Below are 111146 nucleotides of genomic sequence, written 5' to 3'. Positions count from 1 at the left end.
CTTCAAGTCCGAGGGCGGCAAGCTGATCGTCGAGGGCGACGGCTTCTCCAACACGCTGACCCAGTACGACGACTTCAAGTCCGGCTCCCAGTTCGGCACCGACGAACTGGAGCCGTTCAGCTTCACCCTGAACTCCTTCACCGGCACGTACGAGAAGGGCGGCCCGCAGCGCGGCACCCCGCGCACCTTCGAGGCGGACGTCACCTACTCCGACGGCGGGCCCGACAAGAAGGCCGTGATCCGGGTCAACGAGCCGCTGAAGGTCGGCGACTCCAAGGTCTATCTGATCGCCCACGGCTACGCGCCGGTCGTCACCGTCAAGGACGGCCGCGGCAAGACCGTCTTCCACGGCGCCGTGCCGATGCTGCCCATCGACAACAACATCACGTCGACCGGCGCCATCAAGGTCATGGACGGCTACCGCGACAAGAACGGCAAGAAGGAGCAGCTCGGCTTCACGGCCCTGTTCGTGCCGACCTTCGCGGGTGCCGGCAGCGGCACGATGTTCTCGCAGTTCCCGGCGCTCGACTTCCCGGTCATGGCGCTCACCGGCTACCACGGCGACCTGCGCGTGAACTCCGGTCTGCCGCAGAACGTGTACCAGCTCAACACGACCAAGATGAAGCAGTTCAAGATCGACAAGGGGACCGGGGTCGCGCAGCGCATGCTGCCCGGCGAGACCATGACGCTCCCCGACGGCGCCGGCTCGATCACCTTCGAGAAGGACGTCAAGGAGTGGGCGAGCTTCCAGATCTCGCAGCAGCCGGGGAACGGCCTCGCCCTCGCGGGCGCCGTCGCCGCCATCGCCGGACTGACCGGTTCGCTCTTCATCCAGCGGCGCCGGATCTGGGTCCGGGCCGTGCGCGGTGAGGACGGCGTCACCGTCGTCGAGATGGCCGGCCTCGGCCGGAGCGAGTCCGCCAGGCTGCCGGAGGAGCTGGGCGACCTCGCGGTCGCGCTGACCGCCCAGGCGCCGCCCACGGCGGAAGCCGTACCGGAAACGGAAACCGCGGAAGAACCCGCAGAAGACCCTGCCCCTTCTGGAGAGGCCGACAAGTGATCCTCGCCGCCACGACCAACGAGAGCCTGGCGCGGATGAGCGACCTGCTCATCTACTCCTCGATGGCCGTCTACACCCTGGCCTTCTTCGCCCACATCGCCGAGTGGGTGTTCGGCAGCCGCAGCAAGGTCGGCCGCACCGCCGCCGCCCTCACGCAGCAGGCCGCCGGCGCCGCGACCCCCGCCGTGACCGTCCAGGTCAAGCAGGCCGGTGGCACCGCCGTACTCGACAAGCCGCAGGTCGTCACCCGCTCCGCAGCCGGCACCCGGGACGTGCCGGACGGCCCCGGCGCGGCCGGCGGCACCGTCAAGGGCGACCTGTACGGCCGGATCGCCGTGTCGCTCACCGTCCTCGCCTTCCTGGTCGAGGCCTCGGGCGTGGTCGCCCGCGCGCTGTCGGTGCAGCGGGCCCCCTGGGGCAACATGTACGAGTTCTCCACCACCTTCTCCACGGTGGCGGTCGGCGCGTACCTCGGCTTCCTCGTCGCCAAGAAGAACGTCCGCTGGATCGGCCTGCCCCTGGTGACGACCGTCCTGCTCGACCTGGGCATGGCCACCACCTGGCTGAAGACCCCCAGCGACCAGCTGGTCCCGGCGCTCGACTCGTACTGGCTGTGGATCCACGTCTCCACCGCGATCTTCTGCGGCGCGGTCTTCTACATCGGCGCGGTCGGCACCCTGCTGTACCTCTTCCGCGACTCGTACGAGAACAAGCTCGCGACCGGCGGCAACCCGGGCGCCTTCGCCCGCTCCGTCATGGAGCGGCTGCCCTCCGCGGCCTCGCTCGACAAGTTCTCCTACCGGGTCAACGCGGCCGTCTTCCCGCTCTGGACCTTCACGATCATCGCCGGCGCGATCTGGGCCGGCGACGCGTGGGGCCGCTACTGGGGCTGGGACGCCAAGGAGGTCTGGTCCTTCATCACCTGGGTCGGTTACGCCGCGTACCTGCACGCGCGCGCGACGGCCGGCTGGAAGGGGCGCAAGGCCGCGTACATCGCGCTCATCGCCTTCGCCTGCTTCCTCTTCAACTACTACGGCGTCAACATCTTCGTCACCAGCAAGCACTCCTACGCGGGCGTCTGAGCCCTGCGCTAGCGGCCGACCCGCCCCGGGGCCACGCTTGAGGTATGAGCGAGATACCCCGGGGCAGGAGCGAGACCCACGACGGCGACGTCCACCTGGTGCGGTTCACGGTGGACCTCCCGCATCCGGTGCCGGCGGTCTGGGCGGCCGTCGCCTCGCCCGAGGGCCTGCCCGGCTGGCTCTGCGAGGCGGACCCGCTGGAGCCGCGGCTCGGCGGGCGGGTCACGCTCCGCTGGCTCAACAGCGGCAAGGAGGTCTCGGGGCGGGTGACCGCCTGGGATCCCGACTACGTGGCCGAGTACACGGTCGATCCGACCACCCACGGACGGATCCGGTTCCACCTGGAACCGGGGTCCGGGGGTGGGGGCGGGTCGACCGTTCTGCGTTTCACGAACGAGTTCCGGGGATCGAAGGACTACCGGCTCGACTGCGCGGCCGGGTGGCACGAGCATCTGGAGCGGTTGGCGGCGGCGCTGGACGGGCGGCCGACGGACTGGCGGGACTGGACGGACGAGCGGTGGCGGCACCTGCGGGGGCTGTACGAGCGGGACGACGAGCCTTGGCCCAAGTGGGTGCCGTAGGCGCGTGACGCGGGCTCACTGCTTCTTCGGGGGGAGGCAGGCGGTGGTGGGGGGGTGGCCTTCGGGCCAGGCTATTTGGACGAAGCGCTGGGTGCCGTCGAGGGCGAGTTCGACGATGGGGACGGCCTTGTTGTAGGGGTTGCCGTAGTTGTCGAGGCAGATCCAGCCGCCGGCGCCCTGGACGCGGAGGGAGCCCTTGACCTGGGGCCACTGGGTGACGACGTCGGCGAGCTCGGGGTACTGGGAGCCCTGGGGGGTGGCCTGGCGGATGGCGTGGACGGCGGTGGCCATGGCGTCGTAGGCGACGATGGCCTGTCCGTCGGAGAGCGCGACGGGCTTCTTCGAGGCGCGGGCGATGTCGGTGACGAAGGTCGCGTACGCGACCGTGGAGCCGCCCGTGGCGGGGATGCGGCGGCCCGGGGCCGGCTTCCAGGCGTCGGGGTGGGCGAGGGCCGCGTACCGGACGGTGAGCTTGGCCTTGAGGGCGTCGCGGTCGAGCTTGTCGTCGGCGCCCAGGTAGGAGCCCTCGTCGCCGGTGAGGATCGTGAAGGCGCGGTCGGCGCAGCCGCGGGCGCCGAGGGCGTTGATGAACTGGCGCAGCTGGGTGTGGCGGCCGGCGAAGAACACGGTCTCGGCGCGGGTGTCGCAGATCAGGTGGGTGATCTGGCGGAAGGTGTTGGCGGTGGTGCCCTCCTCGGTGGGATCGGCGGGCGAGGTGAAGAGCTGCGGCTCGTACGGCGCGCCCTTGAGGGACGCGGAGAAGGCGGCCTTGAGGGTGTCGGTGTAGTGGTCGCCGCTGCGGGTGTCCTGGACGAGGAGGGCCTTGGCCGCGTCGACCCGGCCGAAGTGGGCGAGGGCCTTGGCCTCGTCGCTGTTGGTGGGGGAGACGCGGGCCAGGCCGGGGTAGCGGTTCGCGGCGCCGGGGCCGTTCGCGATGTCGTCGGCGGTGATGGTGGTGCCGACGACGGCGATCCCGCTTCCGGTGAGGGCGGTCACCGCCTCGCGCATCTCGGTGGACGAGGTGGCGACGCCGGACACCGCCCGCAGCCGGTGGGGGGCCTCGGTCATGCCGACGAGCCGGTCGACGGTGGTGCGCCAGTGGGCGTTGCCCTTGCCGGTGTTGGCGAGGACCAGCCGGATCTTCGGGGTCTCGCTGTTGGAGGCGTGGTTGGCGCGGAACTGGTAGGCGTACGCGCCCTGGACCTCGTGCAGCACCTTGGTGCGCATGCCGGCGTCCGTGGAGGTCAGCGGCAGGAGGACGGCGACGGTGGCGTACTCGCCGTCCTTGAGCGCGGCGTTCTCGCGGCCGACGGCGGCGGCGACCTCGGTGAGGTCGGCGACGCGGAAGTCGTACCCGTCGCCGTTGACGCCGACGCACTCGTCGCTCCCGGAGGGACGCTCGACGCCGGTCGCGCAGGAACGGTCCTCCGGATCGGTGAGCCGGGATGTCGCGTACCCGCCGAGACCGAGGACGACGGCGGAGACGACGATCCAGGTGAAGAGCTTCTGGCGGGGTGTCCAGTAGAGGTGGCGGCGCAGTCGTTCGAGCATCGCGTCAGACTCCGTCCTCGCCGCCCGGCGGGAGCGAGGGCTCCCGCCAGGAGCGGATGTCGCGCGGCCAGTGGGTGGCCGCGTCCCACAGCGGACCGCTGCCCGTCAGATGACGGCCGGACAGCCGGCGCAGCTCGTGCGCCAGCCGGTCGGCCACCTCGTCGTCGGGCAGCGCCAGCGGATCGGTGAGCAGCCATACGGCGTGCAGCAGGCGCCGTACGGACAGGTGGAGTTCGGTGCCCTCGGCGTCGAGGCCCTCGGGCAGCGCGGCCGTCGGACCCTGTCCGAGCGCGACCGCCCGGCGCGGGTCGGGACCGGTCGCGTGCCGCTCGCGCGGGTACGGGGCGGCGGCGACGAAGCGCAGCTGCCCGAGCCAGCCGAGGATGTCCGGCCCGGCGAACGACAGCCGCAGGTGGACGACGGCGAGCTCGGTCCGGCCGAGCGCCAGGTCGTGGTGCAACCGGTACGGGCCCGGCTCCGGCCCGTAGTGCCGGTGCAGCGTCTCGTGGACCGCCCGCCAGGCCGCGTACCGCGGATGGTCGCCGTCCTCGAAGCGCAGCCGGTGCAGCAGCAGGGCCCGGAGCAGCGGGTCGGCGACGAAGTGCCCCGGCCCCTCGGGCCAGTTCTCGGCCCGCAGCCGGTCGCGGACCCGCAGGGCCACGTCCCCGTCCAGGGACTCGCCCTGGAGCCGGGCGTGGGCCAGCATCCGCGCCGACTCCTCGTCGTGGGTGGCGGCGAGCACCGCGTACGGCCCCGGCCGCTGCACGGGCAGCAGCTCGGCGAGGAGGGCCGGGGCGACCGGCACCGGCTCGGTGTCCTCCCGCAGCTCCACCGTCAGGTCGAGGAGCGCGCCGGGGGTGAGCGAGGCCCGCAGCGCCGGCGGCGCCTCCCCGGCGGCCCGGCCCAGGAGCGCCACGCCCAGCGGCCGGCCGCCGGTCAGCCGGTGCACCGCGCGGGCCAGCTCGGGAGGGGTCCGGCCGTCCGGGTCGTGCCGGTCGAACACGGACCGGGTCTGCGCCGCCGACAGCGGGGTCAGCTCGACGGCGAGGATGCCGGAGCCGATGCTCGTCCCGCGCGGACACGGCGCCCGGTGCGCCGTCTCCGGCAGCCGGGTCCGGGTGGCGTTCCGCAGCCCCTGGTGGTCGCGGTCCCGTGACGCGGCGAGCACGACGACCCGGTCGCGCCGCCCGTCGGCCCGCGCCCGCAGGATCGGTTCGACGAGCTGCCGGCCCACGGCCTCGTGGGCGTTGTCGAGGAGGAGCAGGGGGCGCCCGATGCGCGTGCCGCGCTGCCGGAGGCCCGTGTAGGCCCGGAACAGGTCCTCGGTCAGCGCGCCGACGAGGAACGCCTCGGCCTCCCGCCGCCGCTCCCCGCCCTGCTCGAAGTCGATCGCCAGCTGCTGCAGCCCCGCCTTGCCGCGCCCTCCCGCGTTGCGGTAGCCCCCGTACCAGCTCTCGGAGGTCCGCTGGAACCGGCTGAAGACCTCCTCCAGGACCGTCTCCACCGTCGCCTCGGCGAGCAGCCCGGCCAGCGGCACGGTCGCCTCCGCGAACCTCGCCGCGAGCTTGGCGAGCACCTTGCCCACCCAGTTCGTCGCGGCGCCCCTCGTCGCGTCGACCGTCGCGAGCAGCGGTCCCAGCCGCTGGAGGTCGCGCCGCGCCCGCTCGTCGTCCTCCTGCGACCAGGCCAGCGAGGCCACGGCCACCAGGCCGAGCGAGAGCCGGGGGAACTGCACGGCCCGCACGACCGTCCCCTTCGGCGCCAGCTGGACCGCGAGCTCGGCGAGCGACCCGGTGACCGGCGTCCACCCGGGTCCGTGATCGGCCGGCGGCTCCACGCCCGCGCAGTCGAGCAGCGCCAGCGGCGTGAACCCCTTGTACCGGTTGCGGACCTCCTTGAGCAGGGCCGTCTTCCCCATCCCGCGCCCGCCGGTGAAGACCGCCACCGGCGGGTCGTCGCCGTGCTCGTACGCGACCCGCCCCCCGCCCTTCCCGGCCAGCCCGACCAGCCGCGCGGCGAGCCCGCCCTCGTGCAGGACCGCCTCGCGTCCGTACAGCTCCCTTTCCACGCCCCCGACACCCCCCTGCTTCCCCATGAGATGTGCCCCGCCACATCGTCAAGTGCAGGATATCTACCGGTTGTTGGGCTCGCTCAACCATTCGGAAGGGGTTCGCGGGCGAGGGGGGCGGCCCGGCCGGGGACGGAAGGGGGCATGGCCCGTTGGGGCCAGCGGAAACGTCTTCCGGGGGTGCGGGGGGCTCGGCAGGATGGTGATCGCCGCCGGGGGCCGCTCAGGGCGGCCGCCTGATCTGCCTGATCCGTCTGGTCCGCCCGGGCCGGCCGGCCGTCCTGATCCACGTGATCCACGCGGTCCACTCGGATCCGCCTGATCTCCCTGATCTGCCTGAACCCCGCACCCGTCCGACCGGAGTTATGTCATGCCTATGCCAAGGAATCGGCGTTCTCGCCACGCCGTCCTCGCCGGCGCGGGCCTCCTCGCCGCCCTCGCCGTCTACGGCGTGAGCCAGCAGGCCGCCGCCTCCGCGACCGACACCGACGCCCAGGCTCCGGCGACGACCGCCGCCCGCACCGCCGCGCCGACGACGGAGGTCCCGACCCCGTCCCACACGACCCCCGCCGTGACCGGCACCGGCACCCCCGCCCCGACCCCCACCACCGCACCCGCCCCGGCCGCCGCCCCCACCGGCGGGGCGACGGGGAAGCCCGCGCCCGGCGCCACCGCGCCCGCCCCGCTCAAGCCCGCCGAACTCCCGGACGGCGACCGCCAGGAGTGGAAGCCCATGGGCGAGGTCACGTCCCTCCCGCTCAGCGGGGACTTCCAGCTCAACGAGTGCGTGAGCATCGCGAAGGCCACCGCCTGGCACCAGCAGGGCTTCCGCGGCTCGACGCGCGACACCGTCGCCGTCCAGGACACGCTCACCTTCCCCGACGAGGCGACGGCCGCCGCCGCGTACCGCACCGCCGTCGGGGCCATGAAGGACTGCCAGGCGACCAGCCGGGAGCTCCAGCGGAAGGCCGCCCTGCCGCAGGACGCCGCCGTCCGGCAGACCGCGAACACCACCGACGGCACCTCCTGGCAGCGCCGCTGGACCGGCGTCCAGGGCATCTCGTCCCCCGGCGACCAGGCGAACCACGTCTACGCCGTCCGGCGGGGCAACGTCCTCGCGCTCCTCCACTACGACGAGCCGGCCTCCGCGTCGGCCTCCCCGTCCTACGACTTCCGGGGGGACACCGCGGTCCTGCGGACCCTCGGCGCACTGCTCGCGAAGTGATCCCGAGCGGATCGGCCCCCTTCCCCTCCCTCATCTCACAGGAGACATCCATGCCCATGAAGCGTTCCGTCGTCCGTGCCGCCGCGTCCCTCGCCGTCGCCGGTCTCGCCGTCACCGCCTCCGTCGTGACCCCCGCCCAGGCCGCCGCGCCCGCCACCGCCGTGGCCGTCACCGCGGAAGCGTCGTCCGCGATCGGCGGCACCATCTCCCGCGACGAGATCATCCAGCGCGCCAAGTACTGGCTCGGCAAGGGCATCACGTACAACCAGGGCGGCTCGTACCCCGACTCTGGCGGCAAGTACTACCGCACGGACTGCTCCGGATACGTGTCGATGGCCTGGCACCTGTCCTCCAGCCTCAACACCGTCGGCATCGCGAACAGCGCCGACACGTACGAGATCTCCCGCAGCCAGCTGAAGGCCGGTGACGTCCTCAACAGCTACTACGACCACGTCATCCTCTTCGAGAAGTGGGACGACGCCGCGCACACCAAGTTCTCGTACTACAGCTTCGGTTCGACCCCGGTGAAGCACATCACCGGCATGTCCATCAACGCCTCCACCATCGACGGACACCCCAACGGCGACTACAAGGCCCTCCGTTACAAGAAGGCCGTCGACAGCGCCGGCGACATCCCGGTCGCGGCCAACTGGGACGGCGGCGCCGCGGACAACGTCGGCATCTACCGCCCGTCCACCGGAGAGTTCCACCTCCGCTTCGACGACGGCAGCCTGTACAAGGTGTACTGGGGCGAGCAGGGCGACGTCCCCGTCTCGGCCAACTGGGACGGCAGCGGAACGGACAACGTCGGCATCTGGCGCCCGTCCACCGGCGAGTTCCACCTGCGCATGGACGACGGCAGCCTGACCAAGGTGTACTGGGGCGAGCAGGGCGACATGCCCGTGTCGGCCAACTGGGACGGCGGCGCGGCGGACAACGTCGGCATCTGGCGTCCGTCCACCGGAGAGTTCCACCTCCGCTTCGACGACGGCAGCCTGCACAAGATCGCTTGGGGCACGCAGGGCGACATCCCGGTCGCCGGCAACTGGGACGGCAGCGGCGCGGACAACGTCGGCATCTACCGCCCGTCCACGGGCGAGTTCCACCTGCGCATGGACGACGGCAGCCTGAAGAAGGTGTACTGGGGCGAGCAGGGCGACATTCCGGTCTCGGCCAACTGGGACGGCGGTGCCCCCGACAACGTGGGCATCTGGCGCCCCTCGACGGGTGAGTTCCACCTCCGCTTCGACGACGGCGCCGTGACCAAGATCGCCTGGGGCGAGCCGCGCTGACCCCCACGACGGGAGCGGGGCGCGCTGACCCCCACGACGGGAGCGGGGCGGGAGGACGACTCCCGCCCCGCTCCCGTCGCCCCCGATCAGGTCAGCCAGCCCCGCTCCCGTCGGCCCCGGTCAGGTCAGCCAGCCCCGCTGCACCGCGCGTACCCCCGCCTCGAAACGGCTCCGCGCACCCAGCCGCTCCATCAGCGTCGTCGCGTGCCGGCGGGCGGTGCGGTGGGAGACGGCCAGCCGCTTCGCGATGGCCTCGTCCGTGTAGCCGAGGGCGAGCAGCTTCAGCGTCGTCTCCTCTGTGTCCGTCAGGCCCCGCTCGTCCCGCTTGGCCTCCGAGCCGAGCGGCCTGGCCTTCTCCCAGACGGACTCGAAGAGGGCGCAGAGCGCGGCGAGCGTCCCCTGACCGGTGAGGACCACGGCGCCGGCCGCGGAGTCGTCGCTGACCGGCATGACGGCCGTCGACCGGTCGGTGATGATCATCCGTACCGGCAGGGTCGGCACCGTGCGGGCCTGCCGCCCCAGCCCCGCCAGCCACTCCGCGTACTCCATGGTGTGCGGGCTGTTGCGCACGCTGTCCAGGTACACGGTGCGCATCCGGACGCCCCGTTCGAGCAGGGCCTGGTCTAGGGGGCGGGACGCCTCCAGGTTGTCCGGGGTCTGCTCGCCGTCCGGGGCGAAGATCATCACCTCCTCCCGGACCTCCCGATGGAGCAGGGACAGCCGGTCGCGGATCGCGTCGAGGCCCGTCAGGTGCTCCACTCCGGGCTCCGGCGAGCCGGGGCGCAGGTCCGCGTACTCCGAGATCAGCTGGGCGGCGGCGGCCCGGCTGGCCTCCACCCGCTGCTGCTGGGCCAGCAGCTCGACCTGCTGGCGGGCGAGCAGCAGCTCCATGCCGACGTCCGGACTCACCGCCCGGATCGTCCCCGGGCTGTCGTACGAGGGCCGGGCGAGGCCCAGTTCGCTCAGCCGGTCGAGGGCGCTGCGCACCCTCTCCTCCGGCAGTCGCAACCGCGCGCCGATCGCGGCGACGCCGTCCGCGGGGTGCGCGAGCATGCCCCGGTAGACCGATTCCGAATCCTGGTCGAGTCCCAACAGCGTGGACAACGTAGAGGCCCCCCTCTCGATGATCTTGCCTTCGCATACTCGCACGTCCGTGCGGATCGGGAGGGGGAGTCGATCGATGAGGCCTCTTCCGGCCACGGCTCGAAGGGTCCAGGGCGGGCCGCTGGGTTTCCGGCCCCGCACCGGACAGGCTGGACTTCATGTACTTGATTCACGCCCGACTCCAGCCTCCCGGAGCCCAGTTGCTACCCGAGGACGCCGCGGTCCGGGCGCTCGCCCTCGCCCTCCCCGAGGAGCGCGTCGAGCACGTCAGCGCCCACCCGGACGCCCTCCCCCTGCCCGTGCTCGGCGTCTTCCTGCTGGCCGGCTCTCTGGCGGAGGCCGAGTCCGGGACGGCGGCGCTCTGCCTGCGCCTCCTTGAGTGCCACCCGGCCCTCGCGGGATGGCGCCTGCGCACCGCGGAGGCCCCTCTCCTGGCCCCATTGGGACACGGCCTCTTGGGGCCAGCCGGCAACCCTTCAACCGGCCTCCGCTGACGGCCAGAGTGGAGATCGCCGGAAGGACGCCACCGCGGGGCGCCCCACCGGTACGGAACTCCTCACTCCTGCAACGGACTTAGCCGTCCCGCATCCGAAAGGCCCACCGACATGACCAGCCTCCGCACCCTCAAGGCCGCCGCGGCCCTCGCCACCGTCACCACCGCCCTCCTGCTCGCCACGACGACTGCCGTGAGTGCCGCCGAGCTCGTCGAGCCCGCCGGGCTCCGGGGCGTGGTCACCGTCGTGGCCGACGCGGACCTCGGCGCGAACACCGGCACCGGCAAGGACGACTTCGGCTGGCAGTGAGCCGCCCGCGAGGGCGCGGTCAGTCCGTGGCGATGGCGTCGAGCCGGGCCCGCGGTCAGTCCGTGGCGATGGCGTCGAGCTGGGCCCGCAGATACCCGTGCGACTTGATCCCGTGGATCGTCGTCCCCGGCGTGCACTCGTAGAAGTACACCAGCGACATCAGCTCCTCGGTGGGCGCGTCGGCCGGCGGCGGCAGCACCCGATGGCGCCCCGACCGCCACCGCCCACCGGTCCAACCCGCCATCAGGTCACCGATGTTGACCGTGAACGCGGCCGGGTCGAACGGCGCGTCCTGCCACCCTCCGGCTTCCGTGAACACCTGGAGCCCGCCCTTCCCCGCCTCCCGGTCCAGCACGGTCACCGTCCCGAAGTCCGTGTGCGGCCCGATCCGGAACTGACCCGGCTCAGGCTCGCCCGTCCGCTCCCGCCCCGGGTACCAGTTGATGTTGAAGCCGAACGTCGGGTGCCCCGTGTGACGCGTGAAGAAGTCCCGCTCCTCGCCCAGCGCCTCCCCGAGTACGTCGAGCACCCGGTCCGACAGCGCCTTCATCTCCGCCAGATACCGCTCCACCAGCGGCTTCAGCTCCGGTACCTCCGCGGGCCAGGTGTTCGGCAGGAACCACTCCGCGTCCACCGCCGCGTCCCCCGTCGGCTCCTCCGCCGCGAACGACAGCGACTCCTTCAGGTCCGGCGGCGTCTCCGTCCCCTCCGCGTACCCGTTCGCCTCCGCGCCCGGCCCCAGCCACCCCCGCCCGCCGACCCGCACGGCGTACGGCTCCTTCACCGCGGCCGGCAGATGGAAGAAACGGCGCGCGACCGCCCGGATCTCCGCCCGCAGTCCCGGATCCACCCCGTGCCCCGTCACCAGCAGGAACCCCGCCTCCCGCAGGGCCCGGTCGACCGCCGGCAGCTGCGGAGCCGGGTCGCGCGACAGATCGATCGTGGGCAGGCTCGCCTCACTCATCGCCGATGTCCTCGTTCCACAGCGCGGGCTCCCGCTCGATGAACTCCCGCATCAGCTCTACGCATTCGGGATCGTCCAGCACCACGACCTCGACCCCGTGCTCCACCAGCCACCCGTGCCCGCCGTGGAACGTCTCCGCCTCCCCGACGACCACCCGCGAGATCCCGAACTGCCGCACCAGCCCCGAGCAGTACCAGCACGGCGACAGCGTCGTCACCATCGTCGTCCCCCGGTACGAGCGCTGCCGCCCGGCCGCCCGGAACGCCGCGGTCTCCCCGTGCGCCGACGGGTCCCCGTCCTGCACCCGCCGGTTGTGCCCCCGCCCCAGCAGTGTGCCGTCCGCGCCGTACAGCGCCGCCCCGATCGGAATCCCACCCTCGGCGCGGCCGGTGCGGGCCTCGTCGAGCGCGGTGGCCAGCCACCGCCGTGCCAGTTCCTCGTCCATGCGGGGAGCCTTCCCCGGCGGGGTGTCGGGATCACCCGGGGTGCGTCGGGCGGGCTCCCCGGCGGCGGGCATGACGTAGGAGCCCTTGCCCGGCACGGTGTAGATCAGACCGTTCCCGGCGAGCTCGCGCATGGCCCGACGGGCGGTCAGCACGGCGATGCCGTACTCCTCGGCGAGGCGAGCCGGTGTGGGAACCATGCGGTCGGGGGCGTACTCCCCGGTCGCGATCTTCGCTGCGATCACGTCGGCCAACTGCTTGTACAGCGGGCGTCCCGACTTCGGGTCAAGGCTCATGGGTCAACACTAGGTAGTCGTACTAATACACGTTTGGATGGATCTAGCTATGTAGCGCTATAGCACTGTGTAGCGCGCACTAGGGTGACCCGCATGGAAGACCCCGGCGAGGTGGCTAGACCTCCCGGGGCATGGCCACCAACTCATAAGGGAGTTGATGACGTGCGGAACCCTATCGCGCGCGCACTGGGTCGGGCCTGGATCCCGCTCCTCCTCTGGCTTCTCATGCTCACCCTGCCCCCCACCGGCCGTCACCGGCCCCGCCCCCGTCCGACGGCCCCACCCGCCGCCGCCCCGCGCCGGCACCGCGCACCCACCCGCCGTTCCCCGTACGCCCGGGAGCAGGTGATGCCCCTGGACGGCTCCCGCTCGCCCCTGGTGCGCCCGTACCTCTCCGGCCCGGGCGCCCGCTCGGCCCAGCGCAAACGCCGCCGCACCCTCTGGCTCGCCACCGTCGGCCTCGACGTCGACCACCGCGACATCCACGCGGGGAGCGCCCGATGAGCCGCTGCGGGGCGCGCCGGTCCGTGCTCGACGTGGCCGAGGTCGTACGCCCGGTGTGGGGCGGCTCGGTCTGCGTGCTCGCCGTGTCGCACGACGGCCCGCACCGCGACCGCGCGGGCGACGGTTGGTGGGTGACGCCCGAGATCGCGGACGCGGTGACCGTCTCCCTGCTGGCCCGCGCCCTCACGGACCCGCCCGAGCCGGAGTTCCGATCCCCGCGCTGCGTCGTCGGCCGCCACGACCGCTGCCGCGACCACGCGCCGCGCGACAGCGGAGTACCGGGGGTCCGCTACCTGGTGTGCGGGTGTCCGTGCCACGGCCTTCAGGCGGCCGCGTCGGCCTCCTCGTAGGGGAAGAGGGCGAGGGGGGTGGGGCCCTGGAAGAAGGTCTTGGCGCGGATGAGGGCCTGTTCGTCGGAGTGGATGTCGCCGGGGCGGGAGGCGGTGCCCTTGAGGACGCCGCCGAAGTGCATGCGGAGGTAGGCGGCGGAGTGGCTGAGGGAGGTGACGAGGCCGTCGGCGACCTCGTGTTCGTCGTGGGCCATGGCGGTGACGCCCCAGAGGGTGCGGCCGGCCATGCGGGCCTTGAAGTCGGAGCCGGGGACGTTGAGCCAGCCGGACCAGTGGTCGAGGTAGCGCTTGGTCTGGGCGGAGAGGCTGTACCAGTAGAGGGGGGAGACGATGACGACGTCGGTGGCGTCGAGGGTGGCCTGACGGAGCAGTTCCTCGGTCTCGTGGGGCTGCCGGCCGGGGGCATCGTGGCGGCCGTCCTGGAAGTCGGGCAGGGCCAGTTCGTTCAGGTCCACCCAGCGCTGCGGGACGTCCGGGGGGAGGTGGGCGGCGGCGGCGCGGGCGAGGAGCTCGGAGTTGCCGTCGGCGCGGGAGCTGCCGAGGACGAAGAGGAACGAGCGGTCCGGGCGGTCCTGATGGCCCGGGCGGTGCGGGGTGTCCTGCGTCATGTCTGATGCTCCGGTGTCGTCGGGTACCCGGTGCCAACTCCCGCCTTCCCGGGGGTATTCCGGGGCCCGTCGGCCGCGCCGATCGGGTACCCGGTGGCTCCCATCGGCTCTGGCGATCGGGTACCCGACGGCTCCCATCGGTTCTGCCGATCGGGCCCATCGGGAGGACTCCCCAGTGGCTCGTGGACCGGGTGCGGGGCCCGCTCGTAGCGTCGGTGGCATGAGAAACGAGACCAGGGGAACCGTCGAACTGACCCTCGCCATGGTGCTGTCGGGCACCCTCGGCGTCTTCGTCGTCGAGTCGGGGGCGTCGCCCTTCGAGGTGGTGTTCTTCCGGTGCCTCTTCGGGGCGCTGGCGCTGGGCGCGTACAGCCTGGCGCGGGGGTTCTTCACCGGGCACGGGTTCACGGCGCGGAAGCTGGGCATGGCGGCGCTCGGCGGGGTGTTCATCGTCTTCAACTGGGTGTTCCTGTTCGAGGCGTACGAGGCCAGCTCGATCTCGCTCGCGACCGTCGTCTACCACACGCAGCCGTTCTTCCTGGTGGTGCTGGGGGCGGTGTTCATGAGGGAGCGGATCCCGGCCGGGAAGCTGGGGTGGCTGGTCGTCGCCTTCGTGGGGCTGGTGCTGGTGTCCGGGGTGCGGCCGGGGGACACGGCGTCGCTCAAGGGGATCGGGTTCGCGCTCGCGGCGGCGGTGCTGTACGCGCTGTCGACGTTCGTGACGAAGCGGATCACCGGGGTGCGGCCGCATCTGATCGCGCTGGTGCAGGTGCTCGTGGGGATGCCGCTGCTGCTGCCGTTCACGGACTTCGGCGCGGTGGCGGGGCTCGGGGCCGGGTGGGCGTGGCTGGTGGGCCTGGGGCTCATCCACACGGGTCTGATGTACGTGCTGATGTACGCGGCCTACGCCAAGCTGCCGACCGCGAAGATCGCGGTGCTCGCCTTCACCTACCCGGCGGTCGCGATGGGGGTCGACTGGGCGGTGTACGGGCACCACATCGGGCTGGTGCAGGCGCTCGGGGTCCCGCTGATCGTGCTGGCGAGCCTGAGGGTCACGCTGGCGGGGTCTGCTCGGACACGAGGCGGCGCGCCTGCTCGACGAACAGGCGGACGTGCGGGGGAAGCCGCTTCCCCCGTCGCCACGCGAGCTGCGTGAAGAGGGTGAAGGGGGCCTGCCAGGCCAGCGGGACCAGGGCGCCGGAGGCGATCTCCCCGGCGACGGTCACCCGGGGGAGGAGGGCGATGCCGAGGCCGGCGGCGACGCCGCGCTTGGTCGCCTCGATGGTGCCGAACTCCATGAAGGGCGGCGCCCACTCCCGGAGCTCCCGCTCGAAGAGGTCGCGGTAGGGGCAGCCGGGCTCGGTGCCGACGAGCTGGGCGCCGGCGAGGTCCTCGCTCGTCAGGGCCGTACGGCCGACCAGGGGGTGGCCCGGGCCCGCGACGAGGACGAGGGGCTCGGGGGCGAGGACCTCGGACTCCAGGCCCTCGTGCTCGGTGTCGGGCTCCATGAGGAAGCCGACGTCGTAGGTGCCCTGGCGGAGGGCCTGACGGGTCTCGTCGCCGAGGGTGGGGCGGAGGGTCAGCCGGACCCCGGGGTAGCGGTGGTGGAAGTACTCCAGGAGCGGCGGCAGCCGGTAGGAGGTGAGGGATTCCATGGTGCCGACGGCGATCGGCCCGGAGGGTTCACCGGTGGCCGCGACGGCGGTACGGGCCTCCTCCGCGAGGTCCGCCATGCGGCGGGCGTACGGGAGGAGCCGCTCACCGGCCTCGGTGAGGCGGATGCGGCTGCCGAGCCGCTCGAAGAGCTCCACGCCGAGGGACGACTCCAGGGAGCGGATCTGGCCGGTGACGCTGGACTGGGCGTAGCCCAGGTCGGCGGCGGCCCGCGTGAAGGAGAGGACGTCGGCGACCTTCTCGAAGGTGGCCAGGAGCCGCAGCTCCATCAGCGCGCCGTCCTCTCGGTCCGTCCGTGGTGCCGGGGTGCCATCAGCCGTCCGCGTCCTCGCCGCGCTCGCGCTTCTTCAGCTCCTCCTCGCGGCGGCGGAGGTCGGCCTCCCAGTCCTTGAGGACGGACTCGTCCTTCTTGTTCTCCTCGCGGAGGGACTTCAGGAAGTCGGGGTTGTCGTCGGGGGCGACCCACTCCTGGCGGTGGTTGCGGTGCCACTCGGAGGGCGTACGGCCGCCGGCGGGGGCGCGGCGCATCTTGCCGGCGGCGAACCAGACGATGGGCCCGACGATCCAGAAGAGCAGGATGATGATGACCCAGACGACCTTCGGCAGGTGCTTGGCCTCGTCCTCGGGGGTGTTGAGGCAGTCGATGAAGGCGTAGATCGTCAGTGCCAGCGGCAGGATGTACATCAGTGCCCTGAGCATGTGGGACAGCCCCCTGGAAGCAGTGGCGGGGCGCGTTGCGGCGGCCCCGGTGACGAGTCAAGCCTAGCCCGTGGCGGATACTGGCCCCTATGGCTTACGACGATCTCCGCTCGCTGCTCAGGGCCCTGGAGCGCGAAGGCGACCTCAAGCGCATCAAGGCCGAAGTCGACCCGTACCTGGAGGTCGGGGAGATCGTGGACCGCGTGAACAAGGCGGGAGGCCCGGCGCTCCTCTTCGAGAACGTCAAGGGCTCCGCCATGCCGCTCGCGATGAACGTCTTCGGGACGGACCGGCGGCTGCTCAAGGCGCTCGGCCTCAAGTCGTACGGCGAGATCAGCGAGAAGATCGGCGGGCTGCTCAAGCCCGAGCTCCCGCACGGTTTCGTCGGCGTCCGCGAGGCCTTCGGGAAGCTCGGCTCGATGGTCCACGTGCCGCCGAAGAAGGTGAAGTCCGAGGCGGCCCCCGTGCAGGAGGTCGTGCTCACCGGCGACGACGTCGACCTCGACAAGCTGCCGGCCCTCTTCACCTGGCCGAAGGACGGCGGATCCTTCTTCAACCTGGGCCTCACCCACACCAAGCACCCCGAGACCGGCGTGCGGAACCTGGGGCTCTACCGGCTCCAGCGGCACGACAAGCGCACCATCGGCATGCACTGGCAGATCCACAAGGACAGCCGGAACCACTACGCGGTGGCCGCGGCGAAGGGCGAGCGGCTGCCGGTCGCCATCGCCTTCGGCTGCCCGCCGGCCGTCACGTACGCCTCGACGGCCCCGCTGCCGGGCGACATCGACGAGTACCTGTTCGCCGGCTTCGTGCAGGGCAAGCGGATCGAGATGGTCGACTGCAAGACCGTCCCGCTCCAGGTCCCGGCCCACGCCGAGGTCGTCGTCGAGGGCTGGCTGGAGCCCGGCGAGATGCTGCCGGAGGGCCCCTTCGGCGACCACACCGGCTTCTACACGCCGCAGGAGCCGTTCCCCGCGCTGAAGATCGACTGCATCACGATGCGGAAGCGCCCGCTGCTCCAGTCGATCGTCGTCGGCCGGCCGCCGACCGAGGACGGGCCGCTGGGGCGGGCCACGGAGCGGTTCTTCCTGCCCCTGCTCAAGATCATCGTGCCGGACATCGTCGACTACCACCTGCCGGAGTCGGGCGGCTTCCACAACTGCGCGATCGTCTCGATCGACAAGAAGTACCCGAAGCACGCCCAGAAGGTCATGCACGCCATCTGGGGCGCCCACATGATGTCGCTGACCAAGCTGATCATCGTCGTCGACAAGGACTGCGACGTCCACGACCTCCACGAGGTCTCCTGGCGGGCCCTCGGCAACACCGACTACGCCCGCGACCTCACCGTCGTCGAAGGGCCCGTCGACCACCTCGACCACGCCTCCTACCAGCAGTTCTGGGGCGGCAAGGCCGGCATCGACGCCACCAAGAAGCTCCCCGAGGAGGGCTACACCCGCGACGGCGGCTGGCCCGACATGGTCGAGTCCGACCCGGCGACGGCGGCCCTGGTGGACCGCCGCTGGAAGGAGTACGGGCTGTGACCACGGCTGCCGTACCGGGTGCGCAGCCGGGGCGCACCAAGGCGTTCCTGCGGCTCGTGATGATCGAGCACTCGGTGTTCGCGCTGCCCTTCGCGTACATCGCCTCGCTCACCGCGATGTTCCAGCTCGACCGGAACATCCACTGGTGGACGCTGTTCCTGGTGACGGTGTGCATGGTGGGGCTGCGGACGTTCGCGATGGCCTGCAACCGGATCATCGACCGGGAGATCGACGCGCGGAACCCGCGGACGGCCAACCGCGAGCTGGTGACGGGCGCGGTGTCCGTGCGGTCGGCGTGGGTCGGGGCCGGGATCGCCGTCGTGGTGTTCCTGGGGGCGGCCGCGCTCCTCAATCCGCTGTGCCTGGCGCTGGCGCCGCTCGCGGTGATCCCGATGGTCGTCTACCCGTACGGCAAGCGGTTCACGAACTTCCCGCACGCGATCCTCGGCCTCGCGCAGGCGATCGGGCCGATCGGGGCGTGGCTGGCGGTGACCGGTGAGTGGTCCTGGGACGCGGTGATCCTGGGGCTCGCGGTGGGCGTGTGGATCGGCGGGTTCGACCTGATCTTCGCCTGCCAGGACGTGCAGGCGGACCGGGCGCACGGCGTGATGTCCGTGCCGGCGCGGTTCGGCGTGCCGGCGGCGCTGTGGGGCGCCCGTGCGTCGGCGGTCGTGACGACGGGCCTGCTCGTCTGGTACGCGCTGGCCACCGACGCCGGAACGTTCTTCTGGATCGGCCTCGTGATCGTGGTGGCGGCCTTCGGGTACGAGCACTCGATCGTGAAGCCGCACGACCTGTCGCGGCTCAACCGGGCGTTCTTCACGACGAACGGCTTCATCGGGATCAGCCTGTTCGTGTGCGCGCTGCTCGACCTGCTCGTGCGGGGCCTCTCGCTCTGACGACGACGGACCCCTTTCGCCCCCGGCCGCCCCTCAGGCGCCGGGGGCGAATCCGTCCAGGAGGGCGTCGAGGCCGGCGGCCAGGCCGGCCGGGCCGCCGTGGCGGGCCAGGACCGGGGCGGCGTCGCGGAGGCGGGGGAGCTCGCGCGCCGGCATGCGGTGCAGGCCGAGGCGGAACGCCGGGTCGGGCTCGTCGGGGTTGTCGACCATCGCGCGCAGGTCGCCCAGGACGTAGCCGAGGACCCAGCCGGTGACGGCCCGGAAGGCCGTGACGGTGGCTTCCTCGTCGAGGCCCGCCCGGCCGAGCAGGGTCAGGATGCGCTCGTGGCCCCGGAGCACGGGGAGCGGGCGGCGGGCGAGCGGGACCGCCAGCATGCGGGTGGCCAGGAGCGGGGCCACGTGGGGGTGGGCGAAGACGACCCCGTAGGTCTCGGCGGCGATCCGGTGGAGCTCGTCCCGCCATCCGGGTGCCTCGGGCGAGGCTGCGAGCCGTTCCTCCAGTTCCGTGTAGAGGGCCTCGACCAGGCCGTCGAGCAGGGCGTCCTTGCCCGCCGCGTACCGGTACAGCGCCATGGCCTCCACACCGAGCTCGGCGCCGGTCCGGCGCATGCTCAGGGCGGACAGCCCCTCCCGGTCGACCAGCTCCAGGGCGGTGGCGAGCACGCGCTCCCGGCTCAGCCGGCCGTAGCGGCCGTGGTCGCCGGCGCGGCGGGCCGGTGCCCGGCGCCCCCGCGCGGGGTCCTTCTCGATCGGCATGTGCCCGCCTCCGCCGTGCCGTCCCGGTGGGAGGCGTGCCCGCCCCCGCCGGGCGACCGCCTCGCCTTGACCGCTGAACATCCAGGGATAAAGTGTACATATACGTCGTAAACGTACGGTGCTGTCGGCAAGGTGAAACCCGCCGGGCACCACGTCCGGCGGACGGCCTCCGCAGCACGGCACGACCGTGCACCGATTCGATCCGGAGCCCCATCATGACCACGTACCCGACCCTGCCGCAGAGCACCGGCTCACAGCCCGACGACCACCCCATCCGCCGCTCCACCGACCCGCCCCCGCACCCGATGCGGCGCGCCGAGGACCGGGCGCCCACCCGGCTCGCGGTGAGCCTGGTCGTCCCCGCGCTCAACGAGGCGCGCAACATCCCCTGGGTGTTCGAACAGATCCCGGACTGCGTCGGCGAGGTCCTCCTCATCGACGGCGACTCCCACGACGCCACCGTCCGCGTCGCGACCCAGATCCTGCCCACGGTCCGCAGCATCCCGCAGAGCGGCAAGGGCAAGGGCAACGCCCTGCGCACCGGCTTCCTCGCGGCGCGCGGCGAGTACATCGTGATGATGGACGCCGACGGCAGCATGTCCCCCGCCGAGATCCCGCACTTCGTGCACTTCCTGGAGAACGGGTACGACTTCGTCAAGGGCTCCCGCTTCGTCGAAGGCGGCGGCTCCCTCGACATCACCCGCTTCCGCCGGCTCGGCAACCACGCCCTGCTCGCCCTCGTGAACCGGCTCTACGACGCCACGCTCACCGACCTCTGCTACGGCTTCTGCGCCTTCCGCCGCACCTTCCTCGACCAGCTCGACCTCCACGCCACCGGCTTCGAGATCGAGACCGAGATGATCGTGCACGCCCTGCGCTCCGGACTCCGGATCGCCGAGGTCCCGAGCCTCGAACTCCCCCGGCGCAACGGACGCTCCAACCTGCACGCGATCTCCGACGGGCGGCGAGTGCTCCGCACCCTCCTGTCCGAGCGACCCGGCGCGATGGCGCCGCCCGCCCCGCAGGAGCGGAGCACGCCGTGACCCCCGCCCCGCCCGGGCTGTCCGTCCCGATGCCCGTCGTGGACATCGACCTCGCCGCACCGGGTGCCTTCCGGCGCCCCGGAGGCCGGGTACGGATCGGACCCTCGGGCCGCGCACTGGGCCTCGTACGCCTGCACGGCCGCCCGCTCGGGATGGCCGAGGCGTCCGGACACGGCCCCGGGGAACTGTGGCAGGCGCTCGCGGACGCGGCCCTGCGGGACTTCCCCGCCGCGCCCGCCGCGCCGGAGGCCCCGGGCGCCGGAGGTCTTTCCGCGGCCGCTTCGGGCCAGGGCGCCGGAGGTCCTTCCGCCGCCGTCACGGCACCGGGCCCGCGCTCCCGTTCCGCCGTCGCCCCGCCCCCGGAGATCAGCGTGATCATCGCGACGCGGAACCGCGCCGCGATGCTCAGGGACTGCCTGGACTCGCTGCTCGCGCTCGCGTACCCGCGGTTCGAGGTCATCGTGGTGGACAACGCCCCGGCGGACGGATCCACCGAGGAGCTGATCCGGCGGGAGTACGGTCCGCTCCGCGACCGCGACCGCGACCGCGACCGCGACCGTGACGGGGTCGGGGCCGGAGACTGGGCCGTGGCCGGCGACGGAGACCGGGCCGTGGCCAGGACCGGGGCCGGACGGAAGCGGCGGCCCGTCGTCCGCTACCTGCGCGAGCCGGTGCCCGGCCTCGCCCGCGCGCACAACCGGGGACTGGCCGCCGCCCGGGGCCCCATCGCCGCCTTCACGGACGACGACACGCTCGTCGACCCCGGGTGGCTGACCGCGCTCGCCGCACCGTTCCTGGCCGACGCCCGGACCGGCTGCGTCACCGGCCTCATCGTCCCCGCCGAGCTGGACACCGAGGCGCAGGTCGCGCTGGAGAGGCACGGCGCGTTCGCGAAGGGGTACGCCCCGCGGACCTGGTCGCTGTGCGCCCCGCCCACGGACCCGCTGTTCCCGTTCACGGCCGGCCGGTTCGGGTCCGGCGCGAACATGGCCTTCCGCACGGACCTGCTGCGCGGGCTCGGCGGTTTCGACCCCGCCACCGGCGCCGGCACCCCCGCGCACGGCGGCGACGACCTGCTCTCGTTCTTCCGGGTGCTCGCCCGGGGCCACTCCCTCGCCTACGAGCCCGCCGCGATCGTCTGGCACCGCCACCGCCGCACCCCCGAGGCGCTCGAAGCACAGGCGTTCGGCTACGGCGCGGGCTTCGGCGCCTACCTCGCCGGAGCGCTCGTCCACGAACCGCGCATGCTGCCCGCGCTCCTGCGACGGCTGCCCGGCGGCGTGCGGTACGCGCTGGCCAGGAGCCGCGAACGGGCGGCCGGGCTCGACACCGGGCGTGGCGTCGGTCTCGACACCGGCCTCGACACCGGGCCGGGTGCCGGGCACGGCACCGGACGTGGTGCCGAGCCCGGCACCGGGCGTGGCACCGGGGCGGGTGCGGGACCTGCCGCCGGTGCGGACGCGGGGGCCGGATCCGGGGCCGGATCGGCTGCGGGAGCCGGTGCGGTCGCCGGGGCTGGTACGGCGACGGAGGTCGCCTCGTCCCGGATCGCCCGGCTGGAGCTGCGCGGCCTGCTGTACGGGCCGTTCGGCTACCTGCGCAGCCGGCGCGAGGAGCGGCGGCTGCGCCGAGGGGCCGGACAGGGCCGGAGCGCCCGGGCCGCCCCCTGGCCCGTCGGCTCCGACGGTCGCGCCCGCGTGGGGCGGGCCGACGGTGTCCGTGCCCACCCCGAATCACGGAGGCGGGGCGGAGCACGATGACCGGGCAGCCGTCACGACAGGGACCCGTGGTGTCCGCGTTCCGCATCACCCGCACCGCACAAGCCCCGCGCCACGCGCGGACGTCGCAGGCGGTCGGAGGCCGCGCGCCGGCCCCTGGCGCGCCGGCCTCCGGCGAGCCTGTCCCCGGAGCATCCGTCCCTGACGCGCCCGCCTCCAGCGCGGCGTCCTCCCGCCCGTCCGCCCCCGACGTACCCGCCCCCGGCGGCCAGGCCCCTGCCGCGCCCGCCCCCGAAGGCCGACGTTCGTTCGGGTCGGTGGTGCGGGCCGGGGCTCGGGCGGTGCTTTCCCGGGATCCGCTCCTGCGCAACGGGCATCTGCTCGCGGTGAGTTCGCTGGTGAGTGCCGGGCTGGGGTCCTTCTTCTGGGTCATCGCAGCGCGCTGGTACGACGACGAGGTGGTGGGCGTCAGTTATTCGGCGCTGTCCGTGACGCTGCTGCTCGCGGGAATCGGGCAGCTCAACCTGTCCGACTTCCTGGTCCGGTTCGTGCCCTCGGCCGGGCACCACACCCGTCGGATGATCCTCACCTGCTACGCGGTGAGCACGAGCGTCAGCGCGCTCGCCGCGCTGGGGTTCCTGCTGCTGGTGCCGGTGGTCGCCCCCGAACTGGACTTCCTGCTGACGCCGGTGACCGCCGCCGGCTTCGTCGCGACCACCGCCGCGTACGCGGTGTTCGTGATGCAGGACGGCGCGCTGACGGCGGTGCGTCGGCCCGGATGGGTGGTCGCCGAGAACGTGGTCTTCGCCTGCGTGAAGATCGGCCTGCTCGGCCTGGGCGCGGCACTGGCACTGCAGTCCGGCATCCTGCTGTCCTGGGCGGGAGCGCTCGCGGTGTCGCTCCTCCTCACCAACTTCGTGCTGCTGCGCAGGGCCGTGCCGCAGCACGTGCGGTCGTCGACGGTCGCGGAGCGCCCGGCCGGGGCGCTGCGGTACGCGTCGGCCGACTACCTCGGCTCGCTGTTCCGGATGGCCGCGTACACGCTGGTCCCGCTGATGGTCCTGAACGCGCTGGGGGCGGAGCAGAGCGCGTACTTCTCGCTGGCGTGGATCGTCGGGTACGTGCTGTACCTGGTGACCCGCAACCTGGGCAGCTCGCTGGTCGTGGAGGCCGTGCGGAGCCCAGGGCAGCTGGTCGAGCACGGGGTGAAGGTGCTGCGGCACACGGCGCTGCTGCTCGGGTCCGCGGTCGTCCTCGTCGTGGCGCTCGCCCCGCAGATCCTCTCCGTCTTCGGGGAGGAGTACGCCGAGCACGGGACCATGCTGCTGCGGCTGCTCGCCCTGTCGGCGCTGCCGAACATCGTCGTCAGCATCGCCATCGACCTGTCGCGGGCCCGCCGGCGGCTGCGCCGGGCGGTGGGCCTGCAGATCGCCATGTGCGTCCTCGTGCTCGGGCTGACCAAGCTGCTGCTGCCGGTCATGGGGATCACCGGGGCCGGTGTCGCCTGGCTGGTGACCACGTCCCTGCTCGCCGCACCGCTGCTGATCCGGCGTTCCCACTGGCTCACGGCAGCCCCCGGGAGGTCCTCGTGAACACCCTGCCGAGCGTGACCGTCGTGGTCTGCGCCTACACCCTCGACCGGTGGGACGACCTGACGGCGGCGATCGGGTCGCTGCTCGCCCAGCGGCACCCCGTGGACGAGATCGTCCTCGTCGTCGACCACTGCCCCGAGCTGTACGAGCGGGCGTCCGCCGCCTTCACCGGGGTGCGGGTCCTCGCGAACACCGGCCGCCAGGGCCTGTCGGACGGCCGCAACACCGGTGTCGAGGCCGCCCGTTGCGAGGTCGTCGCCTTCCTCGACGACGACGCGGCCGCCGCACCGGACTGGTCCGAGGGGCTCCTCGCCCGGTACGCCGACCCCGACGTCGCGGGCGTCGGCGGCCTGGTCCGGCCGTGGTGGGCCACCCGGCGGCCGGAGTGGTTCCCGCCCGAGTTCGACTGGGTGGTCGGCTGCTCGTACCGGGGCCTGCCCCGGCGCCTCGCGCCCGTACGGAACTTCATCGGCGCCAACATGTCCTTCCGGCGCGCCGAGGTCGTCGCCGCCGGAGGCTTCCGCGCCGACCTGGGCCGCGTCGGCACCCGGCCGCTGGGCTGCGAGGAGACCGAGCTCTGCCTGCGCATCGCGGCCCGCCGCCCCGGCTCCGTCCTGCTCCACGAGCCCGCCGCGGCCGTCCGCCACCGGGTGCCCGCCGCCCGCGCCACCTGGGCGTACTTCGTCTCCCGCTGCTACGCGGAAGGACTCTCCAAGGCGCAGGTCGCCCGGCTCGGCGGCACCCGGGCCGCCCTCGCCAGCGAACGCGCCTACCTCCGCTCGACCGTCCCGCGGGCCTTCGGCCGCGCCCTGCGGCCCGGCCGTCCGGCCGGGCTGCGCACGGCCGGCGCTCTCGTCGGCGGCGTCGGTGCCACCGTCGCCGGCTACGCGGTGGGCCGCGCCCGCCGCCCCGCTCCCGCCCCCCGGCCGGCCGGGGCACCGACGGCGCGCACCGCGGTGCCCCGGCCGGCCGCGGCGGGCCGGGGGCGGCCGTGAACACGGCGCCGGGGGGCCGGACGAGGAGTGACGGGGAGGGTCGTCCGACCGCCGTGTCGGGCGGCCCGGGGGGACGGGCGGCCGCCGTGCCGGGCGGCCGGGAGGGGCCCGTGGCCGCCGTGCCGCGGCTTCGGAAGGGGGTGGTGGCCGCGGGGCCCGCCGGGCTGGACGGGTCCCTGGCAGCCGTGCCGGTGTTCCTGTACCACTCGGTGGCGGTCGATCCGCCGCCGTGGATCGCGCCGTTCACGGTGAGCCCGCGGACGTTCGCGGAGCATCTGGCCCTGATCGCCGACAGCGGTCTGCGGGTCGTGCCGCTGCGGGCGCTGGTGGCCGCGCAGCGGGGTGGCGCGCCGCTGCCCGAGCGGGCGGCGGTGCTGACGTTCGACGACGGGTTCGCGGACTTCCGGGCGACCGTGCTGCCGCTGCTCGCCCGGTGGGGGATGCCGGCGACGCTGTACGTCACCACCGGTGGTCTGGCCGGTGGTGGTGCGGGCGGGCCGTTCCCGCCGGGGTCGCGGATGCTGAGCCGGGCCCAGCTCGCGGAACTCGACGAGGCCGGGGTGGAGATCGGCGGGCACACCCGGACGCACCCGCAGCTCGACGTCCTGAGGGCCGGCCGGATGCGCGAGGAAGTGGCGGGTTGCGGGCGGGAGTTGGAGGACGTCCTGGGGCACCGGGTGACGGCCTTCGCGTACCCGCACGGGTACTCCAGTCGCGCGGTGCGCGCGCAGGTGCGCGCGGCCGGGTGGACGTCGTCGGCGGCGGTGCGCGACGCGTTCAGTTCGGCGGGTGACGATCCGTGGCGCATCGCCCGCCTGATGGTGCGGGCCGACACGGGCCGGGAGCGCTTCCGGGAGTGGATGCGGGGTGCCGGGGCGCAGGTCGCGCCGTTCCCCGAGGGGGTCAGGACCCGGGGCTGGCGGGCGTACCGCCGGACGAGGGAGCGGCTGCACGTGCCGTACAGGGCGCTGCCCTGATGCCGGACGCGCCTCGGCCACCCTGACGTCGGACGTGCGGCATCCGGAAGCCTCCTGACGCACCCTCACTTCTGCCAGACCCGCACCCAGTCCACGCGCATGCGGGCCCGGTCGACGTCGTCGGGCGGTTCCTTCGGTACGCCGACGGCCAGGTTGATCATCACTTCCATGGGGACGTCCGGGATCCGCTCGGTCCCGGTCACGCGGAAGCGCTCGACGCCGTCGACGTACCAGACGAGGGCGTCGGGCTCCCAGAGGAGGCCGAACACGTGGAAGCGTCCGGAGAAGTCGGAGGGGCCGTACGTGCCGCGCTGGCGGGCCCGCTCGCCGCCGGGCTCGCGCCAGTGGACGTACATGCTGACCCGGGTCGTGGAGTCGAGGAACTCCATGATGTCGATCTCCGGCGGGGTGTAGCGGGAGGCGGGCATCATCCAGAACGCGGGGAACATGCCCGCTTCGGCCGGGATGCGGATCGAGGCCTCGAAGTACCCGTAGGTGAAGGTCCGGCGGGGTTCGCCGTACCAGTCGTCGCGTCCGGTGGAGATCATGCCGGACCGCCACGGATAGGTCTCGTCGTCGCTGCCGCGCGTGTCGCGGCGGCGGGCGGTGAGGGTGAGCTCGCCGTCGTCGACGGAGACCTGGCTCGGCAGGTACCACTGGGACTCGTTGTTGCTGCTGATGGTGCAGCCGTCCTTGTTCCAGTCGTAGCAGGTGGCCCAGAGGTCCGTGTCCAGACGCGAACCGTCGAACTCGTCGTCGAGGACGAGCCGCCACGGTCCGGGGGTCGCGGGGCCGGAGACGGCGGCGGCGGGCGCCGGCGGCGGCGGTTCGTCGCCGCCGGCCGGGCCGCCGCAGGCGGCGAGCGCGAGGAGCGCGGCGGCCGGCGCCAGCGCCGCCGACCGCCCGCGGAACCGGGGCGCGCCGCCTCGGGTCACCGCGGCCCGCCCGCGACCGATCCCGCGACCCGGCGGGCGGCGAAGTCCGTACCGCAGACGAAGCGCAGGACGGGGCCGAACGTGGGGGCCGCGGCCAGGCTGGTGAAGTACAGGCCGGGTACGGACGACTCGAGGCCCGGCGACAGCTCCGGCGCGCCGCCGGGCAGGGTCCGGACCGCCTGCCGCAGGGTCGGCTCCAGGAGGGAGAGCCGGTCCACGTCCACCCGGTAGCCGGTGGCCGTGAGGATGTGGTCGGTGTCCACGAGCTCCGTCCCGCCGGCCGTGTCGGCGACCTCCAGCCGGATCGTTCCGTCGCCGTTCTCCTGCCGTGCCGAGGCCACCCGGTGCCCGCACATCACGGGGAATCGGCCGTCCACCCGGTCCCGCAGCCACCAGGCGCCCGACGGGCCGAGCACGGTCCGCAGGAAGTGGTTGCGCACCGGGAGCGGCAGCCTGCGGTAGGCGCCCGCACCGCGGCTGACGGCGGCGTGGGACCAGCCGGGGCCCAGCGGGGAGGCCGGTTTGAGCAGCCGGGTCGCCCGGGAGCGGGACGAGGGCCGGTCCGCCTCCGGGGGCACGCCGAACAGGAGGGACCCGGTGCGGGCGATGACCGTGGGATGGGCGCCCGCCTCGTGCAGCAGCGCGGCGCTCTCCAGCGCGGACTGGCCCGCGCCGACGACCGCGACCCGGCGGCCGGCGAAGGGGGAGAGGTCGGCGTGGTCGCAGGGGTGGGACGCGAGGCCCGCCGGGAAGAGCGGGGCGAGGCCGGGCGGCCGGTACGCGTACGGCACGAGGCCGCTGGCGATCACCACGGAGCCCGCGGTGATCTCCTCGCCGGAGTCCAGGGTGACGCCGAACCCGCCGTCCGCGGCCCGCACGTCGCGCACGGCCGTCTGCTCGACCTCCGGCACCCGGTGCTCCTGGAACCAGTCGCCGTACGCGATGAACTCGTCGACCGGGATCGGGTAGGTGTCGCCCACCGGCCGTCTGCCGCGGGCGGTGCGGAAGTCCGCGAACCGGTGGCCACCGTCGGGGGTGGAGATCGACGAGGCCGTCGGGACGGACTTGAGGAACATGCCGTCGGGCATGTGCGTCCGCCAGCTCTCCATCGGTTCGCCGAAGACGCGGGCCGTCACGCCGGCGGCTCGCAGCCAGGTGGCGGTGGAGAGCCCGTACGGACCCGCTCCGACGACCACTACGGGAAGCCGACCGCGGCCGGTACTGCCAGGCTCCGGGGCCATCACGCACCTCCTCTCCCCCCGCTTCCCCCTCCACCAGATTGCACCTCGTCGTCCGGTTCCCGCGCGCCGTGGCGGCGGGGCAGGAGCGCGAGGACGGATGTCAGCACGGCGAGCACGAGCAGGCCCCGGGTGGCGGTGAAGACGCCGCCGAGGAAGAGCACCACGGCCACGAGCGTGGCCATCGCGAGGCCGAGCGCCAGGCTGAGCAGGGCGGCCTCCAGGACCGCCAACCGGGGCATGCCGCGCGCGGTGGCCGGCCGCAGCGCGAGGACGGCCGCGAGGCCGGGGCAGACCAGCAGGAACACGGTCACGGTCGCCACCCGCAGCGGCGCCGCCTCCGGCAGCAGGGTGGCGAGCAGTGCGAGCCATCCCGAGGCGGCGAGTCCCAGGCGGGGGAGCGCCGGGACCGCGGTCACGGGGTGCCTCCGTCGGGTGGCGGGGTCACGTAGCGGTAGACCACGGCGTGCTCGTCGGCGTAGACGCGGGTGAAGCCCGGCGCGTTCGCCATCGCGGCCTGCATCCGCGCGGAGATGTCGGCGGGCAGCGTCCCGGAGAGGTAGTTGTTCATGTCCTGGGCCCGGCTGAGCACGATGTACGCCGGCCGCTGCTCGGTGGAGCCGTACAGGAACGCGGTCACCCCGGCCAGCGGGTGCCGCACGAGGCGTTCGGTGTCCTTCGTGCTCTGGTGGGCCAGTTGGATCCTGCGGTGCTCCTCGTAGTTCAGGTCGAGGCCGGGGACGTCCGAGGTGAGCGTGACGATCGTCGCGCCCGGTGGGGCGTGGTCGGTCACGTAGCGCGCGGCGGCGACCTCGTCGGCCGTGAACCGGTTCACCGCCTCCTTGCCGTAGTAGCCGAAGACCAGGCCGCCGAGCAGGGCCAGGAACACGGGGTACACGAAGAGCGGGCGCCAGGCGTGCTGCCGGGCCCCGGACGGCAGCAGCAGGGCTGCCACCAGGAACGCGACGGCGGGCAGGGCGAAGAGGTAGGCCCGGAAGAGCATCTCGCCGCCGTAGGCGTTCGCGGCGAGCAGCGGGATCGGCGCCACGGCGAGCAGGGGCAGTCCGGTGCGCCGGGTCCAGGGGCGGACGACGAACGCCGCCACGGCCAGCACGATGACCGCGGCGGACAGCCCGCGGTCGACCCAGGACAACAGGATCTGCCCCGGAGCCGCGTTGCCCGTCGAGGCGAGTCCCGAGGCGAGGTTCTCGTCCGGCTGGACGAGCGACCGCACGAGGTTCGTGATGTGGACGGAGATGTACGACCGGGCCACGGTGGTGTCCCAGAGGGCGGTGAGGACGACCGCGGCGGCGAGGACCGGCAGGGCGGCCCGCCGGTTGCGGCGCGGCAGCGACAGCGCGACGAGCGCGCTGATCAGCATCAGCGGGGTGAGCGGGTGGGAGACCACGATCGCGGCCACCAGCACCACGACGCCCGCGAGGAGCGCGGGCGGCCAGCCCTTCCGCCGGCGCGGATCGGGGCGGGGCAGCGCCGACGTCGGCAGCTGCCGGAACAGCACGGCGATCACGGTCATGAAGAGCAGGAAGGCGAAGGTCTGCGGCGCGAAGTAGTCCTGTCCGACCCAGGAGCAGACGTAGAACGTCCAGACCGCGCCCCAGGCGAGCCGCCGGTCGCGGGTCACCGACCGGTACAGCAGCAGGAGCGGGGCGAGCAGCAGGGCATTGGCGAACGCCGGTGCCCAGGCGGCGTAGCCGACGGCGGAGTCCAGCCCGGTGGCCCGCAGGAACAGGGCGTTGAGCTGGAAGAACCCCGGCCAGTCGTTGTAGATGGAGAACTTGTCGGCGTTCGGCACCTCGCCGCCGTGCCGCAGCATCGCGTCGATGACCGCCAGGTGCTTCCACGCCCAGGAGTAGCGCAGGGTCGGGTACAGCAGCGTGGGCGTGGCGTGCAGCAGGGCGATCAGCCCGAACACGTAGCCGGTCAGCCAGGCACTGTGGGTGCGGCGGTCGCTCAGGGCGAGGCAGAAGCCGAGGGTGAGCAGGGCGGCGGCGATCCAGAACAGCGGGGGCAGGACCTGGAGGAGTCCGAGGTCGCCCATGCGGTCGAGGGGGACCGCGCGCAGCGAGAGCAGCCAGAGGACGAGCGAGAGGGGGAGCGCCGCGCGGACGGACCAGTGGCGCACGGTGGCGCCGCGGGCGGGCGCGGGGGCGGGGGGTGCCGCGGAGGACGCCCGGTCCCGCCCGGCCGTGCGGGACCCCACGCGGGTGGCGGCGGGGTCCGCGGGGCCTTCCCGCGCGCCCGTCATGGTGTTTCCGCGCTGCGCGCGGCCTCCCGCAGGACCGGGGCGACCGAGACGCCCAGCCAGCGGCGGCTGCGGCCGAAGTGCCGGGTCTTGCGGAGGTTCCCCGACACGTGCCAGAGCCAGGTCAGCAGCGGCAGCGTCGCCGGGTCGCCGCCGCCGTCCGGGTCGACGCCGTGGGCGGACAGCAGCGCGCGGTCGGCCTCGGGGAGCCGGCCGCGGCGCAGGGCCTCGGCGACCTGCCGTCCCATCGGGGGGCCGCCGAGGGCCTCGCGGGTCGCGAGGACGAAGGTGCACGCGTCGATCTCGGCCGGGCCGTCGGGGCGGGCGTTGCCCCAGTCGAAGACGCCGGTGATCCGGGTGCGGTCCTCGTCGAGCAGGAGGTTGCCGATGTGGAAGTCGCCGTGCGTCCAGCCCCGCGTCAGGGTGGCGGTGGCGAGGGCCCCGTCGAGCCGCCGCCGCAGCGGGTCGAGGGCCGTGGGACCGGCGCCCGGCAGGCCCCGGCCGATCTCGGCGGCCAGGACGGCCAGCTGCTCGTGCGCCCAGTCGGCGGCGTGGTCCGCGGCGGTCTCCCGGCGGCCCGTCGCGTCCCGCAGGGCGGCGAGCAGGCGGAGGGCGGCGGTCACGGTACGGCGCAGGTCACGGGGCCGCTCGGGGAGGAGCGGCCCGGCGGGGACGCCGGGGAGCCGGGTCTGCACGAGGGGCCGGCGGGGCGGCCCGGCGTCCGGTCGGCTGCCGACGGTGGCGGGCAGGAGCGGCCGCCACGGGGCGAGGCGCCGGTCGGCCGCGAGGTCGCGCAGGTGGTCCCACTCCAGGGCGAGGGCCTCGGAAGCCCCTTCGGCCCTGGGGTACTTGACCACGACTCCGGTGCCCGCCCAATCCACCGCGAAGACCAGCAGGTTCGTGTGGGAGACGGTGCGCCGCGGCATCACGGTCACTTCGCAGGGTCCCGCCCGACGCACCATGCCGTGCGCCGCGGTCCGGTCGGCCAGTGCTCCCAGGGGCCGTGGCGTACTGAGCGGGAGTGCGTTCCCCAAGGCGGACATATCGCTACCAACTCTAGAACACCCCATGTTTTCCTGCTCTATGGGACAATGAGGAGGGCGCCTGGGGCGTCGGCCCGCACCTCCCTACGGGACGCGGGCGAAGGGAGAACCGTGAGGCGCGCGTCGGACGGACCGCCTCTCGACCCGGCGGTGCCCGCACTGCTCGCCAAGGTCGGCAGGTACCCGCAGCACCACGGCGGGCTCGGCGTGGTGCGCACCCTCGGCCGGGCGGGCGTCACCGTGCACGCCGTCGTCGAGGACCGGCTGACCCCGGTCGCGCTGTCCCGGCACGTGGGCCGCGCGTTCGTCCGGCCGACGACCGGCCTGGAGGGCCCGGAGGAGCTGCTCGCCGCCTTCCTCGCCCTCGGCCGCTCCGTCGGCACGCCCTGCGTCCCGGTGCCGACCGACGACGAGGCCGCGATCCTGATGGCCGAACACGCCGACGCCCTCGCCGAGCACTTCCTGCTGCCGCCGGTCCCGCCGGAGCTGCCGCGGCTGCTGGCCGGCAAGGCGAGCCTGCACGCGATCTGCGAGGAGCTGGGCGTCGGCTCGCCCCGCAGCAGGGCGCCCACCGACCGCGACGAACTCGTGGACGCGGGGCGTGAGTTGGGCTTCCCCGTCGTCCTCAAGAACCGTGACGCGTGGACCCGGCTGCGCACCCCGGCGGTCGGCAGCACCACCGCGGTGCGCGACGAGCGCGACCTCCTCGACCGCTTCCCGCCGGGCGCGCTGCCCCCGGTCCTGGTGCAGGAGTACATCCCGAGGGAGGGGGCCGAGGACTGGATCACCCACCTGTACTGCGGGGCCGGCGGTGCGCCCCGGGTGGTGTTCACCGGCCTGAAGCTGCGGTCCTGGCCGCCGCACGCCGGGGTGACGACCCGGGCGGTGGCCCTGGGCAACCCCGTCCTCGGGGAGCTGGCGGCGGACCTGTGCCGCCGGATCGGCTACAGCGGGGTTGCGGACCTCGACTGGCGCTACGACGGCCGCGACGGGCGGTACAAGCTGGTGGACTTCAACCCGCGGACCGGCGCCCAGTTCCGCCTCTTCGAGAACGTCGAGGGCGTGGACGTCGTACGGGCCCTGCACCTCGACCTGACGGGCCGTGACGTGCCGTCGGCTCCGCAGGCCGACGGGCGGGTGTTCGTGGCCGGCCACCTCGACCTGCCGTCGGTGGCGGCGTGGCTGCGGGAGGAGCACCGGCTGCCGCACGGCCTGCTGCCGGTGGCGGAGACCGAGCGCGCCTGGCTCAGCGTCGAGGACCCGCTGCCGGCCCTGGCCGAGGCGGTCCGCTTCCTCGGCACGGTCGCCCGCCGCCTCGGCCGCGACGTGCGCGCGAAGGCGACGGCCGGCCGGGCCTGACGGTGCGGACCGGTCCGTGATCCCCGGCCGTCCGGCCTGCAGCCGGCTCCGGAGTTCCCGGTCGGCCGCCTTGCCACGGCCTGGTTTTTCGCGGCCGGATAGGCTCAGCGTCGTGGAGTCGCAGGAGAAGAAGAGTCGTCGGCCCTGGGTGGTGGGGGTTTCCGGGGCGTCGGGTACGCCGTACGCCGCCGCCGTACTGAGGGGACTGCTGGCCGCGGGGGAGAGCGTCGACCTCGTCGTGTCGCGGGCCTCGCGGCTCACGCTGCTCGACGAGACGGGCATCTCCTTCCGGGACGCCCACTGGCGCGAGGACCTGGCGGCCTGGCTGGCGCGGGGCGCGGACGGGAAGCCGGACGCCTTCGACGTCGCGGACCGTCTGGACGACGTGCGGTACTGGGCGGCCGGTGACCTGGCCGCGGGGCCGTCCTCGGGTTCGTACCCGGCGAAGGGGATGCTCGTGGTGCCGGCCTCGACCGCCGCGGTGGCGGGAGTGGCGCTCGGGCTCTCGAAGGACCTGCTGCAGCGGGTCGCGAGCGTGACGCTGAAGGAGCGGCGTCCGCTGGTGGTCGCCGTGCGGGAGACCCCGCTGAACGGACAGACGCTCAAGCACATGGTGGCGCTGGACGAGGCGGGCGCCGTGGTGCTGCCCGCCTCTCCGGCGTTCTACGCGGGGGCGACGCACATCCAGGATCTGGTGGACTTCGTCGCCGGGCGGGTGCTCGACGCGGCAGGGGTGCCGCACGGGCTGTACCGCCGTTGGGAGGGAGAGCTCGGTGGAGCACTCCCCACTGATTAGCGCTTCTTGGCGCGCTTCTTCGCGGCGCGCTTCGAGGCGGCGGACGGCTGGTGGGCACGCGAGCGGTTGGCCAGGTCCTGCAGCTCGCGCATGCGTGCGTAGGCCATCTCGATCGTGTACACGGTGAACACCACTCCTGAAAGATCGTCTTTGATCTGCTGAAAGATTCACAGGGTGTCGCCCCTGTGTACCTTAGATTCTACACCTAAACTCGCGGTATCGCTGGACAATGGAAGGTTCCTCCCTATGGACGCCGTGGACAGGCAGCTCATCCAGGCCCTGCGTGAGAACGGACGCGCCTCGTACGCCGAGCTCGGCCGCCTCGTGGGGCTCTCCGGCCCCTCCGTCACCGACCGCATCAACCGTCTTGAGGCGGCGGGAGTCATCACCGGCTACCGCGCCACCGTCGACGCCGCCTCGCTCGGCCTCGGCGTGACCGCCCTGATCGGCATCTCGCTCTCCGACGCCGCCGACCACGAGGACGTGGCCCGCCGGCTCAAGGACCTCGCCGAGATCGAGGACTGCTGGTTCATCGCCGGCGACGACTCGTTCATGCTCAAGGTCCGCGCCAACGACGTCGACGGCCTGGAGAAGACGATCCGCCGGCTCTCCGGCACCAAGGGCGTCTCCCGCACCCGTACGACCATCGTGCTCTCCACGAAGTGGGAGAACCGGGTCGGGGAGCTGCCCGAAGAGGGCTGAGAGTACGGTGGGTAAGCCTTGGTTTCGGAGATAAAGGGAGGCGGGCCGTATATGGACGCGGGGCTCAAGCGTGAGCTGGAGCAGAAGGTCCGGGACGGTGAGCGGCTGAGCCGTGAGGACGGCATCGCCCTGTACGAGTCCGACGACCTCGCCTGGCTCGGCGGTCTGGCCCACGAGGTCCGGACCCGCAAGAACGGCGACGTGGTCCACTTCAATGTCAACCGGCATCTGAACATGACCAACGTCTGCACCGCCTCCTGCGCCTACTGCTCCTTCCAGCGCAAGCCGGGTGAGAAGGACGCGTACACCATGCGCATCGAGGAGGCCGTGCGCCTCGCGAAGGCGATGGAGAACGAGAACCTCACCGAGCTCCACATCGTCAACGGGCTGCACCCCAACCTGCCCTGGCGCTACTACCCGCGCTCGCTCTCCGAACTCAAGAAGGCCCTGCCGAACGTCTCCCTCAAGGCGTTCACGGCCACCGAGATCCACCACTTCGAGACGATCTCCGGGATGTCGGCCTCCGACATCCTCGACGAGCTCATCGAGGCCGGTCTGGAGTCCCTGACCGGCGGCGGCGCCGAGATCTTCGACTGGGAGGTCCGGCAGCACATCGTGGACCACCGCACCCACTGGGAGGACTGGTCCCGGATCCACCGGCTCGCCCACGAGAAGGGGCTCAAGACCCCCTCGACCATGCTCTACGGGCACATCGAGGAGCCGCGCCACCGCGTGGACCACGTGCTGCGGCTGCGCGAGCTCCAGGACGAGACCGGCGGCTTCCAGGTCTTCATCCCGCTGCGCTACCAGCACGACTTCGTCGACATGCAGGACGGCAAGGTCCGCAACAAGCTCCAGGCGCGCACCACGATGGCGACCGGCGCCGAGGCCCTGAAGACCTTCGCGGTCTCCCGGCTGCTCTTCGACAACGTGCCGCACGTCAAGGTCTTCTGGGTCATGCACGGCGTCCAGACCGCGCAGCTCGCGCTCCAGCACGGCGCCGACGACATGGACGGCTCGGTCGTCGAGTACAAGATCACGCACGACGCCGACAACTACGGCACCCCGAACAAGCTGGGCCGCGAGGACCTGCTCGAACTGATCCGCGACGCCGGCTTCCGCCCGGTCGAGCGGAACACCCGGTACGAGATCATCCGCGAGTACCCCGGCCCGGACGCCGACCGCCGCGAGACCCCGCAGGCGATGCGTTTCTGAGGCGCGCCACCGCGTCGCACCACGCGAAAGGGCCGGCGGGACACCCCCGTCGGCCCTTTCGCGTGCCCGGCGCCGGGCCGGGCGCCGGGCAGCGCGGGCCCGGGGCCGGCGCCGGTCGATGCGGACCCGCCCCGGGGGCGGCGCAGGTCGACGCGGACCCGTCCCGGGGCCGGCGCAGGTCGACGTGGACCCGCCCCCCCGGCCGACCGCCGGTCAGCGCAGGGGCAGCAGCATGACGATGTCGTCGCGGTCGTCGCCCGGGGCCACCCGGATCGCCCCGGGGACGCGGCCGACCTCCTTGTAGCCCGCGCGGGCGTAGAAGCCTTCGAGGCCGAGGCCGCCCCGGCAGGTGAGGCGGATCGCCTCGACCGCCTCGAAGCCGTCGGCCGTGCGGGCGGTCCGCTCGACCGCCGCCATGAGGTCGAGGCCGTATCCCCTGCCCTGGTGGCGGGGGTGGACCATCACCGTGTAGAGCCACACCCAGTGGCCCATCAGCGGGTGGGTGTTGAAGGTGAAGAAGGCCGTGGCGGCGATCTCGCCGGCCTCGTCGCGTCCGACGAGGAGGCGGGTGCGGCCCTCGGCCATCGCGACGACGTGCCGGAGCAGCGCGGGGCGGATGACGTCGGGGGTGGCGGGGGCCACGAAGCCGACCGCGCCGCCCGCGTCGGTGACGTCGGCCCAGAGGGCGAGGACGCCGTCGCGCAGGGCGGGGTCGACGACCGGGTCCACCTCGAAGGTAAGGGTCATGTCGCGAGTGTAGATATTACGAGCCAGGGGGCTCAAGGGATTCCGACCCGTGGACGCGCGGCCCTCGCCCGGCCCTCGCGCGGCCCTCGCCCGGCCCTTCCCCGGCCGGGTGGCCCCCGCTCCCGGACGGTCTCCCGTCCCGTGCTTCACTGGAGGTGCGCTTGTCCCGTATGGGATCTTGGGTACTTTTCGGAAACGTCGGAACGGAAGAGTGGGCTGACATGCTCCGCTACACGCTGATGCGTCTCGGCATCTTCGCCGGATGCTTCCTCGCCCTGTGGGGTCTCGTCTATGCCGGAGTGCTGCCGCGCGGCCTCGGCGACTCGAACCTGCTCTGGGTCCTCGTCCTCTCCATCGTCGTCTCCGCCCCGCTGAGCTTCGTCCTCCTGCGCAAGGTGCGGGACGAGGCGAGCGCCGAGGTCGTGGCGAAGGTCGACCGCGCGAAGGGCCGGCTGGCCGAGAACCGGTCGCGGGAGGACGCGCTCTAGTGCCGTACGGAGGCGCGCGCGGAGACGTGAAGACTGCGTAAGCTTCCTCACAGACGCACACCCCTGGCAGGGCCTTCCAAGGCTCCAGCCAGGGGTGTTCTGCGTTTCGGAGGCGTGACGGGGCTCTCGCATCCCAAAGAATGGCTTTGAGGTTCTCAAAGTTCAAGTGTTAACGTGTTCGGCATGACGACAGCAGTGCGCCCCTCTCATGCCGCGAGCATCCCGCTCGTGGCGCGCCTGCACGTCGACCTGTGCCGCTGTATGTCCGCGGTCTGTCGCCGCGAGTCCTGACCTCCCCGGCATCATGCAGCGGCCCGCGCCCGAGCGCGTGCGTGCCGCACCCCGTCCTCGTACGTCCCCATACGCACCTGTGGAGTGTGTCCGTTGTCCGCGCCCGCGAACGCGCCCGAGGCCAAGTCCTCGTCCCGCATACCGAAGGTCCCCTTCTGGGCCCAGATCATCGCCGGTCTGGTCCTCGGCGCCCTGCTCGGCTGGATCGCCCGCAGCCAGGACGTCTCCTGGCTGAAGGAGACCCTCGGTCAGGTCGGCGACATCTTCGTCCAGCTGCTCAAGCTGGCCGTCGCCCCGCTCGTCTTCTTCGCGATCCTGGTGTCGATCACCAACCTGCGGAAGGTGAACAACGCCGCCCGGCTCGCCACCCGCACCCTGCTCTGGTTCATGATCACCTCGCTGATCGCGGTCGGCATCGGCCTCGCGATCGGCCTGATCACCAACCCGGGCTCCGGCACCGGCCTCACCCCGCAGGACGGCAAGCTGCCGAAGCGCGAGGGCTCCTGGATCGACTTCCTCACCGGCATCGTCCCGACGGACGTCATCACGCCCTTCACCGAGCTGAACGTCCTCCAGATCGTCTTCATGGCCGCCGTCGCCGGCATCGCCGCCCTCCAGCTCGGCGACCGCGCCAAGCCGATCCTCACCCTCTCCGAGTCGATCCTGGAGCTGCTCCAGAAGGCCCTGTGGTGGGTCATCCGCCTCGCCCCGCTCGGCACCGTCGGCCTCATCGGCTTCGCCATCGCCGACTACGGCTGGGACCTGATCGGCAAGTACGCGACCTTCACCGCCGACATCTACGTCGGCTGCGCCCTGGTCCTCTTCGGCGTCTACCCGCTGCTGCTCGCCACGGTCGCCAAGGTCAACCCGCTCCACTTCTACAAGGGCGCCTGGCCGGCCATCCAGCTGGCCTTCGTCTCCCGCTCCTCGGTCGGCACCATGCCGGTCACCCAGAAGGTCACCGAGCGCCTCGGCGTCCCGAAGGAGTACGCCTCCTTCGCCGTCCCGTTCGGCGCCACCACCAAGATGGACGGCTGCGCCGCGATCTACCCGGCGCTCGCCGCGATCTTCATCGCGCAGATCTTCGACGTGCAGCTCGGCATCGGCGACTACCTCCTGATCGCCTTCGTCTCCGTCATCGGCTCCGCCGCCACCGCCGGGCTCACCGGCGCCACGGTCATGCTGACGCTGACCCTCTCCACCCTCGGCCTGCCCCTGGAGGGCGTCGGCCTGCTCATGGCGATCGACCCGATCCTCGACATGATGCGGACCGCCACCAACGTCGCCGGCCAGGCGCTCGTCCCGGTGATCGTCTCCGCCCGCGAGAAGATCCTCGACCACACGGCGTACGAGAACGCCTCGTCCTCCCCGATCGACGACCTCGTCGAGATCGGCGGGACCGACGAGAAGGTCGCGGTCACGACCGCCGCCTGACGCGTACGGCCCCGAAGGTCCACGTGCCCCCCGCCCCCGTCCGGGCGGGGGGCACGTACGCTTTCGCGGGGCATCCAGCGGATCTTGGAAGCAGGGGTGGTCGCCATGGCCGGCGGGACGAAGGCGCGGCGGTTGCCGCGGGCCGTGCGGGAGCGGCAGATGCTGGACGCGGCGGTGCGGTGCTTCGCGCGGCACGGGTACCAGACGACGTCCATGGACGAGATCGCGGAGCTGGCGGGGGTGTCGAAGCCGCTGGTGTACCTGTACCTGAACTCCAAGGAGGAGCTCTTCACCGCGTGCATCCGGCGCGAGGCAGGGGCACTGCTCGCGGCGGTGGCCGCCGGGGTCGAGGACCGGAGCCTGCCGCCCGACGAGCGCTTGTGGGCGGGGCTGCTCGCCTTCTTCACGTACGCGGCGGAGCACCCGGACGCGTGGGTGGTGCTGAGCCGGCAGGCGCGGACGCAGGGGGAGCCGTTCGCGACGGAGGCGGCGCGGATGCGGGACGAGATCGCGGACTTCACGGCCGGGCTGATCGAGGAGGCGGTGCGGGACGCGCGGGGCGGCGACGGGATCACCGGGCGGGACGTGGCGGCGCTGGCACAGGCGCTGGTCGGCTCCGCCGAGTCGCTGGCGAGCTGGGCGAACGAGACGCCGGGGGTGAGCGCGCGGGAGGCCGCGGCGACGCTCATGAACTTCGCCTGGGCCGGACTCGGAAACCTCATGAAAAGCGAACGGTGGTCTCCCCGACGAGGCTTACCGCACAGTAAGGTTACCGGCTAGTTAAAGCTTCGCCAGGGCGCAACGTACCGACGCACGACCTCAGTTCATCGCGATAACCGAGGAGCCGCACGTGTCCGTCGTCACCGCCGCATCCGGCACCGAACCGGTCGAGCCGCACAAGACACTGGTCGACGGGCGGGTACGGGAGGTCACCCTCCCCCCGCTCGTCCCCGTGGTGCGGCGCGGCTCCCTCGCCGACCTGCCCTACGACAACGCCCGCCAGGAACCCGAGACCCCGCTCTTCTCCCGCAAGGACGCCGAGGGGAAGTGGTACGACGTCACCGCCGCCCGCTTCGCCGCCGACGTGCACGCCGTCGCCAAGGGCCTCATCGCCCACGGCCTGCGGCCCGGCGACCGGCTCGCACTGATGGCCAGGACCACCTACGAGTGGACCCTGCTCGACTTCGCCGCCTGGGCCGCCGGACTCGTCACCGTCCCCGTCTACCCCACCTCCTCCGCCTTCCAGACCCGCTGGATCCTCCAGGACTCCGGCGCCGCCGGCTGCGTCGTCGAGGACCCCGAACAGGCCCGGCTCGTCTCCGCCGAACGCCGCCAACTCCCCGGCCTCGCCCACCTCTGGGTCCTGGACGCCGGCGCCGTCGACCAGCTCCGCAGAGCCGGCTCCCGCGTCTCCGACGAGGCCGTCACCGCCCGCCGCGGACTCCTCACCCCGGAGACCCTCGCCACCCTCATCTACACCTCGGGCACCACCGGCCGGCCCAAGGGCTGCGCCCTCACCCACGCCAACTTCTTCGCCGAGGTCGACAACGCCGTCCGGCTCCTCCACCCCGTCTTCGTCTCCGAGAGCAAGGAACCCGCCGCCACCCTGCTCTTCCTGCCGCTCTCCCACGTCTTCGGGCGGATGGTGTCCGTCGGCTGCGTCCGCGCCCGGGTCCGCGTCGGCCACGCCCCCTCCGTCGAGGGCGACGAACTCCTCACCGACCTCGCGGCCTTCCGGCCGACGTTCCTCCTCGCCATCCCGTACGTCCTGGAGAAGGTCTTCAACACCGCCCGCGCCACCGCCGAACGCGGCGGGAAGGCCGCTGCCTTCGACCGGGCCGCCCGCATCGCCCGCCGGTACGGGGGACGGCCCGCGCCCTCGCTCGCCCTGCGGGCCGCCCGGGCGCTGTACGACCCGCTGGTCTACCGGCGGATCCGGAGCGCGCTCGGCGGCCGGGTGAAGTACGTGATCTGCGGCGGCTCCCCGCTCGGCGCCCCGCTCGCCGAGTTCTTCGCCGGCGCCGGCGTCGAGGTCTTCGAGGGGTACGGCCTGACGGAGACCACCGCCGCCTCCACCGTCACCCCGCCGCAGCGGCCGCGCACCGGGACCGTCGGCTGGCCGCTCCCGGGCACGTCCGTCCGGATCGCCGACGACGGCGAGGTGTGGCTGAAGGGCGGCCACGTCTTCGCCGGCTACTGGGACGCCCAGCGCGGGGTGGCCCTGCCGTACACCGACGACGGCTGGTTCCCCACCGGGGACCTCGGCTCGCTCGACGACGACGGCTACCTGCGGATCACCGGCCGCAAGAAGGACATCATCATCACCTCGGCCGGGAAGAACGTGGCCCCCGCCCCGCTGGAGGACCGGCTGCGTGCCCACCCGCTGGTCGCCCAGTGCCTCGTCCTCGGCGACGACCGGCCCTACGTCTCCGCCCTCATCACGCTGGACCACGAGGGCCTCACGCACTGGCGGCGGATGCGGCACAAGGACCACCTGGCGCTCTGGGAGCTGACCCGGGACCCGGAGCTGCTCGCCGCGGTGCAGCGGGCCGTCGACGACGCCAACCGCCTCGTCTCGCGCGCCGAGTCCATCCGCGCCTTCCGGGTCCTGACCACCGAGTTCTCCGAGACCTCCGGCCACCTCACCCCCTCCCTCAAGCTCAAACGGCGAGCGGTCCTAAGGGACTTCGCCCGGGAGATTGAGGAGATGTACGGGCCCGGGGCCGAATAGGCGCTCGGGCGGGGCGGTCCAGCGGTGGGTCGAGCGGTACCTCGGGCGGGTCGGCCCGGCGGCCGGTCGGGGTCTCACAAGGTCTGCCAAGGCCCGACGGGGCCTACGGCCAGAGGAGTTCGCGGGTCCAGCCGCCGGCCTCGCGGCGGTAGCGGAGGCGGAGGTGGCGACGCCGCTCGTCGCCCTGGAAGAACTCGACCTCGGCCGGTTCGACCACGTACAGCGTCCAGGTCGGGGAGGGGGCGTCCGGCTCCGCCTCGGCCCGCCGCCAGGCCGCGGCGCTCGCCTCGGCGAGGGTCCCGGGGGAGTCGAGGACCTCGCTCTGCCGGCCGACCAGGGCGGCGGCGAGGGCGCCGGTGGTGCGGGCGTGGAGGTCCTCGTACGCCTCCTCGGGGGTGCCGGTGGTGACGTGGCCGCGGACCCGGACCTGGCGGCCCCGGGCCGGCCAGTAGAAGCCGAGCGCGGCCTCGGGCCGGGCGGCGAGCTGGCGGCCCTTGGCGCTGGTGGCGTGGGAGGCGAAGTGCCAGCCGCGCGCGTCGGCGTCGTGCAGCATCACCGTGCGGACGTCGGGCCTGCCGTCCTCGTCCACGGTGGCCAGGGAGAGGGTGTGCGGCTCGGTCTGGCCGGCCGTGACGGCCTCGGTGAACCAGTCGTGGAAGAGGGCGAGGGGCTCGGGCGGGGCGCCTGCCGGGTCGAAGGACGGGAGCGCGGTGTCCCAGACCCGGAGCGAGCGCAGGGCGTGGTGGAAGTCGGTCATGCGGCCACGGTAGGGCGCGGGTCGGCGGCTCCGGCGGTCGGCGCGGCGTAGTCCTCGATCGGGACCGCGTTCGCCGCCGCCTGGATGCCGTCGCGGATCTTCTTCGCGATGAGGTTCTTCCAGGGGGTCTTCGGCAGCGTCCGCACCATGAGCATGCGCAGGGCGATCTTCCACTTCGAGCCGACGGTCATCTCCTTGACGAAGCCCTCGGCCATCCGCTGGTTCTGCTCCACGCCCGGCCGCATCCGCTCCTCGTAGCGGGCGAAGGCCACCGTGTGGTCGCCGTGGGCCCTGGCCAGCTCGCCGGCGAGGACGTACGCGCCGGTGAGGGCGAGGCCGGTGCCCTGTCCCGAGGCGGGGGAGGAGCAGTGGGCGGCGTCGCCGAGGAGGACGACGCGCCCCTTCGACCAGCGGTCCATCTCGACCAGGGACATGGAGTCGAGGTAGAAGTCGTCGGCGTCCGCCGCGTGCCCGAGGAGCCGCGGGATCTCCCAGCCGTCGCCCGTGAACCGGTCGGCGAGGGCGCGCTTCTGGGCGGTCACGTCCCGGGGGTCGTGGGGGAGTTCCCGGGGCGAGGAGAAGATGAAGAGGTTCTTCGCGTCGGCCTCGCCGGCCGAGCTGTAGACGCAGACCAGCTTCCCGGGGAGCGCGTGGTACGTCTCCCAGCGGTCCAGGCCCAGGTGGTTGGGGGCGGTGAAGATGGAGATGTACGCGCCCAGGTGGCGCTTGAACCGCTCCTCGGGGCCGAAGGCGAGCCTCCGGGTGTTCGAGTGGAGTCCGTCGGCGCCGACGACCAGGTCGAAGCGGCGGACGGTGCCGCTCTCGAAGGTGACCGTGACGCCGTCCGCGTCCTCGGCGAGGGCGGCGATCGAGTCGCCGAAGACGTACTCGACGTCGTCGCGGGTCCGGTCGTGGAGGATCCGGGCGAGCTCGCCGCGCATGATCTCGTCGTCCTCCTCGACGCGTCCGCCGAAGATGTCCGCGGGCAGTTCGCCGATGGTGCGGCCGGCGTCGTCGACGTACGAACCGCCGCGCATGTCCGTGGACTTGGCCCGGATCTCGTCGAGGACGCCCATCCGGCGGCAGACCTCGATCGCGGTGCCGCGGATGTCCACCTTGTAGCCGCCGGTGCGGAGTTCGGGGGCGCGCTCGACGACGGTGGCGGTGAAGCCGTAGCGGTGCAGCCAGAGGGCGAGGGCGGGGCCGGCGATCGAGGCGCCGGAGATCAGGACGGTCTTGGCGGCGGTCGTGGTGCTGGTCGTGGTGCTGTTCACGGCAGGACTCCTCGTCGGGTGTCTGCGGGCCGTTCCCCTGCCCGCAGACATGACTATACGGATGTCCTACACGGCTGTCTATGACGCTTGTGTAGATTCTCTCGGCGGTCACCGGCGCCCCGGCCGTGATCCGCCGGGCGGGCCCTACCCCCGGCCGAGCACCACTGTCCCCGAGGAGCAGAACCAGCCCCCCGTCCCCGACGCCACCGCCAGCTCCGGCAGCGAGCCGTCCGCCCGCCGCACCTGCAGGCCCGGAGCCTCCCCGCGCAGTTGCCGCACCGCCTCCACCAGCAGGAACAGCCCCCGCATCCCCGGGTGGCAGGCCGAGAGCCCGCCGCCGTCCGTGTTCACCGGCAACCGGTCCTTCTCCGCGAAGAACGCGCCGCCCTCGCCCTTCGCACAGAACCCCAGGTCCTCCAGGGTCACCAGGGTCATGTAGGTGAAGGCGTCGTAGACCTCGGCCAGGTCGACGTCCGCCGGCGACACCCCCGCCCGCTCGAACGCCAGCCGGCCGCTCACCGCCGCCGGCGACACCGTGAAGTCCTCCCACTCCGACATCGTGGTGTGCGAGACGTGCTCGCCCGTGCCCAGCACCCACACCGGCGCCGTACGGCAGTCCCGCACGTACTCCTCCGCCACCAGCAGCACCGCGCACCCGCCGTCGCTGCGCAGGCAGCAGTGCAGCTTGGTGAACGGGTCCGCGATCATCGGCCCGCCGAGCACCTCGTCCACCGTGATCGGGTCCCGGAACATCGCCTCCGGATTCAGTGCCGCGTTCGCCCGCGCCTGCACGGCCACCTCGGCGAGCTGCTCCAGGGTGGTCCCGTACTGGTGCATGTGGCGGCGCGCGGCCATCGCGTACTTGGCGATCAGGGTGTGCCCGTACGGGACCTCGAACTGGAGCGGGCCACGCGACCCGAACGACAGGTTCGCGGTGCGCCGCCGTGCCCGGATGTCCGCCCGGGCGGTGGAGCCGTACACCAGCAGCACCGCGTTCGCGTGCCCCGCGGCGATGGCGTCCGCCGCGTGACCGACCATGACCTCCCAGGTGGCGCCGCCGACGGCGGTCGAGTCCACCCAGCGGGGGCGCAGGCCCAGGTACTCGGCGACCTCCACCGGGGCGAGCGTGCCGAGCCCCGCCGAGGCCAGGCCGTCGATCAGCGAGCGGTCGAGGCCGCTGTCCGCGAGGGCGCGGCGGGCGGCCTGGGCGTGCAGGGCGTAGGGGGTGGCCTCGTCGACACGGCCGCAGTCGGAGAGGGAGACCCCGACGACGGCGACACGGCGGGCGTTGCGCGTGACGGTCATGAATCTGACGGTACATCAGATTTCTTGAATCGGGACCGGCCGTTCTCTGGGCAACCGACCCCGCACCGCCCTAGCATGACGCACCGTCAGATACGGAGGGAGCCCCATGGACGCCGCCGATCACGCCGCGCTCACCGCCTCGCCGGCGGACCCGCCCGCCGCCCCGCCCGCCGAGGAGCGACGGGACCCGCTCGCCGCCCCGCCAGCCGAAGAACGGCACGAGCTCCGCCGCACCCTGCGGGAACTGCTCGCCGAACGGGCCGGACCCGACGGGAACCGCACGGCCACCCGCACCCCCGAGGGATACGACACCGCACTCTGGACCCGCATGTCCGGCACCCTCGGCCTCACCGCACTCGCCCTCCCCGAGGAACGCGGAGGCACCGGCCGCGGACTCGCCGACCTCGCCCTCGCCTGCGAGGAGACCGGCCGCGCCCTCACCCCCTCCCCGCTCCTCGCCACCACCGTCCTCACCGCCCCGCTCCTCACGGCCCTCGGCACCCCCGCCCAGCGCGCCGAACTCCTCCCGCGCCTCGCCGACGGCAGCCTCACCTGCGCCCTCGCCGTTCCCGGACCCCTCGCCCTCGCCCTCGGCCTCACCGGCGACAACGCGGCGCACGACTGGGCGGGCGGCGGCCGGGCCGGCGGCATCCAGGCGGCCCGCACGACCGACGGCGGCTGGCGGCTGTACGGCGAGGCCACCCGCGTCCTCGACGGTCACAGCGCCGGACTGATCGTCGTCGCCGCCCACGCCGGAGGCTTCGCCCGCAGCCGCACCCTCCTCTTCCTCGTCCGGGCCGACCCCACCGGGGTGCCCGGCCTCGTCCGCACCCGACAGCCCGCCCTGGACCCCACCCGCCCCCAGGCCACCGTCCAGTTCCGCGACACCGCGGCCGAACTCCTCGGCGAGGAACCCGCCGACGTCCTCGGCGCCCTCGCCACCGCCGGCCGGACCGCCGCCGTCCTGCTGGCCGCCGAAGCCGTCGGCGCGGCACGCGAGGCCCTCGACCGCGCGGTCGCCCACCTCGGCACCCCCGCCCGGCCCGGCCGGCCCGCCGCCCCCTTCCCGGCGGCCCGGCACCGGCTGGGCGACCTCCACGTCCAGGTCGAGGCGGCCCGCTCCCTGACCCACTGCGCCGCCCGCGAACCAGGCCCCGGGCCCGAGAGCGGACCCCTCGCCCTCGCCCACGCCCTGGAGGCCCTCCGCGCCACCGCCGGCGAGAGCGTCCACCTGCACGGCGGCACCGGCGCCGGCCGGGAACACGAGGCACACCGCTACTTCGAGCGGGCCGCCTCCGACGAACTGCTCTTCGGACCGGCCCGGAGCCTGCGCTCCCGGGCCGCGGAACGGACCGGACCCTTCGGAGAGGTGGCGGCGTAGATGCCCGTCGGCGTGAGACTCGTACAGAAGGTGTCCTCGACCCGGACCTTCGCCAGGATCGCCCCGCACGTCATCCCGGCCATGGACCGGACCGTGCACCGGCTGACCCGCGGCAGGGTGCTGCTCAGCGCGCGCATGCTCCCCGGCGTGATCCTCACCGCCCGGGGCGCCAGGACCGGGCAGCCCCGCACCACCCCCCTCGCCTGCATGCCCGAGCCCGACGGCGGCTGGCTCCTCATCGGCTCCAACTTCGGCCGCCCCGGCCACCCGGCCTGGACGGCGAACCTCCTCGCCCACCCCGACGCGGACGTGAACTGGCGCGGCGAGGACATCCCCGTACGCGCCGAACTGCTCGCGGGCGAGGCGCGCGCCGCCGCCTGGCGGTCCGCCCTGGAGTTCTGGCCCCCGTACGCCGCCTACCAGGCCCGGGTGGAACGCGAGATCCGCCTCTTCCGGCTGACCCGGAGGTGACCCGGACGCCACCCGGACGCCACCCGCGCGACCCGCAGGCGACCGCGCCCCGGACCGGTCCCCGGACCGGCCCCGGACACGGCGACGCCGACGGCGGTCCCGCTCCGCCTTCCGGGGGAGCGGGCCGCCGCCGGCGTCGACGACAGGACGGGTGAAGGGACGGACGGGGCTATCGGGTCGGCTTCTTGCCGGTGATGCCAAGATGCACCAACAGAGCGAGATTGGGCTTGAGTTCGGCCTGCTTCACGCCCCAGGTCTGGAAGCCCTTCTGGTGGCCGGCGACCGAGGCCAGCATCGCCACCAGGGAGCCGGCCATGGCGGCGGGGTTGACGTCCTTGTCGACCTTGCCCTTGGCCTGGAGCTCCTTCACCGCGTCCGTGAGGGAGTTGGTGACCGAGTTCAGGATCTTCATGCGGATCTTGTAGAACCGCTTGTCCCCCTCGGCCGCACCGAGGTCCACGACCCGCAGGATCGCGTCGTGCTTCCGCCAGAAGTCCAGGAAGCCTTCGACGAGTTCCTCGGAGGTCTGCCAGCCGGCCTTGCCGACCCACGAGCGGCCGGAGACCAGCTCGGTCAACCCGGCGCCCTCCTTGGCCATTTCCTCCGCGATCTCGAGGACCGCTCCCTCGACGTCCGGGAAGTACTGATAGAACGTCGCGGGTGAAGTACCCGCCTTCCGGGCCACATCGATGACCTTGACGTCCCGGTAGGGCGAGGAGCTGAGCATCTCACCGAGGCAGTCGAGCAGCTTCTGCCGCGTCGCCTGGCCGCGTCGTCCGGCCACGCGGCCGTCGACGGTGCGTACTTGTCCTGTCATGCCGTCAGCTTACCGAGGGGCGATCGGCGCGCGATTCGGCCGAGTGCAAATGGGGTGCGACCCCGCTCCGGGGGCGTTCTGCGAGGTGGGTGCGGGTGCGCGGGCTCCGGCGCGGGGGCGGGTTCAAGCCAGGTTGCGGGCGTTCCCGAGCGGGCCGGGGAGCCCTGCACCCGAATAGGCTTATGAACAGGCTGTGGACAACTTCGGTGGACAACCCAGTCACCCCAAGGGTCGCAGGCCCGCAAAGGCCCCGCGAACACCCCTTCCCGCCCGTACCGGGCAGCGCGGGCCGTGCGGCGCCGCCCCCGCCGTCCTAGCGTGGAGCCATGGCCGTACGCATTGAGGGCACCCCCAGCTGGGTGGACGCACAGCTTCCCGACCTGGAAGCGGGCAAGCGCTTCTACGGCGAGCTCTTCGGCTGGACCTTCGACGCGGACCGCGACGAGGCCCTCCTCGACGGGCGCCGCGTCGCCGGACTCGTCCCCAAACGCGACGGCCGCATGCCCACCACCTGGACCCTCTACCTCGCCACCCAGGACGCCGGCACCCTCGCCACCCGCATCAAGGCCGCCGGCGGCCAGATGGTCATGGAGCCCTACCCCGTCGGCCCCTTCGGCGTCCTCGCCCTCGCCGCCGACCCCGGCGGCGCCGTCTTCGGCCTCCGCCAGGCCGGCGACGACGACGGCTTCGCCGTCACCAACGAACCGGGCGCCTTCTGCTGGATGGAGGTGTACACCCGCCGTCCCGACGCCGTCGACACCTTCTACGCCACCGTCTTCGGCTACCTCGGCCGCCAGGCCGACGCCGCCGAGGAGGGCCGCGACGCCTCCTTCGACTACCGCGTCTGGTCGCCCCCCGGCTCCCACCCCGGCGACGACACCGCCTTCGGCGGCCGCGCCGTCATCACCGACGACTTCCCCGCCGAGATGCCCGGCCACGTCCTCGTCTACTTCGCCGTCCACGACTGCGACGACGCCTGCGCCACCACCGAACGCCTCGGCGGCCGCGTCGCCACCCCTCCCTTCGACACCCCCCACGGCCGCATCGCCGTCCTCCACGACAACCAAGGCGCCCGCTTCGCCGTCCTCTCCGAGCCGAAACCCCCGCAAGCACCCCCCACCGCACCCTGACCGCTCGCCGCCGATATGACCTGTGACACCCCGATCCGCCCCCGGGTTCGCAACCGGGCCCTCGGACAGGAAGAATCAGGGCCACGGGGCCGTACCCTCATGGCCCGTACGGGGAGGTGGCAGGCAAGTGGAACAGCTGACGCAGCACGACCCGAGACGTATCGGGCCCTTCGAGGTGCTGGGCCGGCTCGGCGCGGGTGGCATGGGCCTGGTCTATCTGGCGCGGTCGGCCTCGGGGCGGCGCGTGGCGATCAAGACCGTGCGCACGGAGCTCGCGGAGGACCAGCTGTTCCGGGTCCGCTTCACCCGGGAGGTGGAGGCGGCGCGGGCGGTCTCCGGCTTCTACACGGCCGCCGTCGTCGACGCGGACCCGCGGGCGGCCGTGCCGTGGCTGGCCACGGCCTACGTGCCGGCGCCCTCGCTCGAGGAGATAGTGAACGAGTGCGGGCCGCTGCCGGCCCAGGCGGTGCGGTGGCTGGCGGCCGGTGTCGCGGAGGCCCTGCAGTCGATCCACGGCGCGGGGCTCGTGCACCGCGACCTGAAGCCGTCGAACGTCCTCGTCGTGGAGGACGGCCCGCGGGTGATCGACTTCGGCATCGCGTCGGGGGTGTCCAACACGCGGCTGACGATGACCAACGTCGCCGTCGGGACCCCCGCCTACATGTCGCCCGAGCAGGCCCGCGACTCGCGCAGCGTCACCGGCGCGAGCGACATCTTCTCGCTGGGCTCGATGCTGGTCTTCGCGGCCACCGGTCACGCGCCGTACCACGGTGCCAACCCGGTCGAGACCGTGTTCATGCTGCTCCGGGAGGGCCCCGACCTCGCGGGCCTGCCCGACGAGCTGCGGCCGCTGATCGACTCGTGCATGCAGATGGACGTGACCCGGCGGCCGTCCCCGGCGGACCTCCAGGCGCAGTTGGCCCCGCACCTCTTCGGGCCGGGCAGCGACGACAGCGGCACGGCGTCGGCGTGGCTGCCGCACAGCGCCACCGCCATGATCGAGCGGCGCCGGGGCGGCGGCCGTACGCCGGTGCCGCCGGTTCCGGCGGACCCGCCGGAGGGGTTCGCGGATCCGCGGTTCCCGGACCGGGCGCCCGGCGGCCGGCGTCCCGCGCCCGGTGGCGCGCGGCACCCGGAGCCCGTGGGCGGTCCCGGGGGCCGGCACGCGGGCCCGGCGGAGAGCGCGGGCGGTCCCGTGCGGCTCGGGGGAGCGACGGTGCCGATCGGCCCGGGTCCCCGGGTCGCCGACACCCGGGCGGCGCTCGCGGTCGGCCTGAGCGCCGACGGGGGGCCGGCGACGGGCTGGATCCGTCCGCCCGGCGGCGGTCCGCACGGCGCGGAGCCGGGCCCGGCGCCCGGTTCGCGTCCGCTGAACGTCCCGGCGCAGGGCACCGACCAGACGGCGGCCCCGCAGCCGCCGCCGGAGCCGGGTCACTGGCGTCCGTGGCGCTTCCGCATGTCGAACGACGTGTGGGGGACGCCGGTCGTCGACGGCGACCTGCTGTACGTGACCTCGTTCGAGGTGCACGCCCTGGACACGGGGAGCGGCCGGCGCCAGTTCAAGACGCGGGACGTGGCCTGGTCGATGGCGGTCTCCTCGGGCCGCATCCACGCCTCGGACGGCCCGACGCTGTACGCGCTGGACGCCAACGACGGCGGTGAGCGCTGGCGGCTGCACACGGACGCCTGGGTGTACTCGCTCCAGGTCGACCGGGGCACGGTCGTCACCGGGACGCGCGGCGGCGGGGTGCAGGGCTGGGAGGCTTCCAACGGCGCGAAGCTGTGGGAGATCACCGGCGCCCAGACGGACTTCGAGACCCCGGAGGCGGGGCCCGCCGTGCACGGCGACACCGTGTACGTGTGGCGGGACGCGCGGCTGCAGGCCCTCGACGCCCGTACGGGGGTGGAGCGCTGGTCGTACCCGATCGGCGACGCCGCCTCCTGTGCCAACGTGCCGGTGCGGGTGGCCCCGGCGGAGGACGGCTGCGTGTACGTCTCCGCCGGCACCCGGGTGCTGTCGATCGACATCGCCGGCGGGCACGTCCGCTGGCACTTCGAGGCGCCGGCCGTGTTCCTGTCGCCGCCGGCGTTCGCGCCCGGACCGGCGGTCACGGGCGGCGGGGTGTACCTCTCCGACCACCTCGGCACGGTGTACGCACTCGACGCGACCACCGGCCAGGACCGCTGGCGGATCGCGACCGAGCCGCGCCAGTCGGCCGAACCGGTGCTGGTCGCCGGCGGCAGCGTGCACGTCGGCAGCGGCAGCGCGCTGTACACGCTCGACGCGGTCACGGGTACTCCCCGGTGGCGGTTCGCGGCGGGTGGCGAGCTGGTCGGTTCGCCGGTCGTCGCCGACGGCCGGGTGCACTTCGGCTCGGCCGACCACGTGCTCTACACCCTGGACGCGACCGGCGGTCAGCTCCGCTGGAAGCTCGCCACGGGCGGCGAGATCACCGGTTCGCCGGTGGTGCGGGGCGGCGTCGTGTACGCGTGCAGCAAGGACCGCTGCGTGTACGCGCTCGACGCGGTCAAGGGCACGGCGACGGGCCGGGGGTCCGGCGGGCGTTAGATCGGACAGGGCCTGGGGCGGACGTCCCCCCAGGCCGGTCCGGGGACCCGCTGCCGCAGGACGCTAGCCCTGCGGCGGCGGGTTCTCGCGTTCGGGGTCCGGGGTCGGCACGTCCCAGGTGCGGGTCGCCGCGTACGGGGTCGAGGCCTGCGGGTGGCGGGTCGGCGCCTCGGGGGTGCCGGGTTCGCCGCCGGGGCCGGTCACGGGCGGGCCGTCGAGCGTGGGATGGGTGGGGCGGTACTCCGGGTCGAGCCGGTGGGCGTGGCTCCCGTGGCTCCCGTGACTGGACCGGCCCGACATGACGAGGGCGCCGAGGAGCAGCAGGACACCGCCGCCGAAGGCGTTCGCGACGCCGTCGCCGAGGCCCCTGCCGTCGCCGGAGATCACGAGGCTGCCCTCGGCCTGGCCGACCCGCACCATCCAGAAGACCGTGAAGCCGAGGACGACGACCCCGGCGAGGGCGACGAGGAGGCGGGAGCGGAGGACGACGCCGACGAGGGCGAGCAGGGCCGCGAAGGCGAACGGGAGCAGGATCGAGGCGAGCACGTCGGACCGGGTGTCGGTGATGCCGGTGAAGAGTTCGTCGATTGCGTAGTCGCGGCCGTGACGGCCGTCGTACCAGGCACGGAAGGGGCTCCAGACGGCGGCCGTCGCTCCGGCGAGAGCCAGGACCGAGCCGACGACGTTGCGGATCATCGATGCGGCCTCCTTGGCGGTCCTGCTCTCGTTCCCGACGCTACGCCGGGTGCGGGGGGCCCGCCACGCGGCACCGGGGCATCGCCTAGGGTGGCGCGGACACGACGAACAGGACGGGGGCGGCGATGATACGGACGCGTCTGAAGCTCGCGGCGACTCTGGCGGTGGTGGTGCTCGCGCTGACCGGTTTCCACACCGGGAAGGGCGGCCACGGCAGCAGCAGCGGCGGCGGCAAGAGCGGCAAGAGCCGCAGCCACTCCGACGACGACTCGGGCGGCGGCTGCTCCAGCGACGAGAAGAGCAACGACGACTACAGCGGCTCGGGGAGCTCGTCCGGCTCGGGCGAGTACACCTATGACCCCGCGCCGTCCGCCTCTCCGACGGCGGGCGCGACCGTCGAGGTCGTCGACTGCGTGGATCCCGCGCAGAAGAAGCGCAAGGGCAAGCCGGCCCGCAAGGCGGACACCACGGCGACGGTGAAGATCACCTCGGACTCGTGGACGGAGAAGACCTTCCGCGTCGTCGTGTACTTCGAGAGTGCGGACCGCAAGGAGGTGGACCGGACGGAGACGACGGTCACGACCGGTCGCACGAAGACCTTCGAGGTGCCGATGACCCGCCCGGGGACCGTCGGACAGGTGAGGAAGTGCTTCGCCAGCGTGCTGGGCGAGGTGACGGGGGCCACCCCCACGGGCACCCCCGGCACCCCGTCGCCTACCTCGTCCTGAACGCCGGCCCCCGCCGGGTGAACAGCTCCGCCTGGCGGTCCGCCGGCAGGTTCCCGAGCGTCACCAGGTGCGGGGCGTGGGCGAGGGCCTGGGCGCGGGCCGCCTCCCTGGTGGACCAGAGCGCCCGGACCGTGCCCTGGACGGCCTCGGTGGGGCAGGAGGCGATGACGGCGGCGGCGGCCAGGGCGGCGGTCAGCGCGCCGCCGGTCTCCGTGACCTCGCTGACGAGGCCGGTCTCGTAGGCCCGGCGGGCGGAGATCCGCTCGGCGGAGCCCATCAGGGCCATCCGGGCGACCTCCCCGTGGGGCATCCGCTGGGCCATGTGGATGGTCTCGAAGGCGCTGACCATGCCGTAGGTGGTGTGCGGGTCGAAGAAGGTGGCGTCCTCGCCGGCGACGAGGAACTCGGCCTCGCCGAGCAGGTAGAAGGCCCCGCCGCAGGCCATGCCCTCGACGGCGGCGATCACCGGTTTCCACAGGTCGTTCGCCTTGGGCCCGATCGCGAGGAGCGGGTCGTCGATCGTGTACGGGGACGAGGGCTGCGGCACGTTCCCGGCGGCCTCGCGGTCGATGCCGGTGCAGAAGGCCCGTCCGCCGGCGCCGGTGACGACGATCGCGCGGACCTCGTCCTCGTACCGGAAGCCGCGCCAGACGGTGCCGAGCCCGCGGGCCATGTCCAGGGTGATCGCGTTGTGCTTCGCGGGCCGGTCGAGGGTGACGACGGCGACGCCGGTCTCCTTGTCGCGCTCGACCCGGACGCTCATCCGCGCTCCAGGAGCCAGCGGGGGACGGTGACGCCGTCGATCTCGGTGAAGGCGACCCGCACCGGGGCGCCGATGCGGAGCCGGGCCGGGTCGACGGAGTTCAGGGGTGCGTCGGGGGCGGCGACGACGTTGCCGACGAGGCGGATGCGCGGGGCGTCGGCGAGTTCGACGAGCACCGCGTTGTACGGGGCCTGGGCGGCGTACTCGGGCAGCAGGGGCGGGTGGGGCAGCACGTACGACCAGATCCGGCCCCGGCCGGACATCAGCCGCCACTCGCTGTCGAAGGAGTGGCAGTGCGGGCAGCAGGGGCGGGGCGGGAAGCGCAGCTCGCCGCAGTCGGGGGCCGCGCAGGCCTGGACGCGGAGCTCGCCCCGGGCGGTGTACTCCCAGAAGGGGGCACCGTCCTCGTCGGTGACGGGGGTCAGCATGGCGGGATCATCTCCTCACGCGCGAAGCAGGACGGCGGATGTGGGGACGCCCTCGCCCGCCGTGACCAGGCAGGTGGCGGCGTCGGGGACCTGGGCGGTGGACGTGCCGCGGAGCTGCTTCACGCCCTCGTTGATGAGGTTGAAGCCGTGGACGTACGCCTCGCTCAGCCCGCCGCCGCCGGTGTTGAGGGGCAGCCGGCCGCCGATCTCCAGGGCGCCGCCCTCGGTGAACGCGGCGCCCTCTCCGCGGCCGCAGAAGCCGTAGCCCTCCAGGGAGAGCGGGACGAGGGGGGTGAAGGCGTCGTAGATCTGGGCGACGTCGACGTCCTGGGGGCCGAAGTCGGCCTGCTTCCACAGGTGCCGGGCGGCGGTCCAGGCGGGTCCGGAGAGCGGGTCGTCGTTCCAGTAGTTGACCATGCCGTGGTGCTGGGCGGGCAGGCCCTGGGCGGCGGAGTGGACGTACACGGGCTTCTGCCGGCAGTCGCGGGCCCGTTCGGCGGAGACGATCACGCAGGCGAGGGCCCCGTCGGTCTCCAGGCAGTTGTCGAAGAGGCAGAGGGGTTCGCTGATCCAGCGGGACGTCATGTACATCTCGCGGGTCAGGGGCCGCTCGTACATGATCGCGGCGGGGTTCTGGTTGGCGCGGTTGCGGCAGGCGAGGGCGACGTTGAAGAGGTGGTCGCGGGTGGCGCCGTACTCGTGCATGTAGCGGCGGGCGAGCATGCCGATCTCGTCGGCGGGGCGGAGCAGCCCGTAGGGGCGGGTCCACTGGCCGGGGGTGGGCAGCTGGACGGCGGTGTTCTTCCAGGGGCGGGGGCCCGAGCCGCGTTTCCTGGACCGCCAGGCGACGCCGACGCTCGCCTGGCCGGTGGCGACGGCGGCGGCGAGGTGGCCGACGGTCGCGCACGAGCCGCCGCCGCCGTACCCCACCTTGGAGAAGAAGGTGACGTCGCCGGCGCCGATCGCCTTGGCGACCTCGACCTCGTCGGTCTCCTCCATCGTGTACGAGGCGAAGCCGTCGACCTCGGAGGGGTCGATGCCGGCGTCGTCCAGGGCGGCGAGGATCGCCCGGCAGGCGAGGGCCTTCTCGGTCTCGGGCAGGTGTTTGGCGAAGGCGGTCTGACCGATTCCGACGATCGCCGTGGCGTCCTTGAGCACCGAACCTCCTCATGGGGCAGTACTGCTGACAGCGCGTCAGGCTACCTCTAATCTGACGGATAGTCAGCTACAGGGAGGTTGGGTATGGACATGCGCGGTGACCTGGAGTGGGCCACGATCCCCGGTCTCGTCCGGGCGGCGGCCGAACGGTACGGGGCACGCGAGGCCGTCGTCGACGGACGCGTCCGCGTCACCTACGCCGAACTCGGCGAACGCGTCGAACGGGCCGCCGCCGCCTGCCTCGCCAACGGGACACGGGCCGGCGACCGCGTCGCGATCTGGGCCCCCAACACCCTCGACTGGATCGTCTCCGCCCTCGGCGCCGTCACCGCCGGCGCCGTCCTCGTCCCCCTGAACACCCGCTTCAAGGGCGCCGAGGCGGCCTACGTCCTCCAGCGCTCCCGGGCCCGCCTGCTCTTCGTCACCGGCACCTTCCTCGGCACCTCGTACGTGGCCTCCCTGCGCCGCTCCGGCGTCGAACTCCCGCACCTGGAGAAGGCCGTGGTCCTCGGCGACACCGCCCCCGACGAACCCGGCTGGACCACCTGGAAGGCCTTCCTCGCCGAAGGCGACCGGATACCCGCCGCCCGCGTCCGCGCCCGCGCCGACACCATCGACCCCGAGGACCCCTCCGACATCATCTACACCTCGGGCACCACCGGCCGCCCCAAGGGCGCCGTCATCGGCCACGCCCAGTCCCTGCGCTGCTACGCCGTCTGGTCCGAGCTCGCCGGCCTCCGGGAGGGCGACCGCTACCTCGTCGTCAACCCCTTCTTCCACACCTTCGGCTACAAGGCCGGCATCCTCGCCTGCCTCATGCGCGGCGCGGTGATCGTCCCCCAGTCCGTCTTCACCGTCGACACCGTCCTCGCCAACATCGCCGCCGAACGCATCACCGTCCTCCCCGGCCCGCCCACCCTCCACCAGTCCCTCCTCGACCACCCGGCCCGCGCCGCCCACGACCTCTCCTCCCTCCGCCTCGTCGTGACGGGCGCGGCCGTGGTCCCCCTCCGGCTCGTCGAACGCCTCCGCACGGAGCTGGGCATCGGCACGGTCCTCACCGCGTACGGCCTCTCCGAGGCGAGCGGCATCGTCACCATGTGCCGCCGCGACGACCCGGACGCCACCGTCGCCACCACCTCCGGCCGCCCCATCCCCGACACCGAGGTCCGGCTCTCCCCGACCGGCGAGGTCCTCGTCCGCGGCCACCACGTCATGCGCGGCTACTTCGAGGACCCGGAGGCGACGGCCGCCGCCGTCGACGCCGACGGCTGGCTCCGCACCGGCGACGTCGGCGTCCTCGACGACGCCGGCAACCTGCGCATCACCGACCGCCTCAAGGACATGTTCATCGTCGGCGGCTTCAACGCCTACCCCGCCGAGATCGAGCAACTCCTCGGCCTCCACCCCGACATCGCCGACGTCGCCGTCATCGGCGTCCCCGACCCCCGCCTCGGCGAGGTCGGCAAGGCCTTCGCCGTCCGCCGCCCCGGCTCCCGCGTCACCGCCGACGACCTCATCGCCTGGTCCCGCCGCGAGATGGCCAACTACAAGGTCCCCCGCCGGGTCGAGTTCGTCGCCGAACTCCCGCGCAACGCGAGCGGCAAGGTGGTCAAGGGGGAGCTGCGGGCCCGGCAGTCCGGCTGACCGGCGGGGGAGGGGGCGGGCCGGCGGCGAACTCGCCGCCGCCGCCTCCAGAGGCCCGTCGGCCTGGGCTCGTACGCCCGCCGACGCCCGCCGACGCCCGCCGACGCCCGGAACGCGCTCCCGGCCGCGCTCGCCCGGCCGGGTGACGCCGGGCGTATCGCGCCCACCCGGCCCCGGACCTGCGGATACGCTCCGAGATCCGGTCCGGAGATCGCGCGAGGAGCACGTCATGAAGGCAGCGGCTTCCCTGGCGGCGGCCGTGACCCTGGCTTCCGGCCTTCTGCTCAGCCCGCACGGCGCCCGCACGGCGGCCGTCGACCCCGCGCCGTGCGTCGCCGGCGAGTCCGAGACCCGCGGAGACTCCAGCGTGGACGGCAAGGAGCTCCGCTGGGAGGACGACAGCAAGTACAACGACCCGCTGACCTGGGCCAACCAGGTCTGGTCCCTCGGCCTGGTGAACATCGCCGCCGACGGCGCCGGCAACGTCAACGACCTCGAATGGCGCGACTACTCCAAGGCCGACGGCCACGGAGGCTATTGGCAGGGCAAACCGGGCGTCGACTACATCTACCTGAACTCCTACTACCTGGACGGCCGCTACAAGGACCGCGACTCCCGCCGCCACGTCGCCGTCCACGAGCTCGGCCACGCCCTCGGCCTGTGCCACAAGCCCGACACCTGGGCCTCCGTGATGTGGACGAAGGTCCCCGACAACCCGCCGACCGAGCCCACGCACCGCGACGAGGCGAACTACCGGAAGCTGTGGAAATGACCACGAAGCCGATGCGCACCGCCGGCCTGGCCCTCGCCGGGGCCCTCGTCCTCGGCGCCACCGGCTGGGCCGCCACGGACGCCTTCACCACCGATCGGGCCCCCGTCCACGCCCTCTGCCTCCCCGACCTCTCCCACGACGCGTACGTCCCGGCCGCCATGAGCCACCTCGCCTACGCCACCGTCGAGGAGTCCGTCGGCTACGACCCCGACACCGACGGCGGCCCCGGCGGCATCCAACGCGTCCGCCTCCGCGTCCTCCACCCCCTCAAGGGCAGCGTCCCCACCACCCTCACCCTCGGCCAGGGCGTCGGCCGCGACCCCCACGGCCGCTACACCAGCCACGACCCCCTCTACCCCGTCCTCCATCCCGGCCGCACCTACATCGTCGGCTACACCCCCGACCCCGCCTACGGCGACGGCTACACCCGCTACGCCAAGCAGGAACCGGACTCCTCCCTCGACCGCTGGAGGGCCTACGTGTCCCGCGGCGCCACCGCCCCACCGAACAAGGCATGCGCCGAGGGTGCGTGAGTGCCGGTCACCACGGCAGAGCCGGTGGCGCCCACAGGAGCAGCTCACTCGCCCGTGGGCGCGGACGGCGCCCGGCACTCGGCGATCAGCAGGGCGTCCCGCAAGGCGTCACTGAGCTGCCCGGCCAGGAGCCGCAGCTCCCCGGTCCCGGGCGGCGGCCCATCGAGCGCGGCGCGGGCGCGCTCCAGGGTCTGCCGGGCGAGCCCCAGTTGCACGGTCTCCACCTGATCGGCCAGCCGGGCCAGCCGCCCCGTCCCGTCGCCGATCAGGTGACAGGGCTTCCCGTCGGGCCCGGCCCAGGGGAGCAGGCGCGGCGTCTTCATGCTGCCTCCAGAGGGTGAATCACACGGTCGTCGAGGTCGATGCCGTACGTGGCGGCCAGCAGCACGACCTGCCGCCGCAGCCGCACGGCCTGCCCCTGCTCGTGGGCCCTGAGATAGGGCCGTACGAGCGCGGTCGCCGTCCCGTCGAGAGGCCCGTACCAGCTCCGCACGGTCGGCGCGGGCCGGAAGCGAGGGGGAGTCGGTGGAGCCGGGGGCGGTGGTCCGGGCGGTCGGGCGCGGTGGCGGCCGGTGGGGGCGAGGAGGGCGCGGGCGCGGGTGGCGAGGCGGGTGAGGAGGGAGGTCATTCGGGAGGCACCTCCGCCGAGTCGAGGGAGGTGGTGCCGATCTCGACCCATACGGATGAGCCGTCGGTGGTGACCTCGTGGCCGAACCGGTCGGCGTCGGCCAGGACGAGGAGGATCAAGCCCCGCGATTGCGTGGTGAGTTCTTCCGGCAGTGATGCCACGACGCGGATGCCGCCGGTCGCCTCGGAGAGCCGAGCCTCGTGGCCGGTGATGGCCTTCAGTCGTGCCGCGATCGCCACGGCGCGCGCTTTGGGCAGGCGCACAGGACCCCCTGTGGTGAGATGCCTACAGAGCGAATTGCCACTCCAGTAGATTTCACCTGATGCAGTAACTTGCCAATCCCGAGCCGGGTGAACGGAGAGCCGACCATGCCGCGTGAGGCGCCTTACCTTCAGATCGCGGACGCGCTGCGCGCGCGGATCGTCGCGGGCGAGTGGCCCGTCGGCGAACGACTGCCGTCCAGGGCCCAACTCGCCGAGGAGTACGGCGTCGGGCGCAATGTCACGCAGCGGGCCATGGACCGGCTGATCGTCGAGGGCCTGCTGGAGGGCCGGGCCGGTTCGGGTACGTACGTCCGCAGCCCCCGGGAGCGCCTTCGGATGGTGCGCTCGCGTCACCGAGGGCGCCGAGGCGGATCCCCCTTCCGGGCCGACATGCGGGAGCAGGGTCGTACGGGCACGTGGGAGGCGCGCAGTGAGGCCCGGACACCGGCGCCCGTGCACATCGCCGAGCGGCTGGCCATCGAGGCCGGTGACCTCTGCGTCGTCACGCGGTACGAGTTCCTGGCGGACGGCCGGCCGGTCCAGCTCTCGCAGTCCTGGGAGCCGATGGCGATCACCGGCGAAACCCCGGTCGTCCTCCCGGAAATGGGCCCGCTGGCCGGTGCGGGTGTGGTGGAGCGGATGCGTTCCATCGGCGTGCACATCGAGACCGCCGTCGAGGTCCCGCGCCCCTCTCGCGCCACGCAGGAGCAGGCGAACCTCCTCGGCATCAGCCTCGGCGACTTGGTGCTGCTGATCGAGCGTACGTACTACGACGAGGAGGGGCGCCCGGTGGAGACGGCGGACATCGTCGTAGCCGATGTGCGCTGGGAAGTGGCGTACGAGTTCGGGGTGGACCCGGCGTAGGGGATGCGGGTACGCCGAAGAGGGGCCGGGCGTCTGCCCGGCCCCTCTTCGCGGTGGTCCGATCGCGTTGCGCACGGGCCCTGCCCGGACGGATCCCCCCTGGTTCCGTCGGGCGTCCCCCGAGCCCGTGTGCTCCCCCGTCGACCGGACCTCCCTGGTCGGCCCCGGCAGCTCCCCCGATGGCGCCGCCGCGGCCGTTCTCCCCGTCGGGAATGGTCTACTTGGCCGGCTCCGACGTGATGTGCAGGTTGTCGGTGGACGCGCCGTCTCCGAGGACCTTGTCGGCGATGGCGTCGGCCGGCTCGGAGGTGATGTGCAGGTTCTTCGTGCCGATCTGGTCGGTCTCGGTACCCGTGATGTGCAGGTTGTCCGGCCCGGTGACCGGGTTGGTGGCGTTGATGTCGCCCATGGCGTGCCCCTCCTGATGGGTGCTGCGGGTGCTGGTGGGTGGAGCCCGTCCGGCTGTTCCCCCGTTGGACGGTCGGACGGGCTCCTCGGGGCCGCTCACCCTAGTGCGTGCGGGTGATGACCTCACCGGCGACCCGTCTGCCCCCCGACGCGACGGATCGTTGAGGACAACTCTGCCCGGGGGCGATAAACGAATGATGAACGCCCTTCGGGGGAGGCGCCGTCAGGCCGTGGCCGCCGGCGCCAGCAGCGCTCTGACCTCGGACGCCTCCGGGGCCGACAACTCCTCGTAGATATCCAGGGCCTCCTGCCAGCAGACCTGCGCACGCCCTGACTGGCCGATGCCGTTCAGGGCGCGGCCGAGGACGGTGAGCACGTTGCCCCGCCGCCAGTCGCCCCCGATGCCCCGCAGGACGGTGAGGGCCTTCTCCGCGTGGGCGGCGGCGCCGCCGTACCGCTGGGCGGCCATGTCGACCTCTGCGATGCGGAACAGCGTCATGCCCTCCCACAGTCGCTGGCGGCTGTCGACGAACACGCTCAGTGCCCCGCGGAGCTGTTCCCCGGCGGCGGCCAGCTCGCCGCTCTCGGTGAGGGCGAGCCCGAGGGCGTAGCGCCCGTTGGCGCCCTTCAGCGCGTGGCCCATCTCGTCGTACATGTCGGCCCCTTGCCGGGCCATGCGGACGGCGTCGGCCCGGCGGCCCGCCGCCAGGTGGATGCGGGACAGGTTGCAGAGCGCGGCGGCTTCGCCCGCCCGGTCCTCGGCGGTCCGGAACCCGGCGATGGCCAGGGTGAGATGGGTGGCCGCGTCCTCGTAACGGGCCTGGTAGTGGGCGATGGCTCCCCTGGCATTCAGGGCCCAGCAGATGGGAAGCGGGTCTTCCACGGAACGTGCCATGCGGATGACGACGTCGGCTTCCCTGTCCGCCTGCTCGAACCGGCCCTGGTAGTGGTGGACGTACGCCAGGGTGTTGGCGGCACGGGCCTCGGCCCGTACGTCGCCCGCCACCCGCGCCGCCTCCCGCAGCACCGTCGCGACGGCTTCGTACTCCTTCGAGTTCGCGCCCGACTCCGCGAGGTCGAGGGACGCCCAGAGCAGGTCCACGCCGCGGCGCAGGGTCGCGGGGGAGGAGGCGGATTGGCGGACGGTGGCCAGGAGGGAGTTGGCCTCGGCGTAGAGCCAGTCCTGGGCGGCGTGGCGGTCGGTGAAGGTGAGGCCGTCGTACGCCGTCGGCTCCAGGTGGTCGACGAGGCGGTCGCCGGGGCGCTCGATGGCGTACACACGGGCGGCGGTCGAGAGGTGGAAGTCGAGGAGGCGGGAGAGGGCGGCCTCCTTCTCGGAGGGGGGCTGCTCGTCGCGGTCGGCGCACGCACGCGCGTAGAGGCGGACGAGGTCGTGGTAGCGGTAGCGGCCGGGCGCGGCCGATTCGAGGAGGGACGTGTCGACGAGGGCTTCGAGGAGGTCCTCGGTGTCCCAGGCCGGGAGGTCGAGGACCGCCGCGGCCGCCGCGAGGGAGATGTCGGGTCCGTCGGCGAGGCCGAGGAGCCGGAAGGCGCGGGCCTGGGCGGGTTCGAGCTGGCCGTAGCCGAGTTCGAAGGTGGCCTTGACGGCGAGGTCGCCGGCCTGGAGCTCGTCGAGGCGGCGGCGCTCGTCGGCGAGCTTGGCGGCGAGGACGGAGACGGTCCAGGTGCGGCGGGCCGCCAGGCGGGACGCGGCGATGCGGATGGCGAGCGGGAGGAAACCGCAGGCCGCGACGACGTCGAGGGCCGCTTCGCGCTCGGCCTTGACCCGCTCCTCGCCCACGATCCTCGTGAACAGCTGGAGCGCCTCCTCCGGGGACATCACGTCCAGGTCCACCAGGTGCGCGCCCGCCAGGTCGACCATGCGGATCCGGCTGGTGACGAGCGCCGCGCAGCCCGCCGTGCCGGGAAGCAGCGGGCGGATCTGGGCCGCGTCACGTGCGTTGTCGAGGAGGACCAGGACGCGCCGGCCGTCGAGCGTCGAGCGGTAGAGCGCGGCCCGGTCGTCGAGGGAGTCGGGGATGGCGGAGTCGGCGGTGCCGAGGGCGCGGAGGAACGAGCCGAGGACCGTCTCGGGCGCGGCGGCGCGGTTGCCGGCGCCCTGGAGGTCGACGTACAGCTGGCCGTCGGGGAAGTGCGGGCGGGCCTCGTGGGCGACGTGCACGGCGAGCGTGGTCTTGCCGACGCCGCCGATGCCCGCGAGCGCGGAGACCGCCATGACGTGGCCCTCGGCGGTGGCGAGCCGGGCGCCGAGTTCCCGTACGAAGGAGGCGCGGCCGGTGAAGTCCGGGACCGTCGCGGGCAGTTGGGCGGGGCGGGCGACGGGTGCGGCGGCCGGGGCGGGCTCCTCGACCGGGCGGGCGAGTTCGGCGTCGGCCTGGAGGATGCGCTGCTGGAGCCGGGAGAGTTCGGGCGTGGGGTCGACGCCGAGTTCGTCGGCGAGGAGCCGGCGGGTGTCCGCGTACACGGCGAGCGCCTCGGCCTGCCGTCCGCTGCGGTAGAGGGCGAGCATGAGCAGTTCGCGGAGCCGCTCGCGCAGCGGGTGCGCGGCGGTCAGCGCGGTCAGTTCGGAGACGGCCTCCGCGTGCGCGCCGACCTCCAGGTCGATGTCCAGGCGGGTCTCCAGGAGCGTGAGCCGCCACTCCTCCAGGCGGGCCCGCTGCGTCTCGGCGTACGGCCCCGGCACGGAGGCCAGCACTTCGCCGTCCCACAGGTCGAGGGCCGCGGCCAGCCGTTCGCGGGCGCCCGCCCGGTCCCCGCCCGCCCGTAGCTTCTCGGCCTCGGCGGCCAGTTCCTGGGCGGTCGAGACGTCGAGCGCGGCGGCAGTGGTGCGGAGCGCGTACCCGCCGGACTCGCTGACCAGGACCTTCGGGTCGAGCGCCTTGCGCAGGCGGGAGGCGTACGTCCGCACCGCGGCGAGCGCCTGTGACGGCGGTTCCTCGCCCCACAGGGCGTCGATCAGTTCGTGGGCGGTGGCCGTCCGGCCGCCCCTCAGCAGGAGGGCCGCGAGCAGTGCGCGCTGCTGCGGCGATCCGGTGGGTACGGGCTCGCCGTCCCGCCACGCCCGCACGGGCCCGAGCACCCCGAAGCGGAGGAGCCCGGGGGCGTCGGAGCCGCCCGTGCCGGAATCCGTGCCGGAATCCGTGCCGGAACCAGTGATCGTGCCCGCTTCCGGGCCTGCACCTGAGCCCGCTCCCGCGCCGGTCTCCGCGCCCGCGCCGGATCCCGCGACCGTGCCCACTTCCGGACCCGCACCGGTCTCGGGCCTCGCGCCCGTCACCGCGCCCGTTCCCGTCCCGGCGCCCGGGTCCGTCACGGTGTCGTTGCCCGTCACGGCGTCCGTTCGTCCCGCGGCGGTGTCCGTGCCCGCGACGTCGGCCGTGCCCGCGGCGCCGGTCGCGCCGGTGCTCGGAGCCCGCTGCGCCGGAACTCGCGGCCCGTTCTCACGGTCCATCGCTCCCCCTGCCCCTACCGCTGGTTTCGCCCAGGACAGTCTGCCTTGTCCGGAGCGGCCCCGTCAGCATCGGGTGGACCGTAGTACGGCCGTAGTGCGGGCGTGATGCGGCCGCCGTACGGCGGCCGTGCGCGCGCCGTAAGGCTGCCGTGCCGTTGTCGTGTGGGCGTTGTGGAGGGGCGTTCTGCGTCCCGCTGGCTGACGGGTCGTCAGATCAGCGCTACCGTGAAGCGCATGGAGACCTTCCCGAAGATCATCTCGGTGGACGACCACACCGTGGAGCCCCCGCACGTCTGGCGGGACCGGCTCCCGTCGCGGTACCACGACACCGGACCGAGGATCGTCCGCGCGCCGCTGAGGGAAATGACCTTCCTCGGCGGGAAGTTCGCCCCGGTCATGGGGGCGAAGGGCGACGAGGGGCCGATCGGCGACTGGTGGGTGTACGAGGACCTGCACCGGCCGCTCACCCGGCTCGACACCGCCGTCGGCTACGACCGCGACGAGATACGGCTCGAAGTCATCACGTACGAGCAGATGCGGCCCGGCTCGTACTCCGTGCCCGAGCGGCTGGCCGACATGGACGTCAACCACGTCCAGTCCGCGCTGTGCTTCCCGACCTTCCCCCGCTTCTGCGGGCAGACGTTCACCGAGGCGGGCGACCGGGAGCTCGGGCTGCTCTGCGTCCGGGCGTACAACGACTGGATGGTCGAGGAGTGGTGCGGGCCGGAGGCGCACGGCCGGCTGATCCCGCTCACGCTCATCCCGCTCTGGGACCCCGAGCTCGCCGCCGCCGAGGTGCGGCGCAACGCGGCGCGCGGGGTGCGGGCGGTGGCGTTCTCCGAGATCCCGCCGCACCTCGGCCTCCCCTCGGTCCACACGGACCACTGGGACCCGTTCTTCCGGGCGTGCGACGAGACCGGCACGGTCATCGCGATGCACATCGGCTCGTCGAGCCGGATGCCGTCCACCTCGGCGGACGCGCCGCCGGCCGTCGGCTCCACGATCACCTTCGCGAACTGCTGCTTCTCCATGGTCGACTGGCTGATGAGCGGCAAGTTCGAGCGCTTCCCGAACCTCCGGATCATGTACGCGGAGGGGCAGATCGGGTGGATCCCGTACATCCTGGAGCGCGCCGACGTCGTCTGGGAGGAGAACCGCGGTTGGGGCGGGGTCGCCGAGAAGGTGCTGCGCCCGCCGTCCGAGCTCTTCGCGGGCCACGTCTTCGGCTGCTTCTTCGACGACGCCTTCGGGCTCCGCAACCTCGACGCCATCGGCGCGGGCAACGTCCTGTACGAGACCGACTACCCGCACTCCGACTCCACCTGGCCCAAGTCCCGCGAGGTCGGCGAGGCCCAGATGGGGCACCTGGCCCCCGACGTCGTCGAGCGGATCGTGCGCGGCAACGCGATCGACCTGCTCGGACTGACGCCGGAGGGGCTCTGGCGACCGTAACCCTTGTCTGATGAGCCGTCAGGTACGAGCATGACCCTCGTCCGCTCATACCTGACGGTACGTCAGATCAAGGGGGTTCCCATGGTCGTCTACGGGATGCAGCTGCCCGTCCAGTCGCAGTCCGGCCTCTACGCCGAACCGTGGGAGGCGGACGCCGGCCCGGCGGACCTCCTCGCCGTGGCCCGCGCCGCCGAGGCCCACGGCTTCGACTACCTCGCGAGCTGCGACCACGTGGCCATCCCCCGGCGGCTGGCCGCGGCGATGAGCACGGTCTGGTACGACCCGGTGGCCACGCTGTCCTTCCTGGCGGCCGCCACCGAACGGGTCCGGCTCCTCGCCCACGTGGCCGTCGTCGGACTGCGGCATCCGCTCGTCACCGCCAAGGCGTACGCGACGGTCGACCACCTCTCCGGCGGGCGGCTGGTCCTCGGGGTCGGCGCCGGGCATGTGCAGGAGGAGTTCGAGGCGCTCGGAGTGGACTTCGCGCGCCGGGGAGCCGTGCTCGACGAGACCCTCGACGCGTTGAGGGCCGCCCTGGGGCCGGAGGAGTACCCCGAGCACCTGGGCGAGCGCTTCGCGTTCAAGGACCTCGGCCAGCTGCCCCGGCCCGCACAGGAGCGGGTCCCGCTCTGGGTGGGCGGCTCCTCGCCGGCCGCCGTGCGCCGCGCCGCGCTCAAGGGGGACGGCTGGCTGCCGCAGGGCGACCCGCGGGACAAGCTTGCCGCGCAGATCGCACGGCTGCGCGCGATCCGCGCCGAGGCCGGCATCGAGGAGCCGATCACGGTCGGCGCGATCACCGAGGCGCTGTACGTCGGCACGCCCGGCTGGGAGGTCGGCCGCCGGACCCTGAGCGGCCGGCCCGAGGAGCTCGCCGCCTCCCTGCGGGCGTACGGGGAGATGGGCGTCCACCAGATCCAGGTGCGGTTCCGGTCCCGGAGCCGCACCGAACTCGCCGACCAGATGGCGGCCTTCGGCGCGGAGGTCGCCCCCCACCTGAACTGAGGAGCGTGGCAGGCATGGGCAAGCTCGACGGGCGGGTCGTCCTCGTCACCGGAGCGGCACGCGGGCAGGGCGAGCAGGAGGCGCGCCTCTTCGCCGCCGAGGGGGCGAAGGTCGTCCTCGCGGACGTCCTCGACGACGCCGGCGAGGCGCTGGCCAAGGAACTGGGCGAGGAGCGGGCGGTCTTCGTCCACCTCGACGTGACCCGGGAGGAGGAATGGGCGGCCGCGGTGGCCGTCGCCAAGGGCCGCTTCGGGAAGATCGACGGGCTCGTGAACAACGCCGGCATCCTCCGCTTCAACCCACTGCTCTCCACCCCCCTGGAGGAGTTCCAGGCGGTCGTGTCGGTCAACCAGACCGGCTGCTTCCTCGGCATCCGCACGGTCGCGCCCGAGATCGCGGCGGCCGGCGGCGGCACCATCGTGAACACGGCCTCGTACACCGGTCTCACCGGCATGGCCGGGGTCGGGGCCTACGCGGCCTCCAAGCACGCCGTCCTCGGGCTCACCCGGGTCGCGGCCCTGGAACTGGCCGCGCAGGGGATCCGGGTGAACGCGGTCTGCCCGGGCGCCGTCGACACCCCGATGAGCAACCCGGAGGGCGTGGACCCGGCGGCCACGGCCGAGCTCTACCGCAAGCTCGTCCCGCTCGGGCGGATCGGCCGCCCGGACGAGGTGGCGGCCCTGGCGCTCTTCCTGACCGGGGACGACTCGGCATACATCACCGGGCAGCCGTTCGTGATCGACGGCGGCTGGCTGGCGGGCGTGAGCCTTCTCTGACTTACCGTCAGGTATTGCCCCGCCGGGTATTGACCGCGCCCGCCCGCGGTGCGACAGTCGGGCACATCACAGATCTGACGGATCGTCAGAAACAAGAGGACGGTGAACCCCCTTGGAATTCGGGATCTTCGTACAGGGATACGTCGGCAAGCGCGCCGAGACCGATCCCGAAGCCGAGCACAAGGCCCTCATGGAGGAGACCGAGTACGTCATCCAGGCGGACAAGTCCGGATTCAAGTACGCCTGGGCCTCCGAGCACCACTTCCTGGAGGAGTACTCCCACCTCTCCGCCAACGACGTCTACCTCGGCTACCTCGCCCACGCCACCGAGCGCATCCACCTCGGCTCCGGCATCTTCAACCCCCTCGCCCCGGTCAACCACCCGGTCAAGGTCGCCGAGAAGGTCGCCATGCTCGACCACCTCTCCGCCGGCCGCTTCGAGTTCGGCTCCGGGCGCGGCGCGGGCTCCCACGAGATCCTCGGATTCATGCCGGGCATCACCGACATGAACCACACCAAGGAACTCTGGGAAGAGACCATCGCCGAGTTCCCCAAGATGTGGCTCCAGGACGAGTACGCCGGCTTCCAGGGCAAACACTGGTCACTCCCGCCCCGCAAGGTCCTCCCCAAGCCGTACGGCAAGTCCCACCCCGCCATGTGGTACGCCGCCGGATCCCCCTCCTCGTACGCCATGGCCGCCAAGAAGGGCCTCGGCGTCCTCGGCTTCAGCGTCCAGAAGGTCTCCGACATGGAATGGGTCGTCGAGTCCTACAAGACGGCCATCAAGGAGGCCAAGGCCATCGGCGACTTCGTCAACGACAACGTCATGGTGACCTCCACGGCCATCTGCGCCGAGACCCACGACAAGGCCGTCGAGATCGCCGTCGGCGGCGGACTCAACTACCTCCAGTCCCTCCTCTTCCGCTACCACGACACCTTCCCCCGGCCCGAAGGCGTCCCCGAGTGGCCCGAACTCCTCCCCGAGTACTCCGCCGAGATCATCGAACTCCTCATCCAGGAAGAGCTCATGATCTGCGGCGACCCCTCCGAAGTCCTCGCCCAGTGCAAGCGCTGGGAGCAGGCCGGGGCCGACCAGCTCTCCTTCGGGCTCCCCATCGGCATCTCCTACGAGGACACGATGAACTCCATCCGCCTCATCGGCGAACACGTCATCCCCAAGATCGACACCGACCCCGTCCACCGCACCACCCGCTTCCGCCAATCCACCACCTGACCCCCCGGGTTTTGGGCCCGCACCCCCGGGCCCGCACCCTGCGCCGTGCCCCGCACCCACCGGTGCCGCACCCACCGGTGCCGCACCTGCCGGGGCCGCGCCCGCCTGGGCCCGCAGCCACCGGGCCCGCAGCCGTCGGGGCCGCGCCCGCCCGTCCTGGCCCCCCACGCCCCTGGCGGACGATTGCCCACAACGGGGTGGGCGCAGGCCGGGGTGGGCGTGGTGCGGGGGGTGGCCCGACGGGCCGGCGCGGGTCGGTGGGTGGGGGAGGAGCGCGGGGCGGTGTCTTCCCGGACCGCCGCCACCGCAGAGGCCCCGGCCGGAGGTCCCCCGCGGCGGCCTCCGGTCCGGGGCGCACGTACGTCCGCGTCCGACGCGAGGAGAGGGACCGTCATGCTGGACCACTTGATCAAGGGCGCCACCGTCGTCGACGGCACGGGCGGCCCGGCCTTCGTCGCCGACGTGGGGATAAAGGACGGGCGCATCACGTTCGCGGAGGCGGGCGCGGGCGCGGAGGCCCGGACGAGCGAGGACGCCACGGGCCTCGTGCTCGCGCCGGGCTTCGTCGACCCGCACACGCACTACGACGCCCAGCTGTTCTGGGACCCGTACGCGACGCCGTCGATGAACCACGGGGTGACGACGGTGGCGGGCGGGAACTGCGGGTTCACGCTGGCGCCGCTGCACCCGGACCGGCCGGAGGACGCCGACTACACCCGCAGGATGATGTCGAAGGTCGAGGGGATGGCCCTCAAGGCCCTGGAGGACGGCGTCGACTGGAGTTGGTCGTCGTTCGCCGAGTACCTGGACGCGCTGGACGGGCGGATCGCCGTCAACGCGGGCTTCATGGTGGGGCACTGCGCGCTGCGCCGGTACGTGATGGGTGCGGACGCCGTCGGCGGGCAGCCGACCGCCGAGCAGTTGGGGCAGATGGTGGCCCTCCTCAAGGAGGCCATGGAGGCGGGGGCGTGGGGGTTGTCCACCACGCAGTCCTCGACGCACTCCGACGGCGCCGGCGCGCCCGTCGCGTCCCGTCATGCCACGCCCGCGGAGCTGATCGCGCTGTCGCGGGCGGTGGGCGAGCACGAGGGCACGCAGCTGGAGGCGATCCTCGCGGGGTGCCTCGACCAGTTCTCGGACGAGGAGATCGAGCTGTTCGTCGAGATGACGGCCGCCGCGGGGCGGCCGCTCAACTGGAACGTGCTGACGATCGACGCGGCCGTGCCCGAGCGGGTCCCGCGCCAGCTGACGGCCTCGGAGCGGGCCCGCAAGTCCGGCGGCCGGATCGTGGCGCTGACGATGCCGATCCTCACGCCCATGAACATGTCGCTCGGCACGTTCTGCGCGCTCAACCTGATCCCGGGCTGGGGCGAGGTCCTCGGCCTCCCCGTCCCCGAGCGGATCGCGAAGCTCCGCGACCCGGAGGTGCGGGCGGGGATGCTGCGGCGCGCGGACTCGAGGGAGGCGGGCGTCTTCCGGCGGCTGGCGCACTTCGACCGGTACGTCATCGGGGACACGTACAGCAGGGAGAACGAGGGGCTGACCGGCCGGGTGGTGCGGGACGTCGCCGCCGAGCGCGGGCAGGACGCGTTCCAGTGCCTGGTCGAGATCTGCGCCAACGACGACCTGAGGACCGTGCTGTGGCCGATGCCCAGCGACAACGACCCGGCGTCGTGGGCGCTGCGCCGGGAGACGTGGGAGCACGAGGACGTGATGCTCGGCGGTTCGGACGCCGGCGCGCACCTGGACCGGATGTGCGGGGCGCCGTACACGACCCGTTTCCTCGGGGACTGCCTGCGCGGCCGGAAGCTGGTGCCGTTGGAGCGGGCGGTGAAGATGCTCAGCGACGATCCGGCCCGCCTGTTCGGCCTGCGGGAGCGGGGCCGTGTAGCGGAGGGCTTCCACGCCGACCTGGTCCTCTTCGATCCGGAGCGGATCGACGCGGGCCCGGCGACGCTCGTGCACGACCTGCCGGGGGACAGCCCGCGGCTCGACTCGCGCGCGGTCGGCATCGTGTCGGTGCGGGTCAACGGCGTGGAGACCGTACGGGACGACGAGGTGACCGGCGCGATCCCCGGGCGCGTGCTGCGCTCGGGCCGTGACACGAGGACGGTGAGCACCAAGTGACGACGGGGACGGTGGGGACCGGGAAGGCGGGGCCCCGGACGGTGGGGACCGAGGCGGCGGGGGCCGGGAAGGCGGGGCGGCGGACGTGACGACGGGGAGCGCGAGCACGGGACCGGGGAGCGCCCGGCCCGGAGAGGTGCGGACGGAGCGGCTCTTCATCGGCGGTGAGTGGGTCGAGCCGGACGGCGGGCACTACGAGGTGATCGACCCGGCGTCGGAGGAGGTCGTCGGCCTGGCGCCGGAGGCGAGCCGCAGGCAGGTGTACGAGGCGGCCGCCGCGGCCCGCGAGGCCTTCGCGTCCTGGTCCCGGACGAAGCCGGAGGAGCGGGCGGCGATCCTGGACCGGGCCGCGGACCTGATGGCGAGGGACGCCGAGGCGAACACGCTCCTGGCGCGCGCCGAGACCGGTGCCACCACCGGCACGGCCCGCGGGATGCAGGTCGCGGTGGGCGCGTCGCGCTTCCGGCGGTACGCGCGGGGCGCGATGGAGCCGGTCGAGCAGGCGCTGCCGCCGCAGATCAACGAGGCCGGGCCGATGGGGAGGGCCGGGGTGTTCGGGGCGGTGGCGGTGCGGCGTCCGGTCGGCGTGGTCACCTGCATCACCTCGTACAACAACCCCTGGGCCAATCCGGCCGGCAAGATCGCCCCGGCGCTCGCGATGGGCAACACGGTCCTCGTGAAGCCGGCCCCGCAGGACCCGCTCTCCGTGTACGCGATGACCCGCGCCCTGGCGGAGGCCGGGGTCCCGGCGGGGGTCGTGAACGTCGTCACCGGTTCGGCGCGGGCGGTGGGCGAGGCGGCCGTCGACTCCCCGGACGTCGACATGGTGTCGTTCACCGGCTCCACGGCCGTCGGGCAGGCGATCGGCGAGGTGTGCGGCCGCTCGCTCAAGCGGCAGCTGATGGAGCTGGGCGGGAAGGGCGCCGCGCTCGTCTTCGACGACGCCGACCTGGACGCGGCGGTGATGGGCATCGGGACGACGTTCGCCTTCTACAGCGGGCAGATCTGCACCGCCCCGACACGGGTGCTCGCGCAGCGCGGGATCTACGAGCGGCTGATCGAGAAGCTGACCGGCTACCTGGCCTTCATGAAGGTGGGGGACCCGGCGGCGCAGGGCACGGTCGTCGGCCCGGTGATCTCGGCGGCCCACCGCGACCGGGTGGAGTCGTACGTCGAGCTGGGGCGGAAGGAGGGGGCCCGGGTCGTCGCCGGCGGCGAGCGCCCCGACTTCGCCCGGGGCTTCTACGTGGCCCCGACGCTCCTCGCGGACTGTACGAACGGGATGCGGGTGGTGCGGGAGGAGATCTTCGGCCCGGTCGTCGTGGTCGTCCCCTTCGACGACGAGGAGGAGGGGATCGCGCTGGCCAACGACAGCGACTACGGACTGATCGACTACGTGTGGTCCGGCGACGTCGCCCGCGCTTTCCGCATCGCGGCCCGGCTGCGGGCCGGCGGGGTGGGCGTGAACACGATCGGACGGAACATGGAGGCACCGTTCGGGGGGTTCAAGAAGAGCGGTGTCGGGCGGGACGTGGGCTCGTACGCCCTGCACGCGTACAGCGAGCTGCAGGCGGTCGTCTGGCCGGGCTGACGACCGGCTGACGACCGGCCTACGACCGGCCGGCGGCCGGGTGGCGACCGGCCGTCCCGCCGGGGTGAGGAGCCTCTCGAAAGTTCCACGGGAAAATTTCAAACCCGACATTCGGGGCATGGCTGCGGTTCCCGTATATCGGACACGCGGCGACGGACCTACCAGTTGGTCGGTCCGTCGCAGTGGTCGATCTTTCAATCATTGGCGACGATCCGCTTCGACCCGCCCAATGCAAGGCGATGATCGATCAAATGAGCGGACTCCGGTCCTCCGGATATGGAAACCGCAGCATTTAACGTCGAGTTCATGACTCAGGTGGATGACCGGCCCCAGGCCGGGGACACGGTAAGGGGCGTCGACGTCCCGGGCGGCACCCCCGCTGTGCGCACCAAGGGCCTCGGCGGAAACTCCGTCGGCCTCCTCGGCAGCGCCGTCATCGGCATCTCGACCGTCGCCCCCGTCTACTGCCTGACCTCCACCCTCGGCTCCACGGCCGGCGAGGTCGGCCTGCAGATGCCCGCCATCTTCCTCGCGGGCTTCCTCCCGATGCTCCTCGTCGCCTTCGCGTACCGGGAGCTCAACAAGGTCATGCCCGACTGCGGCACCTCGTTCACCTGGACCGTGAAGGCCTTCGGGCCCAAGATCGGCTGGATGTGCGGCTGGGGCCTCGTCATCGCGACGATCATCGTGCTGTCCAACCTGGCCGGCGTCGCGACCTCCTACTTCTGGCTCCTCGCGGGCGAGGTCACCGGCAGCGACTCCGTCGCCGCCCTGGACGACAACAAGGCCGTCCACATCCTCACCTGCCTCGCGCTCATCGCCGTCGCCACCGCGATCAGCTACCGCGGCATGACCGCCACCAAGGGCCTCCAGTACGCCCTCGTCGGCCTCCAGCTCGTCGTCCTCGCGCTGTTCGTGGTGATGGCCCTGTCGAAGGCCGGCTCCTTCGAGACCTCGGTCGACTTCTCCTGGTCCTGGATGAACCCCTTCGCGGTGCAGTCCTTCGCGGCCTTCACCGCCGGACTCTCGCTGTCGATCTTCATGTACTGGGGCTGGGACGCCTGCATGGCGTCCAACGAGGAGACCACCGGCAGCGCCAAGACCCCCGGCCGCGCCGCGCTCATCGCGATGGTCGTCCTGGTCGGCTCGTACCTCGCCACCGGCATCGCCGCCCAGATGGTCGTGGGCTCCGGCGACCAGGGACTCGGCCTCGCCAACCCGGAGACCTCCGACAACGTCTTCGCCGCCCTCGCGGGCCCCGTCATGGGCCCCACGCTCGGCGTCCTGCTCTTCGTCGCCGTCCTCGCCTCGGCGGCCGCGAGCCTCCAGACGACCTTCATCCCGGTCGCCCGCACGGTGCTCGCGATGTCCACGTACGAGGCGCTGCCGAAGTCCTTCACCAAGGTCCACCCGGTCTTCAAGACCCCCGGCAAGGCCACCGTCGTCGCCGGCGTCGCCACCGGTGCCTTCTACACCGTGATGACCCTGGTCAGCGAGCACGTCCTGGTCGACACCATCTACGCGCTCGGCCTGATGATCTGCTTCTACTACGCCCTGACGGCCTTCGCCTGCGTCTGGTACTTCCGCGGCGAGCTCTTCCGCTCGGCCCGCGACCTCGCCTTCAAGGGCCTCCTGCCGGCGCTCGGCGGCCTCATGCTCACCGCCGTCTTCGGCAAGACGCTGTACGACATGTGGGACCCGGCCTACGGCTCCGGCTCCTCCGTCCTCGGCGTCGGCTCGGTCTTCGTGATCGCCGTCGGCCTGCTGCTCCTCGGCGTCGTGATCATGCTGGTCATGCAGCGCAGGAGCCCGGCCTTCTTCCGCGGCGAGGTCCTGACGAAGGAGACCCCGTCGCTCGTCGTCGCCGACTGACGGCGCGGCACCGGCCGGCTTCCGAGTCACCCGAACCGGCTTCCGAGTCACCCGAAAACGCGAAGGCGGCGGGCCCGTGGGGGGTCCCGTCGCCTTCGTTCGTACGTACTCGCGTAGTGCTGCCGCCGCTGTCGCCGCGGCTGTGGCCGTCCCTCAGTGGTGACCGGGAAGCAGCCGTTCCACCGCCGCGTTGGCGGGCGGCAGGTCGGGGGTGCCGGCCGGCTTCGCCTTGGGGGTCAGGACGCCGCTGAGCGGGACGACGGACGGCAGGTTCACCCCGCCGGTGTCGGCGGCGGCGGTACCGGCGGCGGAGACGGCGCCCGCCGCGGCGAGACAGGACAGGGCGGCTGCGGTGAGGATCCTCTTCATGACCGCACCAACGCGGACGCCCTGGATCCGGTTACTGTCGCGGCGCGACCTACCAGGACTGGCCGGCCGGCTGCCTGGTCGTCGCGTTGAGCCGGTTGAAGAGGTTCGTGACCCCGAGCCACGCCACGATCTGGGCGAGCTGCTGCTCGTTGTAGTGGCGCGCGGCCTCCTCCCACACCGCGTCCGGCACGGCGTCCGGACGGTCCGCGAGCCGCGTCGCGTGCTCGGCGAGGGCCAGGGCCGCCCGCTCCGCGTCGGTGAAGTACGGGGTCTCCCGCCACGCCGCCACGGCGTGCAGCCGCTCGTCGGTCTCGCCGTCCTTCTGCGCCTTCTGCGCTCCGCCGACCACGCAGAACCCGCAGTTGTTGATCTGGCTGGCCCGCAGGTGGATCAGGTCCAGCGTGCTGGCCGGGACGTCGCTGCCCGACTGGACGGCCTTGATCAGCTGGAAGATCGCGGGGCCGACGTCGGACAGGACGACGGCGGGGTTCGGCATACGAGCGGCCATGGTGAGCTCCTTGGAATGCGTGGAAATACGTGGGAAGTGGAGATGCGCGGGAAGCGGGAATGCGCGGGAACGCGTGGGGGGTACGGCTACGAGGTGCGGAGTGCGGGGAAGTGGCGCCGGTCGGTCACGGGGCCGCGGGGGCCACGCCGCCCGGCTGCCGGACGGTGACGTTGAGCCGGTTGAAGAGGTTGGTGACGCCGACGGTCAGCACGATCGAGGCGAGCTGCTTCTCGTCGAAGTGGTCGGCGGCCTCGTCCCAGACCTCGTCCGGCACGGCGTCCGAGACGTCGGCGAGTCGGGTCGCGGCCTCGGCGAGCGCGAGCGCCGCGCGCTCCTCGTCGGAGAAGAACGGCGCCTCGCGCCAGGCGGCGACGGCGAACAGCTTCTCGTCGCTGACGCCGGCCTTCTTGGCGCTCTTGGCACCGAAGTCGACGCAGAAGCCGCAGTTGTTGATCTGGCTGGCCCGCAGGTGCACGAGTTCGAGGAGGGACTCGTCGACCCCGCCCTGCCGGGAGGCCTTCACCAAGTTCATGATCGCCGGAGCGGCGTCGGCCAGGACGTAGGCGGGGTTCGTCATGCGGGCCTTGGGCTCGTGCAGCGCCATGGTGATCGCTCCTCAGCGTCTCTCGTTCGTCGCTTTCACTGCACTGACGGAGCGCGCGAGGAGGATGTGACAGCTCGGGAGAACTTTTTCCGAAGAAATTTTTCCCGAGCCGGTCACAAGGCTCTGACCTGCACTTACGTCGACGAAGTCGAAGCCGGAGTCGTCCCCGGCTCTCCCTCCGCCTCCTGCTCCTGCTCCTCCTCCGCCTCCGCGATGAGGGCGGTGGCGATGGTGCGGAAGCCCAGCCGGCCGTAGATCCGGGCCACGTCCGCGTCCGAGGCCGACAGGAACACGAGGTCCGTGCCGTGGGCGCGGGCGTCCGCGACCAGGGCGGCCGTGACCGCGAGGCCGAGGCCGCGTCGCCGCGCCGCCGGCACGGTGCCGACGCCGACGACCTCGGAGACCGGGCCGACGGGCTGGTGCTGGCCGGCCGAGAGGGCGCGGCCCGAGGGGTCGAGGGCCGCGGCGAGCCGGGTCAGCCCGGCCGCGATCCGGTCGGCGACCCGGTCGGCGGCGCCGGGCATCGGCGACATGCCGAAGGCCGCGAACGGGGCGGCGACGGCCGTCTCCAGGGCGGTGTCGTCCGCGCCGACCATCCGTACGGTCACGCCCTCGGGCGCCGGCACGGCGAGCCCGTCGCCCTCCAGGACCATCAGCGGGTGCTCGTGCACCGTCAGCCCGGTCGCCTCGACGGCGGCCCGCAGCCCCGGCGTCGTCTCCGCCACCCACTCGAACGCCTCGGGCACCCCCAGCTCCCGCTGCCGCGCCCGTACGGCCTCCACCGCCTCGACGGCCACCTCGCCCTCGTGCCCGAGCGTGGGGCGCGCGTAGTAGGGCCACCCGTCGCCCGACTGGACGAAGAGGGTGAGCGGCCCGAAGTCCTCGGCGCGGGAGGAGGGGCGGGTGACGGCGTCGTAGTACGCCTCGATTCGCTTCAGCACCCGGTCACGGTAGGGGGCGGGAGCGGAACGCGCAGGCGGATTTCGGGTGGACCGGCGGGAACCGAGCGATGGCATGAGCCCGTCACGAAGAGCAGGGGAAAGAAGGGAAGAGGGGGAACCGTGAGCCGTACGACGCACACCTGCCCGGGCTGCGACCGCGAGGACCTGGTGCAGGCCGTGCCCGCCGTGTACCTCGCGGGCCGGAACGCCGTCACCAGCCGGGAACGCGACAGCGACGGCGACATGCGGACCGTGACCCGGACGGTGAGCACCGGCCTCTCCGACGCCCTCGCACCGGTGCCCGAGCCGCCGACGTACGCGATCGGCTGCCTCGGCCTCCTCGCCGCGGTCGTCTCCGTCGGCACCTTCGTGGGCGGCGCCCTCGCCGGCAAGTGGTTCGCGGACGAGCCCGCGACCGAGCCCTCGGGACTTCCCGACTGGCAGCTGGTGCCGCCGCCGGGCGTGTCCGCCGAACCCCCGCCGTCGTTCGCCTTCCTCGGCTGGATCTCGGCGCTCGCCCTGGTCGCCGCCGTCCTCGTCTTCACCGCGATGGCACGGCGCCGGTCCGCGTTCGCCCGGATCACCCGCCGCCGCCACCACGCCGAGGAACTCTGGTCGCGCGGCTGGTACTGCCACCGCTGCGGCACCGTCCACTTCGAGGGCGTCCCCGGCGAGGACCGCACCCCGCTCACCCTCCAGCGCTTCCGCGAGAAGGTCTGGGAACACGGCGGGTACGGCGACCTCGCGGCCCACCGGCGTGCCGTGGACCCGGCCCGCCCGTGACACCGGGGCGGTGCTCGGGTCCGTCCGTGACGCCCGGGTGGTGCCGGGGCGGCGCCCGGTCCGTCCGTGACGCCAAGCGTTTCGTGGTCCTCGTGACGCCCGGGTACCCGCCGCGCCGTGGTCCTCGTGACGCCCGGGTGGTGCCGGGGCGGCGCCCGGTCCGTCCGTGACGCCAAGGGCGCCGCGACCCTCGTGACGCCGCGTACCCGCCGCGCCGCGGTCCTCGTGACGTCCGGCACCCGGCACGTCGTGGCCCCCGGAACGACAGCACGTCACGGCCCTCGGAATTCGCGGCCGCACCCCCTACCGTGCCGCTATGCGGATCTCGACCACGATCTTCCTGACCGACGAGACCATCACCCCGGTACGGCTGGCGCGCGAGCTCGAAGAGCGCGGGTTCGCCGGGCTCTACCTGCCCGAGCACACCCACATCCCGGTCGAACGGGCCACGCCCTACCCGGCGGGCGGCGAACTGCCTCGGGAGTACGCCCGCCTGCTCGACCCGTACGTGGCGCTCGGCCAGGCCGCCGCCGTCACCGAACGGCTCGGTCTCGGCACCGGCGTCACGCTGCTCGCCGAGCACGACCCGATCGCCCTCGCCAAGCAGATCGCCACCCTCGACCACCTCTCCGGCGGCCGCTTCACCCTCGGCCTCGGCTACGGCTGGAACCGGGAGGAGGCGGCCGACCACGGCGTCGACTGGTCCACCCGCCGGGGCCTCACCCACGACCGGCTGGACCTCATGCGGGCCCTGTGGGCACCGGTTCCCACGGCGTACGAGGCCCCGTCCGGCGACTCCGTACGCGCGTCGGAGGTCTGGCCCAAGCCGGCCGGCGGCGCACCCCGCATCCTCCTGGGCGGCGCGGCGGGCCCCAAGCTCTTCGCCCGGATCGCCGAGGGCGCGGACGGCTGGATGCCGATCGGCGGCCGGGGCCTGACGGAGTCCCTCCCGGTGCTGCGCGCGGCCTGGGAGGAGGCCGGCCGCGACCCGAAGTCCCTCCAGCTCGTCCCGTACGCCGTCCTCCCCAACCCGGGCAAACTCGACCACTACGCCGAACTCGGCTGCGAGGAGGTCGTCCTCCAACTGCCGCCGGGGGACGAGCCCGAGGTCCTGCGCACCCTCGACGCGTACGCCCGGTACGTCTGATGGGGCGGGGTGGGGCGGGGTGGGGCGGCCGGCGGGCCGGGGGAGCGGACCGCTTCCTGGGGAGACTCGAACATCCACCGCCCCACCCGCTCGTATGCTCGGTTCATGACTGATCACCAGGCGGCCCGCCCGACCGAGAACGCCATGCGACGCGCCCTCAAGCGGGCCAGGGACGGGGTCGCGCTCGACGTGACCGAGGCCGCCGTGCTGCTGCGGGCACGCGGCGACGACCTGACGGACCTGGTGGCCTCCGCGGGACGGGTGCGCGACGCCGGCCTGGAGGCGGCCGGGCGGCCCGGAGTCATCACGTACTCGAAGAGCGTGTTCATACCCCTCACCCGGCTCTGCCGGGACAAGTGCCACTACTGCACCTTCGTGACCGTCCCCGGGAAGCTCCGCCGGGACGGCCACGGGATGTTCATGTCGCCGGACGAGGTCCTCGACATCGCCCGGCGCGGGGCGGAACTCGGCTGCAAGGAAGCCCTGATCACCCTCGGCGACAAGCCCGAGGACCGCTGGCCCGAGGCCCGCGAGTGGCTCGACGCGCACGGGTACGACGACACCATCGCGTACGTGCGCGCCATGGCGATCCGGATCCTGGAGGAGACGGGGCTGCTGCCCCACCTCAACCCCGGCGTGCTGTCCTGGACCGACTTCCAGCGCCTCAAGCCGGTCGCGCCGTCCATGGGCATGATGCTGGAGACGACCGCGACCCGGCTGTGGTCGGAACCCGGCGGCCCCCACCACGGGTCCCCCGACAAGGAGCCGGCGGTGCGGCTTCGGGTCCTGGAGGACGCAGGCCGGTCCTCCGTCCCCTTCACCTCGGGGCTGCTGCTCGGCATCGGGGAGACCCTGGAGGAGCGGGCCGAGTCGCTGTTCGCGCTGCGGCGCGTGGCCCGCGCGTACCACTCGATCCAGGAACTGATCATCCAGAACTTCCGCGCCAAGCCCGACACGGCGATGCGCGGCATGCCCGACGCCGAACTCGACGACCTGGTCGCCACCGTCGCCGTCGCCCGGCTCATCATGGGACCCTCCGCCTGCCTCCAGGCCCCGCCGAACCTCGTCGACTCCGAGTACGAGCGGCTCATCGCCGCCGGCATCGACGACTGGGGCGGCGTCTCGCCGCTCACCATCGACCACGTCAACCCCGAGCGCCCCTGGCCCAGGATCGAGGAGCTCGCCGCCCGGTCCGCCGGCGCCGGCTTCACGCTGCGCGAACGGCTCTGCGTCTACCCCGAGTTCGTCACCCGGGGCGAACCCTGGCTCGACCCCCGGCTCCTCCCGCACGTACGGGCCCTCGCCGACCCCGACACCGGCCTCGCGAACCCCGACGCGCCCGTGCGCGGCCTGCCCTGGCAGGAGCCCGACGAGGCGTTCACCGCCGCCGGCCGCACCGACCTGCACCGCACCATCGACACCACCGGCCGCACCCACGACCGCCGCGACGACTTCGACGAGGTCTACGGCGACTGGGAGTCGCTGCGCGAGGCCGCCGCACCCGGCATGGTCCCCGAACGGGTCGACGCCGACGTCCGCGAGGCCCTCGCCGTCGCCGCCGACGACCCGACGAAGCTCACCGACGCCCAGGCTCTCGCCCTGCTCCACGCCGACGGGCCCGCCCTCGACGCGCTCTGCGCGGTCGCCGACGACGTACGGAAGTCGGTCTCCGGCGACGACGTGACGTACATCGTCACCCGGAACATCAACTTCACCAACGTCTGCTACACCGGCTGCCGCTTCTGCGCCTTCGCCCAGCGGCGCACCGACGCCGACGCCTACACCCTCTCCCTCGACCAGGTCGCCGACCGCGCCGAACAGGCCTGGGACGTCGGCGCCGTCGAAGTCTGCATGCAGGGCGGCATCCACCCCGACCTCCCCGGCACCGCCTACTTCGACATCGCGCGCGCGGTGAAGAAGCGCGTCCCCGGCATGCACATCCACGCCTTCTCCCCGATGGAGGTCGTCAACGGCGCCACCCGCACCGGCCTGTCCATCCGCGAATGGCTCACGGCGGCGAAGGAGGCCGGACTCGACTCCATCCCCGGCACCGCCGCCGAGATCCTCGACGACGAGGTCCGCTGGGTCCTCACCAAGGGCAAGCTCCCCACCGCCACCTGGATCGAGGTCATCACCACCGCCCACGAACTGGGCATCCGCTCCTCCTCCACCATGATGTACGGCCACGTCGACCAGCCCCGCCACTGGCTCGGCCACTTCCGCACCCTCTCCCGCATCCAGCAGGAGACCGGGGGCTTCACCGAGTTCGTGACGCTCCCCTTCATCCACACGAACGCCCCCGTCTACCTCGCCGGCATCGCCCGCCCCGGCCCCACCACCCGCGACAACCGCGCCGTCATCGCCATGGCCCGCCTCCTCCTCCACCCCCACATCCCCAACATCCAGACCAGCTGGGTCAAGCTCGGCACCGACGGTGCCGCCGAGATGCTCCGCTCCGGCGCCAACGACCTCGGCGGCACCCTCATGGAAGAGACCATCTCCCGCATGGCCGGCTCCAGTTACGGCTCCTACCGCTCCATCCGCGACCTCGAGGCCATCGCCGCGGCCGCCGGGCGTCCCGCCAAGCCCCGCACCACCCTCTACGGTCCCGTCCCCGCCGAACGCCAACACACCGCCCGCGCCTCCGACGGCCACCTCCCCACCCTCCTCCCCCTGACCCAGCCCTGACCCGGGGCCGTCCCCCCCGCCCACCCCTGTCCGGCCCGGCTGGGCCTGGCCCACCCCGTTGCGGCACATCGGACGGCGCGCTCCGGTCCACCCGTGTCGTGGGCAATCGTCCGCCAGGGGTGTGGGGGTCCCCCCGGACGGAGTCCGGGGGAGGGTGGGCACAACGGACGGTGCCCGTTGCCGGGCCTAGGCTTTCGCGCCCGAACCCGCACCCGGTGCACGGCTCACTACCGGTGCGGGTCCAGGGCACAGGGGCGGGGGCGCTGCCGAGGGCGCCGTCCCGTGTGCCCACCCTCCCCCGGACTCCGTCCGGGGGGACCCCCACGCCCCAGCGGGACGATCGCCCACACGAAGGTGAACCGGCGGCCGGCGCGCGGGCCCACACGGAGGCGGGCCGGGGGCGGCGGGCGCGGGCCCACACGGCGGCGGGCCCGGGCCGGCCCGCGGGCCCCACGGGGGTGCGGGCCCACACGGCGGGCCCGCACCTGCATGAGGCAGGCGTGGGCCCGCACCCCCCGCCCCCGCGCCAGCGGCAAGGCGGTCAAAAGGGGTCCGAAGGGCGTCCGATCACATAAGGTTCCGGCCCGGAATCGCGCGTACCCGGTCGATTACAGTGCGGCAAAGGAACTTGGCCAGCGAACCGCCGACCGGGGGAGGGCACACGTGGCGACGACAGCCGCAGCCGTGTGGGGCCGTGCAGAACAGCAGGACTTCCGTTCCCGGGTGCGGGGCTGTCTGCTGGGCGGGGCGGTGGGCGACGCACTGGGCGCGGGCACCGCGAAGACCCCCGGACCTGACGGACTCGCGAAGCCGTCGGCCGAACAAACAGCCGCACCGACCACCACGCCGGCCACCGCCCCGATGCTCCCCCCGACAACCACCTCCACCCCCACCTCCACCCCCCGCGGCACCGTCACCGCCGCGACCCAGATGACCCTCTTCACGGTGGACGGCCTGATCCGGGCGCAGGTGCGCAGGGACACGGGTGCCTGGCATCCGCCGACGGACGTGCACCGGGCGCATCTGCGCTGGGCGGCGACGCAGCGCGACTGGGGGCCGGACGAACGTCGCAAGGACAACGGGTGGCTGGCCCGGGAGGAGTGGTTGTACGCGCGGAGGAACCCGCCCCGCGCCTGCCTCACGGGCCTCGGTGACGAGCGCCTGGGGACGGTGGACAGGCCGAAGAACCCGGACGCCGCCGATGCGGGCGCGTTGGTGCGTTCGGCGCCGTTCGGGCTGTTGGTGGGGTGGGAGCCGCAGTTGGTGTGCCAGTTGGCCGTGGAGTGTGCGGCGCAGACGCACGGCGCTCCGGCGGCGATGCTGGCGGCGGGCGCGTTCGCCGTCACGGTCCACGGGTTGGCGCGGGGTGCTTCGTTGGAGGCTGCGGTGGCCAGGGCCGTGGAGCTGGTGGCGGTGCGCCCGGGGCACGAGCCGGTGACCGAGGCGTTGGGCCGTGCGGTCGGAGCCGTACGGGAGGGGGTGCCGGACGCGGGGCGGGTGGCGGCGCTCGGGGCCGGTGGGGACGGGGCCGAGGGGCAGTTGGCGGCGGCCGTCTACTGCGCGCTGGTCGGCGAGGACGTACGGCACGGACTGCGGCTCGCGGTGGACCACGACGGTCCGTCGGCGGTGACAGGCGCGCTCACGGGCGCGCTGCTGGGTGCCCTGCACGGCGAGACGGCCCTCCCGCCGGCCTGGCTGGCCGAACTGGAGGGCCGTGCGACCGTCCTCGCCCTCGCGGACGACTTCTCGATGGAGATGACGCAGGGCGCCGCCCTGCACGGCCCCAAGGAGTCCTCCCCGGGCTGGCTGTCCCGCTATCCGAGGGCCTGACGAAGCCGCCGCGGTGCGGTACCGGCCCACTATCCGAGGGCCTGATCAAGCCGTCGCGACGCGGTCCCGCCCCACTCCCCGGAGGTCTTCCGCTAACCCATCGGCTCGTCGGTCCGCGGCCGGTCCGTCCGCTCGTCGCGTCCCTGCGCGGGGACGCCGGCCTCGGGGACGCCGACCGCGATGGCGCTGGCCGCGCCGCCGCCGCCGTCCGAGCCGATCCGGTCGAGGAGTGCGTCCCGCTCGGGGGTGTCCTCCGGCTTCGCGTAGCCGATGAGGACGTAGAGGACGAGGGAGGTGGCGAGGGGGGAGACGATCTGGATCTGGAGTTCGACGCCGTCGAGGCCGTAGTTGGTGAGCCAGAAGACGAAGAGGCCGGCGGCCCAGGAGACGAGGGCGGCGGTGGGGCCGGACTTCCGGAAGGTGCGGAGGAGGCCGAGCATGAAGGGGATGGCGATGGGGCCCATGAGGCCTGCCACCCACTTGATGACGACGGTGATGATGTCCTTGAAGGTGGGGGAGTTGACCTGGGTGGCGACGGCCATCGACAGGCCGAGGAAGGCGATCGTCGACCAGCGCGCGGCGAGCAGTCCGGCCCGCTGGGTCCAGCTCCGCGCGGCCTTGCTGAGGACGGGGGCGATGTCGCGGGTGAAGACGGCCGCGATGGCGTTGGCGTCGGAGGAGCACATGGCCATGGTGTGGGAGAAGAAGCCGACGACGACGAGGCCGAGGAGGCCGTGGGGCAGGAGCTGTTCGGTCATGAGGGCGTACGCGTCGGAGCCGTCGGGCTTCTTCGGGTCGACGAGCAGTGGCGCGCACCACATGGGGAAGAAGAGGACGAGCGGCCAGACGAACCAGAGGACGGCGGAGAGCCGGCCGGAGCGGGTGGCTTCGCGGGCGGACGGGGTGGCCATGTAGCGCTGGGCCTGGTTCCACATGCCGCCGCTGTACTCGAAGGTCTTGATGAAGAGGTAGGCGAGGAGGAAGGTCAGCGTGTAGGGGCCGGCCGTCGGCGCGGTGTGGCCCTGGAGTTCGGGCCGGTCCCACACGGTCCACAGGGCGCTGAACCCGCCGAGTTCGCCGAGGACGGCGACGAGCATCGCGATGCCGGCGAGGAACTGGATGACGAACTGGCCGAGTTCGGTGAGGGCGTCGGCCCAGAGTCCGCCGACGGTGCAGTAGACGCCGGTGACGACGCCGGTGATGAGGATGCCCTGGTTGAGGGAGATGCCGGTGAAGACGGAGAGCAGGGTGGCGATGGCGGCCCATTTGGCGCCGACGTCGACGATCTTCAGGAGGACGCCGGACCAGGCGAGGGCCTGCTGGGTGGGGAGGTTGTAGCGGTCCTTGAGGTATTCGAGGGGGGAGGCGACGCGGAGGCGGGAGCGCAGCCGGTTGAGGCGGGGCGCGAAGAGGTGGGCGCCGATCGCGATGCCGATGGCGATGGGGAAGGACCAGGTCACGTAGGAGGTGACGCCGTAGGTGTAGGCGATGCCCGCGTATCCGGTGAACATCACGGCGCTGTAGCCCGACATGTGGTGCGAGATGCCGGAGAGCCACCAGGGCATCCGGCCGCCGGCGGTGAAGAAGTCGGAGACCGTGTCCACGCGCTTGTGGGACCAGATCCCGATGGCGACCATCACGCCGAAGTACCCGATGAGCACGACCCAGTCGAGACTGTTCATTGCGCCCCTCCATGAGATCCGGTCAGACTTCTGAACGCGGTTCATCGTGTGGGGAGTTGTGAGGGCGCGACAATGCAACGGAGAGTCAAGGGACGGTAAAATCGTTCTGTTTGCTGACCCTTGTTCATGTACTTGAACAATTCATCGAGCGCATCACGATCATGCGGGCGATCGGGGAAGGCGTCAGCGCATCAGCTCGCCCGCGTTGACCAGCAGCGACTGGCCCGTGATCGCCCGCGCCCGGTCCGAGGCGAGGAACGCCGCGGCCTCGGCCACGTCGCCGTCCGTCGCGAGCTCCGGCAGTGCCGTCCGCTCGGTGAGCCGGGCCAGGACGTCGGACTCCGGTACGCCCTCGGTGTGCGCGGCGAACCGGACGTACGCCTGCACCGGCGGGCCCCACATCCAGCCCGGCAGTACGGTGTTGACCCGGATGCGGTGCGGCCCCAGCTCGTGCGCCAGCGAGTACATCGCCGAGGTCAGCGCCCCCTTCGAGGCCGCGTAGGCCGCCTGGCGCACCTGGGTGGGTGCCGCCACCGCCGACTGCGTCCCGATCAGGACGACCGCACCCCCGCCCGCCTTCAGTGCCGGCAGGCAGGCCCGGGTCATGCGCAGCGTGCCGAGCAGGTTGACGTCGATGACCCCCTGCCAGGTCGCGAAGTCGGCGTCCTCCAGGCCGCCGAAGTAGGAGTCCCAGGCGGCGACGTGCACGACCGCGTCGATCCCCCCGAACCGCTCGACGGCCAGCGCGGCCAGCGCCCCGCACTGCTCCTCGTCGGTGATGTCCGTGGCCCGGTACGCCGTGCGGCGGCCCTCCGGGTCGATGTCGGCGGCGGACTTCGCCAGGTTGGCCTCGGTCCGGGCGCCGAGCACCGCGTTCCCCCCGTCCCGCACCACGGTCTCGGCGATCCGGTGGCCGAGCCCCGCGCCGACCCCCGACACGACGACCGTCTTCCCCTGGAGCAGCATCCGGACCCTCCTCGACCCTGGCCAAGTATCTGACGGTCCGTCAGAGTAGGTCTCCGTCAGCGACTTGGGAAGGGGTACGAGAGTGAGCGAGGAGACCCGCAGCGAGACGTACGCGGAACTGGCGGCCGTCGGGCCGTACGGCGTGCGGCCCGGCCACGCGCTCATCACCATGGTCGAACCGCATCCGGGCCAGGAGTACGCGTACAACCGCTGGTACGAGGACGACCACTACTACGCCGGCGCCATGGCCATGCCCTGGATGTACGCCGGCCGCCGCTGGGTCGCCACCCGCGACCTCCAGGAACTGCGCCGCCCGGAGAAGTCCGCCGTCGCCCAGCCCGTGACCGCCGGCTGCTACCTCTCCACCTACTGGATCACCGCCGGCCGCTACGACGAGCACATGAAGTGGACCGTCGCCATCAACAAGCGCCTCAACCACGACGGCCGCGTCCACCAGGGCCGCACCCACGTCTTCACGGCCTTCCAGGACCACGCCGCCACCGTCTACCGCGACGGCGCCGCCGGCCCCCGCGACTTCCACGCCCTCGACCACCCCTACGCCGGCCTCGTCCTCCAGGTCCTCGACACCGACGGCCCCGAAGCGCGCTCCGACCTCCTCGACCGCCTCCGCACCCGCGACCTCCCCCGCCGCCTCGTCGGCTCCCCCGCCGCCATGGTCACCGTCTTCCGCCCCACCCCCCTCCCCGGCGACCGCATGACCTACGTCAAACAGGTCGAAGGCGTCGACACCCGCCTCACCCTCCTCTGGTTCCTCGAAACCGACCCGAGAACCTCCTGGGCCGACCACTTCGCCGACCTCGACACCCTCGCCACCCCCCTCGCCCGCACCGAACTCCTCGCCCCCTTCATCCCGACGATCCCCGGCACGGACCGCTACGTGGACGAACTGCGCTGACGCGCTCCCGGGGCCGGTGGCCTACCGGAGGCGGGGCCCGGTGGCCCACCGGAGTCAGGGCCCGGTGGCCCACCGGAGTCAGGGCCCGGTGGCCTACCGGAGTCAGGGCTCGGTGGCGCTTCCGGGCAAAGACCGAGCCCCCTCGGCCAGGACGGCGGACCGGACGAGAGGGCTCTTCACGTACTGCGGGTGACGGCGTGCGTGCACCGGGGGCTCAGAGCGCCCCGGCGCTCACCTCGCCGACGAAGGCGTTCCACGATCCCGGGCCGAAGTTGATGGACGGGCCCTCGGGGGCCTTCGAGTCGCGCACCGCGATCGATGCCACGACCGGGGACTTCACTTCGACGCAGGCTCCGTTACCACCCGAGTAGGAGGACTTGGTCCACGTGTCGGTCGCACCCTGAATGATCGCCATTGTGCTCAACTCCGGTTTCTTCCAGTGAGTGTGTCGCGCCAGCGTTCTTGCCGGCGTGATCGACGCTACTCGCCGGTCCCGTCCGACGGGACCGGCGTTCACACGACCGGGTGGCATATTCCAACTGGACTTCCGTGGGAGCGATCACGCGGTGTACGGTGCCCGCCCTGGCCGGGCCGGGTCAGCCCTGGGTGTGCTTCTTGGCCATCTTCGCGATGAATTCGCGGGTCTGGTCCACGTTCAGCGCCTGTGCCCTGAGGTGCTCGTACATGACGCTGTACTTGCTGACGTCCTGCGCCTTCTCCAGGTACAGGTCGCTCGTCACACCCTCGATGTACACGACGCTGGAGTCGGAGGTGTCGGGGAACTCCAGGATCGAGTACTGCCCGCTGATCCCCGGATGCGCGCCCATCTCGAACGGGATCACCTGCACCGTGACGTGCGGCAGGTGCGACTGCTCGATCAGGTGCTCCAGCTGCTGCACCATCAGCTGCCGGCTCCCGACGATCCGGTGCAGCGCGCCCTCGTCGATCACCGCCCACAGCCGCAGCGGACGCTCCTCGTCCCGGATCCGCTCCTGGCGGCGGGTGCGGACCGTGACCCGCTTCTCGATGTCCGCCGGCGTCGACTCCGGCATCGCGCCGGAGATCACGGCCTCCGCGTACGCGGGCGTCTGCAGCAGTCCGGGGATGATCTGCGACTCGTACATCCGCAGGCTCTCGGCGTCCGTCTCCAGGCCGATGTAGACGCTGTACGGGATGTCGCCGAAGGCGTGCCACCAGCCCTGCTGGCGGGAGTCCTTGGCCATCTGCATGAGGGAGTCGACCATGCGCTCGTCCTCGACCTCGTAGACCCCGCACAGGTCGCGGACGTCGCGCTGGCTGATGGAGCGGCGGCCGTTCTCCAGTCGGCTGATCTTGGACTGGGAGACGAGGAGGCGCTCGGCGACCTGTTCGGCCGTCATGTTCTTCGCCTCGCGGAGCTTGCGCAGCTCCTGGCCCAATCGGCGTCGCCTGACGGTGGGGTTGACACTGGACGCCACGGAAACTGCACCTCCGGCTGGTCTGCTGCGTAGCTGTGAGTACCTATCGCTTGGCAGACTGCCACCAATGAGCACATGTGCGCTGGGAAACGACGACAACGCACATGTGCGGGGCGGTCGTCCAGACCGCCCCGCACAGCTGTGCGGCTCCCGTGTGGGTACGTGGTGCTCAGAGCCCCGTCACGTGGTGGTTCAGTGCACCGCCGCGCGGGCCATGCCGCCGCGCGGTTGCGCCGGAACACCCGCGGCCGGCGCGCGGCGCGGTTGCGCCGCGGCACCGTTCTGGACGTCCATCACGGCGTGCGCGACGAGACCGCCCATCGGGTCGTGCCGGATCAGGTCGCGCAGCCGGGACCGCGACGACCGTCCTTCGTTGCCGGGGTAGAGGTGCTTCCCGAGACCGACCGCGTGGGCCAGCGCGGCAAGCGCCGCGGTCCGCGGGTCCGGCGGTACGCCGGTGCGGATCGCACTGTCCAGCCGGGAGCGGATCTCCCGACTGATCGCCGTGTCCGTCGCCTGGTAGCGAGTCGTCGGCAACACCCCGCACATCTGGCCCTCCACGGCATGCACCATGCCGCATCGCTCCAGATGCGAGAGATACGTCTGACGGAGCCCCAGTCGGGGTCCGCCGATCCAGTGGACGGCCCGAACCGGGCTGCCGCGCCTGCGCAACAGCTCCAGTGCGGAGTCCAAGGTCGGATCTCCGGTCGGCCGTGGCATCACCACGGCGATACGATCCCCGTCAGGGGCTATCCGGCCTGCCAGTGCCAGCTCCACTAGCTGTGCACCGGCCAGACCGAGGTCGAGCGACTGCGGCTGCGCTGTGGTACCCGTGGTCGGGTCCAGAGCGAGCAGCAGAAGCTCCTCCGGAATGGTTCTGCGGCTCCTGCCCATCCATGCCTCCCCGCGTGGATGAATGACAGGGTGACCCCTCTCACATTCATCTGTCGAGAGTGCCTGGGTGGTTAATCCGGGAACCAGTAGGTATGTCGTTCTCGTCTAGCACGGGAGCCAAGGGGTTCACACAGGACACTGGTACACGGTTCGGACGTACGCATGACGCATGGAGGAGGCACGGTGGCGGGCGAGTCCCCCGACAAGGCGGAGCAGCAGGGGTCGTCTCAGGAGACGGCGGCCTCAAGCGGCGGCGGCAGGGATCCCCGGCTCGCCGTACTCCGCGACTCAGAGCCCTCGTCGTCCGCGGCCGCCTCACGGGTCCAGGTCGACCAGCCGACCGCCGTCTTCAAGACCCTCGCCCCGCGCACCCCGGAGGACGACGCGCCGAAGCCGGCGACGGACGCGCCGGGCGACGCGGGCGAGGCCGTGGCCGTGACCGACGAGTCGGGTGACGCGGGCGAGGCCCTGGCCGACGCACCCGAGGACGCTGACGCCGCGTCGGGGGCCGTGGAGGCCGCCGGCGACGCGGCCGAGCCGGAGAGCGCGCGCCTGAAGGCCGCTGTGTCGGCGTGGATGGCCACGGCGGAGAAGCCCGACGGCGAGACCGGGAGCGGGGCTGGGACCGGAGTCGGGGCCCGAGGCGACGCTGACGGCGGGGCTGAGGCCGACTCCGAGGCCGCTGGGGCATCTGAGGCCTCCGAGGCCCCTGAGGGCTCTGAGGGCTCTGTGGACGCGCCTGAGGGCGAGGGTGACGGCTCCGAGGGCGACGAGCGGGACGGCGAGCCCGAGGCAGAGGACGAGCCCGAGCCCGAGGTGGACGACGAGGGCGACGAGGTGCCGGTCGCGGAGAAGACTCCCGCCGAGGACAAGGCTCCCGCCGAGGACAAGGCTCCCGCCGAGGACAAGGCTCCCGCCGAGGACAAGGCTCCCGCCGCGTCGTGGTTCGCCGCCCGGAAGACGGCAGCGCCCGCGGAGGCGGCCGAGAAGCCGGCGGCGGACGGGAAGTCGCCGGCGGACGCGAAGTCGCCGGCGGACGCGAAGCCGGCGGCTGAGAGGGCCGCCGGGGACGGTGCGGCGGACGGGCCGGGCGTCGACGACGAGTCGGACGCCGACGACAAGCCCGTCGACCAGCCGACGACCATGTTCAAGATGGTCCGGCCGCCGGCCGGACCCGCCGTCGACCAGCCGACGACGGCGCTGAAGCTTCCGGCGGGCCTGGCGGGCGATCCCGACAGCGAGCGCACCAGCACGTTCCTGCCGCTGCGCGCGGACATCCCCGCCGAGCGGAAGGCCGAGGAGGCGCGGGAGACCGCGGCGGCCTCCGCCGCCAAGGGCGCCAAGGCCGAGCCGGCGCCGGTGCCCGCCAAGAGTGCCGCGTCGACCCCGGCTTCCGCGCCCGCCAAGGGTGCCGCACCGGCCCCGGCGCCCGCCAAACCCGCCAAGGCCACCGAACCCGCGCAGCGGGCCGCGGCCGTGCCGCCCGCCGCGCTCGCGGAGCCGGAGCGGACGCGGCAGCAGCCGTTGCCGCCGCTGCCGCCGCTGGACCTGCTCGCGGAGCTGACGAACACGCCGCCGCCGGCGCCGACGGCCGTGCGGACGACGCTGCGGCGGGTCAGGATCTGGACGCCACTGGTCCTGCTCCTGCTGATCGTCTTTGCGATCGTGCAGATGGTGCGACCGCTGCCGGCGCCGGTGCTGACCCTGACGGCGGCGCCGACGTTCACGTTCGAGGGCGGCGCGCTGGACATGGCGTGGCCGAACGAGGGCCAGGGTGCCGTCGAGGTCGAGGGCGTCGGCTACATGGGCATGTACGGGCCGCAGACGCCGGCCCCGATCGCGAGCGTCACGAAGACGATGACGGCGTACGTGATCCTCCGCGACCACCCGATCAAGGGCGCGGAGACCGGGCCGAGGATCACGATCGACAGGAAGGCCGCCGAGCAGGCCGGTGCGGAGCACGAGTCGACGGCGGCGGTCAAGGAGGGGCAGACCTACACGCAGAAGGAGTTGCTCGAGCTCCTGATGGTCCCCTCCGCGAACAACGTGGCGCGGCTGCTCGCCCGCTGGGACGCCGGTTCGGAGTCCGCGTTCGTCGAGAAGATGAACGCGGCGGCCAAGGACCTGGGCATGAACCAGTCCGTCTACACGGACCCGTCCGGTCTGCTCGACACCACCATGTCGACCCCGCAGGACCAGCTGCGGCTGGCGAAGGCGGTCATGCAGTACGACGTGTTCCGCGAGATCGTGAACATGCCGAACATGACGGTCGACGGCATCCCCGGCCGGATCGAGAACAACAACAACATCCTGCTCGAAGACGGTGTGAACGGCATCAAGACCGGCTCCTCCACCCCGGCCGGCGGCAACCTGCTCTGGTCGGCGAACACCGTGGTCGACGGCCAGAACCGCCGCATCCTCGGCATCGTCATGGGGGCGAAGGACGCCAAGGTCCTCAACGACAAGCTCCAGCTCGCCATCGACAACAGCCTCAAGGTGATCAAGCGGGCGCAGAAGCTCGTCACCTCCGCCGCCGTGGTCGAGAAGGGCCAGGTCCTCGGCTACATCGACGACGGCCTCGGCGGCCGGACCCCGGTCGTGGCCACCAAGGAGCTCAAGGCCATCGGCTGGCCGGGCCTCGAGGTGAAGCTGGAGCTCACCGACGGCGGCAAGGCCGTCCCGCACTCCGGCAAGGCGGGCGACGTCATCGGCACGGTGTCCATCGGCACCGGCGCCGGCAAGGTCAGCTCCCCGGTCGCCCTCCAGGCCGACCTCCTGGAGCCGGGCTTCGACAAGAAGCTCACGCGCCTGGGCTGACCGGCCCGGCTGAGGATCGCGCGATCGGCGGGCGCCCCGGATTCCCGGGGCGCCCTGCTGTTAGCGTCTCGGGGGACGAGAAGCAGCGCGAGCGATCCGTGCGGCAAGCGGCAAGCGGCAAGCGGCGAGTGAGAAGCGAGCAGAGACAAGCGGCAAGCGAGCAGCGGGCAGCGAGACGGGAAGTACGGGAAACACGGGAAGCACGGGAAGCACGGGAAAGGGCCGCAGTGACCACCGCCGAGCCGACACGCGCCGACCGCGCGGACTCCGCCCCCGACGTCTACGGTGAGACGCGTGACCCACGCGAAGCCCGCGACACCGGCGAAGCTGACGGCGAATCCGGTACCGATACCGGACGCTCTTCGCTTTCGCGAATAGTGCTTCCGACTCAGCGCCCGGCCCCCGCGCCCTCCTCGACGCCGCAGCTCGTCGCCGCCCCGCGGCGCAAGCGGCGCTACACGGTCATGGCGGCCGCCGGGCTCGCCGCCGTCACCCACATCCTGTGGTTCTTCTTCTTCGCGAACAGCGGAGGGGACCTGGCCGCGCAGGACGCGTGGGCCGAGTTCGTCGGACGGCACCCGGACTCCGCGTACAACCTGGCCTGGTACGGCGGGATGCACCCCGTCTCGTACAGCGTCGTCTCGCCGTACCTGATGTCGCTGCTCGGCGTCCGCAGCACGATGATGGCGGCCGGCACGCTGTCGGCCGCGCTGACGGCGCTGATCCTGGTCCGGGTCCCGGCGGTCCGCAATCCGCTGGCCTGCTCGGTCGCGGCCGTGTTCGCCTTCCTCTGCAACGCCCTGTCGGGGCGGGTCACCTTCGGCCTCGGTATGATGTTCGCGCTCGGCGCGGTCGCCGCCGTCTTCTGCTGGCCGCACCGCTGGCGCCGCAAACGCTGGGCGAAGGCCGCGGTCGCCGCGCCGCTCGCAGGCCTCGCGACCGCGTGCAGCCCGGTCGCCGGACTGTTCCTCGGGATCGCGGCGGCGGCGCTGTTCCTCAACAAGCGGCGCCCCGGCGCGTACGCCCTCGGCCTGGCCCCGGTGGCCGTCGTCGCCCTGTCCTCCTGGCTCTTCCCCTTCTCCGGTACGCAGCCGATGGCCTTCGGCTCGACCGCGCTGCCCCTGCTCTTCGGGGTGCTCGTCTTCCTCCTCGTCCCGGCGGACTGGCGCACGGTCCGCACGGCCGCCGCCGTGTACACGGTCGGCACGCTGCTCACCTGGCTGATCGACTCGCAGATCGGCTCGAACATCTCGCGGCTTCCGATGCTCTTCGCCGGCGTCGTGCTGCTCGCCGCCCTGCCGTACACCGCGCCGCGCTCGCGCCGCTGGTACGCCCTGCTGCTCGCCTTCGCCGGGCTGAACTTCTGGATCGGCTTCAAGGGCGTCGACGACGTCATCCGCACCGCCCCGGACGCCTCCTGGGCGCGCGAGCTCGCCCCGCTGGTCAACCAGCTCCAGGTGCGGGACGCCCGCAAGGCGCGGGTCGAGGTCGTGCCGGCCTCCAGCCACCGCGAGTCCTCCGCCCTCAGCCCGTACATCAACCTCGCGCGGGGCTGGAACCGGCAGGCCGACATGGAGCGCAACCCGCTCTTCTACGACGACACCCTCAACGCCGTGAACTACCAGGACTGGCTCGACCGGTGGGCCGTCCACTACGTCGTCCTGCCCACCGGCGCCCCCGACTCGGGCGCCGAGCGCGAGGCGGAGCTGGTCGAGGGCGGCCTGCCGTACCTGAAGCAGGTCTGGTCGGACGAGAACTGGCGCCTCTACGAGGTCGAGGGCCCGACGCCGCTCGCGGAGCCGCCCGCGCAGGTCGTCAGCGCGGCGGAGAACGAGGTCGTCATCCGGGTCGGCAGTCCCGGCCGCGTCCTCATCCGCGTCCCGTACTCGCCCTGGCTCGCCCTCGTCGACGACAAGGGCGGCAAGATCGAGGCGCCCCAGGAGACCGAGGCCTCCAAGCTGGCCCGCGAGGAGTCCGAGACCGAGCTCCCGAAGGTGTTCGCCAACGAGCAGGGCTGCCTCTTCAAGACCGAGGCGGACGTCGAGGGCGACGAATGGACCACCCTCGTCGCCCCCAAGGCGGGCGTCTACCGCCTCGCCGCCCCCTACAAGCTCTCCCGCGGCACGGCCTGCCCGGAGGAGCTCCGCTGAGCCGAGGAGCTCCGCCGATCCACCGCGCCGCGCGGGTACCTCCCGTACGGGCGGGGAACAACGCCCTGTCCGTGCGGGCAGGTCACGGCTCGCGGTAGCCGGCGAGCATCCGTCGCATGCCGAGGGCGTGGCCGCCGCTGCCGATGACGAGGAGCCGGTAGATCCGCCCCGCCACCCCGGGGAACGCGGCCCGGGTCTCGGCGGCCAGCCGCGTGCGGCCGTCCTCCAGGGGCTCCAGCCGGAAGACCAGGCTGTACGTGGAGAACCGGTGCGAGCCCGCGAGCGCCAGCTCCCGCCCCGGCACGGCCGCGACCACCCGGAAGCCGGGGTACGCCGATCCCTCCGTGAGCGGTCGCGGCCCGGCCGCCTCCCGCGGATCACCGCCCACCAGCCGGACGTAACGCGCCCCGCCCGCACCGGACAGCGAGCGGTCCAGGCGGGTGAGGAGCCGGTGCCACAGCTCCTCCGCCCCGGCGTCCACCGTCACGGTGTGCTCGTCCACGAACGGCAGCGGGACCGCCGCGCCTGTCGTCATCGCCGTTCCCCCCCGGCCGTACGTGATCACGCTCCGATGCTAGGGGGTGGGTGCCCTGTCAGGGGGTGGCGTGCCGGCCCCGGCAGGGCCCACCGAGTCGCGAACGCGGACATTCCGGACGAGGATGGCGAATCGTGGACCTTGGTGCCCCCGCGGCGCCCCCGGGAGGTGGACAGGGATGTCCGAGCTCATCGTCATCGGTTACGACGACCTCGACCGGGCCGAGCAGGCCTTCGGCACGGTGCAGGAGCTCCAGCGCGACCAGATCGTGCGCCTGAACGGACTCGCGGTCGTCTCCGTCGACACCGAGGGCCGCACCCACGTCGACACGTCCAGCCGCGTCGTCGGCGTCACCGCCGCCACCGGAGCCCTGTGGGGAGCGATCTTCGGAATCCTCTTCCTGCTGCCCGCCGTCGGGCTCCTCACCGGCGCCGCCCTCGGCGGCCTGGTCGGCAGGCTCAGCAAGTCCGGAGTCGACGAACAGTTCCGCGAGCAGGTCGGCGACCTGCTCAAGCCGGGCTCCGCGGCCGTGGTCCTCATGGCGTCGAAGCTCACCGAGGACAAGTTCACCGCGGCCATGCAGCAGCACGGCGGCACGCTCCTGAAGACCTCGCTCAGCGACCAGGACGAGAAGGAACTGGGCGAGCAACTCACCGGGCCCGGCCCTGGTCCCGGCTCCGATCCCGGCCCTGGTCCCGGCTCTGGTCCCGGTCCGGGATCCCAGTAGCCCCGGCCTCCAGCCCCCGGCACCCACAGCCCCGCCAGCCCCCACGCCCCTACGGCCCCACGGCACCGGCCGGCAACCACCGGCCCCCGCCGCCCCTCACGCGAAAGGTCCCCCATGCACCCCGCGCTCAGCACCGACGTGCTCGCCGACCTCCGGCGTCCCCGGCCCTACCCCGCCCTGTCGCTCGTGATGCCGACCCACCGCCGCGAGCCGGACAACACCCAGGACCCCGTACGGCTGCGCAACCTGCTGGCCCGGGCGGAGAAGGCCCTCCAGGAGGACCCCGCCGTCACCCGGGAGCGGCGCGCGGACGTGCTGAGCGAGCTGGAGCGGGCCGCCGCCGACGTGGACCTCGCCCACGCCGAGGAGGGCCTCGTCATCCATGTGGCCCCCGGCGAGCACCACGTGTGGTCGCTGGCCCGGAGCGTCCCCGAACGCGTCGTCCTCGCCGACACCTTCCTGACCCGCAACCTCGTCGCCGCCGAGGCCGCCGAACGGCCGTACTGGGCGCTGGCCCTGGCCGCGGACCGGATCTCGCTGTGGAGCGGCGGGCCGGAGCGGGCCGAGGAGCACACGGAGGACGGCTTCCCGCTGACGCGGAGCCTCGCCGACCCGGACGCGGAGCGCAAGGAACGCGTCGGCGACCTGCCGAGCACCTTCCGCGACGAGGACGCGCGGTCCTTCTTCCGCGAGGCGCACGAGGCACTGCGGACCGTCCTCGCCGCCGCGCCCCGCCTGCTGTACGTGATCGGCGAGGCGCCCGCGGTCGCCCTCCTGGAGGAGACCGGCCCCCTGCCGCAGGGCACGACCTCCGTCCCCCACGGCGGCCTCGCCGCCGGACCGGGGGAGGCCGTGCGCACGGCGCTCGCCCCGCTCCTCGCCGCGCAGCGGGAGGCCCTGACCACCACCGTCCTGGCCGAGCTGGACGCGGCACGCGGCCGGCACGAGTACGCCGGCGGCCTCGACGAGGTCCACCGGGCCGTGCAGGACGGGCGGATCCGGCTGCTCGCCGTCGAGGAGCACTTCCGCACCACCGTGCGCGACTACGGCGACCACCTCGAACCCGCGAAGAGCTCCGACCTCGACTCCCGCGACGACATCGTGGACGAGATCGTCGAACAGGCCCTGGAGACGGGCGCCGAGGTGCGGTTCGTACCCGACGACGCCCTCACGGACTCGGCCCGCATCGCCGCCGTACTGCGCTACTGACCGCGCCGCCGACCATGACCGATCCCGATCCCCACGAGGCACCGGAGGACACCGACGTGCACGGCTCGGAACCCCACGGGCGACGACGACCGATCAGGACCAGGACGACCCGGGGCGGGACCGCCCGGGCCAGGGCGGCGGGCGCCGCCCTGGCCGTCGTCCTCACCACGCTCGGCGCGGCCACCCTCGCGGCCTGCGACGGCGGCGGAGACGACAGCAGCTCCACCCCGACGTTCAGCGACCGCCCCTCGCCGCCGGACACCGCTTCGTTCTCCGGCGCGCCGCCTTCCAACGTCGCCTCGGCGGCGGAGTCGCGCATCGCCTCCGCCCAGGCGTCCGCGGCGTCCGCCGCCGCTTCGGCCTCCGCGCGGGAGGCCGAGCGCAAGGCGTCGATCGGCGCGGAGGTCGAACGCTCCCGGCAGGCCGCCGAGAACGTCCTGAAGGGCGTCGAGGGCAGGGGCAACGCCCTGAACGAGGTCGCGATGACCGGCAAGCCCCGGGCCGACACCGGCGGCCTGCTCGCCGTCGTCGTCACCATCACCAACAAGACGAACGCGCAGGCCTCCTACGCCGTCCAGGTCGACTTCCTCGACCCCTCCGGCAAGGTCGTCGAGACCCAGTTCACCGGAGCGGAGGACCTCCCGCCCGGCGGCCGCGCCCAGCCCCTGGTCATCAGCCGCGAGCCGGCCCAACCGGTGCTGACGCCGAGGCTCACCAAAGCCCAGAGGTACTGAGCCCAGAGGTACTGAGCCCAGAGGTGCCGAGCCCAGAGGTACCGAGCCCAGAGGTACCGAGAACCGAGAGGGGATCACCCGCATGTCCGAACTCATCGTCATCGGCTACGACGACCACGCCGTCGCGACCAAGGCCTTCAAGACGGTCCAGAAGCTCCGCGACGACCACGTCGTCACCCTCACCGGCCTCGCCGTCGTCAAGGTCGACGAGGACGGCGAGACCCATGTGGACACCCCCGCGAAGAGCGAGGAGATCGCCCTCTCGGCCACGGCCGGCGCCCTCTGGGGCCTGGTCTTCGGGATGGTCATCCTCACCCCGGTCATGGGCGTGGTGGGCGCGGCCATCGGCGGCCTCATCGGCAAGCTCAACCAGATGGGCGTCGACAAGGACTTCCGCAAGAAGGTCAGCGACCTCCTGGAGCCCGGCTCGGCCGCCGTCGTGATCATGGCCTCCAAGCTCACCGAGTCGAGGTTCGCCGCGGCCATGGAGCCCTTCGGCGGCACCGTCCTCAAGACCTCCCTCCCGGAGGACGGCGAGCGCGAACTCGCCGAACAGCTCGCGGGCCCCGAGGCGGCCGCCTGACACCGGAGCCGTACGCCCCGGAACACCGACGAAGGCCGCCGCCCCTCCGCGACCACGGAGAGGACGGCGGCCCGCCCGACGTCCCGGCCCCCGGTCCCACCCCGGGCCCACCCCCGGTCCCACCCCCCCCGGGTCTCAGAAGTCGACCGCGTCCCGGCTCAGCGGACACGTCATGCAGTGCCCGCCGCCGCGCCCCCGGCCCAGCTCGGCGCCGACGATGGTGACGACCTCCACCCCCGCCTTGCGCAGCAGGGCGTTGGTCTGGGTGTTGCGGTCGTACGTGAAGACCACGCCGGGCTCGACGGCGACGGCGTTGTTGCCGCTGTCCCACTGCTGGCGCTCGGAGGCGTAGACGTCCCCGCCGGTCTCGATCACCCGAAGTCCGGGCAGCCCGAGCCCCTTGGCCACGACGTCGACGAACGGCGTACTGCCCTCGTCGGTGATCTCCACCCCCGGCGCCTTGTCGGTCGGCCGCAGCGAGAAGGTGTGGACGGCGTCCATGATCGTCGGGTAGAGCGTGACGATGTCGCGGTCGGCGAAGGTGAACACGGTGTCGAGGTGCATGGCCGAGCGCAGCTTCGGCATCCCGGCGACGATCACGTGCCGGGCGGCGCCGTTCCGGAACAGCGCGGCGGCGACCTGCGTGATGGCCTGGCGCGACGTGCGCTCGCTCATCCCCATCAGCACGACGCCGTTCCCGACGGGCATGATGTCGCCGCCCTCGAACGTCGCCTGCCCCCAGTCCTGTTCGGGGTCGCCCCACCAGACCGTCGCGTCCTTGAACTCGGGGTGGAAGGTGTAGACGGCCTTCATGAGGAGGGTCTCGCCGTGCCGGGCCGGCCAGTACAGCGGGTTCAGGGTCACGCCCCCGTACAGCCAGCAGGTCGTGTCGCGGGTGTACAGCGTGTTCGGCAGCGGCGGCATCAGGTACTCGCGCGCACCCACGCCCTCCCGGGCCAGCGCCACGTACCCGGAGCGGAACTCGTCCGGCAGGTCCGCCGTGGACAGCCCGCCGACGAGGAACTCCGCCAACTCGCGCGGCGGCAGCGACTCCAGGAACGCCCGGGTGTCGTCGACGAGCCCGAGACCGACCTCGTTCGGGACGATCTTCCGGTCCAGGAGCCACGTCCGGGCCTCCGGGATCGCCATCGTGTCAGCGAGCAGCCGGTGCAGCTCGACCACCTCCACCCCGCGCCGCGTCAGCTCGGCGACGAAGTCCGCGTGGTCCTTCTGCGCGTTCTCCACCCACATCACGTCGTCGAACAGCAGGTCGTCGGAGTTGGTCGGGGTCAACCGCCGGTGCGCGAGCCCCGGAGCGCACACCAGGACCTTCCGCAGGCGCCCGACCTCGGAGTGGACGCCGAGCACGGGCGTGCCCGTCGAGGTGTCAGAAGTCATCGTGCTGCTGCCTTTCCTGAAGGGGGACGGCCGTAGGGGAAACGGTTCGGCGGGCGGGCGGACAACGGACGGACGGGCGGGGCGCGCGGTAGCGGCGGCTCTCGCGGCTCCCCGCGGCTCTCACAGCTCTCACAGCTCGATCCAGCCCAGCGCGAGCGCGGTGACGCCGACCGCCGCCCCGGCGACCGAGACCGCACAGAGGACGGCCTCGCCGGGTGAGAACAGCCGCCGGTTCTGCTCCCGCCGGGCCTTGACGAACAGGAAGGTGGCGGGGGCGTAGAGGATGAAGGAGACGAGGACGAACTTCAGCCCGGCCGCGAAGAGCAGGAACGCGGTGTAGAGGGTGGCGACCGCGGCGACGACCAGCTCGCGCCGGGTGCTCACCCCCACCGTGCCCTCCGCCCGCGGCCTCAGCGCGATCTTCACCGCGAAGCCGGCCGCCAGCAGGAACGGGATGAGGCTCAGCGCGCTCGTCAGGTCGAGCGCGAAGTTGAACGCGTCGTCGGAGAAGGCCGTGACGACCAGGACGACCTGGCTGAGCGAGGTCGTCAGCAGCAGCGCCGGGGCGGGCACGTCGTCACCGCTGGACCGCCCCAGGAACCGGGGCATGTCCTTGTCCTTGGCGGCGACGAACAGCACCTCGGCCGCCATCAGCGTCCAGGCGAGATAGGCGCCCAGGACGGAAATGATCAGGCCGACGCTCACGAACACCTTGCCCCAGGTGCCCACGGCCGCCTCCAGGACCCCCGCCATCGACGGCTGCCGGAGCTCGGCGATCTCGCTCATCGGCAGGATCCCGTACGACACGATCGTCACCGACGCGAAGATCGCGAAGACGCTCAGGAAGCCCAGCACCGTCGCCCGCCCGACGTCCTCCCGCCGCTTCGCGTGCCGCGAGTAGACGCTCGCGCCCTCCACCCCCAGGAAGACGAACACGGTGGCCAGCATCGTGCCGCGCACCTGGTTGAAGAGAGAGCCCGCGTAGTCGGCGCCGCCGAAGTTGTCCGCGAACACCGACGCGTCGAAGTAGAAGAGCGTCAGGACGATGAAGACCAGGATGGGGACGAGCTTGGCGACCGTCACGATCCGGTTGATCGCCGCGGCCTCCTTGACCCCCCGCCGGATCAGCAGGAAGAACCCCCACAGCCCCACCGACGACAGCACGATCGCGAGCGCCGTGTCTCCGTCGCCCAGCGCCGGGGCGATCGCCCCGACCGTCGACATGATCAGCACCCAGTACGTCACGTTCCCCACGCAGGCGCTCGCCCAGTACCCGAAGGCCGAGAAGAAGCCCAGGTACTCCCCGAACCCCGCCTTTGCGTACGCGTAGACACCCGCGTCCAGGTCCGGCCTCCGCACCGCCAGCGTCTGGAACACGAACGCGAGCATCAGCATGCCCACCCCCGCGACCGCCCAGGCGATCAGCGCCCCCGCCACGCCCGTCTCCTGCGCGAACCTCCGCGGCAGCGAGAACACCCCCGCCCCCACCATCGACCCGACCACCATCGCGGTCAGCGTCAACAACGTCAGCTTCGCCGCCGGCGGCGCCCCACCCGCCCCCACCTCGACCCCACGGTCCACGTCGGCCATGCATCACCTCGTGCCTCGCGCTCAAGCCCCCCCGCCGACCCGCACACGAACCACCCCACCCCACCCCGGAATCTAATCCACCCCCACCCCTTTGTCCCGATGTGATCCTCTGGTCGCTGCCATCGATGTCGGCCGTACACGCCAAAAGGCACCTCCGGAGAATCCGGAAGTGCCTTTTGCCTCGTGCCCCCGGCAGGATTCGAACCTGCGACACCCGCTTTAGGAGAGCGGTGCTCTATCCCCTGAGCTACGAAGGCGGTCGGCGAGTGGGTCTGGTCGCCGGGGTCAGTGTAGCGGGTGGCGTGGTGGGGGGAGTGGGGTTGACCGGGTGGGAGGGGGTGCATAGCGTCGCGGGGGTGGGTGAGCGGGCGCTTAGGAGGGTGGCGTGGTGGTGGAGAGGCTGACGGCGGAGGGGGCGCCGTTCGAGGTGGTGGACGGGGTGTACGCGAACGGGCCGCGGACGTTGCGGGAGTTCGTGGAGGTGGTGTGGGGGTACGGGGACCGGGTGTTCCTCGTGGGCGAGGGCGAGCGGGTCACCTATCGGGAGTTCTTCGACGCGGCCTGCGGGCTGGCGCGCAGGTTCGTCGGGGAGTACGGGTTGCGGCCGGGGGACCGGGCCGTCATCGCCATGCGCAATCTGCCCGAGTGGCAGGTGGCCTTCTGGGCCGCGCAGCTCGCCGGACTGGTCGCCGTACCGCTGAACGCCTGGTGGACCGAGGAGGAGTTCGCGTACGCGCTCGACGACTGCGCGCCGGGGATCCTGCTGGTCGACGGGGAGCGGGTCGGGCGGGTGCGGGCCTGGGCCGGCGGGCACGGGGTGCCCGGGATCGTCTTCCGGGGGGAGGCGGAGGAAGGGTTCGTCGCGTACGTCGCCGACGACGATCCGTACCTGGGCCCGCCGATGGTGGACGTGCTGCCCGAGCAGGACGCGACGATCATCTACACCTCCGGGACGACCGGGCGGCCCAAGGGGGCCGTGGCCACGCATCTCGCACACATCGGGGCCGCGACGAATCCTCGGTACTTCGCCGCCGCCGCGGCCCTCGCCCGCGGGGACCTGCCGGGCACCGGGCCCGCGCCGGTGTCGCTGACGACGTTCCCGTTCTTCCACGTGGCCGCCTTCACGTCGTTCTACGCGGTGATGGCGGCCGGCGGGACGTTGGTGACGATGCGGAAGTGGGACGCCGCCGTCGCCCTGGAGCTGATCCGGAAGGAAGGTGTCACGCATTACGCGGGCGTGCCGACCACCGCGCTCCAGCTGCTCGCGCTCGCCCGTGGGACGGGCGACGCCCTGGAGACCCTCACCCTGCTCAGCACCGGTGGCGCCGCCGCCCCGCCCGGCATCGTCGCCGGGCTCACGGAGGGGTACGGGCAGCGGATCGAACCGCGGAACGGGTACGGGCTCACCGAGACGTGCGGCGGGGTGCTGTCCAACGTCGGGGCCGAGTACCGGGCCCATCCGGGGAGCGTCGGGCGGCCCTCGCCGGTGACCGAGGTGCGGATCCACCGGCCGGACGGGACCGGCGTGGGGGAGCTGTGGCTGCGGGGCCAGTGCCTGATCCGCGGGTACTGGGGGAACGAGGAGGCCACCCGCGCCGCGTTCGCCGAGGACGGCTGGTTCAGGACCGGGGACCTCGCGCGCGTGGACGAGGACGGGCGGGTGAGCATCGTCGACCGGATCACCGACATGGTGATCCGCGGCGGGGAGAACGTGTACTGCGTCGAGGTCGAGGCCGTGCTGCACGACCACCCCGACGTCGTCGACGCCGCCGTGCTCGGCGTCCCGCACCCGCTGCTCGGGGAGGAGGTCGTGGCCGTCGTGCGGCTGCGCGCCGGCGCGGACCGTGACGTGGAGCGGCTCCGCGCCCATGTCGGGTCGCGCCTCGCCGTGTTCAAGGTGCCCGCCCGCGTCTACGTACGGGAGGGGGAGCTGCCGCGGAACCCGACCGGGAAGATCCTCAAGCGGGAGCTGAGGGCGGACGTCGGGGGCGAGTGACCCCGGAAGGTCGGGAGGGACGCGTCGGGGTGCCTGCTCCCGGGCCGTCCCTCATGGCCCCAGGTGGTCACGGGCCCGTCCCGTCCCGCGCGCCGCCCGTCAGTGGCGGGTGATGCGGACGCGGTAGGCGCCGGTGGGGTCTTCGTCGAGGACGGTGATGCGGATGCCGTTGGCGCGGTCGGTGAAGGTTTCGCCGGGGCGGTAGGGGGCGTCGGAGAGTTCGGCGTGGACGTTGGCGCGGCGGGTGCAGCCGCCGCTGGCGTGGTCGCTGTCGGAGACGGTGACGGGGCCGTGGCCGGTGTCGACGTCGGATTCGACGCGGTAGACGAGGACGCCCTGTTCGCAGACGGCCTCGTCGTTGCCGTCCTTGCTGCGGACCTCGACGGCGTAGCCGGAGGTGCCGGAGAGGGGGACGAAGGCGAGCTTGGGGCCGCCGGGGACGGCGAGGGGGGTGAGGGTGTAGTCGCCGGTGCCGGCGTCCGAGGCGCAGCTGACCTGGTCGTTGTCGAGCCAGCCGAGCTTCCATTTGTGCCAGCCGAGGAGGTCGTTGTTGGCGCCCCAGTCCTCGGACATGATGTCCCAGTGTCCGACGGTGCCGCCGCCGTCCGAGGTGTAGAGGTCGGGCAGGCCGAAGACGTGGCCGTTCTCGTGGGGGAGGACGCGGTAGCCGGTCTCGGCGAAGCTGCCGGAGCCGTCGTCCTGGCGGCTGTAGACGAAGGACGTGTTGGCGAGCGGGACGCCGTCGGCGTAGGGGGCGTCGTCGTTGCCGGAGAAGGTGACGGACAGGACGGTGTCGAGGGCGGAGGGGCCGGCGTTGGGCGTGACCAGGACGTTGACCAGGTCGTAGGCGCTGAAGTCGACCCGGGCGTCGGCGGCCTTGACGATGTCCTCGACGAGGGAGCGGTAGCCGGGCTCGTACGGTGAGCCGCGCTCGATCCCGTACGCGGAGAACGCCTTGGGCATGCGGAGCCAGTCGGGTATGGGGATCTCGGCCAGGTAGTGGAGGCGGCCGTACGAGCTGGTGCGGAACCAGTCGGCGGTCTGCGGGAAGAACTCGTCGAAGCGGCTGGTCGCGGTGCCGTCCCCGGGCGCGTCGGGGAAGTCGATCATCAGGTTGAGGGCCCTGACCTGGCCCGTGGAGCGGACGTATCCGGGGGCGGTGGGCAGCCCTTCCGACATCTGCACGCCCATCGTGGTGGCGATGCGGCACGGTCCCAGCTGGGCGCCGCCGGGTGCGGCGGCGATCGGGCCGGCCGTCGCCGGGGCGGGGCCGGGGAGGGTGGTGCTCGCGGAGGCGAGCAGCGTGAGGGAGAGGGCCGTGATCGCCGCCAGGGCGACGGGTCTGCGTATCCGTCGGCGGGGGTGCTGCATACGGGCGCCTCTCCGGTGGGGGCAGGTCTGCGGCGCGGGCCCCTCGTCGGGTCCGCGTCGTGCGATCAGCCTGTGGCGGGTGGAGGCGGGGCGCGCGCCGGGTGATCCGATCGTGGGTATTCCGCGACGGCGGGCGTCTGTGGTGCAGGTCACATCGGAGCGGGGAAATAACCGGGGACGTGGTCCCCGTTTAACCGTGTGTTCAGCGAAGTGGGGAATCCTTCCCCGGATGGTTCGAATGAGTGTGAGGAGGCCGAGGCGTGACCAGCACAGCCGACACCGCGCCCGCCCGCCGCGTACCCCGGCCGCGTGCCGACGCCCTGCGCAACCGCGAGCGGATCGTGACGGCCGCCCGCGAGATGTTCGTCGAGTTCGGCTCCCAGGTGCCGTACGACGAGGTCGCGCGCCGGGCCGGCGTCGGGAACGCCACGCTCTACCGGAACTTCCCGGAGCGCGCCGACCTCGTCCACGAGGTCGTCCTCTCGCTCATGGCCCGCGTCACCGAGATCGCCGAGAAGGCCGCCGAGGAGGAGGACGACACCTTCGCCGCCCTCCGCCGCTTCAGCCGCGGCGCCGCCGACGAGCGCGTGGGGGCCCTGTGCCCGATGCTCGACGGCGCCTTCGACAAGGACCACCCCGACCTCATCGCCGAGCGCGACCGCCTGGAGGAGGCCGTGCAGGGCCTCGTCGAGCGGGCGCAGCGGGCCGGCCGGCTCCGCACCGACGTGGGCGTCGGCGACCTCATGGTGGCGCTCTCCCAGCTGACCCGCCCGCTGCCCGGATCGGGCTGCGGCTCCTTCGACCAGTTCGTCCACCGTCATCTGCAGCTGTTCCTCGACGGCCTGGAGGCGCCCGCCCGCTCCGAGCTGCCGGGCAAGGCCGCGACCCTGGAGGACCTGAGACGCGACTCCTGCGCGCCGCCGGCGCAGTGACCGCAGTGGTCACAGTGACCGCCGCGATCGTCGTGACCACCGTGACCGACCCCGGGACCTGACTCGACCCGACCGGGCCTGACGACTCACGTCGGCGCCCGACGTCGCCCGCACTTTTCAGACCGTTTTCACCAGTACGCGCCAAGAGGTGGCTACACCCATGCCGAAAATCCCCGAGACCACCGCGATCCAGGCCGACCCCGGCCGCTGGAAAGCCCTGATCTTCATCGCCCTCGCCCAGCTGATGGTCGTGCTCGACGCGACGATCGTGAACATCGCCCTGCCCTCCGCCCAGCAGGACCTGGGGATCTCGGACGGCAACAGGCAGTGGGTCATCACGGCCTACGCCCTCGCCTTCGGCGGTCTGCTCCTCTTCGGCGGACGCATCGCCGACCTGTGGGGCCGCAAGCGCACCTTCATCACCGGCCTGATCGGCTTCGCGGCCGCCTCCGCCCTCGGCGGTGCCGCGACCGGCGAGGCCATGATGCTCGGCGCCCGCGCGCTCCAGGGCGCCTTCGGAGCGCTCCTCGCGCCGGCCGCGCTCTCGCTGCTCGCCGTGACCTTCACCGACGCCAAGGAGCGCGCGAAGGCCTTCGGCATCTACGGCGCGATCGCCGGTGGCGGCGGCGCCGTGGGCCTGATCCTCGGCGGCTTCCTCACCGAGTACCTGAACTGGCGCTGGACCTTCTTCGTCAACATCCCGTTCGCGATCGTCGCCGCCGTCGGCGCGTACCTCGTCGTCCGTGAGCCGGCCGGCGGCCGCAACCGCTCGCCGCTCGACATCCCCGGCGTGATCCTGTCCACCCTCGGCCTGGTCGCGCTCGTCTACGGCTTCACGCGCGCCGAGTCCGCCGGCTGGAGCGACGCGGGCACGATCGGCCTGTTCGTCGGCTCCGGCGTGCTGCTGATCCTGTTCGTCCTCACCGAGTACCTGGTCAAGAACCCGCTGCTGCCGCTGCGCGTCGTGACGGACCGCAACCGCGGCGGTGTCTACCTGTCGCTGGGTCTCGCCGTCATCGCGATGTTCGGCCTGTTCCTGTTCCTGACGTACTACCTCCAGGTCGTGAAGGGGTACTCGCCGGTCAAGACGGGCTTCGCGTTCCTGCCCATGATCGTGGGCATGATCGTCGGCTCGACGCAGATCGGTACGCGGCTGATGACCCGGGTCCCGCCGCGCCTGCTGATGGCCCCCGGTTTCCTGACCGCCGGCGTCGGCATGCTGCTGCTCACCCAGCTGGAGGTCGGCACCTCGTACGCCGGTCTGATCCTGCCCGCGCAGCTGCTGCTGGGTCTGGGCATGGGTACGGCGTTCATGCCGGCCATGTCGCTCGCGACGCTCGGCGTGGACCCGCGGGACGCCGGTGTGGCCTCCGCGATGGTCAACACCTCGCAGCAGGTCGGCGGCGCCATCGGTACGGCCCTGCTGAACACGATCGCCGCCTCGGCGACCACCGCCTACCTGGCCGACCACGCGGCCGGCGCGACCACCCCGGACGCGCAGAAGCTGGTCCAGCTCCAGGGCATGGTCGAGGGCTACTCCGCGGCCATCTGGTGGGCGGTCGGCATCCTGGTCGTCTCGGCCGCCATCGCCGCCGTGCTCATCAACACCGGCAAGCCGGGCGGCGGAGCCGTCGCCGGGTCCGGTGCGGACGCGGACGACGAGGTGCGGATCCCGGTCGTCGCCCACTGACGGCCCCGGGCCTCCTCTTCCGCGTTCCTGTACGGGCCTGCCCCGGCACCGCTTCCGCAGCGGTGCCGGGGCGGGCCCGTTCTGCCGCCGGTAGGCGCTTGCCGGCCGTCGGCCGGCCGTTGTCCGTCGTGCCGCTCAGCGGAGCCAGGGCAGGTCCGCGTTCGGGTCCGTCGGTTCGAGGCCTTCGGCCATCACGCGCATGATCGCGCCGAGCTGTTCCACCTGTTCGGGGGACAGGCGGTCGAAGAGGGCCTGGCGTACCGCCGCCACGTGGCCGGGGGCGTTGCGCCGGAGGACCTCCATGCCCTCGTCGGTCAGGCGGGCGAACTGGCCGCGCTTGTCGGAGGGGCAGTTCTCGCGCAGGACCCAGCCGTTGCCCTCCAGGCGGGCGACGGCGTGGGAGAGGCGGGAGCGGGTGATCTTGGCGCTCTTGGCCAGCTCGGTCATCCGCAGCCGGCGGCGCGGGGCCTGGGAGAGTTGGACGAGGAGGCCGTAGTAGATGTGCGGCATCCCGGCGTCGCGCTGCAACTGGCGGTCGAGGTGGTCCTCGAGGAGCGTGGTGGCGTGCAGGTACGCGCGCCAGACGTGCTGCTCCTCGTCGCTGAGCCAGCGGGGTTCGGTCATGTCTCCCATGGTGCCCATCGTACGACTCATTCTTGAAAGTTGAACTATGTCGGGTTACGGTGTGTGAGTAGCGAGCTTGAAGTTTCAATAACCTAGGAGTCGGAGGTCGTCGCCATGGATGCCATGGACGCCACGGGCATCACGTCGGAACGGATGCCCGCCCTGTACCTGTCCCACGGCGCCCCGCCGCTCGCCGACGACCCGGTCTGGCCCGGCGAACTCGCCGCGTGGTCCGCGAACCTGCCCCGCCCCGAGGCGATCCTCATGGTCTCCGCCCACTGGGAGGAGGCGCCGCTCGCCCTCGGCGCCACCGAGACGGTGCCGCTGGTCTACGACTTCTGGGGCTTCCCGGAGCACTACTACCGCGTCCGGTACGCGGCCCCCGGCGCCCCGCAGCTCGCCGACGCCGTCCGCAAGCTGCTCCGCGCCCCCGGCACCCCCGTGCAGGACATCCCCGACCGGGGCCTCGACCACGGCGCCTACGTGCCGCTCGTCGAGATGTTCCCCGGCGCCGACATCCCCGTACTCCAGATCTCCATGCCCACCCTCGACCCGCGCCGCCTCATGGACATCGGGCGCAGGCTCGCCCCGCTCCGCGACGAGGGCGTCCTGATCGTCGGCAGCGGCTTCTTCACCCACAACCTCGCCGCGCTCCGGCACACCGGGGGCGGCGTGCCGGGCTGGTCCGCCGAGTTCGACGCCTGGGGGCACGAGGCCCTCGCCGCGCAGGACGTCGACGCCCTCCTCGACTTCGAGCACAAGTCGCCCGCCGGCCGCCTCGCCCACCCGCGCACGGAGCACTTCGCCCCGCTGTTCGTCACGATGGGCGCCGCCGACGAGGCGGGCGACCTCGACGCCGAGCGGTCGGTCATCGACGGCTTCTGGATGGGCCTCGCGAAGCGGTCCGTGCAGTTCGGCTGAGCCGGGGCGGGACGCCGGTCGGTCCGGGCGGGCCTCGTGAGGGGTCGGTGCGGTGCGGCTGGGGCGGGCAGGGCGGCGGTACGGCTGGGCCGGGCGCGTCAGAAGGCGGGCGGGTTCAGTTCCACCGCGCGGGCGGCGGCGGCCAGGGCGAGGGGATCGCCCACGTCGAGCGCCGTGTCGGCGAACTTGATCGTGTGGTCGTCGCCGTGCGCCGCCGCCCGCTCGAAGACCTCCTCGGGGATCAGCGGGGTCGCCGCGTACGGGGCGGCCTCCCGCGGCGCGTACGCGGCGGTGACCGCGGCCGCCGCCGACCAGGCCGCCGCCAGGCTCGGCACCCACAGGTCGCGGGGGAGCGCGGGCAGGGTGCGCAGGACCGCGTTGGGCGCGGTCGCCGCGTGCACCAGCATGATCGGCTCGCCGTGGCCGTGGGTCGCGTACCGGTGCGTCGCCGCCGCCACCAGCTCGGTGAGCAGCGCCTTCGCCGTGTCGGGGTCGGGTGCCGCGCCCCACCGCGGGAACGCGGTGAGCTGGGCCAGTCGGGCCCGGATCCCGCCGTCCTGCCGCGGAACCGGCGGTACGGCGTCCAGCGCGGCCGCCGCCGAGGGCGCCGCGGCCGGCGGGGCGAGCGGCGGGAGCGGCTGGTGGCGGGCGGCCCAGTAACCCAGGGCGTGCGCCAGCTCGGCCCGTCGCGGGGCCGTCTCCTGCGCGCCGGGCGTCAGGAGGGTGCGTACGGCGTGCCCGGTACGGATCACCGGATGCGTCGCGCCGGCCGCGATGCCCGGGAGCAGCCGCGGCCACCACTCGGCGAGGACCTCGCGCCACGGGCGGTCCGCCGCCTCCCGGGCGAAGAACCGGGTCCAGTCCGTGATCCGCGACGGATCGCCGAGGGCCTCCCGCCAGGTCTCGGCCGTGACCGCGAGGACCGCGGGCGGCGCGTCCTCCAGCTTCGGCGCGTAACGGTCGAGCCAGCGGTGAACGGCCGGCGCCCGGCCGTGGCGGACGAGGGCCTCGACGGCCATGGGGGCGTGATTGGAGAGCCGGCCGTCGCGTTCGGGCCCCGAGGTGTGGAGCCGTTCGAGAGCCTCGTCGAGGGTGCCCGTGGTGTCGGTCATGGAGGCGACGGTAGGGCGGCGCCCCGTGCCGCCGTAACCGGCCGGGGACCTGGTCCGCAGGACCGAGGGGGCAAGACACCCCCTGGGGAGTGCGAGGGGGGCGAGGCAACCGTGTACCGGGCCGGGGCGTCTGAAGGGGTGGCGCCGCATGTGATCGCGGTCTCACCGACGGTGTGGTCGTGAACCCCCGCGAGGGGCGTCGAATCACCCTCCGTGCCCGGTCTGACCTGCACCTCCGTGGGTGCCGGCGGCATGCCCGCGCGGGCGGCGGCCGCGCAGGATACTGCATGATCGCGAAAATCCATGCGCCGGGTGGGAATTCTGTCCTGATTCCAGTCGTTGTTTCCGTCGGATGCAGGGCACCCGCAAGGGTGTCGCGACCTACTCAGCAAGGGAGCACGCATGGCAACCCGTGCCGTCGCCCGTCGTCAGACCTCCGCCTCGAGCGGAGCCGCACGGGCAAGCAGCGTTCGCGCCGTGGGCGGGGAGATCGCCGACCGCGACCTGGTCGGCATGTACCTCGACGAGATCGCGCGCACGCCCCTGCTCGACGCCGCCAAGGAAGTCGAGCTCTCCCAGACGATCGAGGCGGGCGTCTACGCCCAGCAGATCCTCGACCGGGAAGTGGAGAGCGAGGCCGGCGGCGCGACCCGCGAGGAGCTCGAAGCGCTGGTCGCCGAGGGCGAGCGTGCCAAGGACCTCTTCATCAAGTCCAACCTGCGGCTCGTGGTGGCCGTGGCGCGGCGCTACCCGCGCAGCGGGCTGCCGCTGCTCGACCTGATCCAGGAAGGGAACGCGGGCCTGGTGCGTGCCGTCGAGAAGTTCGACTACGCCAAGGGCTTCAAGTTCTCCACGTACGCCACGTGGTGGATCCGCCAGGCCATCACCCGGTCCATAGCCGACCAGTCCCGGACCATCCGCCTCCCCGTCCACCTCGTGGAGGAACTGGGCCGCATCCGGCGCGTCCAGCGCGAGTTCAACCGCGAGAACGGGCGCGAGCCCGAGCCCGCCGAGGTCGCCACCGAGCTCGGATCGACGCCCGAGCGCGTCACCGACGTCCTCGACTGGGCCCGCGACCCCGTCTCCCTCAACATGTCGGTCGACGACCAGGGCGAGACCCAGTTCGGGGACCTCCTGGAGGACACCTCCGCGATCTCCCCCGAGCAGTCCGTGCTCACCCTGCTCCGCAGCGAAGAGCTCGACGACCTCATCGACAAGCTCGACCACCGCACCGCCTCCATCATCCGCATGCGCTACGGCATCGAGGACGGCCGCGAGCGCACCCTCACCGAGGTCGGCAAGCAGCACGGGCTCACGCGGGAGCGCATCCGCCAGATCGAGAAGCACGCCCTCCTCGAACTCAAGAGGATGGCCCACGACACAGGCTTCGACGCCGTCGCCTAACCCCCACACCCCCAGGGGCCCGAGGAAACCTCCCCGGGCCCCTCGCCCATGCCCTTCCCCGGGCCCCTCGCCCTTCCCGGGCCCCTCGCCCATGCCCTTCCCCGTGCCCCTCGCCCTTCCCGGGCCCCTCGCCCATGCCCCGGCCCATGCCGTGTGGGCCAGCGCCCGCGCGCCGGCCTCCGGCCCGCCCGCCGTGGGCCGGGCCGGCCGAGACGTCCGTTGCGCCCGCAACAAGGTGGGTGGCCGGGGGTCAGGGGGTTGAGGTGGAGAGGCGGGTGGTGAGGGTGCGGATGTGGGTGATGAGGGGGAGGGGCCCGTGCACGGTGAAGTCGACGTCCATCATGGCGAGGCGGAGGGCGAGCCATTCGACGGAGTCGGCGACGCGGGCGCGGAGGCGGCACCGGTCGGGTCCGACGGGCGTGGGGACGAGGTGGGCGGGGAGGCGGGCGACGACGAACTCGACGGGCGCGGCGAACTCGACGTCGAGGTCGAGTTCGCCCTGGGCCCGGGCCATGGAGCGGGCCGTGTAGGTGGCGGCGTCGCCGGAGGGGAGCTCGCGCGGCGTGAAGCGGGCGCCCGTGGCGAGGGGTTCGCTGACGCGGTCGACGCGGAAGGTGCGCCAGTCCTCGCGCCCGAGGTCGTACGCGACGAGGTACCAGCGGCGTTCGGTGGAGACGAGCCGGTGCGGTTCCACGAGCCGCTTGGTCTCGGTGCCGTCGCCGGCGCGGTAGCCGAACCGCAGCCGTTCGTGGCCGGTGACCGCGCCGGCGAGGGTGGTGAGGGTGGCGGGCGTGACGGTGGCGCCGTCGCCGCGGGTGAGGGGGATCGTCGCGTTCTGGAGGGTGGAGACCCGGTGTCGGAGCCGGGTGGGCAGTACTTGCTCCAGCTTCGCGAGGGCCCGTACGGAGGCCTCTTCGATGCCCTCGATGGCGTGTCCCGCCCCGGCCCGCAGGCCGACGGCGATGGCGACGGCCTCCTCGTCGTCGAGGAGGAGCGGCGGCATGGCCGTACCGGCGACGAGGCGGTAGCCGCCGACCGAGCCGAGGGTCGCTTCGACGGGGTAGCCGAGTTCGCGGAGGCGGTCGATGTCCCGGCGGATGGTGCGCGGGGAGACCGAGAGCCGTTCGGCGAGTTCGCTTCCGGGCCACTCGCGCGGGGTCTGGAGGAGCGAGAGCAGGTTCAGGAGTCGTACCGGGGTGTCCGTCATGTCTCCCAGGATGCGGCCTATCTAGGACATCATTTGACCTAGATCGGTTCTATCGTCTTCTTATGAGTTCACACGACGCCGTCACGGAGGCGGCCCCCACGGACACGGCGGACAGGCGACGCTGGATCGCCCTCGCCATCGTCATGACGGCCGCCTTCATGGATCTGGTC

103 protein-coding genes, 1 tRNA gene and 1 pseudogene (2 of these 105 only partly in view) are annotated in these 111146 nt (G+C 72.9%); 58 read left to right on the top strand and 47 right to left on the bottom strand.

The features are described 5' to 3' along the window. The 3 genes in view from ACIQFX_RS24915 to ACIQFX_RS24905 are tightly spaced (at most 44 nt apart) and all read left to right on the top strand, a layout consistent with a single transcriptional unit that may run on beyond the window. A protein-coding gene (locus tag ACIQFX_RS24915; RefSeq protein WP_402467256.1) for a cytochrome c biogenesis protein ResB crosses the window boundary here: on the top strand, window positions 1-1060 show its 3' portion. Its footprint begins 653 nt before the window's first position; only the last 1060 of its 1713 coding nucleotides appear in the window; the start codon falls outside the window, past its left edge; it ends in the stop codon at window positions 1058-1060. Next, window positions 1057-2142 carry a c-type cytochrome biogenesis protein CcsB gene (gene ccsB, locus ACIQFX_RS24910; RefSeq protein ID WP_402467253.1) on the top strand — a complete coding sequence of 362 codons (1086 nt, stop codon included), beginning with the start codon at window positions 1057-1059 and terminating at the stop codon, window positions 2140-2142. The genes ACIQFX_RS24915 and ccsB overlap by 4 nt, the downstream gene beginning before the upstream one ends. Window positions 2143-2186: 44 nt before the next feature. After that, entirely contained in the window at window positions 2187-2723 is a 537-nt protein-coding gene (locus ACIQFX_RS24905) for an SRPBCC domain-containing protein (RefSeq protein ID WP_402467250.1), read from the top strand. 15 nt (window positions 2724-2738) lie between these two features. Here the strand turns inward: ACIQFX_RS24905 and ACIQFX_RS24900 are convergent, their stop codons facing one another. Next, window positions 2739-4274 carry a hypothetical protein gene (locus ACIQFX_RS24900; RefSeq protein WP_402467247.1) on the bottom strand — a complete coding sequence of 512 codons (1536 nt, stop codon included), beginning with the start codon at window positions 4272-4274 and terminating at the stop codon, window positions 2739-2741. A 4-nt stretch (window positions 4275-4278) separates the two neighbouring features. Beyond that, entirely contained in the window at window positions 4279-6342 is a 2064-nt protein-coding gene (locus ACIQFX_RS24895) for a hypothetical protein (RefSeq protein WP_402467243.1), read from the bottom strand. Window positions 6343-6718: 376 nt separating this feature from the next. On the opposite strand from ACIQFX_RS24895, the gene ACIQFX_RS24890 reads away from it, so the two are divergent. Further along, on the top strand, window positions 6719-7567 hold the full coding sequence (locus tag ACIQFX_RS24890; protein ID WP_402467240.1) for a hypothetical protein: 849 nt from the start codon (window positions 6719-6721) through the stop codon (window positions 7565-7567). A gap of 50 nt (window positions 7568-7617) precedes the next feature. Continuing rightward, the gene (locus ACIQFX_RS24885; RefSeq protein ID WP_402467237.1) at window positions 7618-8859 is read left to right on the top strand and encodes a VCBS repeat-containing protein; all 1242 of its coding nucleotides are present in this window, start codon (window positions 7618-7620) and stop codon (window positions 8857-8859) included. Window positions 8860-8979: 120 nt separating this feature from the next. Here the strand turns inward: ACIQFX_RS24885 and ACIQFX_RS24880 are convergent, their stop codons facing one another. Continuing rightward, entirely contained in the window at window positions 8980-9963 is a 984-nt protein-coding gene (locus ACIQFX_RS24880; RefSeq protein WP_402467234.1) for a LuxR C-terminal-related transcriptional regulator, read from the bottom strand. Between the two features lie 158 nt (window positions 9964-10121). Between ACIQFX_RS24880 and ACIQFX_RS24875 the strand changes: the two genes are divergently transcribed. Together ACIQFX_RS24875 and ACIQFX_RS24870 are read left to right on the top strand one after the other, a co-directional pair. After that, window positions 10122-10457 carry a hypothetical protein gene (locus ACIQFX_RS24875; protein ID WP_402467231.1) on the top strand — a complete coding sequence of 112 codons (336 nt, stop codon included), beginning with the start codon at window positions 10122-10124 and terminating at the stop codon, window positions 10455-10457. A gap of 111 nt (window positions 10458-10568) precedes the next feature. Further along, a complete protein-coding gene (locus ACIQFX_RS24870) occupies window positions 10569-10766 on the top strand; it encodes a hypothetical protein (protein WP_402467228.1) in 198 nt (65 codons plus the stop codon). A 55-nt stretch (window positions 10767-10821) separates the two neighbouring features. On the opposite strand, the gene ACIQFX_RS24865 is transcribed toward ACIQFX_RS24870, so the two are convergent. The 3 genes and pseudogenes from ACIQFX_RS24865 to ACIQFX_RS24855 all read right to left on the bottom strand — a co-directional run. After that, window positions 10822-11730: an isopenicillin N synthase family dioxygenase gene (locus tag ACIQFX_RS24865; protein WP_402467225.1), complete on the bottom strand. Its 909-nt coding sequence runs from the start codon at window positions 11728-11730 to the stop codon at window positions 10822-10824. Beyond that, window positions 11723-12175 carry a nucleoside deaminase gene (locus tag ACIQFX_RS24860; RefSeq protein ID WP_402467428.1) on the bottom strand — a complete coding sequence of 151 codons (453 nt, stop codon included), beginning with the start codon at window positions 12173-12175 and terminating at the stop codon, window positions 11723-11725. The genes ACIQFX_RS24865 and ACIQFX_RS24860 overlap by 8 nt, the downstream gene beginning before the upstream one ends. Window positions 12176-12259: 84 nt before the next feature. After that, a pseudogene (locus ACIQFX_RS24855) lies at window positions 12260-12469 on the bottom strand (GntR family transcriptional regulator); the annotation flags it as partial. 162 nt (window positions 12470-12631) lie between these two features. On the opposite strand from ACIQFX_RS24855, the gene ACIQFX_RS24850 reads away from it, so the two are divergent. Continuing rightward, the gene (locus ACIQFX_RS24850) at window positions 12632-12973 is read left to right on the top strand and encodes a hypothetical protein (protein ID WP_402467222.1); all 342 of its coding nucleotides are present in this window, start codon (window positions 12632-12634) and stop codon (window positions 12971-12973) included. Next, window positions 12970-13323, top strand: a complete 354-nt coding sequence (locus ACIQFX_RS24845; protein WP_402467219.1) for a hypothetical protein — start codon at window positions 12970-12972, stop codon at window positions 13321-13323. Before ACIQFX_RS24850 ends, ACIQFX_RS24845 begins: the two co-directional genes overlap by 4 nt. On the opposite strand, the gene ACIQFX_RS24840 is transcribed toward ACIQFX_RS24845, so the two are convergent. Then, window positions 13296-13931: a flavodoxin family protein gene (locus ACIQFX_RS24840; protein ID WP_402467215.1), complete on the bottom strand. Its 636-nt coding sequence runs from the start codon at window positions 13929-13931 to the stop codon at window positions 13296-13298. The genes ACIQFX_RS24845 and ACIQFX_RS24840 overlap by 28 nt on opposite strands. Window positions 13932-14151: 220 nt before the next feature. Here ACIQFX_RS24840 and ACIQFX_RS24835 point away from each other — a divergent pair, with 220 nt between their 5' ends. Then, complete coding sequence (locus ACIQFX_RS24835; RefSeq protein ID WP_402467213.1) at window positions 14152-15087, top strand: DMT family transporter; 936 nt, start codon at window positions 14152-14154, stop codon at window positions 15085-15087. Here ACIQFX_RS24835 and ACIQFX_RS24830 read toward each other — a convergent pair. After that, window positions 14984-15874 carry a LysR family transcriptional regulator gene (locus ACIQFX_RS24830; protein ID WP_402467210.1) on the bottom strand — a complete coding sequence of 297 codons (891 nt, stop codon included), beginning with the start codon at window positions 15872-15874 and terminating at the stop codon, window positions 14984-14986. The two genes, ACIQFX_RS24835 and ACIQFX_RS24830, sit on opposite strands and share 104 nt — an antisense overlap. Window positions 15875-15917: 43 nt before the next feature. Then, a complete protein-coding gene (locus tag ACIQFX_RS24825; RefSeq protein ID WP_402467208.1) occupies window positions 15918-16304 on the bottom strand; it encodes a PLD nuclease N-terminal domain-containing protein in 387 nt (128 codons plus the stop codon). Between the two features lie 89 nt (window positions 16305-16393). Here ACIQFX_RS24825 and ACIQFX_RS24820 point away from each other — a divergent pair, with 89 nt between their 5' ends. Continuing rightward, complete coding sequence (locus tag ACIQFX_RS24820) at window positions 16394-17851, top strand: menaquinone biosynthesis decarboxylase (RefSeq protein ID WP_402467206.1); 1458 nt, start codon at window positions 16394-16396, stop codon at window positions 17849-17851. After that, entirely contained in the window at window positions 17848-18750 is a 903-nt protein-coding gene (mqnP, locus tag ACIQFX_RS24815) for a menaquinone biosynthesis prenyltransferase MqnP (RefSeq protein WP_402467204.1), read from the top strand. The genes ACIQFX_RS24820 and mqnP overlap by 4 nt, the downstream gene beginning before the upstream one ends. Window positions 18751-18783: 33 nt before the next feature. On the opposite strand, the gene ACIQFX_RS24810 is transcribed toward mqnP, so the two are convergent. Beyond that, entirely contained in the window at window positions 18784-19506 is a 723-nt protein-coding gene (locus ACIQFX_RS24810) for a TetR/AcrR family transcriptional regulator (protein WP_402467202.1), read from the bottom strand. Between the two features lie 215 nt (window positions 19507-19721). Between ACIQFX_RS24810 and ACIQFX_RS24805 the strand changes: the two genes are divergently transcribed. From ACIQFX_RS24805 to ACIQFX_RS24785, 5 genes are all read left to right on the top strand, one after another. Next, window positions 19722-20549, top strand: a complete 828-nt coding sequence (locus tag ACIQFX_RS24805) for a glycosyltransferase family 2 protein (protein WP_402467199.1) — start codon at window positions 19722-19724, stop codon at window positions 20547-20549. Continuing rightward, window positions 20546-22309 carry a glycosyltransferase gene (locus ACIQFX_RS24800; RefSeq protein WP_402467197.1) on the top strand — a complete coding sequence of 588 codons (1764 nt, stop codon included), beginning with the start codon at window positions 20546-20548 and terminating at the stop codon, window positions 22307-22309. The genes ACIQFX_RS24805 and ACIQFX_RS24800 overlap by 4 nt, the downstream gene beginning before the upstream one ends. Before the next feature lie 299 nt (window positions 22310-22608). Next, window positions 22609-23859, top strand: a complete 1251-nt coding sequence (locus ACIQFX_RS24795) for a lipopolysaccharide biosynthesis protein (RefSeq protein ID WP_402467194.1) — start codon at window positions 22609-22611, stop codon at window positions 23857-23859. Further along, window positions 23856-24854 carry a glycosyltransferase family 2 protein gene (locus tag ACIQFX_RS24790; RefSeq protein ID WP_402467192.1) on the top strand — a complete coding sequence of 333 codons (999 nt, stop codon included), beginning with the start codon at window positions 23856-23858 and terminating at the stop codon, window positions 24852-24854. Before ACIQFX_RS24795 ends, ACIQFX_RS24790 begins: the two co-directional genes overlap by 4 nt. Before the next feature lie 110 nt (window positions 24855-24964). Beyond that, the gene (locus tag ACIQFX_RS24785; protein ID WP_402467190.1) at window positions 24965-25831 is read left to right on the top strand and encodes a polysaccharide deacetylase family protein; all 867 of its coding nucleotides are present in this window, start codon (window positions 24965-24967) and stop codon (window positions 25829-25831) included. 65 nt (window positions 25832-25896) lie between these two features. Here the strand turns inward: ACIQFX_RS24785 and ACIQFX_RS24780 are convergent, their stop codons facing one another. The 5 genes from ACIQFX_RS24780 to ACIQFX_RS24760 are packed head-to-tail and all read right to left on the bottom strand — an operon-like array spanning window position 25897 to window position 31193. Next, window positions 25897-26766, bottom strand: a complete 870-nt coding sequence (locus tag ACIQFX_RS24780) for a family 16 glycosylhydrolase (protein ID WP_402467188.1) — start codon at window positions 26764-26766, stop codon at window positions 25897-25899. Next, entirely contained in the window at window positions 26763-28007 is a 1245-nt protein-coding gene (locus ACIQFX_RS24775) for an FAD-dependent oxidoreductase (RefSeq protein WP_402467186.1), read from the bottom strand. The genes ACIQFX_RS24780 and ACIQFX_RS24775 overlap by 4 nt, the downstream gene beginning before the upstream one ends. Further along, window positions 28007-28423 (bottom strand): hypothetical protein, encoded by a 417-nt coding sequence (locus tag ACIQFX_RS24770; RefSeq protein WP_402467183.1) that lies wholly within the window; start codon window positions 28421-28423, stop codon window positions 28007-28009. The genes ACIQFX_RS24775 and ACIQFX_RS24770 overlap by 1 nt, the downstream gene beginning before the upstream one ends. Continuing rightward, entirely contained in the window at window positions 28420-30270 is a 1851-nt protein-coding gene (locus ACIQFX_RS24765; protein ID WP_402467181.1) for a glycosyltransferase, read from the bottom strand. Before ACIQFX_RS24765 ends, ACIQFX_RS24770 begins: the two co-directional genes overlap by 4 nt. Next, window positions 30267-31193, bottom strand: a complete 927-nt coding sequence (locus tag ACIQFX_RS24760; RefSeq protein WP_402467178.1) for a phosphotransferase family protein — start codon at window positions 31191-31193, stop codon at window positions 30267-30269. Before ACIQFX_RS24760 ends, ACIQFX_RS24765 begins: the two co-directional genes overlap by 4 nt. A 228-nt stretch (window positions 31194-31421) precedes the next feature. On the opposite strand from ACIQFX_RS24760, the gene ACIQFX_RS24755 reads away from it, so the two are divergent. Together ACIQFX_RS24755 and ACIQFX_RS24750 are read left to right on the top strand one after the other, a co-directional pair. Further along, a complete protein-coding gene (locus ACIQFX_RS24755; protein ID WP_402467176.1) occupies window positions 31422-32669 on the top strand; it encodes an ATP-grasp domain-containing protein in 1248 nt (415 codons plus the stop codon). Between the two features lie 112 nt (window positions 32670-32781). Then, entirely contained in the window at window positions 32782-33465 is a 684-nt protein-coding gene (locus ACIQFX_RS24750) for a UbiX family flavin prenyltransferase (RefSeq protein ID WP_402467173.1), read from the top strand. Here ACIQFX_RS24750 and ACIQFX_RS24745 read toward each other — a convergent pair. After that, the gene (locus tag ACIQFX_RS24745) at window positions 33462-33599 is read right to left on the bottom strand and encodes a hypothetical protein (protein WP_164875197.1); all 138 of its coding nucleotides are present in this window, start codon (window positions 33597-33599) and stop codon (window positions 33462-33464) included. The two genes, ACIQFX_RS24750 and ACIQFX_RS24745, sit on opposite strands and share 4 nt — an antisense overlap. Window positions 33600-33711: 112 nt before the next feature. Here ACIQFX_RS24745 and ACIQFX_RS24740 point away from each other — a divergent pair, with 112 nt between their 5' ends. Both ACIQFX_RS24740 and mqnE read left to right on the top strand, forming a co-directional pair. Then, complete coding sequence (locus ACIQFX_RS24740) at window positions 33712-34167, top strand: Lrp/AsnC family transcriptional regulator (protein WP_017241016.1); 456 nt, start codon at window positions 33712-33714, stop codon at window positions 34165-34167. Between the two features lie 51 nt (window positions 34168-34218). Next, the gene (gene mqnE / locus ACIQFX_RS24735; RefSeq protein ID WP_376484722.1) at window positions 34219-35382 is read left to right on the top strand and encodes an aminofutalosine synthase MqnE; all 1164 of its coding nucleotides are present in this window, start codon (window positions 34219-34221) and stop codon (window positions 35380-35382) included. A 213-nt stretch (window positions 35383-35595) separates the two neighbouring features. On the opposite strand, the gene ACIQFX_RS24730 is transcribed toward mqnE, so the two are convergent. Next, a complete protein-coding gene (locus ACIQFX_RS24730) occupies window positions 35596-36129 on the bottom strand; it encodes a GNAT family N-acetyltransferase (RefSeq protein WP_402467169.1) in 534 nt (177 codons plus the stop codon). A gap of 221 nt (window positions 36130-36350) precedes the next feature. Between ACIQFX_RS24730 and ACIQFX_RS24725 the strand changes: the two genes are divergently transcribed. The 4 genes from ACIQFX_RS24725 to ACIQFX_RS24710 all read left to right on the top strand — a co-directional run bounded on the left by ACIQFX_RS24725 (window position 36351) and on the right by ACIQFX_RS24710 (window position 41073). After that, on the top strand, window positions 36351-36617 hold the full coding sequence (locus ACIQFX_RS24725; RefSeq protein WP_402467166.1) for a DUF4229 domain-containing protein: 267 nt from the start codon (window positions 36351-36353) through the stop codon (window positions 36615-36617). Window positions 36618-37001: 384 nt separating this feature from the next. Continuing rightward, complete coding sequence (locus tag ACIQFX_RS24720; RefSeq protein WP_402467164.1) at window positions 37002-38342, top strand: dicarboxylate/amino acid:cation symporter; 1341 nt, start codon at window positions 37002-37004, stop codon at window positions 38340-38342. Between the two features lie 105 nt (window positions 38343-38447). Then, window positions 38448-39122, top strand: coding sequence for a TetR/AcrR family transcriptional regulator (locus tag ACIQFX_RS24715; RefSeq protein WP_402467425.1), 675 nt, complete (start codon window positions 38448-38450; stop codon window positions 39120-39122). A gap of 70 nt (window positions 39123-39192) precedes the next feature. Continuing rightward, window positions 39193-41073 carry an AMP-dependent synthetase/ligase gene (locus ACIQFX_RS24710; protein WP_402467161.1) on the top strand — a complete coding sequence of 627 codons (1881 nt, stop codon included), beginning with the start codon at window positions 39193-39195 and terminating at the stop codon, window positions 41071-41073. Between the two features lie 103 nt (window positions 41074-41176). On the opposite strand, the gene ACIQFX_RS24705 is transcribed toward ACIQFX_RS24710, so the two are convergent. The 3 genes from ACIQFX_RS24705 to ACIQFX_RS24695 all read right to left on the bottom strand — a co-directional run bounded on the left by ACIQFX_RS24705 (window position 41177) and on the right by ACIQFX_RS24695 (window position 44409). Next, window positions 41177-41830 carry a pyridoxal 5'-phosphate synthase gene (locus tag ACIQFX_RS24705; RefSeq protein ID WP_402467158.1) on the bottom strand — a complete coding sequence of 218 codons (654 nt, stop codon included), beginning with the start codon at window positions 41828-41830 and terminating at the stop codon, window positions 41177-41179. Further along, window positions 41827-43104: an FAD-dependent monooxygenase gene (locus tag ACIQFX_RS24700; protein WP_402467157.1), complete on the bottom strand. Its 1278-nt coding sequence runs from the start codon at window positions 43102-43104 to the stop codon at window positions 41827-41829. The genes ACIQFX_RS24705 and ACIQFX_RS24700 overlap by 4 nt, the downstream gene beginning before the upstream one ends. A 144-nt stretch (window positions 43105-43248) precedes the next feature. Further along, window positions 43249-44409 (bottom strand): thiolase C-terminal domain-containing protein, encoded by a 1161-nt coding sequence (locus ACIQFX_RS24695; RefSeq protein WP_402467153.1) that lies wholly within the window; start codon window positions 44407-44409, stop codon window positions 43249-43251. Between the two features lie 106 nt (window positions 44410-44515). Here ACIQFX_RS24695 and ACIQFX_RS24690 point away from each other — a divergent pair, with 106 nt between their 5' ends. Further along, on the top strand, window positions 44516-45790 hold the full coding sequence (locus tag ACIQFX_RS24690; protein WP_402467150.1) for an acyl-CoA dehydrogenase family protein: 1275 nt from the start codon (window positions 44516-44518) through the stop codon (window positions 45788-45790). Continuing rightward, window positions 45791-46261 carry a nitroreductase family deazaflavin-dependent oxidoreductase gene (locus ACIQFX_RS24685; RefSeq protein WP_402467147.1) on the top strand — a complete coding sequence of 157 codons (471 nt, stop codon included), beginning with the start codon at window positions 45791-45793 and terminating at the stop codon, window positions 46259-46261. Window positions 46262-46430: 169 nt separating this feature from the next. Here the strand turns inward: ACIQFX_RS24685 and ACIQFX_RS24680 are convergent, their stop codons facing one another. Beyond that, window positions 46431-47078, bottom strand: coding sequence for a TetR family transcriptional regulator (locus tag ACIQFX_RS24680; protein ID WP_017241026.1), 648 nt, complete (start codon window positions 47076-47078; stop codon window positions 46431-46433). 326 nt (window positions 47079-47404) lie between these two features. Between ACIQFX_RS24680 and ACIQFX_RS24675 the strand changes: the two genes are divergently transcribed. Next, window positions 47405-48208, top strand: a complete 804-nt coding sequence (locus ACIQFX_RS24675) for a VOC family protein (RefSeq protein ID WP_402467144.1) — start codon at window positions 47405-47407, stop codon at window positions 48206-48208. A gap of 127 nt (window positions 48209-48335) precedes the next feature. Then, window positions 48336-50777: a PQQ-binding-like beta-propeller repeat protein gene (locus ACIQFX_RS24670; RefSeq protein WP_402467142.1), complete on the top strand. Its 2442-nt coding sequence runs from the start codon at window positions 48336-48338 to the stop codon at window positions 50775-50777. 63 nt (window positions 50778-50840) lie between these two features. On the opposite strand, the gene ACIQFX_RS24665 is transcribed toward ACIQFX_RS24670, so the two are convergent. Next, window positions 50841-51473, bottom strand: coding sequence for a hypothetical protein (locus tag ACIQFX_RS24665; RefSeq protein WP_402467140.1), 633 nt, complete (start codon window positions 51471-51473; stop codon window positions 50841-50843). A 125-nt stretch (window positions 51474-51598) separates the two neighbouring features. Here ACIQFX_RS24665 and ACIQFX_RS24660 point away from each other — a divergent pair, with 125 nt between their 5' ends. Beyond that, window positions 51599-52201, top strand: a complete 603-nt coding sequence (locus ACIQFX_RS24660) for a hypothetical protein (protein ID WP_402467137.1) — start codon at window positions 51599-51601, stop codon at window positions 52199-52201. Here ACIQFX_RS24660 and ACIQFX_RS24655 read toward each other — a convergent pair. From ACIQFX_RS24655 to ACIQFX_RS24645, 3 genes are read right to left on the bottom strand one after another with little or no spacing between them, the layout of a single operon-like run. Beyond that, on the bottom strand, window positions 52188-52964 hold the full coding sequence (locus ACIQFX_RS24655) for an enoyl-CoA hydratase/isomerase family protein (RefSeq protein WP_402467134.1): 777 nt from the start codon (window positions 52962-52964) through the stop codon (window positions 52188-52190). The two genes, ACIQFX_RS24660 and ACIQFX_RS24655, sit on opposite strands and share 14 nt — an antisense overlap. After that, window positions 52961-53392 (bottom strand): Zn-ribbon domain-containing OB-fold protein, encoded by a 432-nt coding sequence (locus ACIQFX_RS24650; protein WP_402467132.1) that lies wholly within the window; start codon window positions 53390-53392, stop codon window positions 52961-52963. The genes ACIQFX_RS24655 and ACIQFX_RS24650 overlap by 4 nt, the downstream gene beginning before the upstream one ends. Window positions 53393-53407: 15 nt before the next feature. Continuing rightward, complete coding sequence (locus ACIQFX_RS24645) at window positions 53408-54550, bottom strand: lipid-transfer protein (RefSeq protein WP_402467130.1); 1143 nt, start codon at window positions 54548-54550, stop codon at window positions 53408-53410. A gap of 90 nt (window positions 54551-54640) precedes the next feature. On the opposite strand from ACIQFX_RS24645, the gene ACIQFX_RS24640 reads away from it, so the two are divergent. The 3 genes from ACIQFX_RS24640 (at window position 54641) to ACIQFX_RS24630 (ending at window position 57502) form a co-directional block, all read left to right on the top strand. Further along, window positions 54641-56197 (top strand): FadD3 family acyl-CoA ligase, encoded by a 1557-nt coding sequence (locus ACIQFX_RS24640; RefSeq protein ID WP_402467422.1) that lies wholly within the window; start codon window positions 54641-54643, stop codon window positions 56195-56197. Between the two features lie 229 nt (window positions 56198-56426). Continuing rightward, entirely contained in the window at window positions 56427-56969 is a 543-nt protein-coding gene (locus ACIQFX_RS24635) for a matrixin family metalloprotease (protein ID WP_402467127.1), read from the top strand. Next, window positions 56966-57502 (top strand): hypothetical protein, encoded by a 537-nt coding sequence (locus tag ACIQFX_RS24630; RefSeq protein ID WP_402467124.1) that lies wholly within the window; start codon window positions 56966-56968, stop codon window positions 57500-57502. Before ACIQFX_RS24635 ends, ACIQFX_RS24630 begins: the two co-directional genes overlap by 4 nt. Before the next feature lie 44 nt (window positions 57503-57546). Here ACIQFX_RS24630 and ACIQFX_RS24625 read toward each other — a convergent pair whose 3' ends face one another. The 3 genes from ACIQFX_RS24625 to ACIQFX_RS24615 are packed head-to-tail and all read right to left on the bottom strand — an operon-like array spanning window position 57547 to window position 58393. After that, window positions 57547-57825: a hypothetical protein gene (locus ACIQFX_RS24625; RefSeq protein ID WP_402467121.1), complete on the bottom strand. Its 279-nt coding sequence runs from the start codon at window positions 57823-57825 to the stop codon at window positions 57547-57549. Next, window positions 57822-58130, bottom strand: a complete 309-nt coding sequence (locus ACIQFX_RS24620) for a hypothetical protein (RefSeq protein WP_402467118.1) — start codon at window positions 58128-58130, stop codon at window positions 57822-57824. Before ACIQFX_RS24620 ends, ACIQFX_RS24625 begins: the two co-directional genes overlap by 4 nt. Beyond that, window positions 58127-58393 (bottom strand): hypothetical protein, encoded by a 267-nt coding sequence (locus ACIQFX_RS24615; RefSeq protein WP_402467116.1) that lies wholly within the window; start codon window positions 58391-58393, stop codon window positions 58127-58129. The genes ACIQFX_RS24620 and ACIQFX_RS24615 overlap by 4 nt, the downstream gene beginning before the upstream one ends. A gap of 105 nt (window positions 58394-58498) precedes the next feature. On the opposite strand from ACIQFX_RS24615, the gene ACIQFX_RS24610 reads away from it, so the two are divergent. Next, window positions 58499-59257 (top strand): GntR family transcriptional regulator, encoded by a 759-nt coding sequence (locus tag ACIQFX_RS24610; RefSeq protein ID WP_402467113.1) that lies wholly within the window; start codon window positions 58499-58501, stop codon window positions 59255-59257. Between the two features lie 217 nt (window positions 59258-59474). Here ACIQFX_RS24610 and ACIQFX_RS24605 read toward each other — a convergent pair whose 3' ends face one another. Both ACIQFX_RS24605 and ACIQFX_RS24600 read right to left on the bottom strand, forming a co-directional pair. Next, the gene (locus ACIQFX_RS24605) at window positions 59475-59666 is read right to left on the bottom strand and encodes a hypothetical protein (protein WP_402467111.1); all 192 of its coding nucleotides are present in this window, start codon (window positions 59664-59666) and stop codon (window positions 59475-59477) included. 222 nt (window positions 59667-59888) lie between these two features. Further along, complete coding sequence (locus ACIQFX_RS24600) at window positions 59889-63137, bottom strand: BTAD domain-containing putative transcriptional regulator (RefSeq protein WP_402467108.1); 3249 nt, start codon at window positions 63135-63137, stop codon at window positions 59889-59891. A gap of 234 nt (window positions 63138-63371) precedes the next feature. Between ACIQFX_RS24600 and ACIQFX_RS24595 the strand changes: the two genes are divergently transcribed. The 7 genes from ACIQFX_RS24595 (at window position 63372) to ACIQFX_RS24565 (ending at window position 73191) form a co-directional block, all read left to right on the top strand. Then, window positions 63372-64589 (top strand): amidohydrolase family protein, encoded by a 1218-nt coding sequence (locus tag ACIQFX_RS24595; protein WP_402467104.1) that lies wholly within the window; start codon window positions 63372-63374, stop codon window positions 64587-64589. Between the two features lie 81 nt (window positions 64590-64670). After that, the gene (locus ACIQFX_RS24590; RefSeq protein ID WP_402467419.1) at window positions 64671-65591 is read left to right on the top strand and encodes an LLM class F420-dependent oxidoreductase; all 921 of its coding nucleotides are present in this window, start codon (window positions 64671-64673) and stop codon (window positions 65589-65591) included. 14 nt (window positions 65592-65605) lie between these two features. Beyond that, complete coding sequence (locus ACIQFX_RS24585) at window positions 65606-66367, top strand: SDR family NAD(P)-dependent oxidoreductase (protein WP_402467101.1); 762 nt, start codon at window positions 65606-65608, stop codon at window positions 66365-66367. A 112-nt stretch (window positions 66368-66479) separates the two neighbouring features. Further along, a complete protein-coding gene (locus ACIQFX_RS24580) occupies window positions 66480-67601 on the top strand; it encodes an LLM class flavin-dependent oxidoreductase (protein ID WP_402467099.1) in 1122 nt (373 codons plus the stop codon). Window positions 67602-67994: 393 nt separating this feature from the next. Then, window positions 67995-69728, top strand: a complete 1734-nt coding sequence (locus ACIQFX_RS24575; protein WP_402467097.1) for an amidohydrolase family protein — start codon at window positions 67995-67997, stop codon at window positions 69726-69728. 136 nt (window positions 69729-69864) lie between these two features. Further along, entirely contained in the window at window positions 69865-71319 is a 1455-nt protein-coding gene (locus ACIQFX_RS24570) for an aldehyde dehydrogenase family protein (RefSeq protein WP_402467416.1), read from the top strand. A 306-nt stretch (window positions 71320-71625) separates the two neighbouring features. Then, window positions 71626-73191, top strand: a complete 1566-nt coding sequence (locus tag ACIQFX_RS24565; RefSeq protein WP_402467094.1) for an APC family permease — start codon at window positions 71626-71628, stop codon at window positions 73189-73191. A 153-nt stretch (window positions 73192-73344) separates the two neighbouring features. Here the strand turns inward: ACIQFX_RS24565 and ACIQFX_RS24560 are convergent, their stop codons facing one another. From ACIQFX_RS24560 to ACIQFX_RS24545, 4 genes are all read right to left on the bottom strand, one after another. Continuing rightward, a complete protein-coding gene (locus ACIQFX_RS24560) occupies window positions 73345-73560 on the bottom strand; it encodes a hypothetical protein (RefSeq protein ID WP_402467091.1) in 216 nt (71 codons plus the stop codon). A gap of 49 nt (window positions 73561-73609) precedes the next feature. Beyond that, complete coding sequence (locus tag ACIQFX_RS24555; RefSeq protein WP_367824522.1) at window positions 73610-74068, bottom strand: carboxymuconolactone decarboxylase family protein; 459 nt, start codon at window positions 74066-74068, stop codon at window positions 73610-73612. 124 nt (window positions 74069-74192) lie between these two features. Next, complete coding sequence (locus ACIQFX_RS24550; RefSeq protein WP_402467089.1) at window positions 74193-74672, bottom strand: carboxymuconolactone decarboxylase family protein; 480 nt, start codon at window positions 74670-74672, stop codon at window positions 74193-74195. Window positions 74673-74806: 134 nt separating this feature from the next. Continuing rightward, the gene (locus ACIQFX_RS24545) at window positions 74807-75613 is read right to left on the bottom strand and encodes a GNAT family N-acetyltransferase (protein WP_402467087.1); all 807 of its coding nucleotides are present in this window, start codon (window positions 75611-75613) and stop codon (window positions 74807-74809) included. Between the two features lie 120 nt (window positions 75614-75733). Here ACIQFX_RS24545 and ACIQFX_RS24540 point away from each other — a divergent pair, with 120 nt between their 5' ends. The 4 genes from ACIQFX_RS24540 to ACIQFX_RS24525 all read left to right on the top strand — a co-directional run bounded on the left by ACIQFX_RS24540 (window position 75734) and on the right by ACIQFX_RS24525 (window position 82061). Next, window positions 75734-76396 (top strand): hypothetical protein, encoded by a 663-nt coding sequence (locus tag ACIQFX_RS24540; RefSeq protein ID WP_402467083.1) that lies wholly within the window; start codon window positions 75734-75736, stop codon window positions 76394-76396. A gap of 316 nt (window positions 76397-76712) precedes the next feature. Then, window positions 76713-77543 (top strand): LLM class F420-dependent oxidoreductase, encoded by an 831-nt coding sequence (locus ACIQFX_RS24535; protein ID WP_402467080.1) that lies wholly within the window; start codon window positions 76713-76715, stop codon window positions 77541-77543. 105 nt (window positions 77544-77648) lie between these two features. Next, window positions 77649-80231 (top strand): bifunctional FO biosynthesis protein CofGH, encoded by a 2583-nt coding sequence (locus tag ACIQFX_RS24530; RefSeq protein WP_402467077.1) that lies wholly within the window; start codon window positions 77649-77651, stop codon window positions 80229-80231. Window positions 80232-80894: 663 nt separating this feature from the next. Beyond that, window positions 80895-82061 carry an ADP-ribosylglycohydrolase family protein gene (locus tag ACIQFX_RS24525; protein WP_402467074.1) on the top strand — a complete coding sequence of 389 codons (1167 nt, stop codon included), beginning with the start codon at window positions 80895-80897 and terminating at the stop codon, window positions 82059-82061. A gap of 92 nt (window positions 82062-82153) precedes the next feature. Here the strand turns inward: ACIQFX_RS24525 and ACIQFX_RS24520 are convergent, their stop codons facing one another. Next, on the bottom strand, window positions 82154-83743 hold the full coding sequence (locus ACIQFX_RS24520; RefSeq protein WP_402467072.1) for a sodium:solute symporter family protein: 1590 nt from the start codon (window positions 83741-83743) through the stop codon (window positions 82154-82156). Window positions 83744-83926: 183 nt separating this feature from the next. Then, a complete protein-coding gene (locus ACIQFX_RS24515) occupies window positions 83927-84709 on the bottom strand; it encodes an SDR family oxidoreductase (protein WP_402467069.1) in 783 nt (260 codons plus the stop codon). Window positions 84710-84791: 82 nt separating this feature from the next. Here ACIQFX_RS24515 and ACIQFX_RS24510 point away from each other — a divergent pair, with 82 nt between their 5' ends. Further along, the gene (locus ACIQFX_RS24510) at window positions 84792-85625 is read left to right on the top strand and encodes a hypothetical protein (protein ID WP_402467066.1); all 834 of its coding nucleotides are present in this window, start codon (window positions 84792-84794) and stop codon (window positions 85623-85625) included. A gap of 214 nt (window positions 85626-85839) precedes the next feature. Here the strand turns inward: ACIQFX_RS24510 and ACIQFX_RS24505 are convergent, their stop codons facing one another. The 3 genes from ACIQFX_RS24505 to ACIQFX_RS24495 form a co-directional block, all read right to left on the bottom strand. Next, on the bottom strand, window positions 85840-86040 hold the full coding sequence (locus ACIQFX_RS24505) for a DUF397 domain-containing protein (protein ID WP_376488105.1): 201 nt from the start codon (window positions 86038-86040) through the stop codon (window positions 85840-85842). Between the two features lie 181 nt (window positions 86041-86221). Then, complete coding sequence (locus ACIQFX_RS24500; RefSeq protein ID WP_402467063.1) at window positions 86222-87082, bottom strand: helix-turn-helix domain-containing protein; 861 nt, start codon at window positions 87080-87082, stop codon at window positions 86222-86224. A gap of 192 nt (window positions 87083-87274) precedes the next feature. Then, window positions 87275-87976 carry a GPP34 family phosphoprotein gene (locus tag ACIQFX_RS24495; RefSeq protein WP_402467060.1) on the bottom strand — a complete coding sequence of 234 codons (702 nt, stop codon included), beginning with the start codon at window positions 87974-87976 and terminating at the stop codon, window positions 87275-87277. Between the two features lie 162 nt (window positions 87977-88138). Between ACIQFX_RS24495 and ACIQFX_RS24490 the strand changes: the two genes are divergently transcribed. Both ACIQFX_RS24490 and ACIQFX_RS24485 read left to right on the top strand, forming a co-directional pair. Next, window positions 88139-90793, top strand: coding sequence for a serine hydrolase (locus ACIQFX_RS24490; RefSeq protein WP_402467057.1), 2655 nt, complete (start codon window positions 88139-88141; stop codon window positions 90791-90793). Window positions 90794-91020: 227 nt separating this feature from the next. Then, a complete protein-coding gene (locus tag ACIQFX_RS24485) occupies window positions 91021-92943 on the top strand; it encodes an MFS transporter (RefSeq protein ID WP_402467055.1) in 1923 nt (640 codons plus the stop codon). 82 nt (window positions 92944-93025) lie between these two features. Here ACIQFX_RS24485 and ACIQFX_RS24480 read toward each other — a convergent pair whose 3' ends face one another. After that, window positions 93026-93478, bottom strand: a complete 453-nt coding sequence (locus ACIQFX_RS24480) for an SRPBCC family protein (RefSeq protein WP_402467052.1) — start codon at window positions 93476-93478, stop codon at window positions 93026-93028. A 178-nt stretch (window positions 93479-93656) separates the two neighbouring features. Here ACIQFX_RS24480 and ACIQFX_RS24475 point away from each other — a divergent pair, with 178 nt between their 5' ends. The 4 genes from ACIQFX_RS24475 (at window position 93657) to ACIQFX_RS24460 (ending at window position 96731) form a co-directional block, all read left to right on the top strand. Further along, window positions 93657-94205, top strand: a complete 549-nt coding sequence (locus tag ACIQFX_RS24475) for a DUF1269 domain-containing protein (RefSeq protein ID WP_402467050.1) — start codon at window positions 93657-93659, stop codon at window positions 94203-94205. 114 nt (window positions 94206-94319) lie between these two features. Further along, entirely contained in the window at window positions 94320-95414 is a 1095-nt protein-coding gene (locus ACIQFX_RS24470; protein ID WP_402467047.1) for a chemotaxis protein, read from the top strand. Window positions 95415-95428: 14 nt separating this feature from the next. Continuing rightward, window positions 95429-96148: a hypothetical protein gene (locus ACIQFX_RS24465; protein WP_402467044.1), complete on the top strand. Its 720-nt coding sequence runs from the start codon at window positions 95429-95431 to the stop codon at window positions 96146-96148. Between the two features lie 82 nt (window positions 96149-96230). Further along, complete coding sequence (locus ACIQFX_RS24460) at window positions 96231-96731, top strand: DUF1269 domain-containing protein (RefSeq protein WP_402467041.1); 501 nt, start codon at window positions 96231-96233, stop codon at window positions 96729-96731. Window positions 96732-96866: 135 nt separating this feature from the next. Here ACIQFX_RS24460 and ACIQFX_RS24455 read toward each other — a convergent pair whose 3' ends face one another. The 3 genes from ACIQFX_RS24455 to ACIQFX_RS24445 form a co-directional block, all read right to left on the bottom strand. Then, the gene (locus ACIQFX_RS24455; protein WP_402467039.1) at window positions 96867-98129 is read right to left on the bottom strand and encodes an arginine deiminase; all 1263 of its coding nucleotides are present in this window, start codon (window positions 98127-98129) and stop codon (window positions 96867-96869) included. Between the two features lie 129 nt (window positions 98130-98258). Further along, complete coding sequence (locus tag ACIQFX_RS24450; protein WP_402467037.1) at window positions 98259-99719, bottom strand: basic amino acid/polyamine antiporter; 1461 nt, start codon at window positions 99717-99719, stop codon at window positions 98259-98261. A gap of 184 nt (window positions 99720-99903) precedes the next feature. Further along, window positions 99904-99976 (bottom strand) — tRNA-Arg (locus ACIQFX_RS24445). A gap of 128 nt (window positions 99977-100104) precedes the next feature. On the opposite strand from ACIQFX_RS24445, the gene ACIQFX_RS24440 reads away from it, so the two are divergent. Further along, a complete protein-coding gene (locus ACIQFX_RS24440; protein ID WP_402467034.1) occupies window positions 100105-101715 on the top strand; it encodes a class I adenylate-forming enzyme family protein in 1611 nt (536 codons plus the stop codon). A gap of 99 nt (window positions 101716-101814) precedes the next feature. Here the strand turns inward: ACIQFX_RS24440 and ACIQFX_RS24435 are convergent, their stop codons facing one another. Then, entirely contained in the window at window positions 101815-103086 is a 1272-nt protein-coding gene (locus ACIQFX_RS24435) for a M6 family metalloprotease domain-containing protein (protein ID WP_402467031.1), read from the bottom strand. Window positions 103087-103346: 260 nt separating this feature from the next. Between ACIQFX_RS24435 and ACIQFX_RS24430 the strand changes: the two genes are divergently transcribed. Next, window positions 103347-104018 (top strand): TetR/AcrR family transcriptional regulator, encoded by a 672-nt coding sequence (locus ACIQFX_RS24430; protein WP_402467029.1) that lies wholly within the window; start codon window positions 103347-103349, stop codon window positions 104016-104018. Between the two features lie 160 nt (window positions 104019-104178). After that, window positions 104179-105708: an MFS transporter gene (locus tag ACIQFX_RS24425; protein WP_402467027.1), complete on the top strand. Its 1530-nt coding sequence runs from the start codon at window positions 104179-104181 to the stop codon at window positions 105706-105708. Between the two features lie 135 nt (window positions 105709-105843). Here ACIQFX_RS24425 and ACIQFX_RS24420 read toward each other — a convergent pair whose 3' ends face one another. Beyond that, window positions 105844-106350, bottom strand: a complete 507-nt coding sequence (locus tag ACIQFX_RS24420) for a MarR family winged helix-turn-helix transcriptional regulator (RefSeq protein WP_402467025.1) — start codon at window positions 106348-106350, stop codon at window positions 105844-105846. A gap of 105 nt (window positions 106351-106455) precedes the next feature. On the opposite strand from ACIQFX_RS24420, the gene ACIQFX_RS24415 reads away from it, so the two are divergent. Then, complete coding sequence (locus tag ACIQFX_RS24415; protein ID WP_402467413.1) at window positions 106456-107253, top strand: dioxygenase; 798 nt, start codon at window positions 106456-106458, stop codon at window positions 107251-107253. A 98-nt stretch (window positions 107254-107351) separates the two neighbouring features. On the opposite strand, the gene ACIQFX_RS24410 is transcribed toward ACIQFX_RS24415, so the two are convergent. Further along, window positions 107352-108365: a questin oxidase family protein gene (locus tag ACIQFX_RS24410; protein ID WP_402467022.1), complete on the bottom strand. Its 1014-nt coding sequence runs from the start codon at window positions 108363-108365 to the stop codon at window positions 107352-107354. A 402-nt stretch (window positions 108366-108767) separates the two neighbouring features. On the opposite strand from ACIQFX_RS24410, the gene ACIQFX_RS24405 reads away from it, so the two are divergent. Further along, the gene (locus tag ACIQFX_RS24405; RefSeq protein WP_402467020.1) at window positions 108768-109769 is read left to right on the top strand and encodes an RNA polymerase sigma factor RpoD/SigA; all 1002 of its coding nucleotides are present in this window, start codon (window positions 108768-108770) and stop codon (window positions 109767-109769) included. A 250-nt stretch (window positions 109770-110019) separates the two neighbouring features. Here the strand turns inward: ACIQFX_RS24405 and ACIQFX_RS24400 are convergent, their stop codons facing one another. Then, complete coding sequence (locus ACIQFX_RS24400; RefSeq protein ID WP_402467018.1) at window positions 110020-110976, bottom strand: helix-turn-helix transcriptional regulator; 957 nt, start codon at window positions 110974-110976, stop codon at window positions 110020-110022. A 62-nt stretch (window positions 110977-111038) separates the two neighbouring features. On the opposite strand from ACIQFX_RS24400, the gene ACIQFX_RS24395 reads away from it, so the two are divergent. Then, window positions 111039-111146, top strand: the 5' portion of a protein-coding gene (locus tag ACIQFX_RS24395; protein ID WP_402467016.1) for an MFS transporter. The gene runs 1428 nt beyond the window's last position; the window shows 108 of its 1536 coding nt (coding positions 1-108); it begins with the start codon at window positions 111039-111041; its stop codon lies beyond the right edge, outside the window.

The organism is Streptomyces sp. NPDC093089 (genome assembly GCF_044754405.1).
In the GTDB taxonomy this organism is placed as follows: Bacteria; Actinomycetota; Actinomycetes; order Streptomycetales; family Streptomycetaceae; genus Streptomyces.
The sequence above is the reverse complement of the archived record's forward strand: the minus strand, read 5'-3'. Positions and strand labels throughout refer to the sequence as shown.

Bases quoted from the DNA above. Each gene is read 5' to 3' on its own strand.
- ACIQFX_RS24875 (WP_402467231.1), top strand. From the start codon at position 10,122: ATGTACTTGATTCACGCCCGACTCCAGCCTCCCGGAGCCCAGTTGCTA.
- ACIQFX_RS24905 (WP_402467250.1), top strand. From the start codon at position 2,187: ATGAGCGAGATACCCCGGGGCAGGAGCGAGACCCACGACGGCGACGTC.
- ACIQFX_RS24830 (WP_402467210.1), bottom strand. From the start codon at position 15,874: ATGGAGCTGCGGCTCCTGGCCACCTTCGAGAAGGTCGCCGACGTCCTC.
- ACIQFX_RS24865 (WP_402467225.1), bottom strand. From the start codon at position 11,730: ATGAGTGAGGCGAGCCTGCCCACGATCGATCTGTCGCGCGACCCGGCT.
- ACIQFX_RS24565 (WP_402467094.1), top strand. From the start codon at position 71,626: ATGACTCAGGTGGATGACCGGCCCCAGGCCGGGGACACGGTAAGGGGC.
- ACIQFX_RS24885 (WP_402467237.1), top strand. From the start codon at position 7,618: ATGCCCATGAAGCGTTCCGTCGTCCGTGCCGCCGCGTCCCTCGCCGTC.
- ACIQFX_RS24460 (WP_402467041.1), top strand. From the start codon at position 96,231: ATGTCCGAACTCATCGTCATCGGCTACGACGACCACGCCGTCGCGACC.
- ACIQFX_RS24575 (WP_402467097.1), top strand. From the start codon at position 67,995: ATGCTGGACCACTTGATCAAGGGCGCCACCGTCGTCGACGGCACGGGC.
- ACIQFX_RS24530 (WP_402467077.1), top strand. From the start codon at position 77,649: ATGACTGATCACCAGGCGGCCCGCCCGACCGAGAACGCCATGCGACGC.
- ACIQFX_RS24560 (WP_402467091.1), bottom strand. From the start codon at position 73,560: ATGAAGAGGATCCTCACCGCAGCCGCCCTGTCCTGTCTCGCCGCGGCG.
- ACIQFX_RS24520 (WP_402467072.1), bottom strand. From the start codon at position 83,743: ATGAACAGTCTCGACTGGGTCGTGCTCATCGGGTACTTCGGCGTGATG.
- ACIQFX_RS24465 (WP_402467044.1), top strand. From the start codon at position 95,429: ATGACCGATCCCGATCCCCACGAGGCACCGGAGGACACCGACGTGCAC.
- ACIQFX_RS24585 (WP_402467101.1), top strand. From the start codon at position 65,606: ATGGGCAAGCTCGACGGGCGGGTCGTCCTCGTCACCGGAGCGGCACGC.
- ACIQFX_RS24550 (WP_402467089.1), bottom strand. From the start codon at position 74,672: ATGGCGCTGCACGAGCCCAAGGCCCGCATGACGAACCCCGCCTACGTC.
- ACIQFX_RS24625 (WP_402467121.1), bottom strand. From the start codon at position 57,825: ATGAAGACGCCGCGCCTGCTCCCCTGGGCCGGGCCCGACGGGAAGCCC.
- ACIQFX_RS24695 (WP_402467153.1), bottom strand. From the start codon at position 44,409: ATGACCGTCACGCGCAACGCCCGCCGTGTCGCCGTCGTCGGGGTCTCC.
- ACIQFX_RS24760 (WP_402467178.1), bottom strand. From the start codon at position 31,193: ATGCCGCGGCGCACCGTCTCCCACACGAACCTGCTGGTCTTCGCGGTG.
- ACIQFX_RS24425 (WP_402467027.1), top strand. From the start codon at position 104,179: ATGCCGAAAATCCCCGAGACCACCGCGATCCAGGCCGACCCCGGCCGC.
- ACIQFX_RS24415 (WP_402467413.1), top strand. From the start codon at position 106,456: ATGGACGCCACGGGCATCACGTCGGAACGGATGCCCGCCCTGTACCTG.
- ACIQFX_RS24675 (WP_402467144.1), top strand. From the start codon at position 47,405: ATGGCCGTACGCATTGAGGGCACCCCCAGCTGGGTGGACGCACAGCTT.
- ACIQFX_RS24835 (WP_402467213.1), top strand. From the start codon at position 14,152: ATGAGAAACGAGACCAGGGGAACCGTCGAACTGACCCTCGCCATGGTG.
- ACIQFX_RS24650 (WP_402467132.1), bottom strand. From the start codon at position 53,392: ATGCTGACCCCCGTCACCGACGAGGACGGTGCCCCCTTCTGGGAGTAC.
- ACIQFX_RS24810 (WP_402467202.1), bottom strand. From the start codon at position 19,506: ATGCCGATCGAGAAGGACCCCGCGCGGGGGCGCCGGGCACCGGCCCGC.
- mqnE (WP_376484722.1), top strand. From the start codon at position 34,219: ATGGACGCGGGGCTCAAGCGTGAGCTGGAGCAGAAGGTCCGGGACGGT.
- ACIQFX_RS24605 (WP_402467111.1), bottom strand. From the start codon at position 59,666: ATGGGCGACATCAACGCCACCAACCCGGTCACCGGGCCGGACAACCTG.
- ACIQFX_RS24725 (WP_402467166.1), top strand. From the start codon at position 36,351: ATGCTCCGCTACACGCTGATGCGTCTCGGCATCTTCGCCGGATGCTTC.
- ACIQFX_RS24690 (WP_402467150.1), top strand. From the start codon at position 44,516: ATGGACGCCGCCGATCACGCCGCGCTCACCGCCTCGCCGGCGGACCCG.
- ACIQFX_RS24595 (WP_402467104.1), top strand. From the start codon at position 63,372: ATGGAGACCTTCCCGAAGATCATCTCGGTGGACGACCACACCGTGGAG.
- ACIQFX_RS24655 (WP_402467134.1), bottom strand. From the start codon at position 52,964: ATGAGCGTCCGGGTCGAGCGCGACAAGGAGACCGGCGTCGCCGTCGTC.
- ACIQFX_RS24630 (WP_402467124.1), top strand. From the start codon at position 56,966: ATGACCACGAAGCCGATGCGCACCGCCGGCCTGGCCCTCGCCGGGGCC.
- ACIQFX_RS24435 (WP_402467031.1), bottom strand. From the start codon at position 103,086: ATGCAGCACCCCCGCCGACGGATACGCAGACCCGTCGCCCTGGCGGCG.
- ACIQFX_RS24715 (WP_402467425.1), top strand. From the start codon at position 38,448: ATGGCCGGCGGGACGAAGGCGCGGCGGTTGCCGCGGGCCGTGCGGGAG.
- ACIQFX_RS24450 (WP_402467037.1), bottom strand. From the start codon at position 99,719: ATGGCCGACGTGGACCGTGGGGTCGAGGTGGGGGCGGGTGGGGCGCCG.
- ACIQFX_RS24480 (WP_402467052.1), bottom strand. From the start codon at position 93,478: ATGACGACAGGCGCGGCGGTCCCGCTGCCGTTCGTGGACGAGCACACC.
- ACIQFX_RS24775 (WP_402467186.1), bottom strand. From the start codon at position 28,007: ATGGCCCCGGAGCCTGGCAGTACCGGCCGCGGTCGGCTTCCCGTAGTG.
- ACIQFX_RS24705 (WP_402467158.1), bottom strand. From the start codon at position 41,830: ATGACCGACTTCCACCACGCCCTGCGCTCGCTCCGGGTCTGGGACACC.
- ACIQFX_RS24475 (WP_402467050.1), top strand. From the start codon at position 93,657: ATGTCCGAGCTCATCGTCATCGGTTACGACGACCTCGACCGGGCCGAG.
- ACIQFX_RS24470 (WP_402467047.1), top strand. From the start codon at position 94,320: ATGCACCCCGCGCTCAGCACCGACGTGCTCGCCGACCTCCGGCGTCCC.
- ACIQFX_RS24765 (WP_402467181.1), bottom strand. From the start codon at position 30,270: ATGACGGGCGCGCGGGAAGGCCCCGCGGACCCCGCCGCCACCCGCGTG.
- ACIQFX_RS24680 (WP_017241026.1), bottom strand. From the start codon at position 47,078: ATGACAGGACAAGTACGCACCGTCGACGGCCGCGTGGCCGGACGACGC.
- ACIQFX_RS24490 (WP_402467057.1), top strand. From the start codon at position 88,139: ATGACGCATGGAGGAGGCACGGTGGCGGGCGAGTCCCCCGACAAGGCG.
- ACIQFX_RS24685 (WP_402467147.1), top strand. From the start codon at position 45,791: ATGCCCGTCGGCGTGAGACTCGTACAGAAGGTGTCCTCGACCCGGACC.
- ACIQFX_RS24505 (WP_376488105.1), bottom strand. From the start codon at position 86,040: ATGGCGATCATTCAGGGTGCGACCGACACGTGGACCAAGTCCTCCTAC.
- ACIQFX_RS24455 (WP_402467039.1), bottom strand. From the start codon at position 98,129: ATGACTTCTGACACCTCGACGGGCACGCCCGTGCTCGGCGTCCACTCC.
- ACIQFX_RS24805 (WP_402467199.1), top strand. From the start codon at position 19,722: ATGACCACGTACCCGACCCTGCCGCAGAGCACCGGCTCACAGCCCGAC.
- ACIQFX_RS24820 (WP_402467206.1), top strand. From the start codon at position 16,394: ATGGCTTACGACGATCTCCGCTCGCTGCTCAGGGCCCTGGAGCGCGAA.
- ACIQFX_RS24410 (WP_402467022.1), bottom strand. From the start codon at position 108,365: ATGACCGACACCACGGGCACCCTCGACGAGGCTCTCGAACGGCTCCAC.
- ACIQFX_RS24495 (WP_402467060.1), bottom strand. From the start codon at position 87,976: ATGGGCAGGAGCCGCAGAACCATTCCGGAGGAGCTTCTGCTGCTCGCT.
- ACIQFX_RS24535 (WP_402467080.1), top strand. From the start codon at position 76,713: ATGCGGATCTCGACCACGATCTTCCTGACCGACGAGACCATCACCCCG.
- ACIQFX_RS24405 (WP_402467020.1), top strand. From the start codon at position 108,768: ATGGCAACCCGTGCCGTCGCCCGTCGTCAGACCTCCGCCTCGAGCGGA.
- ACIQFX_RS24870 (WP_402467228.1), top strand. From the start codon at position 10,569: ATGACCAGCCTCCGCACCCTCAAGGCCGCCGCGGCCCTCGCCACCGTC.
- ACIQFX_RS24825 (WP_402467208.1), bottom strand. From the start codon at position 16,304: ATGCTCAGGGCACTGATGTACATCCTGCCGCTGGCACTGACGATCTAC.
- ACIQFX_RS24590 (WP_402467419.1), top strand. From the start codon at position 64,671: ATGGTCGTCTACGGGATGCAGCTGCCCGTCCAGTCGCAGTCCGGCCTC.
- ACIQFX_RS24890 (WP_402467240.1), top strand. From the start codon at position 6,719: ATGCCAAGGAATCGGCGTTCTCGCCACGCCGTCCTCGCCGGCGCGGGC.
- ACIQFX_RS24845 (WP_402467219.1), top strand. From the start codon at position 12,970: ATGAGCCGCTGCGGGGCGCGCCGGTCCGTGCTCGACGTGGCCGAGGTC.
- ACIQFX_RS24665 (WP_402467140.1), bottom strand. From the start codon at position 51,473: ATGATCCGCAACGTCGTCGGCTCGGTCCTGGCTCTCGCCGGAGCGACG.
- ACIQFX_RS24860 (WP_402467428.1), bottom strand. From the start codon at position 12,175: ATGGACGAGGAACTGGCACGGCGGTGGCTGGCCACCGCGCTCGACGAG.
- ACIQFX_RS24660 (WP_402467137.1), top strand. From the start codon at position 51,599: ATGATACGGACGCGTCTGAAGCTCGCGGCGACTCTGGCGGTGGTGGTG.
- ACIQFX_RS24730 (WP_402467169.1), bottom strand. From the start codon at position 36,129: ATGACCCTTACCTTCGAGGTGGACCCGGTCGTCGACCCCGCCCTGCGC.
- ACIQFX_RS24900 (WP_402467247.1), bottom strand. From the start codon at position 4,274: ATGCTCGAACGACTGCGCCGCCACCTCTACTGGACACCCCGCCAGAAG.
- ACIQFX_RS24620 (WP_402467118.1), bottom strand. From the start codon at position 58,130: ATGACCTCCCTCCTCACCCGCCTCGCCACCCGCGCCCGCGCCCTCCTC.
- ACIQFX_RS24635 (WP_402467127.1), top strand. From the start codon at position 56,427: ATGAAGGCAGCGGCTTCCCTGGCGGCGGCCGTGACCCTGGCTTCCGGC.
- ACIQFX_RS24740 (WP_017241016.1), top strand. From the start codon at position 33,712: ATGGACGCCGTGGACAGGCAGCTCATCCAGGCCCTGCGTGAGAACGGA.
- ACIQFX_RS24840 (WP_402467215.1), bottom strand. From the start codon at position 13,931: ATGACGCAGGACACCCCGCACCGCCCGGGCCATCAGGACCGCCCGGAC.
- ACIQFX_RS24640 (WP_402467422.1), top strand. From the start codon at position 54,641: ATGCGCGGTGACCTGGAGTGGGCCACGATCCCCGGTCTCGTCCGGGCG.
- ACIQFX_RS24600 (WP_402467108.1), bottom strand. From the start codon at position 63,137: ATGGACCGTGAGAACGGGCCGCGAGTTCCGGCGCAGCGGGCTCCGAGC.
- ACIQFX_RS24515 (WP_402467069.1), bottom strand. From the start codon at position 84,709: ATGCTGCTCCAGGGGAAGACGGTCGTCGTGTCGGGGGTCGGCGCGGGG.
- ACIQFX_RS24400 (WP_402467018.1), bottom strand. From the start codon at position 110,976: ATGACGGACACCCCGGTACGACTCCTGAACCTGCTCTCGCTCCTCCAG.
- ACIQFX_RS24555 (WP_367824522.1), bottom strand. From the start codon at position 74,068: ATGGCCGCTCGTATGCCGAACCCCGCCGTCGTCCTGTCCGACGTCGGC.
- ACIQFX_RS24610 (WP_402467113.1), top strand. From the start codon at position 58,499: ATGCCGCGTGAGGCGCCTTACCTTCAGATCGCGGACGCGCTGCGCGCG.
- ACIQFX_RS24420 (WP_402467025.1), bottom strand. From the start codon at position 106,350: ATGGGCACCATGGGAGACATGACCGAACCCCGCTGGCTCAGCGACGAG.